Raw genomic sequence first — 83,108 nt, forward strand, 5'->3', positions numbered from 1 at the left:
CTCGCCCAGGCGCTGCACCAGCGCATGCGGCGAGCCGACCACCGGGTCCTCAGGCGGGAGGGCGCTCGGCACGTGCAGGGGAGCGGCGCGGCGGTGGGCGTCGGCGTCCGTACGCCCCAGCGCCACGACCACTCCCGCCGACAGGGTGAGGGGCCGGTCCGCCGGGCGGTCGTACGTCTCGCAGGCCCGGCGTACCCTCTCGAAAGCCGCAGCCGTCTCCGCCACGGTCTTGAACGGCATGTTGAACTCGTCCGCGAAGCGGGCGGCGAGTTCAGGTGTGCGCCGCGGGCCCCGGCCTCCGACGATCACCGGCGGGCCGGGCCGCTGCACCGGCTTGGGCAGGGCCGGTGCGTCGAGGAGCCGGTAGTGCTTGCCGTCGTAGGAGTAGGTCTCGCCGTCCGGCGTCGCCCACAGCCCGGTGATGATCGCCAGTTGCTCGGCCAGCCGGTCGAAACGCTCCGCGAGCGGCGGAAAGGGAATGCCGTACGAGGTGTGCTCCCGCTCGAGCCAGCCCGCGCCCATGCCGAGCTCGACCCGGCCACCGCTCATCGCGTCCACCTGGGACACCATGATCGCAAGTGGACCGGGTAGCCGGAACGTCGCCGAGCTGACCAGCGTGCCGATCCGCAGCCGGGTGGTCTCGCGGGCCAGCGCGGCCAGCGTGAGCCAGGCGTCGGTGGGGCCGGGCAGCCCCGGGTCCGCGCCCATCGACTGGTAGTGATCGGCGCGCAGGAACCCCTCGAAGCCCGCCTCCTCGGCGTGCCGGGCGAGCCGGAGCTGGTCCTCGTACGTGGCGCCGCGGTGCGGCTCGACGAACAGGCAGACGCGCATTCTTGTCCTAAGCCATCAGCAGTTCGTGCAGCTCGGCGCTGCACCGGGCCACTTCCTCGAGGTGGGCACCGCGGCCCAGGGTGCGCGGCCGCGGAATCTTGATGTCGAGGATCTCCCGGATCCGGCCCGGGCGGGGGCTGAGCACCACGACGCGGTCGGCGAGCAGGACCGCCTCGTCGATCGAGTGAGTGACGAAGACGATGGTCGTGTTGAGCTCCATGTGGACACGTTGCAACTCGCCCGAGAGCTCCTCGCGGGTGAGGGCGTCGAGTGCGGAGAACGGCTCGTCCATGAGCATCACCCGCGGATTGCCGATCAGCGAACGGCACAGTGCGACACGCTGCTGCATGCCACCGGAGAGCTCGTGCGGGAAACGCTTCTCGAAACCGGCGAGGCCGGTCATGGTCAGCAACTCGTGGGCCCGCTGCCGGTGCGCCGCCTTCCGCCAGCCGAAGATCTGCACGGGGAGGAGCACGTTGTCGAGCACCGAGCGCCACGGCAGCAGGGCCGGCTTCTGGAACATCATCGCGATGTCCCGGCGCGGCTTGGTCACCCGGTCGCCTGACACCGCCACCTCTCCGGAGGTAGCCGGCAGCAGCCCGGCGACGAGCCGGAGCAGTGTGGACTTGCCGCAGCCGGAACGGCCGACCACCGCGACGAACTCTCCCTCGGCCACGTCGAGATGGATCTCGCTCAAGGCGTCCACCGTGCCGGAACGCCCGGTGAACGTCCGGGAGACCCCGGTGAGACGGATCATCTGCCTGCGCTTCCGATGGAGTGTGATGAATGCGCTGACACTGTAGCGCCCTCCCGGGCCGTCGCGAACGGTTGTCCACAAGGGGCTTCGAGACCCACCTGTCATCGATGATCGTTAGGACTTCCCATACGCTGATCCGGCGAGTTTCACCACACCACCCCACGGCGTCACGGCACCCTCCGCCGGCCGCCGACACCCCCCTCGGTTGGGAAGGAACACGGTGCACAGAAGGACATTCACCCGTACGCTCGTGGCCGCCGCGCTGGCCACGACACTCGCCGCCGCAGCCGGTTGCAGCGACGACGGGGACGACAAGGGCGCGGCCGGCGGTACGCAGGCGCTGGAGAAGGTCACCTACCTGACGTCGTTCGGCAACTTCGGCCGCGACGGATACGCGTACGTGGCAAAGGAAAAGGGCTACTTCAAGGACGCCGGCTTCGACGTCGACATCAAGCCCGGCGCGGGCAGCGGCGAGAACGTGAAGTCCATCGTCGGCGGCCAGGCGCAGTTCACGCCGATCGACCTCACCGGCGGTCTGCTCGCCGCGGGCGGTGCGGGTGGCGCGCCGAAGGTCACCGGCTTCACCGCGGTGGCGGCGATCCAGCAGCGCACCATGGCCGCGATCATGTCGCTCGACGGCTACGGGATCAGCTCTCCCAAGGACCTCGAGGGCAAGACCCTGGCGGACACTCCCGGTTCCGTCGTGCGCAACCTGTTCCCCACGTACGCCAAGCTGGCCAACGTGGACGCAACCAAGGTCAAGTTCGTCAACGGTACGCCGCAGACGCTCTTCGGCACCCTGGCGCAGCACAAGGCGGACGGCATCGGGCAGTTCGTGGTCGGCAAGCCCACCATCGAAGGCATCGCGAAGAAGCCCGCCGTCCTGCTGCCGTACAGCGACTACCTCCAGGACCTGTACGGAAACGTGCTGATCACCTCCAGCCAGTACGCCAAGGAGCACCCGGACAAGGTCAAGAAGTTCACCGAGGCGCTGCTCAAGGGCCTGCAGGACTCGATCACCAACCCGGACGAGGCCGGCACGATCCTCAAGAAGTACGTGCCCACCGCCGACCCGAAGTCCGCCGCCGCCGAGCTGACGCTGATGGCCCCGTTCGTGCGCTCGGAGGCCTCCGGCGTGCCGGTGGGCGCCCTGGACAGCCAGCGGGTCGCGCGCAGCATCGCGATCCTTCAGGGCTCCGGGCAGATCCCCGCGGGCCTCACGCCCGAGCAGGTCATCACCTTCGACCTGACGCCGAACGCCTGATCCGGCCCGTGTCGCGGGGTGTCTCCGGGCGCCCCGCGACCGGCGGAGGGATGAGAGATGACCGACCTGGCGACCGCCCCTGCCCCCGCTGCGCCGTCCGCTTCCGGGCCGGCGCCCCGCCGTACGCTGTCCGCCGTGATCTGGCCGGTCGCCGGCCTGGCCGTGGCGATCGCGATCTGGTGGCTCGTCACCGCCGTCTTCACGATCAACACGGTGGTCCTGCCCGCGCCGCCGGAGGTCGTGGACGGCTTCCAGCGCTACCGCGACCTGTTGCTCACCGAGACCTGGCACACCACCGTCTCGACGGTCCTGGGCTTCGCCCTCTCCCTGGCGGTCGGCGTGCTGATCGGGGTGGCGATCGCCGCCTGGGGGCCGGTCGAGCGGATGTTCTCGCCGCTGCTGGTGGCGTTCAATGCGGTCCCGAAGGTGGCGCTCGCGCCGCTGATGCTGATCTGGTTCGGGTACGGCCGGACCCCGATCCTCGCCATGGCCTTCATGGTCTGCTTCTTCCCGATCGTGCTCTCCACCGCGACCGGGCTCACCAGCACTCCGGCCGACCTGGCGGAGCTCGTGCGGTCCATGGACGCGTCACGCGCCCAGACGTTCCGGCGCGTACGGCTGCCCGCCGCGCTTCCGCAGATCTTCGTCGGCCTGAAGGTCGCCATGCCGCTGGCCGTGATCGGCGTGGTGGTGGGCGAGATGCAGTACGGCAGCACCGGCCTCGGAATGATCATCGTGCAGACCAGCGGGCAGGGTGACACCCCGACGGCGTTCGCGGCCATCGCGCTGCTCGCGCTCGTCAGCATCGTGCTGTATTACCTGCTGGTGCTGGTCGAGCGGTTCGCCCTGCCGTGGGTGCGGGCGACGACCTCGGTGCGCTGAGGAAGGGGCGGCCTCGGACGCCCCTTCCTCAGGTGTGAACGGTCAGCTCAGCAGCCGCCAGCGTCCGCTGCGGGCGACCAGGAGGGCCAGCGCCTGCGGCATGAGCCCCGAGTGGTTGTCCGGCGTCAGCCGGATCGGGCCGGACAGGCCGTCGGTCTGCGTGGTCTCGAGGATGTCGCGGATCCGCCGGCGGTCGCCGCCGGCCTGGGTCACCGCGTCGGCGATCAGGCTCACCGCGTCGGCACCGAACGACGCGACGCCCGAGTAGCTGCCGTAGCGCGAGGTGTAGTCGCGGAACCACTGCTTGCGGGCGGCCTTGGCCGGCGTCGTCGCGATCACGTCGTCGATCGCGAGGATCTGGGTGAAGACCATGGTCGTGTCGTTCGTGGCGGCGGCGGCCTCCTGGGGGAGGAACAGGTCGCCGGCCGCCTCGGCGTCGAAATAGATCCGGCCCTTGTACTGGGCGACCTTGGCGCTGGTCGCCGCGAGCGTCGCCTGGTCGGGCCCGGTCCACACGATGAGGGCGTCCGGCCTGCTGTCGGTCAGGGTGCCCACGGTCTGGGTGACGTCGGTGGCCGTCGGCTTGACCGGCAGCTGGTTGGTGATGTCGATGCCGGCGGCCGTCAGCTGCTTCGCCATGCGGGCGCGGCCACCCCGGCCGTACAGGTCGTCGGAGTAGAGCAGCGCCACCGACTTGGTCTTGGTGCGGACCAGCTCGGACACGAGGGCGGCCGCGCTGTCGTTCGCGTTCGGGCCCAGCTTGAAGACCCACCGGCGGCTCTCGACCGGCGAGCTGACCTCGTCGGCGGCGGCCAGCGCGATGGTCGGTACGCGCTTGTCGTTGATGGTCTTGGCCGCGCCGACCACGCATTCGTTGCAGCCACCGGTGACGATGGCGGCGACCTTGGGGTCGTCGGCCAGCGTGCTGATGTTGCGCAGCGACGACGTGGTGTCGGACCGGTTGTCCTGGATGCGCAGGACGAGTCGCTTGTCGCCGAGCGCTCCGGACGCGTTCACCTGCTCGACGCGGAGCTGCAACGCGCGGGCGTAGGCCGCGTCCATCGCCGAGCCGGAGGCCAGATCGGCGCCGATGACGATGTCTGTCTTGTCGCCGGATCCACTGTCCGAGTCGCAGCCCGCGAGGGCGGCCATGACGAGCGTCGATGCGGCGACGGACGCCGTCAAGCGACGGGTGAGCCTCACTGGGGGTGCCTCCTCGAGGGCGGAGACGGGACGTACCGTGTCCCGCAGAACGCAACGTTGTCCGGAGTAGACCGCACGAACACGGACAGCCCGTCCGTCCAAACGCGCCAAACCTTGCCAACGTGAAGGTCGCTGGTCAAGCCGTGCCAGGCATGGTGAGCGGGACGTGTTTCCCACATAGTGGTTGGAATCTTGATGGACGAGCGTCACTGGCGTCTGCACCTTGCGTTGCTTCCGTTACATTCGCGCACGTCAACGCCTACGCACTGTTCATTTTCGACCCGCAATCATGATTGCCGGGCCCGGGTGAACAGTGTTTCCGGGAGGTTCCGCCCTTCCCAAACGGTTGCTGACTCTGATGAAATCGCGGCCGTGCCGCGTGTGGACGGAGCCCTGTCGCCGGTGTCGGCCGGGCTCGGGCGACAGCGATCAGGCGGTCGAAGAGATGCGGGGATGATCAGCGAGGAGATGTCGTGAGCACCGGATCTTCGGCCCAGGCCCCGGCCTATCCCGCGCGCTCCGCCGTCGAACCTGCCCCCGGCAGCGAGGACGGCCTGCGGGACGGCGGTGCCGGGACCCGGGAGCGGCGCGGACGGTTCCCGCGGCTGCGCGACGCCCGGATCCGTTCCAAGCTGGCGCTGATCCTTTTCGTGCCGCTGCTGGCCGTCCTGGCGCTGGCGACCGTGCGCCTCGTCGACGTCGGTGGCCGCGCCCTCGACGCGGGCCAGGTGGAGGATCTGACCCGGCTGTCCACCGACGTCTCCGAAGTGACCCAGTGGTTGCACAAGGAGCGCATGGCGGCGGCCGAGTACCTCGCCACGCCGGGTGCGAAGCCGGACGGTTACAACGCTGTCATCGCCGAGAGTGACCGGCGGATCCAGAAGTACACGGCCGACCGCCGGGCGCTCGACGAGCCGCCGGCTGCCGTGCAGGACCGGCTGGTCCGGATCGACGACCACCTCCGCACCATGGACGCGACCCGGAAGAAGATCACGGATCGCGATGAGATCGCCGTCTCCGAGGCGGTGCTGCGCTACGGCGTCGTGATCACCGACCTGGTCGGCTACGGCGAGGTCCTCAGCCAGTACGCGGGAGAGGGCAAGGTCGCCGACAGTCTCCGCGCCGTCTCGGCCTTCGCGCGCGCCAAGGCAGGAACGGGCGAGCAGGAGGCGGTCGCGTACGCGGCCCGCGTCGCCGGTGACGTCAGCGCCGAGCAGCTCTCCGTGTTCACCGCCACCCAGACCGGCCAGCAGGAGGCCCTGGAGGGCTTCGCCCTGGTCGCGACCCCCGATCAGCGGACGCTGGTGGACCGTACGGTCACCGGCGACGCCGTCAACCTGGCCGACCAGACCGCGACGCGGCTCACCCGGGGTGAGGCCGTGGCCCCCCCCGAGATCACGCAGTCGATGGGGTCCGTCGTGGACCTCATGCGCTGGGCCGAGCAGCGGCTCGAGGCCCAGGCGCTGCGACAGGCCGGCGACGAGAGCGACTCGGTGACCCGGCAGGCGGCCATGGAGGCCGGCCTGGTGCTGCTCACCCTGCTCCTCGCGGTGGCCCTGGCCGTCGTCCTCGCCCGCTCGCTCAACTCCTCACTGCGCCGGTTGCGCGAGGGCGCTCTCGCGGTGGCCAACCGTGACCTGCCCGACGCGGTCGCCCGGCTGCGCGACGTCCGCAACCTGGGCGAGGGCGGCCCCGACGACATCGTCCGGCAGGTCCGCGACCCGATCCGGCTCAACAACCGCGACGAGATCGGGCAGGTGGCGCAGGCGTTCAACGTGGTCCACCGGGAAGCGGTCCGGGTCGCCGCCGAGCAGGCCGCGCTGCGTACCAGCGTCTCGGCGATGTTCCTCAACCTCGCACGCCGCTCGCAGAGCCTGGTCGACCGCATGATCGGCGAGCTCGACCAGATCGAGCGCGGCGAGGAGGACCCGAAGCGCCTCGCCCAGCTCTTCGAGCTGGACCACCTCGCGACCCGGATGCGCCGCAACGACGAGAACCTGCTGGTGCTCGCCGGTGCCGACTCCAGCGCCCCCCGCCGCGAGGACGCCCTGGTGGTCGACGCGCTGCGGGCGGCGCAGTCCGAGGTGGAGCTCTACAACCGCATCGAGTTCGGCACGGTGGACACGGACGTCTCCATCGCCGCCGTGGCCGTCAACGACGTGGTCCGGCTGGTCGCCGAGCTGCTCGACAACGCCACCCGGTTCTCGCCGCCCAACACGGTGGTGGTCGCCGACGGGCGGCGGATCCGCGACTACGTCGTGATCCAGGTCGAGGACCGCGGGCTCGGGATGTCCGAGGAACAGATGGACAGCCTGAACCGGCGCCTCGCCGAGACGCCCGACGTCGACGTGGCCGCCTTCCGCCTCATGGGCCTGGCCGTGGTCAGCCGCCTCGCCGCCCGGTACGGCATCCGCGTCGAGCTGCGCGCCAACATGGAGGGCGGCACCGTCGCCCAGGTGATCCTGCCGAACAGCATCGTGGTGCTGCCGAACAACCGGCCGCTGGACCCGCCGTCCCGCGGCAACCGCCAGCTCGACACGGCACCGGGCGCCTGGAACGACCCGATGCAGCTGGGCCGGGGCAGCGCGGCGACCGCCACCCTGCCGGCCATCGCCCCGGAGCCCTGGCAGCCCCGGCCGGAGGACGGCTACCCCCGGTCGGTCTCGGGTCTGCCCGCGGTCTCCGCGCCACCGGCGCCGCAGCCGGAGGCGCCGGCCCACCCTCAGCTGCCGCTGCAGCCCTCGCAGCGTCCCGGTGCGGGGGAGGGCTTCCCGACGCCGAACCGGCCCGCGCTGCCGAAGCGGGGGATCGATGACCGGCCGCCGTTGCCGACCCGGGTGGCCCAGTCCGCCGAACCTCCCCAGGCTTCCGCGTACGACGCGGGGAATGCCGGTTCGCCGACCATGGCGTACCCGATCATGCAGCCCGCCTCCCCGCCGGCCGACGACGGCCTCGCGGTCCCGCGGCCGATGAGCCGCGACGCGAACGGCTGGGGTGCCGCGCTTGCCGCGATGCCGCCCCCACCGTCGCCGCCCGCGCGGGCGCGCCCGGAGGAGCGTCCGGAGGCCGCGCCGATCTTCCTCCAGATGCAGCAGAGCTGGTTCAAGGGCCACGACGGAGAGATAGCGGAGGAGTGGAGCATGCCGACCGCGGGCTACGCGCCGCCGCCGAACCAGTCCGCGTCCCCGGCCGCCGTTGCGCCTCCGCCGGCCCCCGTCTCGCCCGCGGTCGCCCCCGCGTCGCCCGCGCCGGCGTCCCCGGCTCCGGCGCGGCAGAACGGATCGCTCCCGGTGGATGCGGGTCAGGACGGCGGCAACCAGTCCGTGCCGCGGCCCCGCCGGTCGGCCGAGGACGCGTGGCGTACCGCCGCCGACGAGGGCTGGCAGCGGGCGATGGCGGCGGCGGAACCGACCGTCAACGACACGACCCGCTCCGGGTTGCCGAAGCGGGTGCCCCAGGCCCAGCTGGTGCCCGGTGGTGTGCAGACGATCCCCCGCAATCAGACACGGCGCAGCCCGGACGAGGTGCGCGGTCTCCTCTCCGCGTACCACCGGGGTGTGCAACGAGGGCGTACGGCCGGCAGCGAGGAAGCTGCCGAAGGCGCCCCTGCCCCGAAGGAGAACTGACAGTGACCAGGCCCCCCACCATGCAGGACATGGGCTGGCTGCTCAGCAACTTCGCCGACAGCGTGGCCGGGATCGCGCATGTCGTCGCGGTCTCCGCCGACGGCCTGCTGCTGGCCTCGTCGCGGGACCTGCCGGCGGACCGCGCCGACCAGCTCGCGGCCATCACCTCCGGCGTGGTGAGCCTGACCGACGGCGCTTCGCGCATGTTCAACGCCGGCCAGGTGCAGCAGACGATCATCGAGATGGACAGCGGCTACCTGTTCCTGATGTCCATCAGCGACGGATCGTCGATGGCCGTACTGGCCGCCCGCAGCTGCGACGTCGGCCAGGTCGGGTACGAGATGGCGCTGCTCGTGGAGCGGGTCGGTGCCGCCCTGGTGCCGGCGCCCCGCGAGGCCGTCGCCGGTCAGGTCTAGTACGACCCGAGCGCGTCCGATCACAAGCCGGAAGGAGGTGACCGCTCGATGGGACAGCCGCACGACCCCCGCGGCAATCTTGTCCGGCCGTACGCGGTCACCCGGGGCCGGACGGAGCCGCGCCGGGACATCCCCATCGAGGCGGTGCTGGTAGCCAGCCAGGCCGCCGTTCAGGAAGCCCGGTTCGCCGGGCACGACAAGTACCGCATAGCCGTGCTGTGCGAGCCCCGGGCACAGTCGCTGGCGGAGATCGCGGCCTACAACCGGATCCCGCTCGGCGTCGCCCGGGTTCTCGTCGCCGACATGGTCGCCGACGGGATGTTGTCGCTGCACAGTGCCGCTCCCAAGAAAGGGTTCACGGAGCGGATGGATCTGCTGGAAAGGGTGTTGAGTGGACTTCGCAAGCTCTGAGCGGGCGGGGGCGCAACCCAAGGAGATCACCTCCGCGAAGATCGTCATCGCTGGTGGCTTCGGCGTGGGCAAGACGACGCTGGTCGGCGCGGTCTCCGAGATCGAGCCGCTGACCACCGAGGCCGTCATGACCTCGGCGGGGCAGGGCATCGACGACGCCTCCAAGGTGCCCGGCAAGGAGACGACCACGGTGGCGATGGACTTCGGCCGCATCACCATGGCCGACGACCTGATCCTCTACCTGTTCGGCACACCGGGCCAGACGCGCTTCTGGTTCATGTGGGACGAGCTGATCAGGGGTGCCGTGGGCGCGGCCGTGCTGGTCGACACGCGTCGCATCTCCGACGCCTTCGCGCCGCTCGACTATTTCGAGAACCGTCACCTGCCGTACCTCGTGGCGCTGAACTGCTTCGACGGCGCACCCCGGTACGAGCCGGAGGAGGTGCGCGAGGCGTTGGCGATCGCGCCGCACGTGCCGCTGATCATGTGCGATGCGCGCCATCGGGACTCGGTGAAACAGGTGTTGGTGGGCGTCGTGGAGCACGCCATGCGCACGCTGGTGGCCGAACAGGAGCGAGGCTTCCCGACCCCGGTCGGCTGACGGCCGGTCAGGCGGGCAGCCGGTAGCCCCGTTTGACCACCGTCTGGATCACCCGGGGCGTGCCCAGGCCGGCGCGCAGCCGCGCGACGGCCATCTCCACGGCGTGCTCGTCGGCGCCCCGGGGCAGCGTGCGCAGCAGGGCCGCCCGGGACAACACCCGCCCGGGCGTCGCCGCCAGCGCGCGGAGCACGGCCATCGGAGCGGGGGCGAGGGGCTTGAGCTCACCGTCCACGATCGCGGCATGGCCGCGCAGGGTCAGTGCATGACCCGCGACCTCGATGCTCAGCGCGCGCTTCGGCAGCTCGTCCACGATCGTACGGACGAGCGCGCTGAGCCTCGCCCGCGCAGGCGACACCACCGGAACCTCGTGCCTGCGCAGCGGCGCCGCCGTCACCGGTCCCACGCAGGCCGCCAGGACGTCCCTGCGTAGCGCCTCCAGCACCTGCTCAGTGCCCGAGCCGGCCGCCCGCAGCACGGCGCCGACGGCGGGTGCGGCGGTGAAGGTGACCGCGTCCACGAGCCGCCCGGTGATCAGGTCGACCAGTCGGTGCAGCGGGGCAGGGTCGATCGGCGGCGCCCAGCGGTACACCGGCACCTCGATCACCCGGGCACCGGCCGCCTCCAGGGCTTCCGTGTATTCCGGCTGGCTGTCGCCGTGCAGCTGCATCGCCACGGTGAGGCCCGCGATGCCCCGGGCCGCCAGGTGCCCGACGACCTCCTCGTAGCTCTCGCCCTCCGGCGACCAGCGATCCCGCAGCCCGGCGGAGCGCACCGCGGCCCGCGCCCGGGGACCGCGCGCCACCAGATAGGCACGGGACAACGCGGCGTGCAGCGGCTCGGCCAGGCCCCACCCGTCCGCGGCCTCCAGCCAGCGCCGCATGCCGATCCCGGTGTGGACCAGAACGATGTCGGGTGGTGTCGCCAGGCAGGCACGGGTAGCCGTGCGCAGCCCGGCGTCGTCGGCGATCGGGACGATCCGCAGCGCCGGTGCGAGCACGACCCGCGCACCCCTGTTCTCCAGGAGGGCGGCCAGCTCGTCGTGACGGCGGTCAGAGGTGACTCCGACGGTGTAGCCGGACAACGACGCCGTGGGCTCGGTCAGCGCCCACGCCGGGATGACGGTTCGGCGCGTACCCCCGGTCCGGTCGGTCGTCATCCGGCGGCCCGACCTCCCTCTGCGGCCGTCGTTCCGAGAAGCCGCGGCGTGGCCGGCCGGTCCACCGAAGGGCACGCCCGGAGACCGCCGTCCTCGGCGTTGACCCGCTCCCACGTCACGCCTGCGTTCTCCGCCGTACCTCCGACCGGCGCACGCCGCGGCTCTCTGCCGGAACGGTGACCCGTTCCGGCGGGCGCCGCCAGGTCCGTCCTCGACCCTGGCGGCAGTTCGAGGGTGATGCGCCCGGGTGTGACTGCACCACTCGTCATGACCGAAGCGTGCCTGTGGGCGATTTCGGCCTCGCGTCCCATATGTTTCGAGCCTGCTAAGACCACGGTGGGTGGAATCACGTCACCCGCCTTCGGCGTGCCGTGGGTCACCGCCTATCCTGGGACCGATAAGTTATGCGGTCCGTCGGGCTCGACGGGCCTCCTAGCCCGTTTTGACCGCGCGCCGGGCAGCCGGGTATTGTTGCCTGCTGTTGTGCGACGGCTGCGAGCGTTCCCCTTCGGGTACGCTTGACGTTCGTGCCCAGGCGCGACCAGCGCGCGCCCCCAGACCGACGACGAGACAAGGTAATTCTGTGCGTACGTACAGCCCGAAGCCGGGTGAGATCGAGCGTCAGTGGCACATTATCGACGCTTCTGACGTCGTTCTGGGCCGCCTGGCCACCCACGCCGCCACCCTCCTGCGCGGAAAGCACAAGCCGACGTTCGCCCCGCACGTCGACACCGGCGACTTCGTGGTGATCATCAACGCGGGCAAGGTCGCGCTGACCGGCAACAAGCGGCAGACCAAGGTCGCCTACCGGCACTCCGGCTACCCGGGTGGTCTGAAGCAGGTCGGCTACGAGGAGCTGCTGACCAAGCGCCCCGAGCACGCGATCGAGCTGGCCGTCAAGGGCATGCTCCCGCACAACAAGCTCGCCCGTCAGATCATCAAGAAGCTGAAGGTCTACCCGGGCGCCGAGCACCCGCACGCCGCGCAGCAGCCGGTGCCGTTCGAAATCAAGCAGATCGCGCAGTGAGCGCGGGCGAAGGAAACAGCATGTCCGACATCGTCGAGCCCGAGGTCGTCGAGACCGTCGAGGCGCCCGCTGAGACCCCGGCGGAGACCCCCGCGGAGACCGTGGTCGTCGTCGAGGCCGCGCCGGTCACCGTTCGCGCCCCGCGCCCGGGTGACCGTCCGATCCAGACCGTCGGCCGCCGCAAGGAGGCCATCGTCCGGGTCCGCCTCGTGCCCGGCTCCGGCAAGATCATCTGCAACGGCCGCGAGCTCGAGAACTACTTCCCGAGCAAGGTGCACCAGCAGCTGATCCGCGAGCCGCTGACGACCGCCGAGAAGGCCGAGCAGTTCGACGTGATCGCCAACCTCCGCGGCGGCGGCATCACCGGCCAGGCCGGCGCGCTGCGCCTCGGCATCGCCCGCGCGCTCGTCTCGAACGACGGCGACGACCGTCCGGCGCTGAAGAAGGCCGGCTTCCTCACCCGTGACGCGCGGGTCAAGGAAAGCAAGAAGTACGGCCTCAAGAAGGCCCGCAAGGCTCCGCAGTACTCGAAGCGCTGAGCGCAGCGCTCGCCTTGCACCACGTCTGACCGGTACGGCCGGGTGCGCCCCTCCCATGGGGCGTGCCCGGCCGTTTCGCATTTCCCTCCCCGCCACATACCGGTCCGCCTTTACTGGAGGCTCAGGACCGCGAAAGGAACGACCGCCATGGGGCGACTCTTCGGCACGGACGGCGTACGCGGGCTCGCGAACGGTGATCTCCTCACCCCGGAACTGGCGCTCTCGGTCGCCGTCGCGGCCGCCCGGGTGCTCATCGAGAGCGACCGGAGCCACCAGCCGCTCGCGATCGTCGGCCGCGACCCGCGGGCCAGCGGCGAGATGCTCGAGGCCGCCGTGGTGGCGGGCCTGACCAGCGCGGGGGCGAACGTCGTCCGGGTCGGGGTGCTGCCCACGCCCGCGGTCGCGTACCTGGTCGGTCAGGCCAACGCCGACCTCGGGGTGATGCTCTCCGCCTCGCACAACCCGATGCCCGACAACGGGATCAAGCTCTTCGCCCCGGGCGGCCAGAAGCTCCCGGACGAGATCGAGTCCCGCATCGAGGAGGCGGTCGAGGACGGCCACGGACTCGTCGGCCGCCCCACCGGCGCCGGCGTGGGCCGGGTGCACGACCTGCTGGACGGCGCCGAGCACTACGTGAAGCACCTGGTCGCCTCGACCCCGCACAGCCTGGCCGGCATCAAGGTGGTGGTGGACTGCGCGAACGGTGCGGCCAGCGAGGTCGGCCCCGCCGCGTACGAGCAGGCCGGCGCCGAGGTCATCGCCATCCACGCCGACCCCGACGGGCTGAACATCAACGACGGCTGCGGCTCCACCCACCTGGACGCGGTCCGCGAGGCCGTGGTCCGCGAGGGCGCCGACCTGGGCCTGGCCCACGACGGCGACGCGGACCGCTGCCTGGCCGTCACGGCCACCGGCGAGGTGGTCGACGGCGACCAGATCATGGCGATCCTGGCGCTGGCGATGCGCGACGCCGGCACGCTCACCGACGACACCCTGGTCGCCACGGTCATGAGCAACCTCGGCCTGCGCATCGCGATGAAGCAGGCCGGTATCCGCCTCATCGAGACCAAGGTCGGCGACCGGTACGTGCTGGAGGAGCTCACCGCGGGCAACTACGCCCTCGGCGGCGAGCAGAGCGGCCACATCGTCATGCCGGCGTACGCGACCACCGGCGACGGCGTCCTGACCGGCCTGCACCTGATGGCGACGATCGCCTCCACCGGCAAATCCCTCGCCGACCTCGCGGCGGTCGTGCACAAGCTCCCGCAGGTCCTGATCAACGTCAAGGTGCAGGACCGCGAGGCGGGCGCGCAGGCCCCGACGGTGCAGGCCGCGGTCGCGCTGGCGGAGGACGAGCTGGGCGAGACCGGACGGGTGCTGCTGCGGCCGTCGGGCACGGAGCCGCTGGTGCGGGTGATGGTGGAGGCGGAGACCCAGGACCAGGCGCGGGCGGTTGCCGAGCGGGTGGCGGACGAGGTACGCGCGGCCAGCCCGGCCTGATCGTGCCTCTCAGCCCGCTTCCGCGCCCCGACCGCGAGGGCGGCTGAGCCGCGCGTCCGCGCCTCGACCGCGGGGGCTGAGCCGCGCGTCCGCGCCCTGGACCTGGGCGGCTGGGCCGGGCGGGAACGCCCGGCTCGGCGGCTCTCAGGCCAGGGAGCGGAGCCGGCGGGCGGCCTCGTCGATCACATCCTCGCGCTTGCAGAAGGCGAAGCGGATCAGGTGCTGCCCCTGCTCCCGATGGTCGTAGAAGACCTGAGTGGGCACTGCCACCACGCCGCAGCGCTCCGGCAGTTCTCGGCAGAAGTCGACCCCGTCCGTACCGCCCAACGGCCTGATGTCCGCCGTCACGAAGTACGTGCCCTCCGACGGCAGCACCCCGAAGCCGGCGTCCGTGAGCCCGGCGACGAGCCGGTCGCGCCGCGCCTGGAGCCCGTCCCGGAACGCGGTGAAGTAGGCGTCCGGCAGGCCCAGCGCCACCGCCACGGCCGGTTGGAGCGGCCCGGCGTTCACGAAGGTCAGGAACTGCTTGACCCGTGCCACCGCCGAGACCAGCGAAGCCGGGCCGGTGGCCCAGCCGACTTTCCAGCCCGTGCACGAGAACGTCTTGCCCGCCGACGAGATGCGCAGGGTGCGCTCGCGCATGCCCGGCAGGGTGGCGAGGGGTACGTGCGGCGTGGCGGCGTCGGTGAACACCAGGTGCTCGTACACCTCGTCGGTCACGGCGTACACGTCGTGCTCCTGGCACAGCCGCGCGACCAGCGTGAGCTCGTCCCTGGTGAAGACCGCGCCGGTCGGGTTGTGCGGTGAGTTGAGCAGCACCATCCGGGTCCGGGCTCCGAAGGCGGCGCGGAGCTCGGCCTCGGCGAAGCCGTACCTGCCGTCGGCGCCCGGCCGCAGCGTCACGGGCCGCCGCACGGCGCCGGCGAGCGCGATCGACGCCGCGTACGAGTCGTAGTACGGCTCGAAGCACACCACCTCGTCCCCGGCCTCGCACAGGGCAAGGATGGCGGCCGCGATCGCCTCGGTGGCGCCGGCGGTGACCACGACCTCGGTGTCCGGGTCCCGCGCGAGCCCCCAGAACCGCTCCTCGTGCGCCACCACGGCCTGCCGCAGCGCGGGGATGCCGGGCAGCGGCGGGTACTGGTTGGCGCCCGACCGCAGCGCCTCGGCGGCCGCGGCGAGCATCTCCGGCGGCCCGTCCGTGTCCGGGAAGCCCTGTCCCAGGTTGACCGATCCGGTCCGCACGGCGAGCGCGGACATCTCGGAGAAGATGGTGGTGCCGAACGGGCGCATGCGGCCGACGAGCGGGTCCGCCGAGATCGACGTCGTCACGCCCGTCAGCCTACGGCCCGGGTCAGAAGATCAGTTTGCTGCAGGTCGCGGTGAAGCTCGTGCTCGTCTTCTTGGCTACTTCTTTGCCGTCGACCGTCGCACTGCAGCTGATCGAGCCCTCGGAGGTGTCGCTCCGGACGGCGACCACGGAGACCAGCGCCGAGCCGTGCAGCGTCACCTTCTTGTGCCAGGGCAGGGAGACGTTGTGTTCGCGCTTCGGGTCCTTGCCGAGCTCGTCCATGTAGAGGATCTCGACGGGGCCGTCGCCGGTCACCTCGTACTCGACCGTGATCTCCTCGCCCTCGCCGGGCAGCTGTGGGACGCCGGTGGGCAGGTCGGGCAGGTCGGTCGGCAGGTCGGTCGGCAGGTCGGTCGGGAGGTCTGTGGGCAGGTCCGTCGGCAGCGCCGGCGTGTCGATGGTCGGCGGCGTGGGCAGGTTCCTGATGGCCTCCTCCGCCTTGTCGGTGGCCCGGTTGACCAACAGCACCGCCGAGGTGACCCCACCGGCGCAGAGCAGCAGCGTGACCGCGATCAGCACGGCCACCAGCGGGGTGTTGCTGCGCTTGGGCGGCGGCGGGGGAGGCGCACCGTAACCGGGAGGCGGTCCGTATCCCGGGGGCGGTCCGTAGCCGCTGGGCGGGGGCGGATAGCCCGGCTGCTGGTACGCCGACGGGCCCACGGGTGGGAACTGCGACGTCGCGTGATAGCCCTCCGGCGGCCCGCTCACCGGCGGCTCCGGCTGGGGGAGGGACGCGTACCCCGGCTGGTACTGCGGCGGGACCGGCGGCTGGTAGGGCTCGGCGGACAGCGGGTCGCCCGATGGTGACGACCAGGGCTGGCCCGAGGGCGGCTCCTCCGGTGGGAGCGGGCGCGTGGGGTCCGAAGGCGGTGGGTAGCTCAAAGGTCTCTCCAGAGCAGGCGTCGGCCCGACGGTACGCCCTCGCCGCCAGCAATGGATCACCCAGTCGTGTCACGGTCGGCGCTGACCTGGCCTTGGAGCGGACCACTCCTGTCCGAACGGCTCTTTCGATCACGTACGATGCGCGAAAGTATGCTTCTCGCGCACCACCCATGAGCGAAAGTCCGCTACGCTGCCCCACATGTGTGGGATCGTGGGTTACGTCGGTAAACGTCCGGCGCTGCAAATCGTCCTCGACGGGCTCCGCCGCCTGGAGTACCGCGGATATGACTCGGCCGGTGTCGCGGTCATCGACGGCGACGTCATCCAGACCGAGAAGCGCGCCGGAAAGCTGGCGAACCTGGAGAAGGCGCTGGCCGACCGGGCGGGCGACGGTATCGCCGCCGGGCCGACGGCCATCGGGCACACCCGCTGGGCGACCCACGGCGGCCCCACCGACCGCAACGCCCACCCGCACCTGTCGGCCGACGGCCGGGTGGCAGTGATCCACAACGGGATCATCGAGAACTTCGCCCGGCTCCGCGCCGAGCTGGAGGCGACCGGCATCGAGTTCGTCAGCGACACCGACACCGAGTGCGCCGCGCACCTGCTCGCCGCCGAGATGCGGGCCCTGCGCGACTCCGGCTCCACCGCCGACGGGCCGCACCTGCTGGCCGAGGGCATGCGGCGCGCCGTACGCCGCCTGGAGGGCGCCTTCACCCTGCTCGCGATCGACGTCGCCGTCCCGGACGCGGTCGTGGCCGCGCGCCGCAACTCGCCCCTGGTGGTCGGCCGGGGCGACGGCGAGAACTTCCTGGCGAGCGACGTCTCCGCCTTCATCGAGCACACCCGTGAGGCGATCGAGCTCGGCCAGGACCAGGTCGTGCTGATCACTCCCGGCGCCATCGAGATCACCGACTTCGCCGGCCAGGAGGCCGCCGGCAAGGAATTCCACATCGACTGGGACGCGTCGGCCGCCGAGAAGGGCGGCTACGACTACTTCATGCTCAAGGAGATCGCCGAGCAGCCGCAGGCCATCGCGGACACCCTGCTCGGCCGCCTCTCCGACCGCGGCGAGATCGTGCTCGACGAGGTCCGGCTCACCGACCAGGACCTGCGGGACGTCGACAAGATCTTCATCATCGCCTGCGGCACCTCCTACAACGCCGGCATGGTCGCCAAGTACGCGATCGAGCACTGGGTGCGCATCCCGTGCGAGGTCGAGCTCGCCAGCGAGTTCCGTTACCGCGACCCGATCCTGGACCGCTCGACGCTGGTGATCGTGATCAGCCAGTCCGGCGAGACGATGGACACGCTGATGGCTCTGCGCCACGCCAAGGAGCAGAAGGCGCGGGTGCTGGCCATCTGCAACACCAACGGCTCGACGATCCCGCGCGAGTCCGACGCGGTGCTCTACACCCACGGCGGCCCGGAGATCGCGGTCGCATCGACCAAGGCGTTCCTCACCCAGCTCGTCGCCTGCTACCTGATCGGCCTGCACCTGGCCCAGATCCGCGGCGTCATGTACGCCGACGAGGTCGCCTCCGTGGTTTCCCGCCTCCGGCGCACGCCGGACAACCTGCGGGAGCTGCTCGGCCAGATGGAGGAGGTCCGGGAGCTGGCCCGCGACCTGAAAACCGCGTCGACCGTGCTCTTCATCGGCCGGCACGTGGGCTTCCCCGTGGCGCTGGAGGGTGCGCTCAAGCTGAAGGAGCTCGCCTACATGCACGCCGAGGGCTTCGCGGCCGGCGAGCTCAAGCACGGCCCGATCGCCCTGATCGACGAGGGCACGCCCGTGGTCTGCGTGGTGCCCTCGCCGGCGGGCCGTGGCGTGCTGCGCGACAAGGTCGTGTCCAACATCCAGGAGGTGCGCGCCCGCGGCGCCCGTACGATCGTCATCGCCGAGGAGGGCGACGACGCGGTGAGCGCCTACGCCGACCACCTGATCCGGGTGCCTCGCACGCCGACCCTGCTCGCGCCGCTGATGACGACGGTGCCGCTGCAGATCCTCGCGTGCGAGATCGCGGCGGCCCGGGGCCACGACGTCGACCAGCCGCGCAACCTGGCCAAGTCCGTCACCGTGGAATGACATCGGTCCGTCCCAGCGTGATGTTCGCGAGCGCGTCGAGCGCCGGGCCCCCCTCGTCCCAGTAACCGAGGTGCCCGGCGCCCGCCTGGCTCGCAAAGACGCGGGCGCCGAACGCCGGGTCGGCGGGGTTGGTGCCGAACCACAGGTCGTTCTCCGGCCGGCCGAAGGCGAGCGGCGCTCCGGCCGGCCGGGCCTGGCTCAGCACCAGGTCCTCGGCCAGGCTCCGCGGTGAGACGGCCGCCCACTGGATGACGTCCGTGGCCGAGGTGGACGCCCACACCTCACCGGACGGCACGTGCAGGCCGTCGGCGGAGTTGACGCCCACGCCCGGGGAACCGACGAAGACGACGCTGTCGGCGGCCAGCCCGGGGCGGGCCGCCGCGGTGCCGACGACCAGGGAGCCGTAGCTGTGCCCGAGCAGGGTCTGGCGGGCGGGACGACCCTCGTGCGTCGCCCGGAGCCCGTCCTGGAAGCGTCGCAGCGCCGGCGCGCCGGCCTCCGCGGCGGAACGGCTCGAAGCCTCACCGAGAAAGTCCGGGGCGTCATAGCCGAGCCACATCACCGCGCTGGTCGCCCTGTCCGGCGCGAGCTCGCCCGCGCGGACCGCTATCCGCTCCGCGCGGGCCAGCTCGCCGCCGAACGACGCCAGATCGGCGGTCATGCCCGGCACCTGGGTGACGACGTGGTCGGCCAGGTCGGGATCGCCCAGCGCGACGACCGCCCGTCCTTCTCCACCCGGCTCGATCCTCAGCAGGTACGCCCGGGGCCCGTCCCCGCTCGCGAGCCGTTCCCGCAGCGCGCCACCGATCCGCAGTCCGTCCAGCAGCAGCCGGTTGGCGCGGTCGCGGGCGGCGGCCGGAACCCCGTCCAGTGATCCGATCCATCCCGGCTCGCTGACCAGGAGCCAGTCCCGTTGCGCGGGGCTCAAGGCGCCCCACCATCCGCTTACCTCGGCGGGCGCGGCCGTGCAATCCGGCGGTTCGATCGTCGGTGGCGCCGCCGAGGTCAGGAACAGCTCGAGCAACTGTCCCGCCGCGGTGGCGTCGGCCGCCAGCGCCGCGGCCATGTCGTCCCGCGATCTCGCTCGTGCCACGGCGGCGGCGAACTCGCTCAACGCCTGGTCGGCCGCCCAGCAGCCGAGCCGGAAGAGATTGAGCCGGCGCAGGAGCCCGCCGAGGCGGGCGGCGACCGCGTCCGCGGCGGCGCCCGTCCACACCGCCCTTAGCCGGGCCGCGCAGGTTCGCACGTCCGTCACCCAGCGGCCGGCGGCTGTGGCCCAGGCCCGCCAGGCAGCCGCGGTCTCGCACCACCGCGCCGGCTCGGTCGCCTGAAGGACGGTCACCGGATCCTCCGCAACCCGGTCGCCGCCCGGTCGTCGGCCGCCTCGTAGTCGTCCGCCGTCAGGGCCGCCGCGCGTCCCGTGGCGACGATGTCCTCGGCGATCTCGGCCAGGGTGCGCCTGGCGGCCGCGGCTGCGACCGTACCCGCGTCGGCGGCCGACCAGTGCGGGCCCGGAACCGGCGGTAAGGGGTTGAGGTGCAGGCCGCTGCCGGCGGCCACCAGGGCCGAAGCCCAGGCGCGCACGCCTTCGGCGTCGACTTCGAGATCGGGCGTCATCGGCAACCTCCGGAGGGGGAAGGACTCGGGCCGACGACGTTAGGGAATCGGCCGGGTTCGCGGTTCCGGCCTGTGGACAACGCCCGTCCGGAACCGCGTTGTGGATAACCGATCCCGCTAGGGTTGCGTGTGTGATCGTGTCTGTCGGGATCGACGTGGTGCTGGTCGACCGGTTCTCCCGGGCGCTGGATCGCACGCCGCTGCTGGGGGACCGGCTCTTCACCGACGCGGAGCGGATGACGCCGTCCGGCAGTCCGCGGTCGGCGGAGTCGCTGGCCGCGAGGTTCGCCGCCAAGGAGGCGGTGGCCAAGGCTCTCGGCGCACCCGCCGGGCTGCGCTGGCACGACTGCGAGATCGTCTCCGACCCGGACGGCCGCCCATGGCTGACCGTCTCCGGTACGGTCGCGGCGGCGGCAGCCGAGCGGGGCGTCAACCGATGGCACCTGTCGCTGTCCCACGACGGCGGCATCGCCTCGGCCATGGTGGTCGCCGAGGCCTGACGGAACACGGACGAGGGAGCGCGGATGCGGCAGGCATGGCGGGTTGCGGACGTCCGCTCGGCGGAGAAGGCCCTGATGGGGACGCTGCCGGACGGCACCCTCATGCAGCGCGCCGCGGCCGGTCTCGCCCGCCGCTGCGCGCTCATGCTGCAGGAAAGCGGCGGCGTCTACGGCGCGACGGTGGTGCTTCTGGTGGGCAGCGGCGACAACGGTGGGGACGCGCTCTACGCGGGCGCCCGCCTGGCCGCGAGGGGCGCTGCCGTGCAGGCCGTCCTGCTGAGGCCCGACCACGTCCACCTGGCCGGCCTGGCAGCCCTGCGCCGCGCCGGCGGCCGCACGGTGACCGATCTTCCGGCGCGCGCGGACCTCGTGGTCGACGGCATCGTCGGCATCGGCGCGAGCGGTGGGCTGCGGCCTCCCGCCGCGGGCCTGGTCACGGCGCTGCCCGGCCTGCGTACCCGGGACGGCGTGAGGACGCCGGTCGTCGCGGTGGATGTGCCGAGCGGGGTCGCGGTGGACACCGGTGACGTGCCCGGTGACGCGGTGCACGCCGACGTCACGGTCACTTTCGGCTGCCTCAAGCCCGCGCACGTCGTGGGTCCCGCCGCGGCCCTGGCGGGCCACGTCGAGCTCGTGGACATCGGCCTGGGTGCCACGCTGCACGCTGCGGCTGCCGTACGGGTGGCCGACGCGTCCGACATCGCGTCGTGGTGGCCACGCCCCGGTGCGGCGTCGGACAAGTACAGCCGGGGCGTGGTCGGCCTGGCCACCGGTTCAGCCACGTACCCGGGGGCGGCGGTGCTGTCGGTGGCCGGCGCGCTCGCCGGGCCTACCGGCATGGTGCGATACGCGGGCACCGCCGACCGCGAGGTGGTGCGGCGGCATCCTTCGGTCGTCGCCGCCAAGCGGGTCGCCGACGCCGGGCGGGTCCAGGCCTGGGTGTGTGGCTCGGGGCTCGGGACGGATGATGATGCGCGTACGGAGCTCCGCAGCGTACTTGCCACCTCGCTTCCCGTCCTGCTCGATGCCGACGCGCTGACCATGCTGGTCGACGGGCAGCACGCGAGCGACCTGCGCCGGGACGCCCCACTGGTGATCACCCCCCACGACCGCGAGTTCGCCCGGCTGGCCGGCGAGGCACCCGGTGCCGACCGGGCGAGTGCGGCGTGCCGGCTCGCGGCCTGGCTCAACGCGGTCGTCCTGCTCAAGGGCGACCGTACGATCGTCGCGACCCCGTCGGGCGAGGTGTGGGCCAACCCGACCGGCAGCCCCGACCTCGCCACCGCCGGATCGGGTGACGTGCTGGCAGGCCTGCTGGGCTCGCTGCTCGCCGCCGGCCTGCCACCGGAGCGGGCGGCTGTCGTGGCCGCTTACGTCCACGGCCTGGCCGGGCGCCGGGCCGGACAGGGAGGCCCCGCCACATCCGCCGACGTCGCCGCCGCGGTCCGGCCGGTCCTGGCCGACCTGCTGTGACGCGGTTCTGTCAGAGGCGATCAGTAGGCTGGTGAACATGTGGCAGGCCGAGGTCCGGATCGATCTGGACGCGATCCGGGACAACGTGGCGACCCTGCGCGCCGGAACGACCGCCGAGGTCATGGCGGTCGTCAAGGCCGACGGGTACGGGCACGGCATGCTGCCCGCCGCCCGCGCGGCCCTCGCCGGCGGCGCCACCTGGCTAGGTGTGGCCACCCTCGACGAGGCTCTGATCCTGCGCCGGGCCGGCCTCACCGCGCCGGTGCTCGCGTGGCTGCACGCGCCAGGAATGCCGTTGCACGAAGGCATCGAGGCGGACGTCGACCTCAACGCGGGCAGCCTCGGGCAGCTGGGCGAACTGGTCGACGCGGCCCGCCGGATGCGGCGCCCGGCCCGGGTGCACCTGAAGATCGACACGGGGCTGGCCCGCGGCGGCGCCACCCGCGCCGACTGGCCAGCCCTGGTGGAGGCCGCGGCGAAGGCGCAGGCCGACGGCGAGCTCGAGGTCGTCGGCGTGTGGAGCCACTTCGTGTACGCCGACGCCCCCGGCCACGAGACCATCGACCACCAGCTCGCGGTCTTCGCCGAGGGCCTGGCCACGGCGGAGCGGTACGGCATCGAGCCGCGCTACCGCCACATCGCCAACTCGGCCGCGACGCTGACCCGCCCCGACGCGCACTACGACCTGGTCCGCCCGGGCGTGGCGATCTACGGGCTGTCACCGCTCCCCGGGCCCCAGCCGGCCGGCCTGCGCCCGGCGATGACGGCCCGAGCGCGGGTGACCATGACGAAGCGTGTCCCCGCCGGCCAGGGCGTCTCGTACGGGCACGCGTACCACACCGCGCGCGAGACGACGCTGGCGCTGGTGCCGCTCGGCTACGGCGACGGGGTCCCGCGGCACGCCTCCAACGTGGGGCCGGTGCTGCTCGGCGGCCGGATCCGTTCGATCGCCGGCCGGGTCTGCATGGACCAGTTCGTCCTGGACTGCGGCGACGACCCGATCGGGGTGGGGGACGTGGCGACGCTGTTCGGCCCCGGCGACGACGGCGAGCCGACCGCGACGGACTGGGCCGAGGCGATCGGCACGATCAACTACGAGATCGTGACCCGCTTCGGGGGCAGCCGGGTGCCCCGGATCTACGACGGCACCGCCGGGCTTTCCGCGCCCGGTTCGCCCGCCGACGGGGCCGGGATTGCGTCCGGTGAGCGTGTTCCCCCTTCGGAGGAGGTCGGATGAGCCCCGCCAAGCCGCCCGCCCGGTCCTCGTCGCGGGCCGTCCGGTCCGGCCCGCGCCGCCGGGCGAAACAGGTCGGCATCGCCGGTGCCGTCATCGGCGTCGCCGCCGCGGGCCTGGCGACGGCCTTCGCGGTGGAGCGGGCACTCGTGCGCAAGTCGCTCAGTGCACCCGGCGACCCGTACGCCGACGAGGTGTTCGGTGACCAGCCGTACGACGAGCAGCTGACCGTCACCGCAGCCGACGGCACCGACCTGCACGTCGAGATCGTCGAGCCGCGGGAAACCAACACCAAGCCGACGGTCGTGTTCGTGCACGGGTTCGCACTGGACATGGGCACGTTCTACTTCCAGCGGCAGGCCCTGACCGAGCGTGGTGATCAGCGGCTCGTCTTCTACGACCAGCCGGGCCATGGGCGGTCGGGCCGCCTGCAGTCGGGGGACTACGACATCGCGGCCCTCGGCAAGTCCCTGGCCGCCGTGCTCGACGCCGCCGTGCCGGAAGGGCACATCATCCTCGTCGGGCACTCGATGGGCGGCATGACGATCATGGCGTTCGCCGAGCAATACCCGGAGTGGTTCGGCAAGCGGGTCACCGGCGTGGTGCTCATGTCCACCTCCGCCGGCCTGATCGACAAGACCAAGCTCGGCATACCCTCGCTCCTGGCCCGGGCCAGCGCGCCGTTCTTCCCGTTGTGGGGCGGTGCGGCCCGGATCGGCGGCTCGGCCATCGACCGGGCACGGGTCGCCTCCTCGGATCTGGCGTGGCTGCTCACCCGCCGATACGGCTTCGGCGACGCCCGGCCCAGCCCGTCGTTGGTCACGTTCGTGGAGCAGATGAACTCCAAGACCTCCGTCGAGACGCTGACCAAGTACCTGCACACCCTCTACACGCACAACCGGTTCCCGGCGCTGTCCGCGCTCAAGGGCGTACCGGTGCTGGTGCTCGTCGGTACGAAGGACTATCTGACCCCGGTGACGCACTCGGAGGAGATCCTCCGGCACCTTCCCGAGGCGGAGCTCCTGAAGATCGACAACAGTGGTCACGTGGTGATGCTGGAGAAGGCCGACGAGGTCAACGCCGCCCTGATCCCGTTCCTGGAGCGCATCTCGTGACCACTGTGGACCGTGAGCGGGAGTGCCGACGGTGACTGCTACCGGCATCCGGCTGCCCACTGTGGACGACACGCGGGCGTTCGGCCGGCGGTTGGCAGCGCTGGTGCGAGCGGGCGACCTGTTGTTGCTGACCGGTCCGCTCGGCGCCGGCAAGACCGCGCTGGTGCAGGGCCTCGGCGACGGGCTCAAGGTGCTCGGCGCGATCACGTCGCCGACGTTCGTGATCGCCCGGGTGCACCGGCCGGACCCGGCGCGTGGTGGCGAGGTGCCGCTGGTGCACGCGGACGCGTACAGGCTGGGTGACGCCGCGGATCCACGGGCGGAGATCGACGATCTCGACCTGGACGCCTCGGCCGACGAGGCGGTCACGGTCGTCGAGTGGGGAGCCGGGCTGGTCGAGCAGCTGAACGACGAGTACCTCGCCGTCCGCATCGACCGGCTCGAGGACGACACCCGGCTGATCGACCTGGTGCCGCACGGCGGGGACTGGGCCGCCCGCCTCGAAAAGCTGTGACGACCGGAGATGATGTGAATCTGCCCGACCTGCTCCCGGCCGCCTGGCGCGCGGAGCTCACGCCGTTCCTCGACCCGGACGCCACCGCGGCGCTGGGTGCGTTCGTCGGCGAGCAGTACGCCGAGCACACCGTCTACCCGCCGATCGAGGACCTGTTCGCCGCGTACCGGCTGTGCCCGCCCGACGAGACGCGGGTGCTGATCCTCGGCCAGGACCCGTACCACGGCCCGGGGCAGGCGCACGGGTTGAGCTTCAGCGTCCGCGACGGGGTGCGCGTCCCGCCGTCCCTGCGCAACGTCTACAAGGAGCTCGCCGCGGACGTCGGGGTGCCCCCGGCCACCAGCGGCGACCTGACCGGCTGGGCGCGGCAGGGGGTGCTGCTGCTCAACGCGGTCCTCACCGTACGCGCGGGAGCGGCCGCCTCACACAAGGGCAGGGGCTGGGAAGTCTTCACCGACGCGACGATCCGCGCCCTGGACGCCCGGCCGGAACGGGTGGTGTTCCTGCTCTGGGGCTCGTACGCCCGCAAGAAGGCGGCACTGGTCACCAACCCGGTCCACACGGTGATCGAGTCGGGGCACCCGAGCCCGTTGAACGGCGGCAAGGACTTCTTCGGTGCCCGCATGTTCAGCGCGGCCAACAAAGCCCTCGCCGACGCGGGCCGTCCGCCGATCAACTGGGACCCCCGCGCCTGAGTCGCCCGGCAGCCTTGCCCAAGACGGATCAAGCGGCCGCCTGGCCCAGGTCGCCGCCGACCCGGCCGCTAGGGTTTGGTGGTGCTCGTTCTTGCTCTGGACACCTCCACCCCCGCGGTCACCGCCGCTCTGGCGGAGGTGGACGACAGCCACCTGACCGGCCTCGGGGAGCGGCGGACCGTCGACCCGAGGGCGCACGGTGAGCTGCTCGCCCCGCAGGTGCGGCAGGTGCTCGCCGACGCCGGCGTGCGGCCCGCTCAGCTCGGTGCCATCGTGGCCGGGCTCGGGCCCGGGCCTTTCACCGGCCTCCGGGTCGGGCTGGCCACCGCGGCGAGCATGGGGCAGGCGCTGGGCATTCCCGCGTACGGGATCTGTTCGCTCGATGCTCTGGGCCGCGCTGCCGGGCCGGGCCGGGTGCTGGTGGCGACCGACGCCCGGCGGCGGGAGGTGTATTTCGCGACCTATGTCGACGGGAAGCGGGTGACCGATCCCGACGTGGCGAAGCCGGCCGACGTGCGGGTCGATGCCGACCGGGCCGTCGGTGAGGGTGCGGTGAAGTACAGCGAGGTTCTCGGGCTGCCGATCGACGACCGGGTCCTGCATCCGCCCGGGGAGGCCTTGATCGCTCTGGCTCTCGACAAGATCCGGGACCGCGCGCCGGGTGACGCGCTCACCCCGTTGTACTTGCGGCGGCCGGATGCCGTGGCGGCCACTCAGCGCAAGCATGTGCTGCCCTGATGGAGATCGAGCGGTTCCGGTGGTGGCACATCGCCGACGTGCTGCCCCTCGAGGAGGAGGCCTTCGGGGCGGAGAAGTGGTCGGCGGCGATGTTCTGGAACGAGCTGGCCCAGCGGAACTTCTACGTGGTCGCCCGGGAGGGCGAGGAGCTGCTCGGCTATGCGGGCCTGGCGGTCACCGACGAGCACGAGAGCTGGGTGCAGACCATCGCGGTGTGGCGGGCCGCCCGCAAGCGGGGGGTCGGGCGGCGGCTGCTGGAGACGCTGCTGGAGCGGGCCGGTGACCGCAAGGTGCTGCTGGAGGTGGCCGTCGACAACCACGCTGCCCAGCGGCTTTATGCCTCGTACGATTTCGAGCCCGTCGGGATCCGGCGGGGTTACTACCAACCGAGCAACACCGACGCCCTGGTGATGATGCGTGATGCCTGACGAGCCCCTGGTCCTCGGGATCGAGACCTCCTGCGACGAGACCGGTGTCGGCATCGTGCGCGGGCACACGTTGCTGGCCGACGCGCTGGCCTCCAGTGTCGAGCAGCATGCTCGGTTCGGTGGGGTGGTGCCCGAGGTCGCCAGCCGGGCGCACCTCGAGGCGATCGTGCCGACCATGCGGCGGGCGCTCGACGATGCGGGGGTCACGCTGGGCGACATCGACGCGATCGCGGTGACCGCCGGGCCTGGTCTCGCGGGTGCGCTGCTCGTGGGGGTCGCTGCCGCCAAGGGGTACGCCCTGGCGGCCGAGAAGCCGATCTACGGGGTCAACCATCTCGCCGCGCACGTGGCCGTCGACACGCTGGAGCACGGTCCGCTGCCTGAGCCGGCCGTGGCGATGCTCGTTTCCGGCGGGCATTCGTCGCTGCTGCTGGTCGACGACCTCACGGCCGGGGTCACGCCGCTCGGCGCCACGATCGACGATGCCGCGGGCGAGGCGTTCGACAAGGTGGCGCGGCTGCTGGGGATGGGGTTCCCGGGCGGGCCCGTGATCGACCGTACGGCGCGTGACGGCAATCCTGCGGCGATCTCCTTTCCGCGGGGGCTCACCGCGCCGAAGGACCTTGCCGAGCATCGGTTCGACTTCTCGTTCTCGGGGCTGAAGACGGCCGTGGCGCGCTGGGTGGAGGCGCGGGAGCGCAGCGGCGAGCCGGTGCCGGTGGCGGACGTGGCCGCGAGTTTCCAGGATGCGGTCTGCGATGTTCTCACCGTCAAGGCGCTCGACGCGTGCCGGGAGCACGGCGTGGAGACGCTGATCATCGGTGGGGGTGTCGCGGCCAACTCGCGGCTGCGGCTGCTGGCCGAGGAGCGGGCGGCGAAGCTGGGTGTGCGCGTACGCGTGCCGCGCCCTCAGCTGTGCACGGACAACGGTGCGATGGTCGCGGCGCTGGGGTCGCATCTCGTCGCGGCGGGCGTGGCGCCGAGCCCGCTCGATCTTCCGGCCGATTCCGCGATGTCATTGACCTCGATCGTTGTGGCGGGGTAGGAAGCAGCATGATCGCACGCATGTGGGAGGTACGCGCCGCGCGCGGCGGCTTCGACGAGCTGCTGAGCTGGGTGATCGACGAGGCGCTGCCCGCGTTGGAGGTGCTGCCCTCGCACGTGTCGAGCGAGGTCTTCTCGTCCACGGATCTGCGCATTGTGGTCATCTCGAAGTGGCGAACCAGTCCGGCTGCCCTTCCCGAGCCTCCGGCAAACCTGGTGGCCCGCTCTCCGCACGTGTGGGATTTCACGCCCGTCGACAGATAACGCGCTGGATCGTGACGGCGCCGTTACGTAACGTCGAGGGGCGATGCGCGACCTGCCTCCGGCCGATCCCGGCTCTCCCGATCACCGGTCCGCCACCCGCTACCTCGGCTGGCTCGCCCGGAGCACCGCGGTATCCGTCGGCGCCGCGATCTTCTTCGCGGTCGTGTGGATGGTCTGCCAGGCCTTCGTCCCCGCCGTCGTGGGCAAGGCGATCGACGCCGGGCTGACCCATCGCGACGGCCGTCAGCTGCTGGTCTGGAGCATGGTCCTGCTCGGCGTGGGCCTGGTGCAGATCGGCGCCGGCCTGCTGCGCCACCGCCGGGCGGTCTTCAACTGGCTGTCGGCCGCGTACCGGACGGTGCAGGTCGCCGTCCGGCAGGCCGGTCGGCTCGGCGTCGCTCTGCCGCGCCGGCTGGACGCGGGCGAGGTCGTGGCCATCGGTACGGCGGACATCACGCACATCGGTAACGCCATCGACATCACCGCCCGGGGCGTCGGATCGATCGTCGCCGTCCTCACCGTCAGCACGATCCTGCTGGTCACGTCCGTGCCGCTGGGGCTGGTGGTGGTGCTCGGCATCCCGCTGCTGATGGCGGTCGTGGGCGTGCTGATCCGGCCGCTGCACCGCCGCCAGCAGGCGTACCGGGAGCAGCAGGGACGGCTCACCGGCCGGGCCACGGACCTCGTCGGCGGGCTGCGGGTGCTGCGGGGGGTGGGCGGCGAGCCGGTCATGTCTGCGCGTTACCGCGCCGAGTCGCAGACCCTGCGCGCCGCCGGGCTGCACGTCGCCCGCGTCGAGGCCCTGCTCGATGCCGCGCAGGTGCTGCTGCCCGGCATCTTCCTGGTCCTGGTCACCTGGCTCGGCGCGCGCTTCGCGATCTCCGGGCGGATCACGGTGGGGCAGCTGGTCTCCTTCTACGGGTACGCCGCCTTCCTCGTCTCCCCGTTACGCCAGCTCACCGAGACGATCGACAAGATCACCCGGGGGCACGTGTCCGGGCGGCGGGTCGTGTCGATGCTGCGGGTGCGCTCGGATCTGCGCCCGCCGGTCCGCCCGGTCCCGGCACCGCGGCGCGGCGATCTGGTCGACCGCGTGTCCGGAGTGGTCGTGCGGCGGGGAACGGTGACCGCCATCGCGGCCGCTCTGCCCGCCGACGCCGTCGCCATCGCGGACCGGCTCGGGCACTACACCGCGTCGGGCGCGGGGACGACGCTGGCCGGCGTACCGCTGAAAGATCTTGATCCGGCGACCGTGCGGGAGCGGATCCTGGTGGCGGACAACGACGCCCGGCTGTTCTCCGGGCCGCTGCGGGAGGATCTCGATCCGCACGGAACCGGCCGGGTGTCCGCGGCACTGGCCGCCGCGTCCGCGACCGATGTCGTCGAAGCGCTTCCCGACGGGCTCGACAGCGAGGTCGCCGAGCGGGGGCGCAGCTTCTCCGGCGGTCAGCAGCAGCGACTGCGGCTCGCCCGCGCCCTCGTGGCCGACCCGGAGATCCTCGTGCTGGTGGAGCCGACCAGCGCGGTGGACGCGCACACCGAGGCCCGGATCGCCGACCGGCTGGCCGCGGCCCGTAGCGGGCGAACGACCGTCGTCTGCTCGACCAGCCCGCTGGTGCTGGACCGCGCCGATCACGTCCTGTACGTCGAGGACGGTGTGGTGGTCGCCGAGGGAACCCATCGCGAGCTGCTGGACGGCAGCTTCGCCTACGCGAGGACGGTGCTGCGCGAGTGAGCAACGCGCTCCCGGTGGCGGACACCCGCCAGGTGCGCCGGTACGCCCGCGATCTGTTCCGCCGGCACCCGCGCGCCCTCGTCACCACCGTGGCCCTGCACGCGCTGGCCGCGATGACCGGCCTGGTCGGGCCGCGACTGCTCGGCGACCTGGTCGAGTCGATCCAGCACAACGCCGGGGTGGGCACGGTGGACCGGATCGCCGCCACCATCGCCGTGTTCGTGGTGGTGCAGGCGGTGCTCGTACGGTTCGCGTACCTGGCCTCGGCGCGGCTCGGCGAGCAGGTCCTGGCCGAGCTGCGCGAGGAGTTCGTCGACCGGGTCCTGACCATCCCGCTGTCGACAGTGGAGCGGGCCGGCACGGGTGACCTGCTCACGCGCACCTCGCGGGACGTCGACGCGCTGTCGCGGTGCCTGCGCTTCGCGGTGCCCGAGACGCTGATCGCCCTGATCACCGCCTCGCTCGCGGTGGGCGCCCTGGTCCTGGTCAGCCCGCTGCTCGCGGTGCCGTTGCTCGTCGCCGTGCCGATCCTGACCGGGTCGACGCGGTGGTACCTGCGGCGGGCAGCGGGCGGCTACCTCCGGCAGAATGCCGCGTACTCGCAGGTCACCGATGGTCTCGCGGAGACGGTCGAGGGGGCCAGGACGGTGGATGCGCTGCGCCGGCAGCGACAGCGCATCGCGCGTACGGATGCCGACCTGCGCCGGTCCTGGCGGGCCGAGCGCTACACGCTGTTCCTGCGGACGGTCTGGATGCCGTCCATCGAGATCGGGTACGTGCTGCCGGTGGTCGGCACGCTGCTGCTCGGCGGCTGGTTCTACCTGCACGGCTGGGTAAGCCTCGGCCAGGTCACCGCGGCGGTGCTCTACTCGCAGCTGCTGGTCGACCCGATCGACCGCTTCCTCGGCTGGCTCGACGAGCTGCAGGTCGGCGCCGCTTCCCTCGCCAGGCTGCTGGGCGTCTCGTTCGGCACGCCGGCACCGTCGCGCCTGACCCCGCGCGGCGCCGAGATCGTCGCCAAGGACGTGCGCTTCTCCTACGTCGAGGGCCGGGAGGTGCTGCACGGCATCAACCTGAGGATCGCCCCGGGGGAGCGGCTGGCCATCGTCGGCCCGTCCGGTGCGGGCAAGTCGACGCTGGGCCGCCTGCTGGCCGGGGTGCACGCGCCGGGCGGCGGGTCGCTCACCGTCGGCGGCGTTGCGCTGGCCGGGCTGCCGCTGGACCGGCTGCGCACGGAGGTCGCGCTGGTCAGCCAGGAACACCACGTCTTCATGGGTACGCTGCGCGACAACATCGCCATGGTGCGGCCCGGCTCGTCGGCGATGGACGTACGGGAGGCGCTGACCGCGGTGAACGCGCTGAAATGGGCGGACGAGCTGCCCGACGGCCTCGACACCGTCGTGGGAGCGGGCGGGGTGAGCCTGTCCGCGGCCCAGGCGCAGCAGGTGGCGCTGGCCCGGCTGGTGCTGGCCGACCCGCACACGCTCGTGCTGGACGAGGCCACCGCGATGCTGGACCCGCGCGCCGCCCGGGACCTGGAGCAGTCACTGGCGGCGGTGCTGCGGGGCCGTACGGTCGTCGCGATCGCGCACCGGCTGTTCTCGGCGCACGACGCGGACCGGGTGGCGGTGGTGGAGGACGGGCGGATCACCGAGCTCGGCTCGCACGACGAGCTCGTCGCCGCGGGTGGCTCGTACGCGGCGCTGTGGGATTCCTGGCACGGCACGCCGCCGGTGGGTTCTAGCGCAGGGCCAGGAACACACCCAGGAGAGCAAGCGTGACGATCGCGACCGCGAGCAGCAGCAGGAACTCGCGTCGCTGCCGCTCCTCGGGCTGCTCGGCCGGCAGGTCGCTGACCACGGCGGCGAGCTCGTCCAGCGTCCGGGCGCCGGCGGCCACGTCCACCCGCTGGGCGAACTCGTCGAGCGTCAGCCGGCCGGCGCCGGTGTGCCGCTCCAGGGCGGCCACGATCCGCTGCCGGTCCTCGTCGGAAGCGCGCATGCGGGCACTCTAGCTCGCGGCGCCCAGCAACGGGTCTTCCAGAAGGCGCTCGAAGGCGAGCTCGGCCGCGCCGATCAGGGCGGCGTCGGTGCCCAGCTCCGGCGTACGCAGGCGGATGTGCTCGCGGCAGGCGGGCAGGGCGACTTCGTTGAGCCGCGACCGGATCTGGGCGGCCGCCACGAGGTACACGTCGCGCAGCGTGCCGCCGAAGATGATCGCCTCGGGGTTGAAGATGTTGACCAGGTTGCCGACGCCGAGGCCGATCCACTCGCCCACGTGCCGGACCGCCTGCTGGGCCACCCAGTCGCCGCGCATCGCGGCCTCCACCACGTCCAGGATCGCCTCGCGGCCGCTGCGGTCCTCGCGTCCGGCCAGCTTGAGCAGCGGGTACTCGCCGATCTCGGTCTCCCAGCAGCCCCGCGAGCCGCAGCTGCACGGCCGCCCGTACGGGTTGACGACCATGTGGCCGACCTCGCCCCCGTAGCCGCCGTGACCGGTGATGCGCCGGCCGCCGGCGATGATCCCCGCGCCGACGCCGACGTCGCCGTACAGGTAGATGACGTTGTCCCGGCCGGCGGCCGCGCCGCGGCTGTGCTCGACCAGGGCGGAGACGTCGGCGATGTTGCCGACGATCATCGGGCCCACGTCGCCGATCTCCTCGACCAGCGCCTCGCCGACCGGTTCCTCGACCCACCCGATCGTCGGGGCGAGCCGCACCATGCCGTCCGCGCGGCGCACCATGCCGGCGATCGCCAGGCCGGCGCCGACGTAGCGGGCGCCCTCCGGCACGTCCTTGCGCATCTCGTGGATGAAGCCCGCGAGCGGCTGGACCGCGTCCACCACCTGCATGCCCCGGGGGCGGGGGGCCTCGCGCCGGTCCAGGATCGTGCCGCCGAGCCCCACCCGCGCCGCGCGCAGCCGGTCGACCTCGATGTTCAGCGCGTACGCGTAGACCTTCGACGACTCGGGCCGGACGACCAGCGACGGTCGCCCGGCCCGGCCGGTTTCTCGTTGTCCCTTCTCGGTCACCAGGCCCGCGGCGGTCAGGTCCGCGGTCAGGGCGCCGATGGTGCTGCGGTTCAGGCCCAGCTTGGTGGTGAGCTCGGCACGGGACGTAGCCCCATGAACGTGTACGTATCGGAGCAGCGTGCCCAGGTTGTGCCGGCGTACCTCCTCCTGGCTGGGCCCGGCCTTCATCGGTTTCCGGTGGCGGCCGCCCTGCGGCGCGAGAGCGCGTCGACACTGGCGGCGAGCAGCAGGATGAGACCGGTGACGACGAACTTCGTGCCGGGGCTGTAGCCCATCAGGCCCATGCCGTTGTCGATCACGGCGATGACCGCGCCACCGATGACGGCATCGAGCACGCGGCCCTTGCCACCGAAGAGGCTGGTGCCGCCGATGACCGCGGCGCCGACCGCGTACAGCAGGACGTTGCTGCCGCCGGAGTTCGGGTCGACCGAGTTGGCGCGGCTGGCCGCGATGATGCCGCCGATGGAGGCCATGAAGGACCCGATGACGAACACCGAGATGCGGATCCGGTCGACCGGGATACCCGCCCGGCGGGCCGCTTCCTTGTTGCCGCCGACGGCGTAGACGTGCCGGCCGTACGTGGTGCGGCCTAGCACGAAGGTCCACACGATCAGCACCACCGCGATGATCGGAGCGACGATCGGTACGCCCTTCACCGAGATGATCAGCGGGTTGATGCTGCGCTCCTGGGTCAGTACGGCGACCGCCAGCAGCAACAGGACGGCGAGCGCGGCGATCCGTGCCAGCACGATACCCATCGGGTCGGTGACGAGCCCGCGGGCTGCCCGGCCACGGACGCGCAGGAACTGCACCGCGGCGTACCCGATGACGGCGGCGACCGCGATTCCCCAGCTGACCCCGACCGACATGTTGTTGTTGGCGAGGGACAGCACGAACTTGTCGTGGATCGAGATGTTCTTGCCGCCCTCGAGCAGCATGAGCAGGATGCCCTGGAACGCCAGGAACGCGGCCAGGGTGACGACGAAGGACGGAATCCCGATCTTCGACACCAGGAAGCCCAGCACGAAGCCGATCACCAGGCCGGTCAGGAGCGCGACCGGGATCGCGGCGTACCAGTGCCAGTTGTGGTTGGTCAGCAGGATGGCCATGACCGCGCCGCACACGCCGCTGGTGAAGCCGGCGGACAGGTCGATCTCGCCGAGGAGCAGGACGAAGACCAGCCCCATCGCGATGAAGATGACCGCCGCGCCCTGGGAGAACAGGTTGGCGAAGTTGACGGCGCTGAAGAAGGTCGGCCGGGCCACGCCGAAGATCAGGCAGAGAACGACGAGCCCGAGGATCGCCGGGAGGCTGCCGATGTCGCCGCCGCGGATCCGCCCCCAGTAATCGTGCAGGTGGCTGGCGACCGTGGGCTTCACTACGGTGACGCCGCCCGCGGTGGTGGTCGTGGTTGTCATGCGTCGGCTCCCGGAGGCGTGATGTCGACGAAACCGGCGGCGGCCGGCTTCTCGGGCGGCAGGCCGAGGTTTCCGCTGCGGCCGGAGGTGATGAGTTCGACCACCTGGGAGTGGGTGACGTCGCTGGTCTTCACCTGTGCTGCCATGCGGCCGAGGTAGAGGGCGGCGATGCGGTCGGAGACGGCGAAGACGTCGTTCATGTTGTGGGAGATCAGGACGACGCCGAGGCCGTTGTCGGCGAGGCGGCGCACGAGCTCCAGGACCTGCGCGGTCTGGGCGACGCCGAGGGCGGCGGTGGGCTCGTCGAGGATCACCACGCGGCTGTTCCACAGCACGGCCTTGGCGATGGCGACGGTCTGCCGCTGGCCGCCGGAGAGGCTGGCGACGTGTTGGCGCAGGCTCTTGACGGTGCGTACGGAGAGGCTGGCGAGGGTGTCGCCGGCCATCTGCTCCATGGTGGGTTCGTCCAGGACGATGCCGCGGACCTTCTCCCGGCCGAGGAACATGTTCTGCACGATGTCGAGGTTGTCGCAGAGGGCGAGGTCCTGGTAGACGACCTCGATGCCCAGGCTGGCGGCGTCGCGGGGGCTGTGGATCGCCACCTGGTTGCCGTCGAAGGTCACCGTGCCCGCATCGATGGTGTAGATGCCGCTGATGCATTTGACGAGGGTCGACTTGCCGGCGCCGTTGTCGCCGACGAGGGCGGTGACCTCCCCGGGGTAGACGCTGAGTCCGACGTCGTGCAGGACCTGGACGGGACCGAAGCTTTTGTCGATCCCGCGCAGCTCCAGTAGAGGTGTCGCGGCCACGGATGGTTCTCCTTCTCGATGCGGCGCCGCCCACGCCCGGCTAAGGCGTGGGCGGCGTCGTGCTTCAGCGTTGTACCGCGGTCAGCTCACGCCGTTATCGGTGCACAGCTTGGCGAAGTCACCCGTGCACAGCTGGTCCTTCGTCACGAAGCCGTCGGCGACGACGTCCTTGACGTTCTCCTTGAAGATCGCCTTCGGGGTGAGCAGGACGGCCGGGACGTCCTTGCCGGACTCGACGTCCTTGACGCTCTGGGAGACCGACTTCTGCTCGCCCTTGGCGAGCGAGATGGCGAGGTCGGCGGCGGCGTCGGCCTCCTGCTTGATCGCCTTGTAGACGGTCATGCACTGGTCGCCGGCGAGCACGTTCTGCAGGCCCTGCACGGTGGCGTCCTGGCCGGTGACCGGGACCTTGCCGTTGAGCTTGTTCTTCTTGAGCACCGCGATCGCCGCGTTGCCCAGGCCGTCGTTGGCCGCCAGCACGCCCTTGATGTCCTTCTTCTGGGTGAGCATCTGCTCGAAGATCGTGCCGGCCTGCGCGTTGTCCCAGTCGGGCACCGACTGGTCCGGGCCCTTCACGTAGTCACCGGACTCGTACTTCGGCTTCAGCACCGAGTCGTAGCCCTCCTTGAAGAGGGTGGCGTTGTTGTCGGTGGGGGAGCCGTTGAGCTCGGCGACCGTCGGCTTGGTGTACTTCATGTCGGTCAGGCACTTGACCAGGCCCTCGCCCTGCAGCTTGCCGACCGCCACGTTGTCGAACGACACGTAGTACTTCGCGCCGCCGTTGAGCGTGAGCCGGTCGTAGTCGATCGTCGCGATACCCGCGGACGCCGCCTTGTCGAGGACCGCCTTGCCCGTACCGGAGTCCAGGTTGACGATCATGAGGACCTTGACGCCGCTGGAGATCATGCCGTCGGCGATGGTCTGGAACTGGCTCTTGTCACCCTGAGCGTTCTGGATGTCGGCCGGTACGCCCGCCGCGTCGAACGCCGCCTTCAGGAACTTGGGGTCGTCGGAGGCCCATCGCTGGGAGCTCGCGGTGTCGGGCAGGATGACGCCGATCTTGCCCACCGACGACCCGCTGGTCCCCCCGCTGCCGGTCTCGGTGCCTTTGTCGCCGCCGCACGCGGCCATGCTGCCGCTGGCCAGCAGACCTGCCGCGGCAAGAGCCAACATTCCCTTACGCATTCCTAGTGTCCTCTCGGATCAATCCGGATCTTGCCTCGGATTCCTCGCGCGCGCAGCCGGGATGCCGCTCCATGACCTGTTTGTTGTGTGGGGCAACGTATTCCCGCGGCGCGGTGCAGCACAACCGGCATGGCGTACTCACTACGTGACGCTAGGTCACTTCGCGATCCGGAATCGGAGGTTCTCCGGAGAAAGAGCCGGTTTGCCCGTAACGGTGTTGTAACGCTTCGAGACTTATGTCCGGATTCGTGCCGTGGTGGCATCGGTCAGCCGGATCAGGTCCGCGGGCGCCATCGACACCTGCAGCCCGCGCCGGCCGGCCGAGACGTACATCCGCTCGAGCGCCAGCGCGGATTCGTCGAGCACGGTGGGGAGACGCTTACGCTGGCCGAGCGGGCTGATGCCGCCGCGGACGTAGCCGCTGCTGCGTTCGGCGGCCGCGCGGTCGGCCAGCGTCGCCCGCTTCCCGCCGGCCGCACCGGCCAGGGCCTTCAGATCAAGATCTCCGGTCACCGGTACGACGGCCACGGTCAGCGCGCCGTCCACCTCGGCGATCAGGGTCTTGAACACGGCCTCCGACGGCACGCCCAGCGCCTCCGCGACCAGCGCGCCGTAGTTGGGGGCGTCCGGCGAGACGTCGTACGGGTGCAGCTCATGCGCCACCTTCTCCGCGGACAGCAGTACGGTCGCCGGCGTCCCGGCCGCCTTCTTAGCCACGATCAGCGAGGTTAACGGCACAGCAGTACGGTCGGCGCGCCCGCCACCCGCGTCAGCACGATGGACGCGGAGCCGCTGCCCCGCAGGCGCAGGTCACGTCGCAGCTGCTCGGGCTCCAGCGCCGAACCGCGCTTACGGATCTCGGCGCGGCCCACTCCCCGCTCGCGCAGCAACGTGCGCAGTCGCTTCAGCGAGAACGGCAGCACGTCCGTGATCTCCAGGCGGCGGGCGTACGGCGTGTCCACGGGATCGTCGGTGTGGACGTACGCGATCTCCGGGTCGGCGAGCCGGCCGCCGATGTCCCCCGCGAACTCGGCGACCAGGTGCGAGCGGACGACGGCCGGGTCCGGGTCGTAGAGGAAGCGGCCGACCGGTCCCACCGGTGCCGCGTCGGTCCCCGAGCCGTGCAAGGCGGCCCCCGACGGCAATAGAGTCGCCCGCCGTGCGAATTCCGCGAGGGGCCCGCACCAGAACGCCGCCTCGACCAGATCGCCGTCGACGCTGACCCATTCGCCCTCGGCGCCCGGCGGCAGCAGCGCATGGTCGATGCCGGGAGCCAGCTTCAGCACCGTCCGTGGCACCCGGCCGGGCAGCGCCGCGATGAAGTCCCAGGGCGGCGACCAGGATTGCGGGTCCATGACCCGGCCACGACCCGCGCGACGGCGTGCCGGGTCGGCGAAGACCGCGTCGAACTTCTCCACCCGGACCGTGGTGGCGTCCGCGCACTCCACCGTCACGAGGTCGGCGAGCCCCGCCGCCTTGGCGTTCGCCCGGGCCACCGCCGCGGTCAGGGGGTCGGCGTCCACGGCGTACACGCGAATACCGTGACGGGCCGCGGCCAGCGCATCCGATCCCAGGCCGCAGCCGAGATCGGCTAGGTGCTCGACGCCGGCGGCCCGCAGGCGGGCGGCGCGCCGGTGGGCCACCACCGCGCGGGTCGCCTGCTCGAATCCCGGCCGGGTGAAGAACATCGTCGCCGCCGCCGCGCCGAACTTGCTCTCCCCGCGTCGCCGCAGGTCGTTCTGGGTGAGCGCGGCGGCCGCGAGCGGTGCGGCGATGCCGCGGGACCGCAGGGCAGAGGCCGCTGCCAAAGGATCTCCATCGGCCACCTCGGCCGCGGCCGCAAGAGCCGCAGACCCTTCCGGGGTACGCAGTGCGGCGAGCAGTTCGAGGTCCACGCGGAGTCATTCTGCCGTGTTGGCACTCTCCTTGACGGAGTGCTAGTTCCGGCATAATCTCCGATTAGCACTCTCAACCCGAGGGTGCCAGCGCGCGCCCCGTCCGGGGAGCGCGCTTGCGCCAGGCGGACCGGCACCCGCGACGACGGCCCCGCCCGGTGGCATGAGGCATGAGATCGGCCGATGCTGGCCGGCGAAACCTGTACCCAGGAGGGTATGCCCGTGACTACCGCGACCAAGGTTGCGATCAAGCCGCTCGAGGACCGGATCGTGGTCCAGGCGAACGAGGCTGAGACGACCACGGCGTCGGGCATCGTGATCCCCGACACCGCCAAGGAGAAGCCGCAGGAGGGCACCGTCCTCGCTGTGGGCCCGGGCCGCATCGACGACAAGGGCAACCGCATCCCGGTTGACGTCAAGGTCGGCGAGACGGTCCTCTACTCGAAGTACGGCGGCACCGAGGTCAAGTACGCCGGCGAGGAGTACCTGGTGCTCTCCGCCCGCGACGTCCTCGCGGTCATCGAGAAGTGACCTACTGACAGTGCTTCCCGCCCTGGCCCGCACCACGGGTCAGGGCGGTGGTGCGTGAAGGGACCTACACATGGCGAAGATTCTCAGTTTCTCTGACGACGCCCGGCACCTGCTGGAGCACGGCGTCAACACGCTCGCCGACACGGTCAAGGTCACCCTCGGCCCGCGCGGCCGCAACGTCGTCCTCGACAAGAAGTTCGGCGCGCCGACGATCACCAACGACGGCGTCACGATCGCCAAGGAGATCGAGCTCTCCGACCCGTACCAGAACCTCGGTGCGCAGCTCGTCAAGGAAGTGGCGACCAAGACCAACGACGTCGCCGGCGACGGCACCACCACGGCCACCGTGCTCGCCCAGGCGCTGGTCCGCGAGGGCCTGCGCAACGTGACGGCCGGCGCCAACCCCATCGCCCTCAAGCGGGGCATGGACCAGGCCGCCGAGGCCGTCTCCAAGGCGCTGCTGGCCAAGGCCGTCGAGGTCGGCGACCACAAGTCGGTCGCCAACGTCGCCACCATCTCGGCCCAGGACGCCACCATCGGTGAGCTGATCGCCGAGGCGATGGACCGGGTCGGCCGCGACGGCGTCATCACCGTCGAGGAGGGCTCCGCGCTCAGCACCGAGCTCGTCGTCACCGAGGGTCTGCAGTTCGACAAGGGCTTCATCTCCCCGAACTTCGTGACCGACGCCGAGGCGCAGGAGGCCGTGCTCGAGGACGCGTACATCCTCATCACGACCCAGAAGATCTCCAGCGTCGAGGAGCTCCTCCCGCTGCTGGAGAAGGTCCTCCAGGCCGGCAAGCCGCTGCTCATCATCGCCGAGGACGTCGAGGGCCAGGCGCTGTCGACGCTCGTGGTGAACGCGCTGCGCAAGACCTTCAAGGTCGCCGCGGTCAAGGCCCCCGGCTTCGGGGACCGCCGCAAGGCGATGCTGCAGGACATGGCGATCGCGACCGGTGGCGAGCTCATCGCCCCGGAGCTCGGCTACAAGCTCGACCAGGTCACCGTCGACATGCTGGGCACCGCCCGGCGCGTCGTGGTCGACAAGGAGAACACCACCATCGTCGACGGCGGTGGCAAGAAGTCCGAGATCGAGGACCGCGTCGCGCAGATCCGCAAGGAGATCGAGGCGTCGGACTCGGACTGGGACCGCGAGAAGCTCTCCGAGCGCCTGGCCAAGCTCTCCGGCGGCATCGCCGTCATCCAGGCCGGCGCCGCGACCGAGGTCGAGATGAAGGAGCGCAAGCACCGCATCGAGGACGCCATCGCGGCGACCAAGGCCGCGGTGGAAGAGGGCACCGTGCCCGGCGGCGGCGCCGCCTTGGCGCAGATCGTCTCCGCCCTCGACAACGACCTCGGCCTCACCGGCGAGGAGGCGATCGGCGTCTCGATCGTCCGCAAGGCGCTGGTGGAGCCGCTGCGCTGGATCGCGCAGAACGCCGGCCACGACGGCTACGTCGTAGTGGGCAAGGTCGCCGAGCTCGGCTGGGGCCACGGCCTCGACGCCTCCACCGACGAGTACGTCGACCTCGCCGCCACCGGCATCATCGACCCGGTCAAGGTGACCCGCAACGCGGTCTCCAACGCCGTGTCGATCGCCGGCCTGCTGCTCACCACGGAGAGCCTCGTGGTGGAGAAGCCGGCCGAGCCGGAGGCCGCCGCGGCCGGCGGCCACGGGCACAGCCACGGTGGCCACGGCCACCAGCACGGCCCGGGCTTCTGACCGGTAGTTTCTCGAAAGGGCGCGTCGCTTCCGCGACGCGCCCTTTCTCCGGTTCGGCGGAAGGGTGCGCGGATGATCGTCGTCGTGGAGGGCCCCACTGCGGCCGGGAAAACGTCCTGGTGCCGCCGGTACGTCGGCAGACACGTGGCCGAATACCAGATGACCGGCCGCGAACCGGCGGACGCCGTGGCGCTCGCCCGGCACTGGGTGCGTGCCGGCATGCAGCGCTGGTCCACGGCCCTCGACCTGGAACGCCAGGACGGCATCGCGTTCTGCGACACCGACCCGGTGAAGCTGCACTACGCCTGGGGGATGGCGGCACTCGGACTCGCCCCCCGCGCACAGTTCGACCGGGAGCTGGCGGTCACCCGTGAAGCCTTCCGCAGCGGCCGGCTGGGCTTCGCCGATGCGGTCCTCGTGAGCCTGCCGGACGTCGCGACACTGCAACGCCGCCGCGACGGGGACGAGACCCGGCGGCGGCGGAACTTCGCCGCCCACGTACAGCTCAGGGAGCCGTTGCAACAGTGGTACGCGGCCCTGGAGAGCTTGTCGCCGGGACGGGTCGTGTGGGATCTGCCCGCCACCGGGGTGCCGAAGCTGCCGGAGCCGCGATCCGACCGGTGCTCGGTGGACCTGCTCGACTCGTTGGTCGCAACCTTGCCGGCGCTGCGGGCAGCCGTCATTACTTCGTAAGGAGCATCGGTCGCCGAGCGGTGGAGGATGGATGGCGTGAAGCCTTCCGCTCCTGCCGCTGGACCCGTCCCGGTTCTTCCGCGGGCCGCATCGCGCCGGGCTGCTCTTCCCCGGCCTGCCGTTCTCCGGGCCACCTCGGCCGGGGTGGCGGCCGCGGCGGCAGGGGTCGGCCTGGGCGAGGTGGTCGCCGCTCTGACCGGACCGCAGTCCTCGCCGCTCCTCGCGGTCGGTGCCGTGGTGGTGGACACCGTTCCCGGCCCGGTCAAGGACTTCGGCATTTCCGTCTTCGGGACCCATGACAAGACGGCGCTGATCACGGGCACGGTCGTGCTCTTGGCGCTCTATGCCGCGGCGGTCGGCGTGGCGGCGTCGCGTTCGTGGATTCTCGCCTTCGGCGGTGTGGGGCTCTTCACGGTCATCGGCGTCGTTGCTGCGCTGACCCGGCACGATGCCGGTCCTGCGGCCGCGGTGCCCTCGCTCGTGGCCGGCCTCGTGGCGGCTGCTGCACTACGTCTTCTGATCCCGCTCGCCGTCTCCGCCTCGGCCTCCCCGCCCTCGGCGGCAGCCTCGCCTCCCGATGTCTCCCGGCACTCGGCGGCAGCCTCGCCTCCCGATGCCTCCCGGCACTCGGCGGCGGTCTCGCCTCCCGATGTCTCCCGGCACTCGGCGGCGGTCTCGCCTTTCGAGGCTTCTCCCGCCTCAGTGGCGGTCCCGCCTTCCGGCGCGTCCCCGTTCGAGCGGCGGCGCTTCCTCGTCGGGGCCGGCATTGCGGCTGCCGTGGGAGTCGTCGGTGGCTTCGGCGGGCGCTACCTGACGTCCCGCCGTGCCGTGACCGCCGCCCGCCAGGCCGTGGTGCTGCCCCCGCCCGTGCAAACGCCCCCCGCGGTCCCGCCCGCCGCTCAGGTCCCAGGGGCAACGGCCTACGTCACCTCGGCCGCCGACTTCTACCGCATCGACACCTCGCTGTACCCGCCCCAGGTGGACCCGTCGACCTGGCAGCTGCGCATCCACGGCATGGTCCGCAACCCGCTCACCATCACCTGGGAGCAGCTGTTGCAGCGCCCGATGATCTCGCGCTACGTCACGCTCGCCTGCGTCTCCAACGAGGTGGGCGGCGACCTCATCGGCAACGCCCTCTGGCTCGGCACCCCGATCAAAGCCCTGCTCGACGAGGCCCAGCCGCTGCCGGAGGCGGACCAGGCGGTGTCCCGCTCGGTCGACGGCTGGACGTGCGGCACTCCGACATCGGTCCTGCGCGACGGCCGCGACGCCCTCCTCGCCGTCGGCATGAACGGCCGGCCCCTTCCGGTCCGCCACGGCTTCCCGGTCCGCATGGTCGTCCCCGGCCTGTACGGCTACGTCTCCGCGTGCAAGTGGATCACCGAGATCGAGCTGACCAGGTTCGCGGACTTCGACGCGTACTGGGTGCCCCGAGGCTGGTCGGCTCAGGCACCCATCAAGACCCAATCCCGCATCGACACCCCCCGCGACGGCAGCCGCCGCAAAGCCGGGGCGCTCACGATCGCCGGAGTCGCCTGGGCCCAGCACCGCGGCATCACCAAGGTCGAGGTGCAGGTGGACGAGCAACCGTGGAGAGCGGCAACGCTTGCCCCGGCGGTGTCGGCGGACACCTGGGTCCAATGGTCGTACCAGTGGCAGGCGACACCGGGCGACCACACGCTGAAGGTTCGCGCAACGGACGCCGACGGCCAGACACAGACGAGCACACCGGCCTCCCCGGCCCCGGACGGCGCGACGGGCTGGCACACGGTCCAGGTGACGATCGACTGACCGAAGCAGCCCGCTCGCCCCGGCCGGCGGGCCCACCGCGGCGGCCGCTGCGGTGCCGCGTGCCCCTGCCGATCGGTTCGCGCTGTTCGTGACGAACGCCGATCGCCGGTGTCCGCCCTCTTGCGTGCCGCCTGCCGTCCGGCGACATGTCTGCCCGCCCGCTCGGCCGCCTGCCGTCCGGCGACATGTCCGCCCGCTCGGCCGCCTGCCGTCCGGCGACATGTCCGCCCGCTCGGCCGCCTGCCGTCCGGCGACACGTCCGTCTGCCCGCCCCGGCCGCCTGCTGGCCCGGCCGATCAGTGTCGCCGGCCCGGGTGGACGTCCGGCCTCAGAGCCGCGGGAGCACTACCGCTGTGGTCGTGTGCCAATCACGCCGGCCGTCAAGCCCGCCGTCGCCGGCTTGTGCGTGCGCGAATCGGATTGTCACGCTGACCGCACGCAGCTGAGCAGGCAGGATGCATCACCGGTGATCCGCCGCGGACGGTGCGCGCGGACACGACCGGTTGATCGGGTGTCACGCGAAAGCCGCACTTTTCGTCCGACGTCAAGGGGAAGTTCGCTCATACGGTGGCTTGCATGTTCACCGATGCGGCTGACATGCCGTTACAGACGCCGACGCGGCTCCCGGGTGGGAACCGCGTCGTCAGGTGTGTGGTGGTGATGCCGCGCCTCGGGCGGCGTCAGGCCGCCGGTGCTTGCCGTTGTGCCGGCACCGTGGACTTGTGGGGCCGGCCGAGGCGTGCCTCGAGCCGGGCAAGGTCGACCCGTCCGTGATGCCGATCGGCAAGGTCCTCCCAGCCGACCGCGAGCAGCCGCAGCCGCTCCGCTTCGCTGAAACCTCCCCAGACGCCGTACGGCTCACGGACAGCCAGCGCGTGGGCGGCGCACTCGGCCCGTACCGGGCACGCGCCGCACATGGCCTTGGCCTTCGCCTCCCGGCGATTGCGGGAAGATCCGCGCTCGCCGTCGGGGTGGAAGAACTGGGCGCTGTCGCGCCCCCTGCACAGGCCGAGTCGCTGCCAGTCCCACAGGTCGGCGATGGGCCCGGGCAGTCTGCGAACGTTCGACATCAACACCCTCCTCCCGCGCGGCACCGCGGAGTGTTGTCATGAGGGGCCTGGCTCAGGCCTGCCGCCCGTGTACCCCGGCAAACGCCGGATCACACACGACTGGTCGATGTCTTCGCCGGCCGTATCTCACCGGTGCCGAAACCCGTACCGACCTTTCCCATTTTTTCCATCTAAAGCGCGTAATGCTGCGGCCCTCGCGTGATCTCCTCTGAGAGAGAAGGAGGATCACTGTGCGTACCGTCCTCGTGTGCGTCCGTACCCCACTGGCGGCCCAGACCGTCGCGTCCACCGCGGCCCGGCTCGGCATGACCGGGGTGGTTCGGACAGCGGTGAGCGAGACCGAGGCCATGATCCGTCTGGCTGAAAGGCCGGCCGAGGTCGTTCTGGCCGACACCGCCGTGACCCGTCCCGACAGCGTCGGCTTCACCCGGCGCGTCCTCGCCCGCGCCCCGCAGGCGCAGGTCGTTCTCTTCGGCGCGGAAGACCCCCGGGTCGCCGCCGCCACGGTCGCCGCCGGCGCCCGTGGCGTCATCCGCGGTGTCGAGCACGATCTGGTCAGCGTGGTCGCCAAGGCGCTCCTGCTCCTGCTGTTGCCGGTACGCCCCCAGGGCATGCCGATCAACGGCGCGAACGCCCAGCCCGCGGCCGTGGGTGGAGCAGGGCGCAACAACAACTCGGCTGCCGCCCGCGGGCTGCACCGTGACGGCCTCGCGATGGCCGGCACCCCGAACTCCGCGGGGATCCCGGCCATGCTGCCGAACTCGCCGATGGTTCCCGCCCAGCGCGGGGACGGCTCGGAGATCGACCCGGCGACCGGGCGACCCCTGGTCTGGCCGGGCAACGAGTCCCGGGTCGGCGAGGCGGCCCCCGCCGGCCGTCGCCTGACGCTCACCGAACGGGAGCTCCAGGTGCTGCGCGGGATGGCCGACGGCAAGAGCAACGCGGAGATCGGCCGGGAGCTCTTCGTGTCCGAGGACACGGTGAAGACCCACGCCCGACGGCTCTTCCGCAAGCTCGGTGCCCGCGACCGTGCCCACGCGGTGGCGGCCGGATTCCGAGCCGGCCTGGTGGCCTGACGACAGAACGCGTGCCGAGGACGGCCGGGCGGGGTGGCCCGGTCACCCGTGGGCAGGCACGCGCCAGCAGGTGAGTGGCGACCACGACCGGGCGGGGCGGCCCGGTGAGGTCGCGCGCAAGAACGAGCGACGGCGGGTCACCCCAGGGGCGGCCCGCCGTCGGCGTCTCTGAAGGTCCCGGATCTAGGACCGCTCGTCGTCCGTGCCCTCCGTCAGGGTGTCGTGTACGCCATCCGCATAACCCCGTGCGTACTCCCACGTCACGTAGTGATCCGGATCCGGGTCGTAAGCCGGCTCATGCACCCGCGGCCGCCCGCTCGACAGCAGATGCCGCAGGTTTCCGCGCAGCAGATCCCAGTCGAAGTAGTGCGGTTCGTGGCAGTCCTCGCACTCGATCACCAGGCCGCGGATCCCCGTGGGGCTCAGGAGCGCCTGGTAGATCTCCAGGTCGGAGAGGTCCTCGAGCACGTCCTGCCGCTCGGCCTCGGTCAGCGGATCCTGCTCGGCGTCCTCGGTGAGGTCGTCGAGTCCCGCGGCCGGGTCGGCGGGGTCGCCGTTGAACGGGTCGATGGGCTCTTCTTGCACGCTGTATACCGTACCCATCAAGGGGCACTGTGTGCTGGCCCGCACGTGCTGTCCGCCCCGTCGGGTACGCCCTGACCGATGAGTAGGATGTAACACTCCGCCTCTTCTCTAGGGATGATCTGTGGAAACTGACTCCGCGCGCATGGTTCCTCTCGGTCTCACGTTCGACGACGTTCTTCTGCAGCCCGGCGAATCCGACGTGGTGCCGAGCCGGGTCAACACCATCACGCGGCTGACTCGCAACGTCGAGCTCTCCATCCCGCTGCTGTCCGCGGCCATGGACACGGTGACCGAGGCGCGGATGGCGATCGCGATGGCCCGTGAGGGCGGCATCGGCGTGCTGCACCGCAATCTCTCCGCGGAGGACCAGGCCGCCCAGGTCGACCTGGTGAAGCGGTCGGAGTCGGGGATGATCACGCACCCGGTGACCTGCAGCCCGAACGACACGCTCCGCGAGGTCGACGCGCTCTGCGGCAAGTACCGGATCTCCGGTGTGCCGGTGGTCGACGGTGACGGCACGCTGGTCGGCATCGTCACCAACCGTGACATGAGGTTCGTCACCGACGACAGCGCGAAGGTGCGCGACGTCATGACGAAGAGCCCGTTGATCACCGCGCCGGTCGGCGTGACGAAGGTCGACGCCCTGGCGCTGCTGCAGCGGCACAAGGTGGAGAAGCTGCCGCTGGTGGACGACAACGGTCGGCTGTGCGGGCTCATCACGGTCAAGGACTTCACCAAGAGCGAGCAGTTCCCGAACGCGACGAAAGATGCGCAGGGCCGGTTGCGCGTGGCGGCCGCGATCGGTGTCGGCGACGAGTCGTACAAGCGGGCTCGCGGCCTGATCGACGCCGGGGTGGACGTGATCATCGTCGACACCTCGCACGGTCACCAGCGGCAGGTGCTCGACATGATCGCCCGGCTGAAGAAGGACACCACCACCGACATCGTGGGCGGTAACGTCGCCACGTACGCGGGTGCCAAGGCGATGGTCGAGGCCGGTGCCGACGCGGTGAAGGTGGGTGTCGGACCCGGCGCCATCTGCACCACCCGGATCGTCGCGGGTGTCGGGGTTCCGCAGATCACCGCGGTGATGGAGGCGGCCCGGGCCTGCAAGCCGGCCGGGGTGCCGGTCATCGCGGACGGCGGGGTGCAGTATTCCGGTGACATCGCCAAGGCGATCGTGGCGGGTGCCGAGACCGTGATGCTCGGTGGTCTGCTCGCCGGCTCCGAGGAGAGCCCCGGCGACCTGATCTTCGTCAACGGCAAGCAGTTCAAGTCGTACCGGGGGATGGGTTCGCTCGGCGCGATGCAGTCGCGCGGGCAGGCGAAGTCGTATTCGAAGGACCGCTACTTCCAGCACGACGTGCCGGAGGAGAAGCTGGTTCCCGAGGGCGTCGAGGGCCAGGTGCCCTACCGCGGCCCGCTGTCGCGGGTGATGGCGCAGCTCGTCGGTGGCCTGCGCCTGTCGATGGGCTATGCCGGCGCGGAGACTATTGCGGACTTGCAGGAGCGCGGTCAGCTCATCAGGATTACCGCTGCGGGTCTGAAGGAGAGCCACCCGCACGACATCCAGATGACCGTCGAGGCCCCTAACTACCACTCCCGATAGCCTTCCAACCGCCCCACCCACCGCCCACACAACGAATGAAGGTTGCTGACCATGCGCGACGTGGTGGAGATCGGTCTCGGCAAGACCGCCCAGCGCGGGTATCACCTGGACGACATCGCGATCGTCCCGAGCCGCCGCACCCGGGACGTGGACGACGTGTCCACCGACTGGAAGGTGGACGCGTACCCGTTCCGGATTCCCTGCGTCGCGCATCCGTCGGACGCCACCATGAGTCCCGCGTCGGCGATCGCCCTGGGCCGCCTCGGCGGCCTGGGTGTGCTCAACGCCGAGGGTCTGTGGACCCGCTACGAGGATCCGACCAAGATCCTTGAGGAGCTCGCCTCCCTCGACGAGGAGGCCGACGCCACCAAGCGGCTCCAGGAGGTCTACTCCGAGCCCATCCGGCCCGAGCTGATCGCCGAGCGGGTCCGGACCATCCGCGAGGGTGGCGTCACCGTAGCCGTCCGGGTGTCGCCGCAGCACACGCTCGCGCTGGCCCCGGTGGTCCTCGATGCCGGCGTGGACCTATTGGTCATCCAGGGCACGCTGGTCAGCGCCGAGCACGTGTCCACGACGGACGAGCCGCTCAACCTCAAGGAGTTCATCGCCGACCTCGATCTGCCGGTCATCGTCGGAGGATGCACGGATTACAAGACCGCACTGCATCTGATGCGTACGGGCGCAGCCGGCGTGATCGTCGGCGTGGGTGCGGACGAGTGGTCCACAACGGACACTGTCCTGGGTATCCGGGTCCCGATGGCGACCGCGATCGCCGACGCGGCGGCCGCCCGCCGCGACTACCTCGACGAGACCGGCGGCCGCTACGTCCACCTGATCGCGGACGGCGGCATCCAGACCTCCGGTGACATCGCCAAGGCGATCGGCTGCGGCGCCGACGCCGTGATGCTCGGTGAGCCGCTGTCGCTGGCCGAGGGCGCCCCGGCGGGCGGCGCCTGGTGGCACTCCGCGGCGAGCCACCCGAGCCTGCCCCGGGGCGGTTTCTGCATCGCCGGCGAGCCGGACGGCACCCTGGAGGAGATCCTCTACGGGCCCGCCGACCGGCCCGACGGGCAGCTGAACCTCTTCGGCGGTCTCAAGCGGGCCATGGCCAAGTGCGGCTACCACGACGTCAAGGAATTCCAGAAGGTCGGCCTGGTCCTGGACAAGTGAGGCGATTCCTCCCCACGTAGGGTCGTATCTACGTGACACGGGGGGAGTAGCAGGCGATGCGGGTGGTAATCGCGGCGGTCACCGTCGCCGTACTGGCGTTGAGCGGTTGCAGCGACGACAAGAAGGAGCAGCCGCGAAGCAGCGCCGCGCCGAGTTTCGCGCCGGGTTCCGACGGTGCCGGTGACCCGTACTTCCCGACGTACGGCAACGGCGGGTACGACGTCGCCGGCTACGACCTCAAGCTCAAGTACGACCCGGCGAGCGGGAAGCTCGAGGGCAGCGCGACGATCCGGGCCACCGCGACGCAGGACCTGTCCCGCTTCGACTTCGACCTGGCGCACCTGACCGCGAGCAAGGTCACCGTGGACGGGCAGGCCGCCACCAGCAAGGCGGAGAAGAACGAGCTGGTGATCACTCCCGCCGCGGGCATCGCGAAGGGCAAGGCGTTCACCACCGTCGTCGAGTACGGCGGCGAGCCGCACGCGCTGGCCAACGAAGCGCTCGGCGACGGCGGTTGGATGCGGACCAAGGACGGCGGTTTCGCGCTCGGCCAGCCCGAGTCGGCGAGCACCTGGTTCCCGGTGAACGACCACCCGAAGGACAAGGCGACGTTCGCGCTCGCGATGACCGTGCCCGACGGCGTCGAAGCGATCAGCAACGGGGTGCCGGGGGAGCGGGCGACGGCCGACGGCTGGACCACCTGGCGGTGGACCGAGTCCAAGCCGATGGCCAGCTATCTCGCCACGGTCGTCATCGGCCAGTACCGGATCACCAGCAGCACGCATGACGGCAAGCCGATGATCATCGCGATCCCGGAGTCGCTGCCGGCTGACGGTCCCGCCGCCAGGTCCCTCGCGCAGACCGGCGAGATCACCGACTTCCTGGCGACGCAGTTCGGGCCGTACCCGTTCGACGCGTACGGCGGGGTGGTGATCGACGACGCCCGGGTCGGGTACGCGCTGGAGACCCAGTCCCGCCCGGTGTACGGCAGCGTCTTTTTCCGTACCCGGCCCAACCCGGTGGTCGTCGCGCACGAGCTGGCCCACCAGTGGTACGGCGACAGCGTGGCCCTCGAACGCTGGCAGGACATCTGGCTGAACGAGGGCTTCGCCACGTACGCGGAATGGCTCTGGCAGGAGCACAAGGGTGAGCAGACCGCCCAGCAGGCGTTCGACCGGGCCTACAAGGGCTTCGACTGGCGGGTGCCGACCGGCGACCCGGGCGCGGACCGGATCTTCGGCGAGGCGGTCTATCAGCGCGGCGCGATGGTCGTGCACGCCCTGCGCAAGACGATCGGCGACGACGCGTTCTTCAAGCTGCTGAAGGAGTTTCCCGCCGAGCACCGCGACGGCAACGCCACCACCGGCGACTTCATCAACCTGGCCGAGAAGGTCTCGGGCAAGGACCTGGCCGACTTCTTCCAGCGCTGGCTCTTCAGCACGACTCCCCAGCCCAAGCCCTAGTTCTTGACCAGCTCGGGATGCCCGGCCAGGTACGCCGCCGGGTCGCCCGCCGCCACGGCCCGCAGGAACGCGCGCCCGCTCGGGGCGAGCTGCTCGCCGATGTAGCCGCCGTTGCTGAAGACCGCGTCGCCGGGCAGGCCCACCGAGGTCAGCCCGGCGGGGCTCAGGTCGCGCAGCGCGTACGCGTACTCGATCGGCGTGCGCGTCCCCGAGAAGACCAGCGTGTCGCCCAGCGCGGTGAGCACCGCCTGCAGCTTGGCCGTGTCGGTGGCGAGACCGGCGCCCTCGGCCTCGGCGAGCAGCGACTTGACGAGTTGCCGCTGGTGCCGCTGACGGGTGTAGTCGCCGCCGGCGGTGTAGCGCTGCCGCGCGTAGTCGATGGCCTGCCAGCCGACGAGCTTGCGGGTGCCGGGCAGGTACGTCGCCTGCGGTCCGACGTAGCCGCCGCCGCCGGGACGCAGCGTGCGGGCGCTGCCGTCCGGGCGGCGATGCTGCGACACCACCTTCTGATCGATCGTCATGGTGACGCCGCCGAGCGCGTCGGTCAGCCTGCTGAGCCCGTCGAACGTCAGGATCGCGCCCGCGTCGAAGGACCGGATGCCGGTGTATCGGCTGATGGTCCGGGAGAGCAGCTCGTATCCCTGGGCTACGTTCGCCCGGTCCGTTCCGCGCACTCTTGCGCCGTAGCTCATCGCTTCGGTCAGTTTGTGCCGGCCGCCGCCGTAGCCGTTGCGCGCGAACGCGGGGATGTCGACCCGCAGATCCCGGGGCAGTGAGTACAGGTATCCGCTCCTGAGGCTCGCATCGACGTGCAGCAGCATGATGGCGTCGGCGTGCGGCTGCCAGTCGGGGATGCTCACCCTGGTGTCGACGCCGATCAGCAGCAGGTCGAGGGGCCCGGTGAGGTCCGCGCCGGGCGACGGGGCCGGGCTGGCCGTGCGGGGCACCACGCTCGGAACTGGCGCGCTCGCGGCGGGCGCCGCGGAGGGCTCGCCGGAGTCGCTGCGCAGGGCGAACACGACCGCCGTACCGGCTCCGAGCAGCACCACGACGGCGGCCACGATCATCCACACGACCCGATTGGTCCGCATAGTGGAACAGTATGCGACGTCAACAAGCTGCTCAATGGCCCAAGATCTCGTCCTTTGGAACGGGGTATGGACAAGAACAAGATCGCCCGTACGCTGACCGCCGCGATTCGCCGAGGCGGCGGTCGATCACGGGGAGGCCTTTCCTACATGAAGCTCGTCTCACGACGCGTCGTCGTCGGAGCGCTCTCGGCTGCTGTCGTGGCCGCAACCGCCGGAGTCTCGACCTGGGCGTTGGCGGACGAGACGCCTGAAGCCCCCGTCCGGCTCGTCGTCGGGCTCAAGTCCGATGCCGGCACCGCCGATTCGCTGGGCACGGTTTCCGCCATGGGCGTCCGGACGATCGACGCCGCGGGCCCGGCCCAGCAGGCCATGTCGGAGCTGCGCGCGCGGACCCTCGAGGTCTCCGCGGCCCGCAAGGACCGCGTGGTCGCCGCCCTCAAGAACGACCCGAACGTCTCGTACGTCGAGGTGGACCGGGTTCGCAAGATGAGCGCGATCACGCCGGACGACCCGTTCTACAACGGCAAGGACGAGGACGAACCGCACCTTCCGCTCCAGGTCGAGGTCGACAACGTCGGACTCCCGCAGGCGTGGGAGACCACCACCGGCGATGCCGCCGTCAAGATCGCGGTGGTGGACACCGGCGTCACCAGGACCGGCGACCTCACGGACGCGGTCCTCGACGGCTACAACTACGTCAGCAACACCACCAACGCGGCCGACGACGTGATCGGTGAGGGGCCCGACGGGCACGGCACCGCGGTCGCGTCGCTGATCGCCGGGCGCGGCAACAACGGTGTGGGCATGGCCGGCGGCTGCTGGAGCTGCAAGATCATCCCGGTGAAGGTGCTCGACAAGAACGGCAACGGCTTCGACAGCAACGTCGCCAAGGGCATCGTGTACGCGGTGAAGGCCGGAGCGAAGATCATCAACCTGTCGCTGGGCGGCGCCGGCTCCAGCCAGGTGCTCGCCGACGCGGTCTCGTACGCGAACCTGAAGGGCGTGCTCGTCGTCGCGGCGGCGGGCAACGAGGGTGGCACCACCCACGAGACCACCAAGCAGTACCCGGCGGCGTACTCCGACGTGGTCGCCGTGGGCGCTACGGGCCGCAACACCGACGTGCGTGCCCCTTTCTCCAGCTTCAACAAGAGCGGTGACACCTGGGTCGACATCGCGGCCCCGGGCGTCGTCGCCGCCATGGACCGGTACGGCAACTACCACACCGGCTGGCCGGGTACGTCGTTCGCGGCCCCGATGGTCTCCGGCGTGGCCGGGCTCATCAAGACCGTGCACCCGGACTACACCGGCTGGTCGCTGCAGCGCGCGCTGCTGAAGTCCGCGCGGCCCATCACGCCCTCCGGCTGGGTCACGTACGGCTTCCTCGACGCGCCGAAGTCGCTGACGATCGCCACCGACCCCACGCCGCCGACGCTGACCGGCCTCTCCACCCCGGGTGAGGGCTGGCGCATGCACGGCAAGATCGACATCAAGCCCACCGGCATCACCGACCCCTGGTCCGGCGTGCGCAATGTCGACCTGTACGTGGACGGCATCTACAAGGCGCAGGACCGCACCGCGCCGTACGAGTTCACGTACGACACCACCGGCCGCAACGGCAAGGTGGCGCTGGAGATCCGGGCGTACGACAAGGCCGGCAACCGCACGGTCTTCAAGCGCTCGATCACCGCGGACAACATCGCGCCCAAGGTGAAGATCACCAGCGGGCCGGCGAGCGGCGCCAAGGTCTCCGGCACGGTGAAGCTCACCGCGACCGCCTCCGACGCCAACGGCGTCCGCAAGGTCGAGATGCTGATCAACGGCAAGGTGAAGCAGACCGACACCACCGCGCCGTACAACTTCAGCTTCAAGGCGTCCAGCTACGCGTCCGGGATGAAGGTGCAGGTCCGGGCCACCGACGTCGCCAAGAACGTCAAGTACGACGCGACCCGCACGTACAAGCGCTGACCTGATCGCGAGAAGCCCCCGCCGAGCGCTCCCGGCGGGGGCTTTCCGCTACCCGACTGCACCCGTGCCGATCCGGTTCTGCCGGTGACCCGGCCGACGGTGAGGTCATGATGCTGCGCTTCGTGACCGTGGGACTGCTGGCGGGCGGCATCGCCCTGACCGGAACCGGCCCCGCCGCGGCGGCGCAGGCGCCCGTCTCGCTCGTCGTCGGCCTGCGGTCAGGTGCCGACACGGCCCCCGGCGCCGCGGTCGTGAAGAAGCTCGAGCAGAACGTCGACGTCGTCGCCAGCGAGCCGCTGACCGGTGCCGTCGCGGTGGACGTGCCCGCCGGGCAGGCCGCGCAGGCCGCGGAGGCACTGCGCGCCGACCCGTCGGTCGCCTACGTCGAGCCGGATCACATCGCCGGCATCGCCGCCACCACGCCGAACGACCCGGCCTTCTCCGGCCAGTGGGGAATCGAGAAGGCCGGTGTCGACGCTGCGTGGGACCGCACCCGCGGGCGTGGCGGCGTGGTCGTCGCCGTGGTGGACACCGGGGTGAAGGCGCTCCCCGACTTCTCCGGCCGCCTGCTCACCGGCCACGACTTCGTCAACGACGACAGCAACGCCACCGACGACAACGGCCACGGCACGATGGCCGCCGGTGTCATCGCCGCCGCCGGCAACAACGGCACGGGGATCGCGGGCATCTGCTGGTTCTGCAAGATCCTTCCGGTGAAGGTGCTGAACTCGCAGGGCCTCGGTACCTACAGCGCCATCGCCGAGGGCATCCGCTGGGCGGCCGACAACGGCGCCGACATCATCAACCTGTCGCTCGGCGGCGCCGACGACAGCCGGGTGCTGAGGGACGCCGTCGCGTACGCCACCGGCAAGGGCGTCGTGGTCCTCGCCGCGGCGGGCAACGAGGGCAGCGCGGCGCCGCACTACCCCGCGGCCATCCCGGCGGCCATCGCGGTCGGCGCCTCCACCCCGGGCGACGCCCGCTACAGCTGGTCCAACTACGGCAGCAGCTGGGTCGACATCGCCGCGCCTGGCTGCAACCCCGCGCAGGGCATGAACGGCGTCGTCGGCACCTTCTGCGGCACGTCCTCCGCCACCCCGTTCGCCGCCGGCGTCGCGGCCCTGCTGGCGTCGACCACCCCGGCGCCGACCAGCGCCACGATCCGGGCGACGCTGATCTCGTCCGCGTCCCGGGTCGCCGGCTCGTGGATGCCCGCGTCGTCGGGCCGGGTGAACGCGCCGGCCGCGCTCGCGGCGCTGCCGGTCGCGGACGACTCGGTCGACCCGACCACCTCCTTCGTCACGCCGTCGGGTTCCGCGCTGGTGCGGGGAACCGTGAGCGTGTCCGCCCGCGCCGCCGACGACCTCGGCGTCGCCAAGGTCGAGCTGCTGGCCAATGGTGTCGTGGTCGGCGTCGACCGGGTGGCCCCGTACGCCTTCTCGTGGCGCTCGGCGATCCGTGGCGGCACCGTCGCGCTGGGGCTGCGGACGTACGACCGCGGCGGCAACGTGGCGACCGCCACGCGTCGCGTCACGGTCGACAACTGGGGCCCGGCCGTGAGCATCACATCCGCACCGGCGAGCGGCACGCGCAACGTCGGTGGGACCAAGTACCTGCGCGTGGAGGCCACCGACCACAGCGGGATCCGCCGCACGGAACTGCTGGTCAACGGCAAGGTGGTGCAGAGCTCCGGTGCGTCGCGGCACACGTTCACGGTGCCGACGGCGAAGTTCGCCAAGACCATCGAAGTCCGGGTACGCGCGTACGACCGGGCCGGCAACGTCTCCTACACCCCGACCCGCAGGTGGTACCGCTGACAGCGGCTGCCCCGGCGCCCAGACGCTGCTCGGTGCGCCGGTAAACTCGCCGTCCATGAGCACACCGCGTCCGGTCCTTGTCGTCGACTTCGGCGCCCAGTACGCCCAGCTGATCGCCCGGCGGGTCCGCGAGGCGCGGGTCTATTCGGAGATCGTGCCGCACTCGATGCCGGTCGCCGACATGCTCGCGAAGAACCCGGCCGCGATCATCCTGTCCGGCGGACCGTCCAGTGTGTACGAGGCCGGCGCTCCGGTGCTGGACCCCGCGCTCTTCGACAACGAGGTGCCCGTCTTCGGCATCTGCTACGGCTTCCAGGCCATGGCCCAGGCGCTGGGCGGCACGGTCGCGCACACCGGTTCGCGGGAGTACGGGCGTACCGTCCTCTCCCCGGCCTCCGAGGCCGGAACCCTGCTCCGGGAGCTCCCCGCCGACCTGCCGGTCTGGATGTCTCACGGCGACTCGGTCACCGAGGCCCCGCGCGGTTTCTCGGTGACCGCCTCCTCCGCGGGCGCGCCGGTGGCGGCGTTCGAGGACCTGGTCACCCGGCGCGCGGGGGTGCAGTTCCACCCCGAGGTGGCGCACACCCAGCAGGGCCAGGAGATGCTCCAGCGCTTCCTGTACGACATCGCCGGCATCGAGCCGACCTGGACGCCCACCAACATCATCGAGGACCAGGTCGCGGCGATCCGCGAGCAGGTCGGCGACAAGCAGGTCATCTGCGGCCTCTCCGGCGGCGTCGACTCGGCGGTCGCGGCGGCGCTGGTGCACAAGGCGATCGGCGACCAGCTCACCTGCGTCTTCGTCGACCACGGCCTGCTGCGCGCGGGCGAGGCCGAGCAGGTGGAGAAGGACTACGTCGCGGCCACCGGCATCCGCCTCAAGGTCGTCGACGCCTCGGACGTCTTCCTCGGCCACCTCGCCGGCGTCACGGACCCGGAGCAGAAGCGCAAGATCATCGGACGGGAGTTCATCCGTACGTTCGAAGCGGCCGCCCGCGAACTCGACGCCGAACGCCACATCGAGTTCCTGGTGCAGGGCACGCTCTACCCGGACGTGGTGGAGTCCGGCGGCGGCACCGGCACCGCCAACATCAAGTCCCACCACAACGTGGGCGGGCTCCCCGACGACCTCCAGTTCGCCCTGATCGAGCCGCTGCGCACCCTCTTCAAGGACGAGGTGCGGGCGCTGGGCGCGGAGCTCGGCCTGCCGGAGGAGATCGTCCAGCGCCACCCGTTCCCCGGGCCGGGCCTGGCGATCCGCATCATCGGCGCGGTCGACCGTCACCGCCTCGACGTGCTGCGCGCGGCGGACCTGATCGCCCGCGAGGAGCTGACGGCGGCGGGCCTGGACCGCGACGTGTGGCAGTTCCCGGTGGTGCTGCTCGCGGACGTCCGCAGCGTCGGCGTCCAGGGCGACGGCCGCACGTACGGCCATCCGGTGGTGCTGCGCCCGGTCTCCAGCGAGGACGCGATGACCGCGGACTGGTCCCGGCTGCCCTACGAGGTGATCGCCAAGATCTCGACCCGCATCACGAACGAGGTCCGGGAGGTCAACCGGGTGGTCCTCGACGTCACGAGCAAGCCGCCGGGCACGATCGAGTGGGAGTGAACTCTGTCTATGGCCTCCGCTTCGCTGCGGCGGCACTGCGCCCCGGGGAGCCGATGACGAGGACGCCGAAACAGACCACGGCAAAGGGCGCCTAGTCTGTTTCGGCGCCCTCGCCATCGGCGGGCGCAGTGCGACTTTGGTTGCGGTGGGTCTGCCGGGGTCACGGGGCTGGTGGGGCGCTTGCCGGTCCGGTCGCGCCGGGGGCCGGGTTCGGGGCCGCGGCCGGGCTTGCGGCAGCGGGCGGAGCTTCCGGGGTCGGCATTTGCGCCGGGGTCGGCGTTTGCGCCGGGGTGGTGCTCGAAGCTGGTGTCGGTGTCGGTGTCGGTGTCGGTGTCGGTGTCGGTGTCGGTGTCGGTGTCCGGTCCGGGGCTGCGGTCGGGGCCTGGCCCGTGGTCGGGTAGGCCGGGCCGCCGGTGTAGGGGTCGGGGTAGTGGCCGGGGTAGGCCTGGCCCCATGAGGGGTCGGCGGGGTCGCGCCACGGCGGGAGCACGGGGCCCGGCTCCTCCGGCATCAGGAACCACATCACCGGGTAGGCGATCAGGGCCGTGCCCCAGGTCAGCACGGTCAGGCCGGCGAAGGCGACCCGGACGAGCACGGGGTCGACGCCGAGGTAGCGGCCGATGCCGCTGCAGACGCCCGCCACGATGCGGTCGTCGAGGGGACGGCGAAGTTGCCGGTACGGGGCGACGGTCGGATCAGTCATGACTCCAGAGTCGGCTTTTCCGCGTCCGGCGGCCTCGGTGAACGCCCGGAGTCCGACCCTGATTCCGGTCCCGGGGGTATCCGCCCATGCGCGCTGAAGGTCGTCGATGCGGCGGGTTCCGGCGTACCGTGGAGGGGGAGGTCTGGGGGCATTGCTGTGTGTTACATACTTGCTGCGATCGGTGCGGAGAACCGCCCTGAACTGCGATTACTGAGGGCTATCGCCCTGTCAGGAATCCGACAGACGTTTCCTGGAGTTAACATAAACCGGGCAAGATGCCGCCCGTGACCCCCGCACTGGAACCGCTCCGCAGGATTGCGGCCTATGCCGTCGCGACCGATCCCCACGGCCGCGTCCTCCTCGTTCGTGCCTCGCCCCGTTCCGGCACCCCGGGCGTGTGGTCCCTGCCCGGTGGCGCCGTCGATCACGGCGAGGACCCGAACCACACCGTCGTCCGTGAGACCGCCGCGGAGACCGGCCTGTCCGTCACCGTCACCGGACTGCGGGATGTCCTGGCCGACATGCGCTCGCTGCCGCACCGCGGCGTCACGATCCACACCGACCGCCTCATCTACGAGGTGTCGGTCCGCGGCGGCAACCTCATCGACCGCGTCGGCCAGCCCACCGACATCGCCCGCTGGCACACCCTCGAGGAGGCCCAGGAGCTTCGGCTGCGGCCCTTCACGGCGGCCGCGCTGGGGCTGCCCGCGGCCAGCGCCGACCTGCGCCCCGAGGAAGCACCCGACTTCCCGTCCTTCTACGCCTATCCCGGCCCGGACGGGTTGCACCGCGCGCAGCGCTTCGCGGCGTACGCGATAGCCACCGACCCCCACGACCGCCTGCTGCTGACCCGCATCGCGCCGGGCTATCCGGGCGAGGGTTGCTGGCACCTGCCCGGCGGCGGGACGGACTACGGCGAGCAGCCCGGCACCGCCCTCATCCGCGAGCTCGTCGAGGAGACCGGCCAGGAGGGCCGGATCGTGGAGCTGCTCGGCGTGGCCAGCCATCGCGACGCCGCCTCCCTGGGTCCCGAGGGCTATCCGATCGACTGGCACGGCGTGCGCGCCTTCTACCGGGTCGTCGTCGACGCGCCCACCGAGGTGACGGTCGGGGACGTCGGCGGCTCCACCTCCGAGGCGTGCTGGATGGCGCTCAAGGATGTCGCGGCGCTCCCGGCGAACGAGCTCACCGAGGTCACGGCGGAGGCCCTGCGAGCCGCCGGGTTGGTCTGACGTCCCGGAGATCCACCGCCGGATAGCCTGGGGCTCGTGAAGGTCAGACGAATCGGAGCGTACGGGCTGTGCCGTGACGCCTCCGGCCGGGTCCTGCTCGCCCACAACTCGGCGTTGTCGGCTTTCCCGGGCCTCTGGACCCTGCCCGGCGGCGGCGTGGAGCAGGGTGAGGACCCCGACGACACCGTCGTCCGGGAGTTCGCCGAGGAGACCGGCCTTCACGTACGCATCACGGGCCTCCACTCGGTGACCGCCGACGTCTTCCGCCTTCCGAACACGGATACGTGGGAACACACCGATCGGATCATCTACGACGTCGAGATCGTCGGCGGAGAGCAGCGCGACGAGGCCGCCGGCACGACCGACCGGGTGGCCTGGGTCACCCCGGGCGAGCTGCCGCTCATGCCGTTCACCGCGGGCGTGCTCGGGCTGCCGGTCACGCCCTCCGACGTGCCGGCGGACCCCGCGGAGGCGCCGGAGCGCGGCAACCAGCGGTTCGGCGCGTACGGGATCGTCACGGACCCCGACGGCCGGATCCTGCTCACCAGGATCGCCGACGGCTATCCGGGGGCCGGCCTGTGGCACCTGCCGGGCGGCGGGACCGATCACGGTGAGCTACCCGAGATCGCGCTCGCCCGGGAACTCGTCGAGGAGACCGGGCAACACGGACGGGTGATCCGCCTGCTGGGAACCTCCCACCGGTACGACCCGGCCGCGCTCGGCCCCGAGGGCGTCCCGGTGGACTGGCACGTCGTGCGCGTGCTGTTCAGGGTTTCCGTGGACCGGCCGACAGAACCTGTGGTGACGGAGGACGCGGGGGGTTCCACGGCGGCGGCGGGCTGGTTCGACCAGGTCACTGCCGGTGACCTTCCCCTGACCGAAGTTGCCGCGTCGGCACTGCGGCGGCTAGCCGAGGAAGGGGCTCATCGGGGAAGTGGGTTGCGAGACCTCGGTTAGACTCGTCACAGGGCCGGGCAGTGTGCGTGCCTCCTCGCCCGTGCGGAGGAATGAAAACTCCAGAGAACGATGTTGCACAGGAGGGTCGATTCGTCTCTCGCCAAGAGGCCTCGGCTGTGCGATTGTGTAACCCGCCTTAATCACGGTCCGTAGATGTACGGGCGATGGGCATCACCCCGCGACGGCGCAGCCGGCGGGCATACCGACCCCAAGATGGAGGAGCACGTGCCGAGAACCCCTTGGCGCCGGCGTCGTACGACGGATAGTCCCCGTCCCGCCGGACGTCGTTGGGCAGGCCGGCTGCGCCGCGGCGGAAGTCTCGCCCGGCAGGCCCTGTTGGTGCGGGTGGGACGCCGATCCGCCGATGCGGGCCGCGCTGCCACCGCCACCCGGGCTGAGGTGATCTACACCGGCACGGAGGTCGTCCCGTACGCCGGCCGTGGCCGTACGGTGGCCACCTCGGGCAGTCACGGCCCCGCCGTGATGGCCGCGCCGGCCGTCGTCGAAGCCGTGTCCGAGTCGCTGCTGCCGGGCGAGCACACGGTCCGCCGCCGCATCAGCTTCGCGCTGGTCAACTCGTGCACCCTCGCCAGCCTGGGCCTCGGTCTGCTGGCGATCTTCCTGGCGATGCACGGCGACGCCCGGCTCGCGGCCGGCTGTCTCGTCGCCTGCGTGGCCTTCGACGGCCTGGACGGGGCCCTGGCCCGCCGGCTCGGCGTGTCCAGCCCGTTCGGCGCCCAGATGGACTCCCTGGCCGACATGTGTTCGTTCGGTCTCGCCGCTCCGGTGGTCGTCTATTCGTCCCTGGAGCACACCGTGCCGACGGCCGCCGCCGCGGTGGCGTGCATGCTGGTGGCAGGCTGCGCGGCCATTCGCCTCGCGCGGTTCAACGTGTCGCCCAAGGACGGCAAGTTCTTCTCCGGTGTGCCGACGACGATGGCCGCCGCGGTGCTGGCGCTGACGGTGCTCATCGGGCTGCCGCTGCCCGGCGTCGTGGTGCTCGGCGGGGTGACGGTGCTGGCGTTCGCGATGGTGTCCAGCTTCCCGTATGCGAAGCTCGCCCGGGTCGTGAAGCTGCCGCCGTGGCTCTGGCTGCTGCCCATCGTGGGCGCGCTGGTCGACCCCCGACTGACCTTCGTCTTCGTCGTGGCTGCCTACCTGTGCAGCGGCCCCGTGATGTGGCTGCGCACCCGGCGGGCCTGACCCGGAACGTGCGAAAGGCCCCCACCCGGCCGGGTGGGGGCCTTTTTCGTGCCCTGCGGTGTCAGCGCCAGCGGGCGATGACCGAGCTCGCTCCGATCACCTTGTCGCCGACCGCGACGGTGGCCTCCGCCTTGTCGGCGGGCAGGTATACGTCGGTGCGGGAGCCGAAGCGGATCAGGCCCATGCGCTCGCCGCGGGCCACCAGGGTGCCGACCGGCGTGCGCTGGACGATCCGGCGCGCGATCAGGCCGGTGCGCTGCGCCACGACCACCGTGCCGTGGTCGGTGTCGAGCACCGTGTACGCCGCCACGTTGTGCTCGGCGGCGGCCGTCATCGCGTTGGCGTACCCGCCGTCGATCACGAAGTAGTCCTTGACCCGGCCCGCCACGGGCACCCGGTTGACGTGCACGTCCAGCACCGACAGGAAGACGGCGATGCGGAGGAATTCGCCCTCGCCGAGGCGCTCGTCGGTGAGGCGCTCCACGGACAGCACCTTGCCGTCGCTGGCCGCCACGATCGCGTTCGGGTCGTCCGGGGTGTCGCGCTCGGGGTCCCGGAAGAAGGCGGCCACCGGGCCCGCCAGCAGGGCCGGAAGCAGCCACAGCCTGGACTTGGGGCGGGCCGCACGGGCCAGTGCCGCGAGCCCGAGGCTGATGCCGGCCGCCGCTACCCCGTTGGAGTCGATGTGCATGCTGCGGGTGACCGGGACGCTGGAGGGACGGTACGCCGGGGCCAGCCGCGCCGCCTTCGCGGTGTCCGCCTGGCTGAACCGGAGCTTGTGGATGCGCAGCGGCGGCTGGTTGCGCACCACGAGATCCGAACCGACCCCGAAGAGGGCGCTCTGCCGGAACAGCTCGGCGGCCGCTCCGCCCGTACGCCCCGGGGCCGCCGGCGTGGCCACCGACACGACCGCGCCGTCCGTCAGGTACTTGCTCAGGCCGTCGAGGACGGCCCGGGTCTCGTCGGCGGTGCCGGTCAGCGGCTCGCCCAGGACGACCACGTCGGCCGGCTCCGCCTCGGTGAGCGACTCGACGATCCGCACCCGGTCGGCGATCCAGCTGCCGAGGCCGGTGATGTGGTCGCGGAGCAGGTCGGCGGTGCTGCGCTCGCCCGCCACCAGGATGAGCGTGTCGCCCGGCAGCAGGGCCTCGACCGCCGCGGCCACCACGGCGGAGGCGTGGTCGGCGCCGATCACGAGCGCGGTCGTCGCCTCGTTGTGGCGGGCGAACTCGGCGGTGAGGCTGCGCGCGGCGCGCGGGCCGACGCCGGTCACAGGGGCGGTGGACACGGGGGGAAACGCCGTCATGACAAGAGCATATTGCGCCGGCCGCGGGTCCCACCCGTTGGTGTGACCCGCGGCCGGCGCATGCGGTCAGTTCTGCCGGCGCCGGCCCTCCGGCTCGGTGTCCCCGTCCGCCGCGGGCGGCAGGTCGATCCGCTCGGCCGGGTTGTCGAGCAGTTCCCGGACGATGTCGGCGTGCATCTGCGGCGAGAGGTCGCCCGGCGTCTCCACCTGCGCCTCGGCGGCGACCGGCGCGGGTACCTCGGCCCGGCGCCCCGAGCGGATCGCCCCGAGCAGCCCGAGCGCGCCGAAGAGGATCAGGAGCCCCGCGACCAGCCAGCCCAGCGCCGGCAGCCGCAGGTTGACCACCTGCGAGACCGCCCACCAGAGCGCGACGAACGCGAAGATCAGGCCGAAGCTCAGCGAAATGCCGTCGGTACGGTGCGGCTTCACCGGGTCACCTCCACGTTGCCCGTGTCCATCTGGATCGCCAGCCGCAGCGTGCCGCCGCCCTTGCCGTCCGGCCCGAGGTCGGTGACACCCTGCACGTTCTGGCGGCCGGTCAGCTCGCGCCCGTAGATCAGCGCCCGGCCGTCGTCCATGCTGACGCTCGTCGTGGCGTCGACGTCGTCCGGCAGCAACACCCGGACCTGGCCGAACTTCATGGCGACCGTCACCGACTGGTCCTGGCCGGTGAAGTCGAGGGCGCGCAGGTCCAGCGTGGCGTTGCCGACCGAGAAGTCGTACCGGTCCGCCACGGCGGCGAGCGTCTGCGGCCGGTACGTGTTGTTCGCGAACTCCCCGCCGAAGCGTTCCACGCCGGTGGAGATGGAGAGCCCGATCGTGGCCAGGACGGCCAGGAAGATGAGCCCGCGGGCCCGCCCGAACCAGGCCCCGACGATGAGGCCGAGCGCGATCGTGGCCAGGGCGGCGGCGAAGTAGCCGGACACCGGGATGTTCGCCCCGGCCAGATCGACGGCGGCCAGGATGCCCATCACCACCACGACGCCGAAGAAGGTGATCCGGCCGAGCTTCGAGCGCTCGCGGGGCCGCTTCGGCGCCCGCTTGGGGGCGGGCGGAGCGTACGGCGGGTGCCCGGCACCCTGCGGCCACGACGTGCCCTGCCACGAGCCGTGCGGCGGCTGTCCGGAGCCCTGCGCCCAGGGGCCGTGCGGGGCGAACGGCGGCCGGTAGCCCCCGTTGGGCGGCCCGAACTTCGGGGACGCCGGCGGCCAGGGCGGTGCGGGAGGCGCGGATGAGGTGGGCGGAACGGTCGGTGCCAGGGGAGGCAGCGGCTCGGTCACCGGTTCGCCGGCCGGTGCCGCGGTGGGCGCCGGAGCGCCGGCGGCCGCGAAGGCACCCGTCGGGCCGGCAGCCGGGGTCTCCGGCGTGGCCGGCGCCGTCGGCGTGGCCGGCGGAAAGGTCGCGGTCGCCGCCCAGGGGTCCGCGGCGGGCGCCGGGCCCGGCCGGGTCGACTTCTTCAGCACGAGGGCGCCACAGACCAGCACGGCAGCGGCCAGCAGCGTCGCCCGGAAGCCGTCCTGCACGACGAACGCGAAGGACAGGGCCGCGGCGGCGCCGAGCACCACCACCGACAGCGGCGCCATGCCCGAGCGGCCGCGGCCGAGCAGGGACTCGACCGGCGAGGCGGTGTCGCCCTCCGCCGGGATCATCAGCCAGCCGACGAGGTAGATCAGGATGCCGACCCCACCGAAGAAGCCGAGGACGGCGATGAGGACGCGCCACAGCACCGGGTCGGTGTTGGTGGCCTGGCCGATCGCGCCGCAGACGCCGGCGACGTAGCGGCCGCTGCGGGGGCGGATGAGCTTCTCGCGCGAGAAGACCGGGCCGTCGGGAGCGCCGAACCAGGGCGGCGGGTTTCCGGGTGGCGGCGTCGCGCCGGGCGGTGGCGGTGGCGGGGCGTCCGGCGCGGGGGGAGCGTCCGCTGCGGGCGGCTCGTACGCCGGCGGGACGTCCCCGGCCGGGGGAGTGCTCGAAGGTGCCGGTGCGTCCTGCGACGACCCGGCAGCTTCGCGGGACTGGGCAGCTTCGTCGGTCATGGCTTCGATACTGGCGGTCCGGGCACCCGGCCCGCCTCAGGCGCCGACCCTGAGGCCACCCTGAGATCCCGGGCCGCCCGCCATGGGTGACTTTCCCCGTGGCCCGGGCGGTACCGGACGTGTGACGATCGAACCGGCCCACCCGCGGGCCCCGACCCGAGGAGCGCAGCGATCACCGCCACCGCCGTACCGCCGCCGACGCGTCGCCTGTACCGGCCGCGCGACCACCGTGTCATCGCCGGTGTCGCGTCCGGTATCGCGCGCCACCTCGGCATCTCGGTGACGGTCGTGCGCATCGCCCTGGTTCTCCTGCTCGGCTTCAACGGGCTCGGCCTGCTGCTCTACGCCGTGTTCTGGGCGGTGCTGCCCCAGCAGCAGCCCACCGGCGCGGCGAAACCCCATCGGGACCTCGCCCTGCTCCTGCCGTTCGGGGCGATCGGCCTGGGCGTGGTGCTGCTGCAGGGCCTGCTGTTCCGGGACAACGGCGGCGCCGGGACGGCCGGGTGGCTGGTCGCGGTGATCGCGGTCGGCGCCGGCGTGATCTGGCACCAGTCCGATCCCACCCGCCGGGGCGCCTGGACGGACGGCTCCCAGGCCCCGTGGCTGGCCGCCGTGGTTGCCGAGAGTGATCGGCGCTCGTTCGTGTTCCGCTTCATCGGCGGCGGGGTCCTCGTCGCGGTCGGCGTCATCGGCGTGCTGTTCGTGTTCCTCCCGAAGGGCAACCTCGCCACGGTCTTCAACGGCGTGATCTTCGCCTTCGTCGGCCTGCTCGGCGTCGGCGTGGTGGTCGCCCCGCTGCTGTGGCGTACGTTCAGCCAGCTCCGCAGCGAGCGCGAGGGCCGCATCCGCGAGCAGGAGCGGGCCGAGGTGGCCGCCATGATCCACGATCAGGTGCTGCACACCCTCGCCCTGATCCAGCGCAACTCCACGGACATCAAGGAGGTCCAGCGCCTCGCTCGCGGCCAGGAGCGCTCGCTGCGCAACTGGCTCTACAAGCCGACGGCGTCGCCCACCGAGCGGTTCGGTGCGGCGCTCGAGCAGGCCGCCGCCGAGGTGGAGGACACGTACGCGATCTCCGTCGAGACCGTCATCGTCGGCGACACGCAGTGTGACGAGCGGGTGGCCGCGCTGGTGGCCGCCGCCCGCGAGGCCCTGGTCAACGCGGCCCGGCACGCGGGGGTGGAGACCGTCTCGCTGTACGCCGAGGTCGAGGACGACGAGCTGAGCGTGTTCGTGCGCGACCGCGGCGCCGGCTTCGACCCGAACGGGGTGGAAGATACGCGGCATGGCGTACGCGGCTCGATCATCGGGCGCATGCAGCGGCACGGCGGCAAGGCCGTCATCCGCAGCGCGCCGGGGGACGGGACCGAGGTACGCCTGACACTGCCCGCCTCGCGCGACAGCGTCACCGCCGGAAAGGAGAACGCACGATGACCGAGCCAGCTACCGACGAGGGCCGCCGCCTGACCGTGTTCCTCGTGGACGACCACGCGATGTTCCGGGCGGGTGTCCGTGCCGAGCTCGGCGCGCACGTCGACGTGGTGGGCGAGGCGAGCTCTGTCTCCGAGGCGGTGTCCCGGATCGCGGCAACCGTTCCCGACGTGGTGCTGCTCGACGTGCACATGCCGGACGGCGGGGGCCGGGCGGTCCTGGACGCGATGCGGCGCAGCCACCCGCAGGTGAAGTTCCTCGCGCTGTCGGTGTCCGACGCCGCGGAGGACGTGATCGGGCTGATCCGGGCCGGCGCCCGCGGCTACGTCACGAAGACCATCTCCCCGGACGAGCTGGCCGCGGCGATCAAGCGCGTGGCGGACGGGGACGCGGTGTTCAGCCCGCGCCTGGCCGGTTTCGTGCTGGACGCGTTCGCCGCGCGTCCGGACGTGCCGGTGGCGGACCCGGAGCTCGATCAGCTCACCAACCGTGAGCGTGAGGTGCTGCGGCTGCTGGCGCGCGGGTACGCGTACAAGGAGATCGCCAAGGAGCTCTACATCTCCATCAAGACGGTGGAGACCCATGTGTCGAACGTGTTGCGGAAACTGCAGATGTCCAACCGATACGAACTGTCGAGATGGGCGGCGGATCGGCGGCTCGTCTAGGGCGGTTCAACCGTCCGGCCAGGGCGATTCGGCGCGCCCTGGGCTAAACGGGACATTGCGGTTACGGAAAGTTCTTGGATCATTACTACGGTAGAGTAACCGCTGGTCAGAAGCCTGTTTCTGACCGAAAGTATGATCTTCCAGAGGTCTCCCGAGCCCAACTGGCGAATATCGGGTTGATAACGGCGCCCTCAGGGACTAGGGGCTCTGTGCGAAGGTGGCACCTACTCACACAACCCCTCGTGAGCGCCCCTGAAGGAGGCACTCCCATGTTTGGGAATCGCCCATGGAAGATGGCGGTCGGCGCGACCGCCATCGCCTTGTTGGCCGCAGGTTGCTCCGGAGGCGGGTCGGAGAACACCGACACCAACTCCAACAGCATCGTGCTAGGTATCGGAGAGCCGCAGCACCTCATTCCGACGAACACCACGGAAACCAGTGGCGCCCAGGTTCTGGCCGCCCTTTTCTACCCGCTCGTCGACTTCGACGCGCAGAGCAAGCCGGTTGAGGTCGCCGCTGAGTCGATCACCTCCGACGACAACAAGGTCTGGACGGTGAAGCTCAAGCCCGGCTTCACGTTCAGCAACGGCGAGCCCGTGGTCGCCGATAACTACATCGACGCCTGGAACTACGGGGCCTACGGCCCCAACGGCCAGGGCGCCTCCTACTTCTTCGAGCGCATCGAGGGCTACGCCGACCTCCAGTCCGTCGACCCGGACGGTGAGGACGGCCCGCAGAAGGCTCCCGAGCCCAAGGCCAAGACGCTGACCGGTCTCAAGAAGGTGGACGACAACACCTTCACCGTGACGCTGTCCACGCCGTTCGCCGGCTGGGAGTCCGTCATGGGCTACACGGCGTTCCTCCCGCTGCCCAAGGCGGCCTGGAAGTCCCCCGGCGTCATCGCCGACGGCTTCGAGGACGCGATCATCGGCAACGGCCCCTTCAAGATGAAGGGCACCTGGGAGCACGACTCGCAGATCGTCGTGGAGAAGGTCGCCGGCTTCAAGGGCACCGTCCCGAAGATCGACGGCGTGACCTTCAAGATCTACCAGGACCAGAAGGCCGAGTACGCCGACCTGGTCGCCGGTAACGACGACATCCAGACCTCGATCCCGATCGAGAGCCTCGCGGCCGCCCCGGGTGACCTGGGTGACCGCTTCAAGAAGAGCCCGAGCTCCTCGTTCGCGTTCGTCGGCTTCCCGACGTTCCAGAAGGAGTTCTCGGACAAGCGGGTCCGGCAGGCCCTCTCCATGGCGGTCAACCGCAAGGAGATGACCGACCAGATCTTCCTCGGTTCGCAGACCCCGGCCACCTCGTTCGTCTCCCCGGCCGTCGCCGGCTACCGGGAGAACACCTGCGGTGCCAACTGCGAGTACAACCCGACGAAGGCCAAGGAGCTCTACACCGCGGCCAAGGGCCCGTCGAAGATCCAGATCACGTACAACGCCGACGGTGGCCACAAGGCCTGGGTCGACGCCATGTGCAACCAGATCAAGGCGTCGCTCGGTGTCGACTGCACCGGCGTGGGTGAGCCCAAGTTCGCGGACCTGCTGACCAAGGTCGAGAAGAAGCAGCCGGTCGGCCTGATCCGCCTCGGCTGGGTCATGGACTACCCGCTGATGGAGAACTACCTCGGCCCGCTGTACGGCACGGGTGGTTCCTCGAACTACTACGGCTACAGCAACCCGGCCTTCGACAGCCTGGTCAAGGAGGGCTCGGCGGCCAAGACCACCGACGACGCCATCAAGAAGTGGCAGCAGGCGGAGGACATCCTCGCCGACGACATGCCGGTGATCCCGCTCCGCTTCGGCCAGAACGTCTTCGGCCACTCGGAGAAGGTCAAGAACGTCGACGTAGACATCTTCACCAAGGTCGACCTGTACAAGGTCGAAGTTGTGAAGTGATCTGAGCCGTTCGTGCAGTGGTGGCGTCACGGATTTTGTGCAACCGTGGCGCCACCGCTGTGTGTAATCCCCCTACTTCAGCCGCCGTGCCCACGAGGTCCGGCGGCGCATCTTCCGCGGAAGAGGCTAAATCCGTATGTTCCGCTACATCGTGCGGCGCCTACTCCAGATGGTCCTGACCTTCTTCGGGGCCACCTTCATCGTGTACGCGCTGATGTTCGCCAACCAGGACGACCCCATCCAGGCATTGGCGGGCGAAAAACCCATCACCGCCAACGTGCGGCAGGCGCTGACCGAGCGTTACCACCTCAACGAGCCCTTCATCGTGCAGTACTGGTACTACATGAAGGGCCTGCTCACCGGTAACTTCGGTATCTCGCTGACCGGCCGCAAGATCAGCACCATGATGGAGACGGCCTGGCCGATCACCATCAAGCTCGCCCTCATCGCCATGGCCATCGTCGCGGTCGTGGCCCTCGTCGCCGGCGTCATCTCGGGCATCCGGCGCGGCAGCATCTTCGACAACGTGACCCTCGTGATCACCCTGATCATCCTGTCGCTGCCGATCATCGTGCTGGCCCCGCTCTGCCAGCTCATCTTCGGGATCAAGCTCGGCTGGTTCCCGCCGACGGCGGGCGCTCATCCGACCCTGTGGGCACTGTTGCTGCCCGCCCTCGTCCTCGGCAGCCTGGTGCTGGCGACCGAGCTGCGCGTCACCCGCGCCTCCGTCGCCGAGAACCTGCGCTCCGACTACGTTCGCACGGCCCGCGCGAAAGGTCTGTCCCGCAGTCGGGTGATCGGCGTGCACGTGCTGCGCAACTCGCTCATCCCGGTCGTGACGCTCATCGGCGTCGACATCGGCGGCCTCATGTCCGGCGCGATCGTGACCGAAGGCGTGTTCAACATCCCCGGGGTCGGCTTCAACCTCTTCCGCGGCATCCGGACCGAGGACGGTCCGCTCGTGGTCGGGTTCGTCAGCGTCCTCGTCATCGTCTTCCTGGTCGTGAACCTGCTGGTCGACCTGCTGTACGCCGCCCTCGACCCGAGGATTCGTTATGAGTGATCTCGAAGCAGTGACCACCGCGACCGGCCCGAGCGGCGACGCGCCCACGGAGCCCCGGCACGCGAACAAGGCGAACAAGAAGGACAAGCCGCGCAGCCTCGCCGGCGACGCCTGGATCGACCTGCGGAAGAGCAAGATCTTCTGGTTCGCGGCCATCCTGGTTCTGATCATCACCCTGATGGCCCTGTTCCCGTCGCTCTTCGGTGCCGGCGACCCGCGTGCCTGCGCGCTGTCCCGTCAGCACGCCGGGCCGAGCGGCCATGCCTTCTTCGGCTTCGACTACCAGGGCTGCGACGTCTACGCGAAGACGATCTACGGAGCTCGTAACTCGCTGCAGGTCGGCCTGCTGGCCACGCTGATGTCCGGTGTCATCGGCCTGTTCTTCGGGCTCGGTGCCGGCTACTTCGGCGGCTGGGTGGACGCGATCCTCTCCCGCTTCATCGACGTCGTCCTCGGCATTCCGTTCCTGCTCGCCGCGATCGTCCTGGCCAAGCGGCTGTCGGCCGACGCGGGCAGCAACGGCGTCGCCGCGGTGACCCTGACGCTCGGCGTCCTGGGATGGACGACGGCGGCCCGCATCATGCGGTCGTCGGTGATCGCCTCCAAGAACCAGGACTACGTGGCGGCGGCGCGGATGCTCGGCTCCGGGCCGGCGCGGCTGATGGTGCGGCACATCCTGCCGAACTCGACCGCGTCGTTCATCGTGGTGCTGACGATCCTGCTGGGCGCGAACATCGCCAGCGAGGCGACCCTGTCGTTCCTCGGCATCGGCCTCAAGAACGGCGCCATCTCCTGGGGCATCTCGATCGCCGAGGCGAGCCCGTTCGCCCGGATCGCGCCCGCGCCGCTGGTGTGGCCGTCCGTCTTCCTCGCGGCCACGGTGCTGGCCTTCATCATGCTCGGCGACGCGGTCCGCGACGCCTTCGACCCGAAGTTGCGGTGACCGCAGACATGACCGACATCAAGGCGGAGATCGACGTTCTGCCGGGTCTCGACCCGCGCGCGCCGCTCCTCGAAGTGAACGACCTGCACGTGGAGTTCCGCACCCAGTACGGCGTCGCGCACGCCGTCAACGGTGCCAACTTCTCCCTGGCACCCGGCGAGACCCTGGCAATCCTCGGCGAGTCCGGCTGCGGCAAGTCCGTGACCGCTCAGGCGATCATGGGCATCCTGGACAGCCCTCCCGGCTTCATCACCCAGGGCGAGGTCAAGTACCGCGGCCTCGACCTGCTGAAGCTCCCGGAGCGGGACCGCCGCAAGGTACGCGCCAACCAGATCGCGATGATCTTCCAGGACGCGCTGTCGGCCCTGAACCCGGTGTTCACGGTCGGCTACCAGCTCGCCGAGCTCTTCCGTAAGCACCGGGGCATGTCCCGGGCGGACGCCCGCAGGCGCTCGATCGAGCTGCTCGACCAGGTCAAGATCCCGGCCGCCCGGAGCCGGATCGGCGACTACCCGCACCAGTTCTCCGGCGGTATGCGCCAGCGCGTGATGATCGCGATGGCGCTCGCGCTGGACCCCGAGGTGCTGATCGCCGACGAGCCCACCACGGCGCTCGACGTGACCGTGCAGGCGCAGATCATGGGCCTGCTCGCGGAACTCCAGCAGCAGCGCAACATGGGCCTCATCCTCATCACGCACGACATGGGCGTGGTCGCGGACGTCGCGGACCGCATCTCCGTGATGTACGCGGGCAAGGTCGTCGAGGAGGCGCCGGTCTACGACATCTACGCGCGCCCGGCCCACCCGTACGCGAAGGCCCTGCTCGAGTCGATTCCCCGGCTCGACATGAAGGGCCAGCAGCTGAACGTCATCAAGGGCCTCCCGCCCGCGCTGACCGCCATCCCGAAGGGCTGCGCGTTCAACCCGCGGTGTGCGTACGCCCAGGACGTCTGCCGGCAGGATCCGCCGCCACCGCCGTACATCGTCGCGCCGGGCCGTACCGCCCGTTGCCACTTCTGGAGGGAGGTCGTCGGCGAATGAGCGACCGTAACGACGTGGTGCTCGAGACCAAGGGTCTGGTGAAGCACTTCCCGATCACGCAGGGCATCGTGTTCAAGTCGAAGGTCGGCGCCGTGCGCGCCGTCGACGGCGTGGACATCCAGCTGCGCCGCGGCGAGACCCTCGGCGTCGTGGGCGAGTCCGGCTGTGGCAAGTCCACCCTGGCGAAGCTGCTGGTCGGGCTGGAGAAGCCGACCGCGGGCTCGATCAACGTCCGCGGCGAGGACATGGTCAAGCTGAAGGGCGGCGGACTGCGCCGGGCCCGCCGCAACATCCAGATGGTGCTGCAGGACCCGTACACGTCGCTGAACCCCCGCATGACGGTCGGCGACATCATCGGCGAACCCTTCGCGATCCACCCCGAGGTGACCCCGCGCAAGGGTCGCGCCCGGGCGGTGCAGGACCTGCTCGACACGGTCGGCCTCAACCCCGACCACGTCAACCGCTACCCGCACCAATTCTCCGGCGGTCAGCGCCAGCGCATCGGCATCGCCCGCGCGCTCGCCCTCAAGCCGGAGATCATCGTCTGCGACGAGCCGGTCTCCGCGCTCGACGTGTCCATCCAGGCGCAGGTGATCAACCTGCTGGAGGGGCTGCAGAACGAGTTCGGGCTGTCGTACATCTTCATCGCACATGACCTGTCGGTGGTCCGCCACATCTCCGACCGGGTCGCCGTCATGTACCTCGGCAAGATCGTCGAGATCGGTGGCGACGAGCAGATCTACGAGAACCCGACGCACCCGTACACGCAGGCGCTGCTGTCCGCCGTACCGGTGCCGGACCCGAGGCTGCGCGGCCTGCGCGACCAGATCGTGCTGGAGGGCGACGTGCCGTCGCCGGCGAACCCGCCGTCGGGCTGCCGGTTCCGGACGCGGTGCTGGAAGGCGCAGCCGGTCTGCGCCGAGCAGGAGCCGCTGCTGCAGATCCGGGAGCGGTCGCCGCACCCGAGCGCCTGCCACTTCGCCGAGCCGCGGGACGTCGTCCACGCGCTCTGAGCGTCACGGTGGAAGGGGTCCGTCCGGCTGGGCGGGCCCCTTTTCCGCGTACGGGCTCAGAGCGGGCCGCGGCCCGCCCGCAGGAGCAGGAGCGCCACCTGGGTGCCGTCGGGGCCGAGGGCCTCGCGGAAACGCTCGACGATCTCGCGCTCGCGCGACAGCACCAAGCGGGTGCCGCCGGAGGCCAGCCGGGTGCGGCCGACCTGCTGGGACAGGCGTGATCGTTCCTGCCACAGATCGATCAGCGCCTGGTCGATCTCGTCGATGCGCTCACGGATGGCCTTGATCTCACCGGCGGCGAGCTGGTCGCTGGTGCCGGTCGGCTGGTCCGCGGTGCGGTCCGGGCCGGCCGCGCTCGCCGGCTGGTCGATCAGGTCTGCGCTCATGTCGTGCTCCTCGGGTGCTGACGCCTCGGTCGGCCCGGCCCGGGCAGCATCAAGCCCCGGGCTGGGAAGCCCGGGGCTTGGTGTAGGCCTGTCGTTCAGACGCGTCCTACGGTCGCCGGACTTCCGGTGCCGTAGTAAAAAAATCGGACGCGCTGGATCACGAAGCGAGTATGCCCCCGGTCCGGGCCGCCCCGCAAGGAAACGGCCCGAACCGTGGGACGGGTCAACCCGCCTTGGTGATCCGGTCGGCCGGGCCGGGCGCGACCGGGGTGCCGGTGCCGAGGTAGCCCACCAGGGCGTCGATGTCGAAGCCCGGAGCCGTCACGCGGTCCGTGCCGGCGGTCAGCTTCGTGAACCCGTCGCCGCCGTTGGCCAGGAAGTCGTTCGTGGTGACGCGGTACGTGGTGGCCGGGTCGATCGGCGTGCCGTTGAGCGCCAGCGCGGACACCTTCGAGCCGGCCGCCGCCGTGCTGTCCCAGGTGTAGGTCAGACCCTTCGAGACCTGCAGGATCTTCTGCGTGGTCTGCCCGCCGAAGCCCACGAACTGCTGCTCGAGCACCTCCTTGAGCTGCGCGCCGGTGAGGGTCTGGGTGACCACGAGGTTGTTGAACGGCTGGACGGTGAACGCCTCGCCGTACGTGACCTTGCCGTCCGGCTCGCCGCCCGCGGACGCCTCGGCGTCGAAGTCGGCGCGGATGCCGCCCGGGTTCATCAGCGCGAGCTGCGCGTTGTTGCTCTGCGTCCAGGCGAGCTGGGCGTCCGCGATGACGTCACCCAGCGGGGACTCGCCGTTGGCGCCGGCCGTACGCACGATGTCGCCCGTGATGGTGCCCACCACGCGGTTGGCGATCGGCGCCACCGCCGTACGGTATTTGTCGGCGACCTTCTTGGCGTTGGGGTCGACCGTGTCGGGGTTCTTCAGGTAGACGCCGGCGGCGTCCTTGAGCCAGCCGCCCTTGCCGTCGGAGACGCCGTTCTCGACCACCACGTTCTTCGCCGTGACCTCGGAGAACCGGCCGGAGCGCCGATCGATGCTGTAGTCGATGTCGGTGATCAGCTGGCCGTTGGTGCCGGCGCTGGTGACGACCGAGGTGCCCTTCGAGTTGGGCAGTGTGCACGAGTAGAACCGGTGCGTGTGGCCGGAGACCACCAGGTTGAACTCGGGGTTGAGGCCCTTGACGATGTCGACGATCGGGCCGCTGAAGTTGTTGCAGTCCGAGACACCGGGCACCGGCACCTGCGCGGAGGAGCTCTGCTGGCCGCCCTGGTGGACGAGGAGCACCTGCGCCTTGACGCCGAACAGCTTCAGCAGGGTGCCCCACTTGTTGGCGGTCTCGACCTCGTTGGCGAACCGTACGTTCTTGATGCCGGCCGGGTTGACGATGCCGGCGGTGCCCTCGAGGGTGAGGCCGACGAAGCCGACCGGCACGCCGCCCACGAACCTGATGTCGATCGGCGGCAGGATCGGCAGGCCGGTCTTCTTGTTGATCGTGTTCGCCGCGAGGTAGGTGAACTTCGCGCCCTTGAAGCCGTCGCCGTCCTGGCAGCCGTCGACCGGGTGGCAGCCACCGCGGTCCATGCGCAGGAGCTCGTCGACGCCCTCGTCGAACTCGTGGTTGCCGACCGAGGAGACCTGCAGCCCCACCTCGTTCATGAGCTCGATCGTCGGCTCGTCGTGGAAAGCCGCGCTGACCAGCGGCGTCGCGCCGATCAGGTCACCGGCGCCGACGGTCAGGGTCTTACGGCCCTCCGCGGCGGCCTCGGCCCGCAGCTTCTTCAGGTAGGTGGCCAGGTATTCGACACCGCCCGCGGGCGTGCCGTTCACGACCGCCCCGGACCCGCCGGGCGGGTCGATGGCGCCGTGGAAGTCGTTGTAGCTGAGGAACTGGCCCTTGACGGCCGGCCCGGACAGCCCGTAGTTCACGCTGACCGGCGCGAGGCCGGGCAGGTACTGCGGGGCGGCCTGGGCTTTATCGGAACGTGTCATCGGCAGGGTGGCGACGACAGCCAGTGCGAGGGCCGGTACGGCGAGATGACGCAGCACAGCCCAGCCGCGACGGCGGGGGTGGTCCATAGTATTCGGTCTCCCGATTCGGGTAACGGTGCAACCAACCCCGACAGCCTTCTGTATCGATGCTGGTCAGCGCTACTACTTCTGGATGACAGGTTGGTTGCTTTGCTCACCGCCGTACGGTGACCGCGTCGGCGCGTGATCCTGATTCGAGGTAGTTCGTACGCGTCGATACCGCTCGCCACGTTCCGCTCCGATACTGGCGGAACCGTTTCGTCGCCACCCACGACTGCTCCCCGGGCTCGTCGCAGCCGAACGTGCACCGCGGGCGCGCCGAACCCTTGTAGGTCCATGCCGCCGGGCGGGTGCCGCGGAAGTAGAAGTGGATCGGGCTCGTGTCGAACAGCTCCCAGTTGTCGTGCACCCACGAGGTCAGCGTCACCCAGCCGCCCGCACGTACCGGTTCCGGTCGGGCATTGAGGTGGACGATCCCCTGGAAGCGCAGCCGGAAACTGCGTGTGACCCGGATCCTGCCGCCGGCGTACTCGACGCTGACGGTCCAGACGAAGCGGCCCGGCTCGTCGATGTCGTAGGGGAGGGCGTTGATCCCGCAGAGCCGGACGCGGTCGCTGATCGCGGCGGAGGTGCCGGACTGCTTGATCGCGAGGCCGAGGGTGGCCTTGCGCGCACCGGTGTCGTCCCGGGTGACCGTGCTGGCGACGGACGTCCAGGGGATATCCGGCGCGGCGATCTGGGCGGTCATGGCCACCTGTCTGCACCGGCCGGTCGTCACGACGGGGTTCGCGTCGGTGAGCCGTACCGATGTCAGCTCGGGTGGGGTGGCGGCGTGGGCGGGCACCGGGCCTGCCGAGATCATGAGCAGCGACACCGCCGCTGCGGCAAGCAGCCTCATCCGTGGACCCCCGTCCGGACGGCGGCCGCGACGCCCGGCCGTAGAAAGATTGTCGGACCCCGGGCATAGACTTGTCCGCGCGATGCGAGCTCTCCCCGAAAATTCCCAGCCTCTGTTCGCCGTCCCTCCGGTCCAGCAGGAGGCTCCCCGGCGGCCCGCGCCCCGGCGCCTCGATCCGGAGACCCTGCTGACCGGCCTCAACGGGCCCCAGCGCGACGCGGTGACCCACGCCGGCTCACCGCTGCTCATCGTCGCCGGCGCCGGCTCGGGCAAGACCCGGGTGCTGACCCACCGGATCGCCTACCTGCTCGCCGAGCGCGACGTGCATCCGGGCCAGATCATCGCCATCACCTTCACCAACAAGGCGGCGGGGGAGATGAAGGAGCGGGTCGCCGCGATCGTCGGCCCGCGTGCCCGGCTGATGTGGGTGTCGACGTTCCACTCCGCCTGCGTGCGGATCCTGCGGGCCGAGCACGAGCACGCCGGGCTCAAGAGCACGTTCTCGATCTACGACGCCGACGACTCGCGGCGGCTGATGCAGATGGTGGCCCGCGAGCTCGACCTCGACCCGAAGCGCTACACCGCGCGCGGCCTCGCCGCCCAGGTCTCCAACCTGAAGAACGAGCTGGTCGACCCGGCGGAGTTCAAGGACAAGGCGAAGGGGCCCAACGAGCGGGCGGTCGCCGAGGCGTACGAGCTCTACCAGCGCCGCCTGCTGGAGGCGCACGCGCTGGACTTCGACGACATCATCATGGCGACCGTGCACCTGTTCCAGTCGCACCCGCACGTCGCGGAGGCCTACCGGCGGCGCTTCCGGCACGTGCTCGTGGACGAATACCAGGACACCAACCACGCGCAGTACATGCTGGTCAAGGAGCTCGTCGGCCCCTCGGACGGCGAGGTGCCCCCGGGCGAGCTGTGCGTGGTCGGCGACGCCGACCAGTCCATCTACGCCTTCCGCGGCGCGACGATCCGCAACATCCTCGAGTTCGAGCGCGACTACCCGGACGCGCGCACGATCCTGCTCGAGCAGAACTACCGCTCGACCCAGACCATCCTCTCCGCCGCCAACGCCGTCATCGACCGCAACACCAGCCGCAAGCCCAAGCGACTGTGGAGCGATCAGGGCGCCGGGGAGCAGATCGTCGGCTACGTGGCCGACACCGAGCACGCCGAGGCCGACTGGGTCGCCCGTGAGATCGACCGGCTGGGCGACAACCACGAGGTGCGGCCCGGGGACGTTGCCGTCTTCTACCGTACGAATGCTCAGTCCCGGGTCTTCGAAGAGGTGTTCATCCGCGTCGGCCTGCCCTACAAGGTCGTCGGCGGCGTCCGCTTCTACGAGCGCAAGGAGGTCCGCGACGCGCTGGCCTACCTGCGCGCCGTGGTCAACGACGACGACACGGTCAGCATCCGGCGCGTGCTCAACACGCCGAAACGCGGCATCGGAGACCGGGCGGAGGCGTGCATCGAGGCGCTGTCCACACGCGACCGCATCTCGTTCGGCCAGGCGCTGCGTCGCGCGAAGGACGCGCCGGGCATCTCGACCCGTGCGATCAACAGCATCGGCGACTTCGTGCAGCTCCTCGACGACCTGCGCGAGCTCTCCCGCACCGCGCCGCCCGAGGAGGTGCTGGAGTCCGTCCTCCAGCGGTCCGGGCTGCTGTCCGAGCTGGAGGAGAGCCTCGACCCGCAGGACCAGGGCCGGGTCGAGAACCTCCAGGAGCTCGTGAGCGTCGCCCGGGAATACACCGAACGCGTCGAGGCGCAGGCGGAGGAGGACGACGCCCAGGCCGCCACCCTCGCGGGCTTCCTCGAGCAGGTGGCGCTGGTCGCCGATGCGGACCAGATCCCCAGCGACGACCCCGACCACCAGGGCGTGGTCACTCTGATGACGCTGCACACCGCGAAGGGCCTCGAGTTCCCGGTCGTCTTCCTGACCGGGCTCGAGGATGGCGTGTTCCCGCACATGCGTGCCCTCGGCGACAACACGGAGCTGGAGGAGGAGCGGCGCCTGGCATACGTGGGCATCACCCGCGCCCGGCAACGGCTCTACCTGTCCCGCGCGGTGACCCGTTCGGCGTGGGGGCAGCCGCAGTACAACCCGCCGTCCCGGTTCACCGACGAGTTGCCGTCGGAGCTGGTCCGCTGGGAGCGTACGGGCGGCTCGTACACCTCGTGGTCGGGCACGGGCGGCGGTGTGGGCGGCCGGGGCGGCGACTACGGCCGTGACTACGGGCGCGGCGGCGGTTTCGCCGGCGGCACCCCCAAGGCGCAGCGCCTGGCGGAACGCCTCGGGGTGGACGCGAGCAAGCTCACCACGGCCAGCGAGATGAAGCAGCCGCCGAAGGTCGCGGCCGGCGACCGGGTGAACCACCAGCGCTACGGGCTGGGCCGGGTCGTGACCGTGGAGGGCCAAGGGCCGGGAGCGCGGGCTCAGATCGACTTCGGCGACCAGGTGATGTGGCTGGTGCTGCGGCACGCCCCGATCGAGAAGATCTAGCCGGCCTCGCCGCAGCCGTTGATGTCGACCCCGTGGTCGTGCATCCACCGCGTCGGCTCGATCGGGTTCTTGTACGACCCCTGGTGCACCTCGAAGTGCAGGTGCGGCCCGGTGGAGTGACCCGTCGAGCCCTCCTCGCCGATCATGTCGCCGGGCTCCACGTGCTGGCCCACCGTCGCCGTGATCACCGACATGTGCCCGTAATGGGTGAGGAAGCCGTTCCCGTGGTCGATCAGGACCGCGTTGCCGTAGCCCTGCTCCGGGCCGGCCGCCACGACGATGCCCTTGCCGGCCGCGTGGATCGGCGTACCGGAGGCCGCGGCGATGTCGACGCCGGCGTGCAGGCGGCCCCAGCGCTGGCCGAAGCAGGAGGTGACCGAGCCCTCGGGCATCGGGTTGACCCACAGCGGCATCGGCTTGGCCTTGCGGCGTTGCGCCACGAACGGCAGGCCGGCCTGCTGCAGGTCGACTGCCTGGTCGGCTGCCGCCATGCCGCCCTTCACCTGGACGGGGGCGGCGGCCTCGGCCGGGATGCCGGGCACGATCGCGGTGGTCGGCGTCGTCGCCTCGGTGACGGCGACCGGGGTGGCGGCCTTGGCCACGGCACCGGCCGGCGAGGAGCCGTCGGTGGCCACGGTGACCGCGGTCGCGCCGACTCCGGCAACGAGGGCGGCGGCCACGGCGTAGCGGCCTTTCTCGGCGATGGGCTCACGCGGGGCGCGGTGGCTGTGCAGCGGGACAGTCCTGCGGTGCCGGCCAGGCGTGTTCCGAGGGGCTCGATGCTGCACGGTGGGTTGATCCTCCAGGCTCCGGCTTCCGTCCGACACCTGCCTGTCGGCACGGTTCTGGAGGAGCCTGAGGGAGCCAGGCGTACTGCTACCGCCCCGGTTGCGAGCCGGTTGCGGCGCCGGCGGATCAGGAGGCGGCGAGGGCCCCGTACACCGACTCGATCTTGAGCTTGATGTCGACGCCGTGCGCCCGCAGGAACACGATCGGGTCCGTCGGGGAGCCGTTCACGTAAACCCCCACGTGCAGGTGAGTCCCGTACGAGTGGCCCGTGTTGCCCACCTCGCCGATGACCTGCCCGGCCTTCACCTGGTCGCCGGCCTGCACCAGCAGGCGGCGGGAGTGCGCGTAAATGATCTGAGTGCCGTCGTCGTGCTTGATGGTGATCGCGTACCCGTAGCCGCCGTCGTAGCCGGCCGAGACGACAGTGCCCGCGTGGATTGCCTTGTACGGGGTGCCCTCCGGGGCCGCGAGGTCGATGCCGGAGTGGAGCTGGCCGAACCGGACACCGTACCCGGAGGTGAACTCGTAGTCGTCGAGCGGCAGGAGCCAGGCCTGCGCGGCGGCTTCCTCTTCGCTGACCTGGGTGGTGGTGCCCCGCTCCTCGCCGCGGGAGGCGCGGTCGCCGCTGTCCGCCGAGCGGTCCGCGAGCGCGTCCTGGGCGACGGATGCCTCTTCGAGGTTCTGCAGCACCTTCGGGTTGACGGCCTTGGCGTCGGGCAGCTGCGCGGCGGCTCCGAGGGCCACGACGCCGGCGCCGACGAAGGCCGAGGTGACGACCGCGGCGTAACGGCTCCGCGGAGGGGTAGGTACGCGGCGACGGCCGCGATAGCGGTCGGGCTCAGACGACAAGCGCTGACGCACGAACAACCCTCCGTCGGTGGCAAAGAACGGCAGCCACCGGGGGGAACGCTTGCTGAACGGTGGTTTGCCGGGCCGCAGGTCCGGGGTTAACCGGTTGACAGCCGGGAGCCACGGTAACGAAACGCAACGCCGGTCACAAGTCGCACCGCCAATTCCCTGACAGTTCCCTCTAGGTATTCGGGAGCGATTGTCCGAGTTGGTCATCTTTTCGGAGGAGCGGCAGGGTTGGCTCTCCGTAACTGAGTTCGAAACGCAAAGTCATGTGACGTGGAATACGGTAAACGGTGCTTGCACTGGATGGCGACCGCGCTCGGGCGCCGGCCGGTAGTACGGTGCGGTGGCTACCAGGGTTCAACCGAGCCGGGTTACCGTTCGTTAAGGTCTGACTCGACGCGCGCCGAAGGGGTCGCACATGGAAGCACGGATCAGGGTCGTGGTGGCCAAGCCGGGCCTCGACGGGCACGACAGGGGCGCCAAGGTGGTGGCCCGCGCCCTGCGTGACGCCGGCATGGAAGTCATCTACACCGGGCTGCACCAGACGCCCGAGCAGATCGTGGAGACGGCGATCCAGGAGGACGCCGACGCGATCGGACTCTCCGTCCTCTCCGGGGCCCACATGACGCTCTTCCGCCGGGTGCTGGAACTGCTCGCCGAACGTGACGCAGCCGACATCGTCGTATTCGGCGGCGGCATCATTCCGGCGGACGACATCGCCGAACTGGAGAAGATCGGCGTCGCCCACATATTCACCCCGGGCGCCACGACGGCATCCATCATCGAATGGGTGCGCGCCAATGTCGCCGCACCGGTTTCCTGACGGATAATCACCGAATAACTGCGAAGAGTTAAGGGGAGAGGCCGGACGCACCCCTCACACGTCCGGCCCCTCATGCACGATGCCCCGCCGCCACCCCTCGACCGACAGGGCATCGGCCGCTTTCGTCGTCGCTCAGCGCTCCGACACCACACTCAACGACGCCTCCGGAGCCGGGTTACGCGTCGTTCTTCGGCAGAATCAAGATCTTTTCAGGTACGCGCACACGGCCCCGGCGGACGCAGCACCACCCGACCCCGCCTCCGGCGGCTACCGCGCCCGGGCCGTAGTCACTCCAGGCCGTCCGCGGCCCCGGCCCAGCCCGTGGCGCGCCCCGGCCGCAGGATCCGTGGCCTCTGTGCGCCCGAAACCTCGTCGGGCGTCTCCGCGGCTGTCCGAGTCCACACCGCCCTCGCCTCGGCGGCACCGGCGTCCGCACCCCGCCCGGCGGGGGCGGACGGCCGGGGCCACCTACGGTCCGGGTGCGCCAGCCGCCGGAGGCGGGGCCGGCCGGTGCTGCGCCTGTCGGCCCGTGGCCGCGTACCCGAAAAAAGCTGTGCAAGACCGCACAGGTCCCACCCGCGAGGCCGTCGTCGCGGCCGGGGTGGCTAGGCTGCGAAACGAGGCCCCCGAGCACCGCCGGGGCCGACATTTCTTCTCACGCTGGCGGCGACGCAACGACGCGCCGCGCACACAGGTCGGGACGCAGGTACGCGGCTTGCCGGGGCAAGCGTCGCGAGCGAAAGGAGACACGTGGACCTGTTCGAGTATCAGGGGCGCGACCTGTTCGAACGGCACGGGCTGCCCGTGCTGGGCGGCGGCGTCGCCGAGACCCCGCAGGAGGCGCGGGCGATCGCCGAGCGCCTCGGTGGCAAGGTCGTCGTCAAGGCGCAGGTGAAGGTCGGTGGCCGCGGCAAGGCCGGCGGCGTCAAGCTGGCCGACGGTGCGGACGAGGCCGAGGCCCGGGCGACCGACATCCTGGGCATGGACATCAAGGGTCACACGGTGCACAAGGTGATGCTCGCGGAGACCGCGGACATCCAGGAGGAGTACTACTTCTCCTACCTGCTGGACCGCGCGAACCGCACCTTCCTCTGCATCGCCAGCGTCGCCGGCGGCATGGAGATCGAGACGGTCGCCGAGGAGCAGCCGGACAAGGTCGCCAAGATCGCTGTCGACGCCGTCGAGGGCGTCACCGAGGCCAAGGCCCGGGAGATCGTCGCGGCGGCGCAGTTCCCGGCCGAGGTGTCCGAGCAGATCGTCGACATCGCGCAGAAGCTGTGGCAGGCCTTCGTGGCCGAGGACGCCACCCTGGTCGAGGTCAACCCGCTGGCCAAGGTCGGCGACGGCCGGGTGCTGCTGCTCGACGCGAAGATCACCCTGGACGAGAACGCCGGGTTCCGGCACCCCGACCACGAGGCGCTGGTGGACCAGTCCGCCGTCGACCCGCTGGAGCAGGCCGCCAAGGCCAAGGACCTCAACTACGTCAAGCTCGACGGCGAGGTCGGCATCATCGGCAACGGCGCGGGCCTGGTCATGTCGACGCTCGACGTGGTCGCGTACGCGGGTGAGGCGCACGGTGGCGTCAAGCCGGCCAACTTCCTCGACATCGGCGGCGGCGCCAGCGCCCAGGTGATGGCGAACGGCCTCGAGATCGTGCTGGGCGACCCGGCGGTCAAGTCGGTGTTCGTGAACGTCTTCGGCGGCATCACGGCCTGCGACGAGGTCGCCAACGGCATCATCCAGGCTCTCGCCCTGCTCGGCGAGCGCGGCGAGGCCGTCACCAAGCCGCTCGTGGTGCGACTCGACGGCAACAACGCCGAGGCCGGCCGGGCGATCCTGGACTCGGCGAACAACCCGCTCGTCGAGCGGGTCGACACGATGGACGGTGCGGCCGAGCGTGCCGCCGAGCTCGCGGCTGCGGGGAAGTGACGACATGGCTATCTGGCTCACCAAGGACTCCAAGGTCATCGTCCAGGGCATGACCGGCTCGGAGGGTTCGAAGCACACCCGCCGCATGCTGGCCGCGGGCACGAACGTGGTCGGCGGCGTGAACCCGCGCAAGGCCGGCACGAGCGTGGACTTCGACGGCACCTCCCTCCCGGTCTTCGCCTCCGTGGGCGAGGCCATGAAGGAGACCGGTGCGGACGTATCGGTCATCTTCGTCCCGCCGGCTTTCACCAAGGCCGCTGTGCTCGAGGCCATCGACGCCGAGATCCCGCTCGCCGTGGTGATCACGGAGGGCGTACCGGTGCAGGACTCGGCCGCGTTCTGGGCGCACAACATCGCCCAGGGGCAGAAGACCCGCATCATCGGCCCGAACTGCCCCGGCATCGCGTCCCCGGGCGCGTCCAACGCGGGCATCATCCCGGCCGACATCACCCCGGCCGGCCGCATCGGCCTGGTCTCCAAGAGCGGCACGCTGACCTACCAGCTCATGTACGAGCTGCGCGACTTCGGCTTCTCCACCTGCGTGGGCATCGGCGGTGACCCGATCATCGGCACCACCCACATCGACGCCCTCAAGGCGTTCCAGGACGACCCGGAGACCGACGCGATCGTCATGATCGGTGAGATCGGCGGCGACGCCGAGGAGCGGGCCGCCGAGTTCATCAAGGCGAACGTGACCAAGCCGGTCGTCGGCTACATCGCCGGCTTCACCGCCCCGCCCGGCAAGACCATGGGCCACGCGGGCGCGATCATCTCCGGCTCGGCGGGCACCGCCGACGCGAAGAAGGAGGCGCTCGAGGCCGCCGGCGTCAAGGTCGGCAAGACCCCGAGCGAGACCGCGCGGCTGATGCGCGAGGTCATGAGCTGATTTTGGTACGGCCACAGACGCGCCGCCGCACGGACCCGCCACGGGCCCGGAAGACGAGCTCGACATCATCCGGGATCTCGCCCCGGCCGGCGTGCGCCCCG

Annotated in this window: 73 protein-coding genes and 1 pseudogene (1 of these 74 cut by a window edge); 47 read left to right on the forward strand and 27 right to left on the reverse strand. The window is 71.1% G+C overall.

Features of this window, described 5'->3' with window-relative positions; all coding sequences use genetic code 11:
• Nucleotides 1-831, reverse strand: the 5' portion of a protein-coding gene (locus ACIBO8_RS11510) for an LLM class F420-dependent oxidoreductase (RefSeq protein WP_396115056.1). 111 nt of this gene lie to the left of the window's left edge; the window shows 831 of its 942 coding nt (coding positions 1-831); it begins with the start codon at nt 829-831; its stop codon lies beyond the left edge, outside the window.
• A gap of 7 nt (nt 832-838) precedes the next feature.
• Nucleotides 839-1,588 (reverse strand): ABC transporter ATP-binding protein, encoded by a 750-nt coding sequence (locus ACIBO8_RS11515; protein ID WP_396115057.1) that lies wholly within the window; start codon nt 1,586-1,588, stop codon nt 839-841.
• Between the two features lie 220 nt (nt 1,589-1,808).
• On the opposite strand from ACIBO8_RS11515, the gene ACIBO8_RS11520 reads away from it, so the two are divergent.
• Nucleotides 1,809-2,852 carry an ABC transporter substrate-binding protein gene (locus tag ACIBO8_RS11520; protein ID WP_396115058.1) on the forward strand — a complete coding sequence of 348 codons (1,044 nt, stop codon included), beginning with the start codon at nt 1,809-1,811 and terminating at the stop codon, nt 2,850-2,852.
• 57 nt (nt 2,853-2,909) lie between these two features.
• Nucleotides 2,910-3,734 (forward strand): ABC transporter permease, encoded by an 825-nt coding sequence (locus ACIBO8_RS11525; RefSeq protein ID WP_396115059.1) that lies wholly within the window; start codon nt 2,910-2,912, stop codon nt 3,732-3,734.
• 42 nt (nt 3,735-3,776) lie between these two features.
• Here ACIBO8_RS11525 and ACIBO8_RS11530 read toward each other — a convergent pair whose 3' ends face one another.
• Nucleotides 3,777-4,886: an ABC transporter substrate-binding protein gene (locus ACIBO8_RS11530; RefSeq protein WP_396115620.1), complete on the reverse strand. Its 1,110-nt coding sequence runs from the start codon at nt 4,884-4,886 to the stop codon at nt 3,777-3,779.
• 605 nt (nt 4,887-5,491) lie between these two features.
• Between ACIBO8_RS11530 and ACIBO8_RS11535 the strand changes: the two genes are divergently transcribed.
• From ACIBO8_RS11535 to ACIBO8_RS11550, 4 genes are read left to right on the forward strand one after another with little or no spacing between them, the layout of a single operon-like run.
• A complete protein-coding gene (locus ACIBO8_RS11535) occupies nt 5,492-8,563 on the forward strand; it encodes a nitrate- and nitrite sensing domain-containing protein (RefSeq protein ID WP_396115621.1) in 3,072 nt (1,023 codons plus the stop codon).
• A gap of 2 nt (nt 8,564-8,565) precedes the next feature.
• Complete coding sequence (locus tag ACIBO8_RS11540; protein WP_364704216.1) at nt 8,566-8,979, forward strand: roadblock/LC7 domain-containing protein; 414 nt, start codon at nt 8,566-8,568, stop codon at nt 8,977-8,979.
• 48 nt (nt 8,980-9,027) lie between these two features.
• The gene (locus ACIBO8_RS11545) at nt 9,028-9,390 is read left to right on the forward strand and encodes a DUF742 domain-containing protein (RefSeq protein ID WP_396115060.1); all 363 of its coding nucleotides are present in this window, start codon (nt 9,028-9,030) and stop codon (nt 9,388-9,390) included.
• Nucleotides 9,371-9,991 (forward strand): GTP-binding protein, encoded by a 621-nt coding sequence (locus tag ACIBO8_RS11550; protein ID WP_396115061.1) that lies wholly within the window; start codon nt 9,371-9,373, stop codon nt 9,989-9,991. Before ACIBO8_RS11545 ends, ACIBO8_RS11550 begins: the two co-directional genes overlap by 20 nt.
• A 7-nt stretch (nt 9,992-9,998) precedes the next feature.
• Here the strand turns inward: ACIBO8_RS11550 and ACIBO8_RS11555 are convergent, their stop codons facing one another.
• Complete coding sequence (locus tag ACIBO8_RS11555) at nt 9,999-11,147, reverse strand: uroporphyrinogen-III synthase (RefSeq protein ID WP_396115062.1); 1,149 nt, start codon at nt 11,145-11,147, stop codon at nt 9,999-10,001.
• A gap of 583 nt (nt 11,148-11,730) precedes the next feature.
• Here ACIBO8_RS11555 and rplM point away from each other — a divergent pair.
• From rplM to glmM, 3 genes are all read left to right on the forward strand, one after another.
• Nucleotides 11,731-12,174 (forward strand): 50S ribosomal protein L13, encoded by a 444-nt coding sequence (gene rplM / locus ACIBO8_RS11560; protein WP_396115063.1) that lies wholly within the window; start codon nt 11,731-11,733, stop codon nt 12,172-12,174.
• Nucleotides 12,175-12,194: 20 nt separating this feature from the next.
• On the forward strand, nt 12,195-12,713 hold the full coding sequence (gene rpsI / locus ACIBO8_RS11565) for a 30S ribosomal protein S9 (RefSeq protein WP_396115064.1): 519 nt from the start codon (nt 12,195-12,197) through the stop codon (nt 12,711-12,713).
• 147 nt (nt 12,714-12,860) lie between these two features.
• Nucleotides 12,861-14,213, forward strand: coding sequence for a phosphoglucosamine mutase (gene glmM, locus ACIBO8_RS11570; protein ID WP_396115065.1), 1,353 nt, complete (start codon nt 12,861-12,863; stop codon nt 14,211-14,213).
• 144 nt (nt 14,214-14,357) lie between these two features.
• On the opposite strand, the gene ACIBO8_RS11575 is transcribed toward glmM, so the two are convergent.
• A complete protein-coding gene (locus ACIBO8_RS11575) occupies nt 14,358-15,545 on the reverse strand; it encodes a pyridoxal phosphate-dependent aminotransferase (protein ID WP_396115066.1) in 1,188 nt (395 codons plus the stop codon).
• Between the two features lie 22 nt (nt 15,546-15,567).
• Nucleotides 15,568-16,272, reverse strand: coding sequence for an MmpS family transport accessory protein (locus tag ACIBO8_RS11580; RefSeq protein ID WP_396115067.1), 705 nt, complete (start codon nt 16,270-16,272; stop codon nt 15,568-15,570).
• 373 nt (nt 16,273-16,645) lie between these two features.
• Between ACIBO8_RS11580 and glmS the strand changes: the two genes are divergently transcribed.
• Nucleotides 16,646-18,532: a glutamine--fructose-6-phosphate transaminase (isomerizing) gene (glmS, locus tag ACIBO8_RS11585; protein WP_396115068.1), complete on the forward strand. Its 1,887-nt coding sequence runs from the start codon at nt 16,646-16,648 to the stop codon at nt 18,530-18,532.
• On the opposite strand, the gene ACIBO8_RS11590 is transcribed toward glmS, so the two are convergent.
• Together ACIBO8_RS11590 and ACIBO8_RS11595 are read right to left on the reverse strand one after the other, a co-directional pair.
• Nucleotides 18,519-19,874, reverse strand: coding sequence for an alpha/beta hydrolase (locus ACIBO8_RS11590; protein ID WP_396115069.1), 1,356 nt, complete (start codon nt 19,872-19,874; stop codon nt 18,519-18,521). The two genes, glmS and ACIBO8_RS11590, sit on opposite strands and share 14 nt — an antisense overlap.
• Nucleotides 19,871-20,149: a hypothetical protein gene (locus tag ACIBO8_RS11595; RefSeq protein ID WP_396115070.1), complete on the reverse strand. Its 279-nt coding sequence runs from the start codon at nt 20,147-20,149 to the stop codon at nt 19,871-19,873. Before ACIBO8_RS11595 ends, ACIBO8_RS11590 begins: the two co-directional genes overlap by 4 nt.
• Nucleotides 20,150-20,280: 131 nt before the next feature.
• Between ACIBO8_RS11595 and ACIBO8_RS11600 the strand changes: the two genes are divergently transcribed.
• The 12 genes and pseudogenes from ACIBO8_RS11600 to ACIBO8_RS11655 all read left to right on the forward strand — a co-directional run bounded on the left by ACIBO8_RS11600 (nt 20,281) and on the right by ACIBO8_RS11655 (nt 31,670).
• Nucleotides 20,281-20,649, forward strand: a complete 369-nt coding sequence (locus ACIBO8_RS11600; RefSeq protein WP_396115071.1) for a holo-ACP synthase — start codon at nt 20,281-20,283, stop codon at nt 20,647-20,649.
• 24 nt (nt 20,650-20,673) lie between these two features.
• Entirely contained in the window at nt 20,674-22,122 is a 1,449-nt protein-coding gene (locus tag ACIBO8_RS11605) for an NAD(P)H-hydrate dehydratase (RefSeq protein WP_396115072.1), read from the forward strand.
• Between the two features lie 37 nt (nt 22,123-22,159).
• Nucleotides 22,160-23,269 (forward strand): annotated as a pseudogene (alr, locus tag ACIBO8_RS11610) (alanine racemase); the annotation flags it as partial.
• An 86-nt stretch (nt 23,270-23,355) separates the two neighbouring features.
• Complete coding sequence (locus ACIBO8_RS11615) at nt 23,356-24,471, forward strand: alpha/beta fold hydrolase (RefSeq protein ID WP_396115073.1); 1,116 nt, start codon at nt 23,356-23,358, stop codon at nt 24,469-24,471.
• 31 nt (nt 24,472-24,502) lie between these two features.
• Complete coding sequence (tsaE, locus tag ACIBO8_RS11620; RefSeq protein ID WP_396115075.1) at nt 24,503-24,985, forward strand: tRNA (adenosine(37)-N6)-threonylcarbamoyltransferase complex ATPase subunit type 1 TsaE; 483 nt, start codon at nt 24,503-24,505, stop codon at nt 24,983-24,985.
• A gap of 14 nt (nt 24,986-24,999) precedes the next feature.
• Nucleotides 25,000-25,680 (forward strand): uracil-DNA glycosylase, encoded by a 681-nt coding sequence (locus ACIBO8_RS11625; RefSeq protein ID WP_396115077.1) that lies wholly within the window; start codon nt 25,000-25,002, stop codon nt 25,678-25,680.
• Nucleotides 25,681-25,761: 81 nt separating this feature from the next.
• The gene (tsaB, locus tag ACIBO8_RS11630) at nt 25,762-26,418 is read left to right on the forward strand and encodes a tRNA (adenosine(37)-N6)-threonylcarbamoyltransferase complex dimerization subunit type 1 TsaB (RefSeq protein WP_396115078.1); all 657 of its coding nucleotides are present in this window, start codon (nt 25,762-25,764) and stop codon (nt 26,416-26,418) included.
• Nucleotides 26,418-26,846, forward strand: a complete 429-nt coding sequence (gene rimI / locus ACIBO8_RS11635; protein ID WP_396115079.1) for a ribosomal protein S18-alanine N-acetyltransferase — start codon at nt 26,418-26,420, stop codon at nt 26,844-26,846. The genes tsaB and rimI overlap by 1 nt, the downstream gene beginning before the upstream one ends.
• On the forward strand, nt 26,839-27,891 hold the full coding sequence (gene tsaD, locus ACIBO8_RS11640) for a tRNA (adenosine(37)-N6)-threonylcarbamoyltransferase complex transferase subunit TsaD (protein WP_396115080.1): 1,053 nt from the start codon (nt 26,839-26,841) through the stop codon (nt 27,889-27,891). The genes rimI and tsaD overlap by 8 nt, the downstream gene beginning before the upstream one ends.
• Nucleotides 27,892-27,899: 8 nt before the next feature.
• A complete protein-coding gene (locus tag ACIBO8_RS11645; RefSeq protein WP_396115081.1) occupies nt 27,900-28,154 on the forward strand; it encodes a hypothetical protein in 255 nt (84 codons plus the stop codon).
• Between the two features lie 43 nt (nt 28,155-28,197).
• Nucleotides 28,198-29,889: an ABC transporter ATP-binding protein gene (locus ACIBO8_RS11650; RefSeq protein WP_396115082.1), complete on the forward strand. Its 1,692-nt coding sequence runs from the start codon at nt 28,198-28,200 to the stop codon at nt 29,887-29,889.
• Nucleotides 29,886-31,670 carry an ABC transporter ATP-binding protein gene (locus ACIBO8_RS11655; protein WP_396115084.1) on the forward strand — a complete coding sequence of 595 codons (1,785 nt, stop codon included), beginning with the start codon at nt 29,886-29,888 and terminating at the stop codon, nt 31,668-31,670. The genes ACIBO8_RS11650 and ACIBO8_RS11655 overlap by 4 nt, the downstream gene beginning before the upstream one ends.
• Here ACIBO8_RS11655 and ACIBO8_RS11660 read toward each other — a convergent pair.
• From ACIBO8_RS11660 to ACIBO8_RS11690, 7 genes are all read right to left on the reverse strand, one after another.
• Nucleotides 31,630-31,890 (reverse strand): DUF1707 domain-containing protein, encoded by a 261-nt coding sequence (locus tag ACIBO8_RS11660; protein ID WP_396115085.1) that lies wholly within the window; start codon nt 31,888-31,890, stop codon nt 31,630-31,632. The genes ACIBO8_RS11655 and ACIBO8_RS11660 overlap by 41 nt on opposite strands.
• 9 nt (nt 31,891-31,899) lie before the next feature.
• The gene (locus ACIBO8_RS11665) at nt 31,900-33,087 is read right to left on the reverse strand and encodes an ROK family protein (protein WP_396115086.1); all 1,188 of its coding nucleotides are present in this window, start codon (nt 33,085-33,087) and stop codon (nt 31,900-31,902) included.
• Nucleotides 33,084-34,337 (reverse strand): sugar ABC transporter permease, encoded by a 1,254-nt coding sequence (locus ACIBO8_RS11670; protein WP_396115087.1) that lies wholly within the window; start codon nt 34,335-34,337, stop codon nt 33,084-33,086. The genes ACIBO8_RS11665 and ACIBO8_RS11670 overlap by 4 nt, the downstream gene beginning before the upstream one ends.
• Complete coding sequence (locus ACIBO8_RS11675; RefSeq protein ID WP_396115088.1) at nt 34,334-35,146, reverse strand: ATP-binding cassette domain-containing protein; 813 nt, start codon at nt 35,144-35,146, stop codon at nt 34,334-34,336. The genes ACIBO8_RS11670 and ACIBO8_RS11675 overlap by 4 nt, the downstream gene beginning before the upstream one ends.
• A gap of 81 nt (nt 35,147-35,227) precedes the next feature.
• Entirely contained in the window at nt 35,228-36,331 is a 1,104-nt protein-coding gene (locus ACIBO8_RS11680) for a sugar ABC transporter substrate-binding protein (protein WP_396115089.1), read from the reverse strand.
• Between the two features lie 234 nt (nt 36,332-36,565).
• Nucleotides 36,566-37,048 (reverse strand): Cys-tRNA(Pro) deacylase, encoded by a 483-nt coding sequence (ybaK, locus tag ACIBO8_RS11685; protein ID WP_396115090.1) that lies wholly within the window; start codon nt 37,046-37,048, stop codon nt 36,566-36,568.
• A gap of 11 nt (nt 37,049-37,059) precedes the next feature.
• Entirely contained in the window at nt 37,060-38,226 is a 1,167-nt protein-coding gene (locus ACIBO8_RS11690) for a methyltransferase domain-containing protein (RefSeq protein WP_396115091.1), read from the reverse strand.
• 216 nt (nt 38,227-38,442) lie between these two features.
• Between ACIBO8_RS11690 and groES the strand changes: the two genes are divergently transcribed.
• From groES to ACIBO8_RS11710, 4 genes are all read left to right on the forward strand, one after another.
• Nucleotides 38,443-38,757, forward strand: a complete 315-nt coding sequence (groES, locus tag ACIBO8_RS11695; protein ID WP_082771855.1) for a co-chaperone GroES — start codon at nt 38,443-38,445, stop codon at nt 38,755-38,757.
• Nucleotides 38,758-38,827: 70 nt separating this feature from the next.
• The gene (gene groL / locus ACIBO8_RS11700) at nt 38,828-40,477 is read left to right on the forward strand and encodes a chaperonin GroEL (RefSeq protein WP_396115092.1); all 1,650 of its coding nucleotides are present in this window, start codon (nt 38,828-38,830) and stop codon (nt 40,475-40,477) included.
• A 72-nt stretch (nt 40,478-40,549) separates the two neighbouring features.
• Nucleotides 40,550-41,170 carry a hypothetical protein gene (locus ACIBO8_RS11705; RefSeq protein WP_396115093.1) on the forward strand — a complete coding sequence of 207 codons (621 nt, stop codon included), beginning with the start codon at nt 40,550-40,552 and terminating at the stop codon, nt 41,168-41,170.
• 180 nt (nt 41,171-41,350) lie between these two features.
• On the forward strand, nt 41,351-42,961 hold the full coding sequence (locus ACIBO8_RS11710; protein WP_396115622.1) for a molybdopterin-dependent oxidoreductase: 1,611 nt from the start codon (nt 41,351-41,353) through the stop codon (nt 42,959-42,961).
• A 680-nt stretch (nt 42,962-43,641) separates the two neighbouring features.
• Here the strand turns inward: ACIBO8_RS11710 and ACIBO8_RS11715 are convergent.
• Nucleotides 43,642-44,031, reverse strand: a complete 390-nt coding sequence (locus ACIBO8_RS11715) for a WhiB family transcriptional regulator (protein ID WP_189205310.1) — start codon at nt 44,029-44,031, stop codon at nt 43,642-43,644.
• 230 nt (nt 44,032-44,261) lie between these two features.
• Here ACIBO8_RS11715 and ACIBO8_RS11720 point away from each other — a divergent pair, with 230 nt between their 5' ends.
• Nucleotides 44,262-45,107: a response regulator transcription factor gene (locus ACIBO8_RS11720; protein WP_396115094.1), complete on the forward strand. Its 846-nt coding sequence runs from the start codon at nt 44,262-44,264 to the stop codon at nt 45,105-45,107.
• A gap of 183 nt (nt 45,108-45,290) precedes the next feature.
• On the opposite strand, the gene ACIBO8_RS11725 is transcribed toward ACIBO8_RS11720, so the two are convergent.
• Nucleotides 45,291-45,692 (reverse strand): DUF5319 domain-containing protein, encoded by a 402-nt coding sequence (locus ACIBO8_RS11725; RefSeq protein WP_396115095.1) that lies wholly within the window; start codon nt 45,690-45,692, stop codon nt 45,291-45,293.
• Nucleotides 45,693-45,834: 142 nt separating this feature from the next.
• Here ACIBO8_RS11725 and guaB point away from each other — a divergent pair, with 142 nt between their 5' ends.
• Genes guaB through ACIBO8_RS11740 form a run of 3 tightly spaced genes read left to right on the forward strand, consistent with a single transcriptional unit; the run spans nt 45,835 to nt 49,934 of the window.
• On the forward strand, nt 45,835-47,301 hold the full coding sequence (guaB, locus tag ACIBO8_RS11730; RefSeq protein WP_396115623.1) for an IMP dehydrogenase: 1,467 nt from the start codon (nt 45,835-45,837) through the stop codon (nt 47,299-47,301).
• 51 nt (nt 47,302-47,352) lie between these two features.
• Complete coding sequence (locus ACIBO8_RS11735; RefSeq protein ID WP_396115096.1) at nt 47,353-48,471, forward strand: GuaB3 family IMP dehydrogenase-related protein; 1,119 nt, start codon at nt 47,353-47,355, stop codon at nt 48,469-48,471.
• A 56-nt stretch (nt 48,472-48,527) separates the two neighbouring features.
• The gene (locus tag ACIBO8_RS11740) at nt 48,528-49,934 is read left to right on the forward strand and encodes a M1 family metallopeptidase (protein WP_396115097.1); all 1,407 of its coding nucleotides are present in this window, start codon (nt 48,528-48,530) and stop codon (nt 49,932-49,934) included.
• Here ACIBO8_RS11740 and ACIBO8_RS11745 read toward each other — a convergent pair.
• Nucleotides 49,931-51,025 (reverse strand): LCP family protein, encoded by a 1,095-nt coding sequence (locus ACIBO8_RS11745; RefSeq protein ID WP_396115098.1) that lies wholly within the window; start codon nt 51,023-51,025, stop codon nt 49,931-49,933. The genes ACIBO8_RS11740 and ACIBO8_RS11745 overlap by 4 nt on opposite strands.
• A 147-nt stretch (nt 51,026-51,172) precedes the next feature.
• On the opposite strand from ACIBO8_RS11745, the gene ACIBO8_RS11750 reads away from it, so the two are divergent.
• The 3 genes from ACIBO8_RS11750 (at nt 51,173) to guaA (ending at nt 56,416) form a co-directional block, all read left to right on the forward strand.
• A complete protein-coding gene (locus ACIBO8_RS11750; protein ID WP_396115099.1) occupies nt 51,173-52,990 on the forward strand; it encodes a S8 family serine peptidase in 1,818 nt (605 codons plus the stop codon).
• Between the two features lie 107 nt (nt 52,991-53,097).
• A complete protein-coding gene (locus tag ACIBO8_RS11755; RefSeq protein WP_396115100.1) occupies nt 53,098-54,807 on the forward strand; it encodes a S8 family serine peptidase in 1,710 nt (569 codons plus the stop codon).
• Nucleotides 54,808-54,862: 55 nt separating this feature from the next.
• Nucleotides 54,863-56,416, forward strand: a complete 1,554-nt coding sequence (gene guaA, locus ACIBO8_RS11760) for a glutamine-hydrolyzing GMP synthase (protein WP_396115101.1) — start codon at nt 54,863-54,865, stop codon at nt 56,414-56,416.
• Nucleotides 56,417-56,576: 160 nt separating this feature from the next.
• Here the strand turns inward: guaA and ACIBO8_RS11765 are convergent, their stop codons facing one another.
• The gene (locus tag ACIBO8_RS11765; RefSeq protein WP_396115102.1) at nt 56,577-57,119 is read right to left on the reverse strand and encodes a PspC domain-containing protein; all 543 of its coding nucleotides are present in this window, start codon (nt 57,117-57,119) and stop codon (nt 56,577-56,579) included.
• A 284-nt stretch (nt 57,120-57,403) separates the two neighbouring features.
• Between ACIBO8_RS11765 and ACIBO8_RS11770 the strand changes: the two genes are divergently transcribed.
• The 3 genes from ACIBO8_RS11770 to ACIBO8_RS11780 all read left to right on the forward strand — a co-directional run bounded on the left by ACIBO8_RS11770 (nt 57,404) and on the right by ACIBO8_RS11780 (nt 60,511).
• Nucleotides 57,404-58,351 (forward strand): NUDIX hydrolase, encoded by a 948-nt coding sequence (locus tag ACIBO8_RS11770; RefSeq protein ID WP_396115104.1) that lies wholly within the window; start codon nt 57,404-57,406, stop codon nt 58,349-58,351.
• 36 nt (nt 58,352-58,387) lie between these two features.
• Nucleotides 58,388-59,308, forward strand: a complete 921-nt coding sequence (locus tag ACIBO8_RS11775) for an NUDIX domain-containing protein (RefSeq protein WP_396115105.1) — start codon at nt 58,388-58,390, stop codon at nt 59,306-59,308.
• A 300-nt stretch (nt 59,309-59,608) separates the two neighbouring features.
• Nucleotides 59,609-60,511, forward strand: coding sequence for a CDP-alcohol phosphatidyltransferase family protein (locus ACIBO8_RS11780; RefSeq protein WP_396115624.1), 903 nt, complete (start codon nt 59,609-59,611; stop codon nt 60,509-60,511).
• Between the two features lie 61 nt (nt 60,512-60,572).
• Here the strand turns inward: ACIBO8_RS11780 and ACIBO8_RS11785 are convergent, their stop codons facing one another.
• The 3 genes from ACIBO8_RS11785 to ACIBO8_RS11795 form a co-directional block, all read right to left on the reverse strand.
• Nucleotides 60,573-61,817: a phosphatidylserine decarboxylase gene (locus tag ACIBO8_RS11785; protein ID WP_396115106.1), complete on the reverse strand. Its 1,245-nt coding sequence runs from the start codon at nt 61,815-61,817 to the stop codon at nt 60,573-60,575.
• 66 nt (nt 61,818-61,883) lie between these two features.
• The gene (locus tag ACIBO8_RS11790) at nt 61,884-62,246 is read right to left on the reverse strand and encodes a hypothetical protein (RefSeq protein ID WP_396115107.1); all 363 of its coding nucleotides are present in this window, start codon (nt 62,244-62,246) and stop codon (nt 61,884-61,886) included.
• Nucleotides 62,243-63,853: a PspC domain-containing protein gene (locus ACIBO8_RS11795; protein WP_396115108.1), complete on the reverse strand. Its 1,611-nt coding sequence runs from the start codon at nt 63,851-63,853 to the stop codon at nt 62,243-62,245. The genes ACIBO8_RS11790 and ACIBO8_RS11795 overlap by 4 nt, the downstream gene beginning before the upstream one ends.
• A 207-nt stretch (nt 63,854-64,060) precedes the next feature.
• On the opposite strand from ACIBO8_RS11795, the gene ACIBO8_RS11800 reads away from it, so the two are divergent.
• The 7 genes from ACIBO8_RS11800 to ACIBO8_RS11830 all read left to right on the forward strand — a co-directional run bounded on the left by ACIBO8_RS11800 (nt 64,061) and on the right by ACIBO8_RS11830 (nt 71,912).
• Nucleotides 64,061-65,287: a PspC domain-containing protein gene (locus ACIBO8_RS11800; RefSeq protein ID WP_396115625.1), complete on the forward strand. Its 1,227-nt coding sequence runs from the start codon at nt 64,061-64,063 to the stop codon at nt 65,285-65,287.
• Nucleotides 65,284-65,949, forward strand: coding sequence for a response regulator (locus ACIBO8_RS11805; RefSeq protein ID WP_396115109.1), 666 nt, complete (start codon nt 65,284-65,286; stop codon nt 65,947-65,949). The genes ACIBO8_RS11800 and ACIBO8_RS11805 overlap by 4 nt, the downstream gene beginning before the upstream one ends.
• Before the next feature lie 269 nt (nt 65,950-66,218).
• Nucleotides 66,219-67,853, forward strand: coding sequence for an ABC transporter substrate-binding protein (locus tag ACIBO8_RS11810; RefSeq protein WP_396115110.1), 1,635 nt, complete (start codon nt 66,219-66,221; stop codon nt 67,851-67,853).
• 136 nt (nt 67,854-67,989) lie between these two features.
• On the forward strand, nt 67,990-68,916 hold the full coding sequence (locus ACIBO8_RS11815) for an ABC transporter permease (protein ID WP_396115112.1): 927 nt from the start codon (nt 67,990-67,992) through the stop codon (nt 68,914-68,916).
• Nucleotides 68,909-69,859 (forward strand): ABC transporter permease, encoded by a 951-nt coding sequence (locus ACIBO8_RS11820; RefSeq protein ID WP_396115113.1) that lies wholly within the window; start codon nt 68,909-68,911, stop codon nt 69,857-69,859. The genes ACIBO8_RS11815 and ACIBO8_RS11820 overlap by 8 nt, the downstream gene beginning before the upstream one ends.
• Before the next feature lie 8 nt (nt 69,860-69,867).
• Nucleotides 69,868-70,899 carry an ABC transporter ATP-binding protein gene (locus tag ACIBO8_RS11825; protein ID WP_396115114.1) on the forward strand — a complete coding sequence of 344 codons (1,032 nt, stop codon included), beginning with the start codon at nt 69,868-69,870 and terminating at the stop codon, nt 70,897-70,899.
• Nucleotides 70,896-71,912, forward strand: coding sequence for an ABC transporter ATP-binding protein (locus ACIBO8_RS11830; protein WP_396115115.1), 1,017 nt, complete (start codon nt 70,896-70,898; stop codon nt 71,910-71,912). Before ACIBO8_RS11825 ends, ACIBO8_RS11830 begins: the two co-directional genes overlap by 4 nt.
• Nucleotides 71,913-71,968: 56 nt before the next feature.
• Here the strand turns inward: ACIBO8_RS11830 and ACIBO8_RS11835 are convergent, their stop codons facing one another.
• From ACIBO8_RS11835 to ACIBO8_RS11845, 3 genes are all read right to left on the reverse strand, one after another.
• Complete coding sequence (locus ACIBO8_RS11835) at nt 71,969-72,298, reverse strand: chorismate mutase (RefSeq protein WP_396115116.1); 330 nt, start codon at nt 72,296-72,298, stop codon at nt 71,969-71,971.
• 223 nt (nt 72,299-72,521) lie between these two features.
• The gene (locus ACIBO8_RS11840; RefSeq protein WP_396115117.1) at nt 72,522-74,372 is read right to left on the reverse strand and encodes a bifunctional metallophosphatase/5'-nucleotidase; all 1,851 of its coding nucleotides are present in this window, start codon (nt 74,370-74,372) and stop codon (nt 72,522-72,524) included.
• Between the two features lie 106 nt (nt 74,373-74,478).
• The gene (locus ACIBO8_RS11845) at nt 74,479-75,222 is read right to left on the reverse strand and encodes a hypothetical protein (protein ID WP_396115118.1); all 744 of its coding nucleotides are present in this window, start codon (nt 75,220-75,222) and stop codon (nt 74,479-74,481) included.
• 82 nt (nt 75,223-75,304) lie between these two features.
• Between ACIBO8_RS11845 and pcrA the strand changes: the two genes are divergently transcribed.
• Nucleotides 75,305-77,725: a DNA helicase PcrA gene (pcrA, locus tag ACIBO8_RS11850; protein WP_396115119.1), complete on the forward strand. Its 2,421-nt coding sequence runs from the start codon at nt 75,305-75,307 to the stop codon at nt 77,723-77,725.
• On the opposite strand, the gene ACIBO8_RS11855 is transcribed toward pcrA, so the two are convergent.
• Entirely contained in the window at nt 77,722-78,513 is a 792-nt protein-coding gene (locus ACIBO8_RS11855; RefSeq protein ID WP_396115120.1) for a M23 family metallopeptidase, read from the reverse strand. The two genes, pcrA and ACIBO8_RS11855, sit on opposite strands and share 4 nt — an antisense overlap.
• A gap of 127 nt (nt 78,514-78,640) precedes the next feature.
• Nucleotides 78,641-79,375, reverse strand: a complete 735-nt coding sequence (locus ACIBO8_RS11860) for a M23 family metallopeptidase (protein ID WP_396115121.1) — start codon at nt 79,373-79,375, stop codon at nt 78,641-78,643.
• A 412-nt stretch (nt 79,376-79,787) separates the two neighbouring features.
• Here ACIBO8_RS11860 and ACIBO8_RS11865 point away from each other — a divergent pair, with 412 nt between their 5' ends.
• The 3 genes from ACIBO8_RS11865 to sucD all read left to right on the forward strand — a co-directional run bounded on the left by ACIBO8_RS11865 (nt 79,788) and on the right by sucD (nt 83,007).
• Entirely contained in the window at nt 79,788-80,192 is a 405-nt protein-coding gene (locus tag ACIBO8_RS11865) for a cobalamin B12-binding domain-containing protein (protein WP_396115122.1), read from the forward strand.
• A gap of 750 nt (nt 80,193-80,942) precedes the next feature.
• The gene (sucC, locus tag ACIBO8_RS11870; RefSeq protein ID WP_396115123.1) at nt 80,943-82,121 is read left to right on the forward strand and encodes an ADP-forming succinate--CoA ligase subunit beta; all 1,179 of its coding nucleotides are present in this window, start codon (nt 80,943-80,945) and stop codon (nt 82,119-82,121) included.
• Between the two features lie 4 nt (nt 82,122-82,125).
• Entirely contained in the window at nt 82,126-83,007 is an 882-nt protein-coding gene (gene sucD / locus ACIBO8_RS11875) for a succinate--CoA ligase subunit alpha (RefSeq protein WP_396115124.1), read from the forward strand.
• The last annotated feature ends 101 nt before the right edge of the window (nt 83,008-83,108 follow it).

The organism is Actinoplanes sp. NPDC049681, from assembly GCF_044465265.1.
Lineage (GTDB): Bacteria > Actinomycetota > Actinomycetes > Mycobacteriales > Micromonosporaceae > Actinoplanes.

Coding starts and splice junctions, on each gene's coding strand:
- ACIBO8_RS11515 (WP_396115057.1), bottom strand. CDS start 1,588: ATGATCCGTCTCACCGGGGTCTCCCGGACGTTCACCGGGCGTTCCGGC.
- ACIBO8_RS11525 (WP_396115059.1), top strand. CDS start 2,910: ATGACCGACCTGGCGACCGCCCCTGCCCCCGCTGCGCCGTCCGCTTCC.
- ACIBO8_RS11530 (WP_396115620.1), bottom strand. CDS start 4,886: ATGGCCGCCCTCGCGGGCTGCGACTCGGACAGTGGATCCGGCGACAAG.
- ACIBO8_RS11545 (WP_396115060.1), top strand. CDS start 9,028: ATGGGACAGCCGCACGACCCCCGCGGCAATCTTGTCCGGCCGTACGCG.
- ACIBO8_RS11555 (WP_396115062.1), bottom strand. CDS start 11,147: ATGACGACCGACCGGACCGGGGGTACGCGCCGAACCGTCATCCCGGCG.
- rpsI (WP_396115064.1), top strand. CDS start 12,195: ATGTCCGACATCGTCGAGCCCGAGGTCGTCGAGACCGTCGAGGCGCCC.
- glmM (WP_396115065.1), top strand. CDS start 12,861: ATGGGGCGACTCTTCGGCACGGACGGCGTACGCGGGCTCGCGAACGGT.
- glmS (WP_396115068.1), top strand. CDS start 16,646: ATGTGTGGGATCGTGGGTTACGTCGGTAAACGTCCGGCGCTGCAAATC.
- ACIBO8_RS11595 (WP_396115070.1), bottom strand. CDS start 20,149: ATGACGCCCGATCTCGAAGTCGACGCCGAAGGCGTGCGCGCCTGGGCT.
- ACIBO8_RS11605 (WP_396115072.1), top strand. CDS start 20,674: ATGCGGCAGGCATGGCGGGTTGCGGACGTCCGCTCGGCGGAGAAGGCC.
- ACIBO8_RS11615 (WP_396115073.1), top strand. CDS start 23,356: ATGAGCCCCGCCAAGCCGCCCGCCCGGTCCTCGTCGCGGGCCGTCCGG.
- rimI (WP_396115079.1), top strand. CDS start 26,418: ATGGAGATCGAGCGGTTCCGGTGGTGGCACATCGCCGACGTGCTGCCC.
- tsaD (WP_396115080.1), top strand. CDS start 26,839: ATGCCTGACGAGCCCCTGGTCCTCGGGATCGAGACCTCCTGCGACGAG.
- ACIBO8_RS11645 (WP_396115081.1), top strand. CDS start 27,900: ATGATCGCACGCATGTGGGAGGTACGCGCCGCGCGCGGCGGCTTCGAC.
- ACIBO8_RS11650 (WP_396115082.1), top strand. CDS start 28,198: ATGCGCGACCTGCCTCCGGCCGATCCCGGCTCTCCCGATCACCGGTCC.
- ACIBO8_RS11660 (WP_396115085.1), bottom strand. CDS start 31,890: ATGCGCGCTTCCGACGAGGACCGGCAGCGGATCGTGGCCGCCCTGGAG.
- ACIBO8_RS11665 (WP_396115086.1), bottom strand. CDS start 33,087: ATGAAGGCCGGGCCCAGCCAGGAGGAGGTACGCCGGCACAACCTGGGC.
- ACIBO8_RS11670 (WP_396115087.1), bottom strand. CDS start 34,337: ATGACAACCACGACCACCACCGCGGGCGGCGTCACCGTAGTGAAGCCC.
- ACIBO8_RS11680 (WP_396115089.1), bottom strand. CDS start 36,331: ATGCGTAAGGGAATGTTGGCTCTTGCCGCGGCAGGTCTGCTGGCCAGC.
- groES (WP_082771855.1), top strand. CDS start 38,443: ATGCCCGTGACTACCGCGACCAAGGTTGCGATCAAGCCGCTCGAGGAC.
- groL (WP_396115092.1), top strand. CDS start 38,828: ATGGCGAAGATTCTCAGTTTCTCTGACGACGCCCGGCACCTGCTGGAG.
- ACIBO8_RS11705 (WP_396115093.1), top strand. CDS start 40,550: ATGATCGTCGTCGTGGAGGGCCCCACTGCGGCCGGGAAAACGTCCTGG.
- ACIBO8_RS11715 (WP_189205310.1), bottom strand. CDS start 44,031: ATGTCGAACGTTCGCAGACTGCCCGGGCCCATCGCCGACCTGTGGGAC.
- guaB (WP_396115623.1), top strand. CDS start 45,835: ATGGTTCCTCTCGGTCTCACGTTCGACGACGTTCTTCTGCAGCCCGGC.
- ACIBO8_RS11735 (WP_396115096.1), top strand. CDS start 47,353: ATGCGCGACGTGGTGGAGATCGGTCTCGGCAAGACCGCCCAGCGCGGG.
- ACIBO8_RS11740 (WP_396115097.1), top strand. CDS start 48,528: ATGCGGGTGGTAATCGCGGCGGTCACCGTCGCCGTACTGGCGTTGAGC.
- ACIBO8_RS11745 (WP_396115098.1), bottom strand. CDS start 51,025: ATGCGGACCAATCGGGTCGTGTGGATGATCGTGGCCGCCGTCGTGGTG.
- ACIBO8_RS11750 (WP_396115099.1), top strand. CDS start 51,173: ATGAAGCTCGTCTCACGACGCGTCGTCGTCGGAGCGCTCTCGGCTGCT.
- ACIBO8_RS11755 (WP_396115100.1), top strand. CDS start 53,098: ATGATGCTGCGCTTCGTGACCGTGGGACTGCTGGCGGGCGGCATCGCC.
- guaA (WP_396115101.1), top strand. CDS start 54,863: ATGAGCACACCGCGTCCGGTCCTTGTCGTCGACTTCGGCGCCCAGTAC.
- ACIBO8_RS11765 (WP_396115102.1), bottom strand. CDS start 57,119: ATGACTGATCCGACCGTCGCCCCGTACCGGCAACTTCGCCGTCCCCTC.
- ACIBO8_RS11785 (WP_396115106.1), bottom strand. CDS start 61,817: ATGACGGCGTTTCCCCCCGTGTCCACCGCCCCTGTGACCGGCGTCGGC.
- ACIBO8_RS11795 (WP_396115108.1), bottom strand. CDS start 63,853: ATGACCGACGAAGCTGCCCAGTCCCGCGAAGCTGCCGGGTCGTCGCAG.
- ACIBO8_RS11805 (WP_396115109.1), top strand. CDS start 65,284: ATGACCGAGCCAGCTACCGACGAGGGCCGCCGCCTGACCGTGTTCCTC.
- ACIBO8_RS11810 (WP_396115110.1), top strand. CDS start 66,219: ATGTTTGGGAATCGCCCATGGAAGATGGCGGTCGGCGCGACCGCCATC.
- ACIBO8_RS11815 (WP_396115112.1), top strand. CDS start 67,990: ATGTTCCGCTACATCGTGCGGCGCCTACTCCAGATGGTCCTGACCTTC.
- ACIBO8_RS11820 (WP_396115113.1), top strand. CDS start 68,909: ATGAGTGATCTCGAAGCAGTGACCACCGCGACCGGCCCGAGCGGCGAC.
- ACIBO8_RS11825 (WP_396115114.1), top strand. CDS start 69,868: ATGACCGACATCAAGGCGGAGATCGACGTTCTGCCGGGTCTCGACCCG.
- ACIBO8_RS11830 (WP_396115115.1), top strand. CDS start 70,896: ATGAGCGACCGTAACGACGTGGTGCTCGAGACCAAGGGTCTGGTGAAG.
- ACIBO8_RS11835 (WP_396115116.1), bottom strand. CDS start 72,298: ATGAGCGCAGACCTGATCGACCAGCCGGCGAGCGCGGCCGGCCCGGAC.
- ACIBO8_RS11840 (WP_396115117.1), bottom strand. CDS start 74,372: ATGGACCACCCCCGCCGTCGCGGCTGGGCTGTGCTGCGTCATCTCGCC.
- ACIBO8_RS11845 (WP_396115118.1), bottom strand. CDS start 75,222: ATGAGGCTGCTTGCCGCAGCGGCGGTGTCGCTGCTCATGATCTCGGCA.
- pcrA (WP_396115119.1), top strand. CDS start 75,305: ATGCGAGCTCTCCCCGAAAATTCCCAGCCTCTGTTCGCCGTCCCTCCG.
- ACIBO8_RS11865 (WP_396115122.1), top strand. CDS start 79,788: ATGGAAGCACGGATCAGGGTCGTGGTGGCCAAGCCGGGCCTCGACGGG.
- sucD (WP_396115124.1), top strand. CDS start 82,126: ATGGCTATCTGGCTCACCAAGGACTCCAAGGTCATCGTCCAGGGCATG.